The sequence below is a fragment of the Providencia alcalifaciens genome, assembly GCF_020271745.1.
Lineage (GTDB): Bacteria > Pseudomonadota > Gammaproteobacteria > Enterobacterales > Enterobacteriaceae > Providencia > Providencia alcalifaciens_B.
The window spans coordinates 3,170,391-3,285,733 of the sequence record NZ_CP084296.1; the positions used below are offsets into that span (position 1 = coordinate 3,170,391).

Consider the following 115,343-nt stretch of genomic DNA (forward strand, 5'->3'; position numbering starts at 1 on the left):
AATTTAAATGGTGCGTCCGAGTAGACTCGAACTACCGACCCCCACCATGTCAAGGTGGTGCTCTAACCAACTGAGCTACGGACGCACTGAGGTGAAACTTTGTTTGTCGTTAGTGATGAATTTAAATGGTGCGTCCGAGTAGACTCGAACTACCGACCCCCACCATGTCAAGGTGGTGCTCTAACCAACTGAGCTACGGACGCATATCAATCATTACTGCTTTAACGACGGGGACGAATATTAACGTTCTGCTGTCAATCTGGCAAGGGGAAAATGTAATTTTGCGAGAGTTTGCTCGTATTTAAAACTATTCGCAGAAAAACATTTGCCGCCTTGCCATAAAATGCTGAAAATTACGCCAATTATCGCGTTGAACGTAATAAAACGACGCTGTCAGGTTGGCGATGGATCCACAAAATTCGTGTTGCCATACCAATAGCCGCAGCGGTGAGTCCGATTATAAATCCTAACCAGAAACCTTTTGGCCCCATCGGTTCGGTAATGAAGTCGGTTAACGCCAAAATATAGCCAGACGGTAAACCTAAAATCCAATACGCGGTAAAGGTAATAAAGAAGATCGAGCGAGTATCTTTATATCCACGCAACACACCGGCACCAATGACTTGAATAGAATCTGAAAGCTGATAAAGCGCGGCATAGAGCATCAAGCTAGAGGCCAAAACAACCACTTCAGGATTCTTGTTATACATCATGGCGATAGGTTCGCGGAACGTGCTGGTAAAGATGGCCGTTAAGCAAGCTAAACTTAATCCTACCGCTAAACCAGTATAGGAAGAGACTTTTGCGGCTTCGATAGACTGACGTCCCAAGTTATAGCCAACTCGAATAGTGACGGCGATACCCATTGATAACGGGAACATAAACATCACAGAGCTAAAGTTAAGCGCCACTTGGTGACCTGCGACCGCAACAACCCCTAAAGGAGCGACTAATAGGGCAACAACGGCAAACAGGGTGACTTCAAAAAACAACGCCAGACCAATCGGTGTTCCGAGCACAATAATGCGTTTCAGAATATCTGGATTTGGTGCGCCTAATGGCTGAGCAGGGCGAATATCTCTCTGATTTGGTGCGTGTTTAACATACCATCTCATCATCAGGCACATTGCCCAATACACCGTTGCTGTCGCCACGCCGCAACCAACACCACCTAAGGCAGGTGCGCCAAAGTGACCATAAATGAAGATATAGTTCACAGGAATATTGACCATTAAACCAAGAAAACCAATCACCATACCGGGTTTGGTTTTTGATAACCCTTCACACTGGCTACGGTACACTTGATAAAATAGGTAACCCGGGGCTCCCCACATAATCGCGTGTAGAAAACGAACCGATTTATCGGCTAACTCTTGGTCAATATGAGGCATGTTACTGATGATCAGTTTACTGTTATACAACAGCAACATGATGCTAACGCCCAAAATAAAGGCTAACCACAAGCCTTGTTGAACTTGGTCGCCAATCAGGTTTCTGCGACCTGAACCGTTCATTTGAGCAATGATTGGCGTGAGTGCCATGAGAATACCTTGCCCTAATAAAATAGCAGGCAACCAAATAGAAAAACCAACAGCCACAGCTGACATTTCGATTTCGCTAACACTTCCCGCCATAATGGTGTCCACAAACCCCATTGCGGTTTGGGAAAATTGGGCGAAGAAGATAGGGATACCGAGAGCCAACAAGCTACGCGCTTCTGTAATATATTTCTGCACGCATACACCTTCACAATAAGTTTCGAATTAAAAAAAGAAAAAAGCGGAATGAAAATCTATGATTTACTAAAAAATCAGATAGTTAATGCTAACCTCTTATTCTATCTCTTTTATGTAATCAATCCAACATAGTTATAGATAAGAATAATGAAACAGCAGATTTGTATAGAAATGGTTTAAATTTTTTGTAATGGCAGAATAAATATAACCACTCAAATAAGATAGATCTCTGAAAATTCTTAGGTAAACTGAGTTCATTAATTCACTGCACTGAGAGTCATTATGTTTACAGGCATTGTTCAAGGAACCGCTCCAATTATCTCAATCACGGAAAGAGCTAATTTCCGTACTCATGTCATGAAATTCACGCCAGAATTATTAGTGGGTTTAGAAACGGGTGCATCCGTTGCGCATAACGGTTGCTGTTTAACCGTGACAAAAATTGAGGGGGAGAACGTTAGCTTTGATTTAATCAAAGAGACATTGCGCCTCACTAATTTAGGTGAGTTAAAAGAAGGGGACGTGGTTAATATTGAACGTGCTGCGAAATATGGTGATGAAATTGGCGGGCATGTGGTTTCTGGTCATATTGTAACCACAGCGGAAATTAGCAAGATTTTCACCTCTGAAGATAATCATCAAGTTTGGCTATCTATTTATGATAAAGCCTTGATGAAATATATCTTACATAAGGGATTTGTGGCGATTGACGGAATCAGCTTAACGGTCGGGGATGTTATCAACAACCGTTTTTGTGTGCATCTGATCCCAGAAACGTTGGCGAGAACAACACTGGGTAGCAAGCGATTGGGCCATAAAGTCAACATTGAGATTGACCCACAAACTCAAGCAATTGTTGATACTGTTGAACGTGTTTTGCATCAGAAAGAGCAAGAAATGTTATTGAAGCAGAAACAAGAAGGTGAGGATTCTGTAGACAACGAAAAATCATCAATCTAGTGTTTAGTTAATAAGGTTATAGCTCTATGCAGAGCTATAACCTGTTGAGTCGGTAGGTGATTAATTCACCGGAATATTCTATTACTTCTCACTAAAATTGGCTGAAAAAGTGGCATTGTCACGTTCAATGGCGTCAACAAGTTGTTTGAAATGAGTGCTTTTTTGATACATCTCTAATGCTTGAGCATCTTCCCACTCTTCAAACACAATGTAGCCATTTTCTTTTGCCATCAGATCATACTGCAAACATCCTTTTTCCATCCGACTGCGTTTGGCAATTTCGCTAACGATTTTCTTCGTTAAATACCCATCCTTTTTTTCGGTAGTGATTTGGGCATATACAACAATACTCATACCATTCTCCTTATGTACTAAGAACTATCTTAATGGAGACTTTGTTTTTGTATTGTAAAAAAGCGAATAGTTTGACTTTAAAAACGCCGACGGTGTCATAGTAAAGTAACGCTTAAAATCACGATAAAAGTGGGATTGATCATAATAGCCCGTTTCAAACCAACGATAAGTATCTTGTTCTTTCACCATGGTTTTCATCACTTGCTCTAAGCGGCAATTGATCTGGTACCGTTTTGGCGTGATCCCAAATTCTTTTAAAAACTCTTTTTGAACTAAGCGTGCGCTGTAGCCAATATCATCGGCAATTTCGGTAATTTTTTTATTTGGATTGCGATAAAGGGAATCAATAACTTGATCAATAAAATGATTTTTCTTGGTTGCTTTAGTGACATAAAAACACGAATGCAACTCTTTAAAAGATGAATTGGCCAAGGATTTAAACCAGTTATCACTCCAAACTTGGTTAAGCGGAGTGGGGATATCTGTATAATTTAAAGTGCGTTGAGGGAGTAAAAAACGTAAGGCATCGTGGCGAATACGCAGAACCATCACACTGGCATTATTCGGGATAGCCGTAAATATATTGACTCTGGGGATGATTAATTGAAATGGATTGACTGATGTATGTTCGTGAGTCGACATACTGATATTTTCAGTCGAAACCCATATTTCAGCACCTGTGCCTGGGAAGATCTTAATAGCATCAGTAAATTTCTTGATAATCAAAACTGAACTAACAAATTCTTTTAATTCATCAGGAGGATAATACTGTTTCAGCATGGCTCTTCAAACGTCATAATTGAATATGTTAATAATAGCCTGTTATAGGAAAAAAATTAACTCTATAAACTATATATTCATCAAATAAGTTATTTATCAAGATAACATATTCATTAAAAAAAACAGTTCCGTTATTAATATAATAGTAACGGAACTGATTATTGTGATACTAAAAAATAACGTTAATTAATGATTAGTCATGCTGATATTCAGTGTGCTTAATCGCATTATTTGATTTGCTGGTACAACGCTGCATGAAATAACCTATAATCATTGGGATCACAGTGAATGCCATCACGCCAGTAGTAGCAAGTAAAGGGTCAAAGGTGAGGGTAGACACTAATAAACTGGCTAAGAAACATAGACCTAATTGTAATGCATTCTGTAGTGCAGCGGCTTTACCACTAGCAGATGGGAATGTGTTGAGGGCTTTGGCTACTGCAATTGGGTATGATGCTCCGTTCATTGCTGCCATAAAACAGAATGGAACCAAAATCATGGTTAATGTTGGCTGAGTATAAATCGCCATCACGAAGAGAATAACCATGCTAACGGCATAACCTGCTAGCAAAATGGGGAACAGCGTTTCAGCGCGAACTTTAGCTAATACGAAGCGGCAGCCGTATCCCCCGACAATAAATGCCAGTGTTTGAGGGATATAACTTAGGCCGATATCCGCAGGGTTAAAGCCCATATTGCGTAGAATAAACGGTGAACCTGTTAACCATGCAAAAAAACCCGCGCTACATGCAGCGTACACAAGTACGTTACCACTGAAAATCGGGGAACTTAACAAGGTGGCAAAGGAAATTTTGGTTTGTGGTTGGTTTTCTTCTGCTGTGATTTTCGGTGCAACTTTTTTTAGCATCAAGGTAGGTAACAGGAGTAAAACACCCACCATCATCAGCACAATGAAGATAAATTCCCAGTTTTTGTGTTCAAGCACCCAGGCACCTAAGAGAGGCGCTAATGCTGGAGAAAGTGCGACTAAAGGCATGATGGAGGCAAATACTTTTTGGGTGTCAGCTTCGTTATAGCGGTCGATAACCAGGGCTTGCCATAAAACCGCAGCAGAACAAACGCCAACGGCCTGTAAGAATCGAAGGATTAATAACTGAGTGGCATCGGTGACCCAAATCATGGCTAAACAGCTAACAATAAACAGGGAAAGCCCCACAATGAGGATAGGCTTGCGCCCTAATTTATCTGAAAGGGGCCCCCATAGCAGCTGGGCAAAAGCAAAGCCCGCTAGAAAGATACTCAATGATGCGCTGATAGCGCCTTCAGTCGTATTTAAGGATGTTTGCATTGAACCAAAGGCAGGCAGATACATATCGATGGCTAAAAACCCCAGCATGCTTAAGCCGGCAAGGTAAATCAAAAATCCAGAGGAGTTTTTTGTCGCAGTATTTGTCATAGTTTTTGCTTAATTTATATTTAAAATAATGTTAATAGTTATCTTATTGTATAGGCTATTTTTTTACGTTGTGAAACGGTAATATTTGGACTCTGCTATCAAATAATTTGAAGGGAAAGAAAATGTGGTCAGCTCATGCACTTGAAGTCATAGACGCAGTTGCTCGAACGGGAAGCTTTAGTGGTGCTGCGGATGAGCTGCATCGAGTCCCTTCAGCGATCAGTTACACCGTAAAACAAGTCGAAGAATGGCTAGCAGTTCCGCTATTCGAACGTCGTCACCGTGATGTGGTATTGACGGAAGCAGGAGTTATTTTTATTAAAGAAAGTCGAAGTGTTATCAAAAAAATGATTGATACTCGACATCAATGCCAACAAGTCGCCAATGGGTGGCGTGGACAGTTCAGTATTGCTGTTGATTGCATTGTAAAACCGCAGCGTACGGAACAGCTGATTTTGGATTTTTATCGTCATTTTCCTGATATTGAGCTGTATATCCACCCTGAAGTGTTTAATGGAGTTTGGGATGCTTTAGCGGATGGGCGCGTAGATGTCGCGATTGGAGCGACCCGTGCTTCACCCATTGGAGAACGCTATAGCTTCCGCGACATGGGCTTTATGTCATGGCGTTGTGTTGCGAGCCCCGATCACCCATTAGCAAAAATTCAGGGTAAATTGACGGATGATCAAATGCGTGAATATCCAAGTTTGTGCTTAGAAGATACCTCAAGAAGCCTACCAAAAAGGGACACTTGGGCGCTGGATAACCAACGTCGTTTAGTTGTACCTTACTGGGAAAGTGGTTTAGCGTGTTTGGCAAATGGTCTATGTGTGGGGATGGTTCCAGAGCACCGTGCCGCACCGTTATGTGCAGAAGGCAAGCTAGTTGAGCTGGAATTAGCGCAGCCGTTTCCTGAAAGCCCTTGCTGCCTAACGTGGGTTGAGAATGATACATCTCCAGCGCTGAGGTGGCTTCTTGACTATCTTGGTGATAGCGAAACGCTCAACGCGGAGTGGTTTGCGAGCTAATATGCTGAGATAAACTTAGCGGCGATAATCAATAAATGGACCGTCAGCTACGGAACGACGCTCAACTAAACGCGGGTGAACTTCAATCGTTTGGGCATCTTCGCGTTTATTCACAATACGATCGAGCAACATCGCAAACGCCATCTGACCTAAACGCTCTTTTGGCTGGTGGATTGTGGTTAATGCAGGGGTGAAATAGCGTGCATTACGCACGTTATCATAGCCAATAATAGAAATGTCTTGAGGGACACGTAATCCCATCTCGTCAGCCGCACAGATTGCCCCCATCGCCATGATATCTCCACCACAGAAGACAGCAGTAGGGCGGTGTTTGTTACTGAGGATCTGCATCATCGCTTTATAGCCTGATTCTGGCTCGAAATCCCCTTGAACAATCCATTCATCTTTCAACGTGACTTTGGCTTCTTCCATGGCTTTTTTGAAGCCCGTTAAACGCCCAATGCCTGTATTTCTTTCAAGGGAGCCTGGGATGACGCCAATTTCACGATGACCACGGTCAATAAGATAACGACCCGCTAAATAGCCACCGTGGAAAGAGTTATCAATAATGCTGTCAGTGAAATCACCGCGAGAGGTACCCCAGTCCATGACAACCATTGGAATATTTCGGTAATCTTCCAACATACCAATCAAGGTGTCGGGATATTCTGAACACATCACAAGTAGCCCATCGACACGTTTTTGTGCCAACATTTGCAAGTAAGCTTTTTGCTTACCTAAATTATTGTGAGAGTTACATAAAATTAGAGTATAGCCTTTCTCATAGCAACTATTCTCGACAGACTCGATCACTTCTGCGAAATAGGGGGCTTCACTTGATGTTGCCAACAGACCAATTGATTTGGTGTGATTGACTTTTAAACTACGCGCAACCGCACTCGGAGAATAATTGAGCTCTTTGATGGCGGCCCAAACGGCTGTTTTTGTATCATCAGCGACAAAACGCGTCTTGTTGATAACATGGGAGACGGTTGTGGTAGAGACGCCCGCACGTTTCGCCACATCTTTAATTGTTGCCATGAGAAGAAAAAACTCCTAACCAAAACTTGGTCTCTAAAATAATTCTAGTTAAATAATTACCTGCATATTGATGCATAGTACCTTTGCTGGCAATAATTTAGCGATTTGTTGTCGATTTTGTCTGATCTAGCGCAAAAACGAAAGAAATAATTGATGTTATAACATGTGATATAGACACTGGTTTTACATTTTTGTGCATGTATACTGAAATAACCTTTTTATTTTATGGTTATTTGATAATTCAATTTCTTTATATGAGAGGGTCTCATGGATACAGATTTTAAATATGGATTGCTAGCTGCGCTTGGCTCTTTAGCTGTAATTATTTTGTTTGCTGTGCACATTTTCTGATTTCATTTCCATCCTATCGACTAAGGATGAGAAATAATTAAGGGCGAGTATAATACTCGCCCTTAGTCATTTTAGATCTGAACTAAAATTAAGCCAGATTTTCTTCAACAAATTTCCAGTTAACCAGCGCCCAGAAGTTTTCTAAGTATTTTGGACGAGCGTTACGGTAGTCGATGTAGTAAGCGTGTTCCCAGATATCAACTGTCAGAACTGGCTTGTCGTCACCAGAAATTGGTGTTGCCGCGTTAGACGTGTTAACGATAGCTAGGCTGCCGTCTGCTTTCTTCACTAACCAAGTCCAACCAGCACCGAAGTTTTTAACTGCGGCATCAGTGAATTGCTCTTTGAACTGAGCAAATGAACCGAATGCTTTGTTGATAGCGTCTGCAACTTTACCCGTTGGCTCACCACCTGCATTTGGCGCTAGGCAGTGCCAGTAGAAAGTGTGATTCCAAACTTGAGCCGCGTTATTGAATACGCCAGCGTCAGAAGTTTTGATGATCTCTTCTAAAGATAGACCTTCAAATTTGGTGCCTTTAATCAGGTTATTCAGGTTAACAACATAGGTGTTGTGGTGCTTACCGTAGTGGTATTCTAAGGTTTCAGCAGAGATATGAGGTTCTAAAGCATCTTTAGCATAAGGTAGAGCTGGTAATTCAAAAGACATTGCGTACTCCTTGATTGCTTTTATTCAGTGTTTAGGGTGTTTGCTCGTAAAATGAGCGAAATTAAGTGTACTACTATTAATTAATCTACTTCTATTATAGTCATGTATTTATCATAACAGAATACAGGTTACAGTCAGAACATACCTGTTTCATGATGCTATCTATGCCTTAATTGTTAGTAAGTTGCATAATAAGTATTCCACTGCATGTCGTTATAGTCATTGAGATCAGGGAAATGCATCAAGTGTTATTAATTTGCTAATATATTAACAAATAACTCCCATGATTACACGGCAAAAACGCCCATAGTGAATTTTTTATAGTAAAAAGAAAACGTTGCTATTTGCTTTTCACCTTTTGAGTACGGCAAATAGGAGTGCTATAGTATTCAACTTATAAAACTGGCATATTGTATGAAACAATCACGGAATAATTTGCGATGTTTTGACTATGCCGGCGATTACACCGGTCAATGTGTTCTGTCTAATGAGTTGCCTTGCAAATGATTCAAAGTGGCTCAGTGACTGCAAAATCAGCACCCACGTTTTAGGATATAAAATGACAACAATCGAAAAAATTGAGCGCCAAGTTAAAGAAAATCCAATTTTATTATACATGAAAGGCTCTCCAAAATTGCCTAACTGCGGTTTTTCTGCTCAAGCTGTTCAAGCTCTGTCTTCTTGCGGTGAGCGTTTTGCTTACGTAGATATTTTACAAAACCCAGACATTCGTGCGGAACTGCCAAAATATGCAAATTGGCCAACATTCCCACAGTTATGGGTTGATGGAGAGTTAGTTGGCGGTTGTGACATTATCGTTGAGATGTTCCAACGCGGCGAATTACAAGCTCTGATCAAAGAAACTGCGGACAAATACCGTCCAGCAGATGAAACCATCACTGAGTAATCAAATGGTTGAATAAGCTTTCATGCTTATATCGATGAAAACCGTATTAGCGTAAAACTAATACGGTTTTTTTATATCTGAGGAATTAAAACTAAATTACTGTGGTTCACTAGGTAGTGGCCATCCGCCCAATTTTTTCCATTTATTGACGAGTTCGCAAAATAATAGCGCGGTACGGTTAGTATCGTATAGGGCACCGTGGGCTTGCTTACCATCAAATGGAATACCTGCGGTGACACACGCTTTTGCAAGAATGGTTTGTCCAAAGACTAATCCGCTTAGTGCGGCAGTATCAAAGGTTGCAAAGGGATGAAAAGGATTTCGTTTTAACCCTGAACGCTCCGCCGCATTCATAACAAAGCTGTGATCAAAATTTGCGTTATGAGCCACCATGATCGCGCGATTGCAATCGGTATTCTTCATGCCTTTTCGAATTGTTTTAAAAATGGCATGCAATGCTTCATATTCGCTTACTGCACCACGCAGGGGGTTAGTGGGATCAATACCAGTGAACTCCAGCGCAGAGGGCTCCAAATTCGCCCCTTCAAATGGTTCAACATGAAAATGCAGCGTTTCATCAATGGCTAGCCAGCCATCTTTGTCCATTTTGAGTGTAATGGCTGCTATCTCTAATAGGCCATCAGTTTTGGGGTTGAACCCACCAGTTTCGACATCAATAACGACAGGGTAGTAACCCCGGAAGCGGTTAACCAGTGAATTAGGATTATTTTTTTCAGACATTAGGCTTTCAATTTACAGTTTCTGGTTGGCTTTCATTATGCCAAAGGGAATACATTTTTGCAGGTAGATACTGAAGAAATTTTAGGTGATGGTTATCACCACCTAAAATATAAAATGTATGTGAGGGATTAATCGCCTAATCCTTTGCTTGCACTTTTGTTTTCGATAAGCTCAATTTTATAACCATCTGGATCTTCAACAAATGCGATAACGGTTGTACCGCCTTTGACTGGACCTGCTTCACGAGTGACGTTTCCACCTGCTTGACGAATGTCCTCACAGGTTTTAGCGACATCATCAACACCTAATGCAATATGACCATAAGCATTACCTAAATCATATTCGGTTACGCCCCAGTTATAAGTTAACTCGATAACAGCACCTTCACTTTCATCGCTGTAACCGACGAACGCTAAAGAATATTTGTATTCTGTATTTTCGCTCGTACGCAGTAAGCGCATACCCAATACTTTGGTATAAAAATCAATGGAGCGTTGCATGTCGGTAACACGGAGCATGGTATGTAGTAAGCGCATAATAGTCGTTTCCCTATAAATTCTTCAGATAATAATGCTTAAAGTCGAATCGATTTATCTATCAATATAACGTGACAATATGACTAAATACAGTGATTGAGGTTTATTTTTTAGTCACATCATGGTTATACTCAATTTGAGGGAGTATATCATAATTTTATGTTTATATTACGGGTGGTTAACGATGGCAGAACAACTTGAGTTTTTTGACATTCCAAGCCCTTGCCGTGGAATATGTCAGACCAATGAGCAGGGGTATTGCCGAGGTTGCTATCGAACTCGAGATGAACGTTTTGGCTGGTTACAGCTAACTAACGCTGAGAAACGTCATGTCATCCGTTTATGTCGCCAGCGATTTTTAAGGGCAAATAATAAGAAAGCAGTTCAAGAAAGCACGAATGATCCTCAACAGTCTCTGTTTTGATTGATAATAAAATTATTTCAAATTAAATAATTCAATCAAAAATCAATTTATTTAAATTAATTTCAGTGGTTACATTTCAATAAAATTTTATTTATTCAAAATGATGATGAAATTCATGTAAATCAGCTGTAAATGACATAATTTTAAGAATAACTATATTACTTTGTTTTTAAAGGATTTATTTGCTATTGCATTTTTTATTGTTAGTCGTAATTACTATAAGGGTTAAAATAGATAGATTCGAAAGAAGAGTAAGGCTATTCTTATTAATAAGGTAACTGATAGATTGTCTTATTAAGTGATTATATTATTTCTATATGAAAAATCATTGAAGAAAACAAGATATATATCACCCAATAATTTATTGATGCTCACTATATATAGGTATTTATTAGGTATTGGCTCAATAAAAGGTTGTAAAGATAAAAGGGAATTAATATATAATTTAAAAAATAATATGTGTTTGGTATATTTTTTAGACATTATAATTATATAAAGGAGGGTAAATTGGAATCTCAAATTGGAACTGAATTATCTCGTGTAGTCCGTATGTGGCGAGCATTGATCGACTATCGCCTCAAGCCACTTAAACTCACGCAAACACACTGGGTAACACTGCATAATATTAGCCAGTTACCGCCCGAACAGTCACAGATTCAATTGGCAAAAGCAATCGGTATTGAGCAACCTTCTCTAGTCAGGACATTAGATCAATTAGAAGAAAAAAGGCTCATTTCTCGTCATACATGTGCGAATGACCGACGTGCCAAGAGAATCAAACTCACAGAGGAATCGGAGCCTTTTATCAAAACGGTTGATCAAGTGATTAATAATACGCGGACAGAAATTTTAAGTAATATTAGTCATGACGAGCTAAGCCAATTATCTTTATTGCTATTAAAGCTGGAAAAAAATATTCTACGCTTACAAAATGATTCATAGGCTAATAATTTTTATTTCTAATGAGATTTTATTGCTATGAATATAATTGCATAAATATATATTAAACTAATAACTATAGCCACCGTGCACGTAATATGTATTTCTATATGGATGCATGATTTCTTACGTGAGGCGGCTTTGTATTCTATTACTATGGATTAATTATTAAAAAATGGGACATTAAGGTGTACAAATATGAATAATAAACATCAGTCAAGAAAGATAGAGAACACTCATTGCATAAATTACATTTTACTAGAATGATATCAATCACAATCATTCAATAAATTTCTGTTATGGGAATAATAAACAAAAAGATAGTAAAGTACTCAGGTTCGATAAAAACATTATTACTAATAAGCTAAAAAACAAATACTAAACATGATTTAAATAAAAAATGCGTTCATCGATTAATTAGTCGGTGAACGCATTTTATTTTTAATTTATGTCAAATTAGCGAGGTGATACAGTAACTGTATTTCCGCTGTTTGCTATCATAACACGCTGACCTACACGGAAAGCGGTAGGATCTTGTTTCTGAACAACAACGATGTTTTTACCACTGTCTAAACGGATTTCAAGCTGCACACCTTGGCTTTTGTTTAGGGCACCTTGTGCTTGTTGACCCGCTAAACCACCTGCGATTGCACCAGCCGCTGTTGCTAGCGTTTTACCAGTACCACCACCGACAGTATTACCTAACAGGCCACCGATAACTGCGCCACCAATTGCACCAATCACGTTACCATCCTCACCCGCTTGAATGGTAACTGGGCGAGCGTTTAGTACCGTACCGTAAGTCACAGTTTGGACTTGTTTAGCATCTTGAGCTGAAATAGTATCACCAGAAAGCGTACTTGTATTGACACAGCCAGATAACGCAACAACCGCAGCAACACCTACAAAAACTTTCTTAAGCATAATAACTCCTATGAGACTTGCTGTTTGTGGCAGTAACGTAGCATCGAAGATTTGTTCTTACCATAAGCACAACAACATCAAAAATTTATTTTAGATAACAGAGCCTAGACTACTAATTTTGAATTAAATAATGCATCAACACTAGGTAAAATATCTCAAATTCCACCCTAAATCCCCCACTTAAGGCACCCTTTGCTAAAGAACTATCTATCTTTTGACTATTTTAGAACATCAAGTTATAGCAAAGACTAAATAAGGGATTTTCATCTGTAATAAAAACTACCCACCATAAGGTGTAGCAGATAATTACAGAATGAACCATTATAAATCAAATTAAATAAATGAGAGATAGAAAAGCGATTCATTGTTGCTATTTTGCTCACTATTTTCATCTCCTCTATCAATTATTTATTATTCCTGCGAAGCGCTACGAGAAATTGAATCAAGAAGTTGACAAATTCTTCTCTCACAGCACAATCTTTCCTAGTTTATCTCATCGAGTGAATAGACACGTTAAAGGGAATAATGATGATTAAATCGGGTCGCTATATCGGTGTTATGTCAGGAACCAGCCTAGATGGTGTTGATGTCGTATTAGCTGCAATTAACGATAAGTTTGTTGCAGAGCAAGCTAGCTTGAGCGCCGCATTTCCGATTGAACTGAAAAAGCGCATTCTCAATATTTGCCAAGGGCAAGAAACAACACTTTCTGAATTGGGAAAAATAGATAGAGAACTTGGCACAATATATGCCGATGCCATTAATCAGCTTCTTCATCAAACGGGCCTATCTCCTGAAGATATTATTGCAATTGGTTGTCACGGACAAACGGTTTGGCATGAACCCGATAGTGAAACACCGTTTACTATGCAGATTGGTGATAACAACCGTATAGCGGCGTTAACGGGAATAACGACTGTGGGGGATTTCCGCCGCAGAGACATGGCCTATGGTGGACAAGGTGCTCCGTTAGTTCCTGCATTTCATTTAGCCGTATTAGGGCATCCGACTGAAAAACGCATTGTGCTTAATATTGGCGGGATTGCGAATGTTACTGCATTGCTGCCAAACGCATATGTAAAAGGCTATGACACAGGGCCTGGTAATATGTTAATGGACACTTGGATCTGGCGTAACAAGCAACAAGCGTATGATAAAGATGGTGAATGGGCAAAAACAGGAACGGTGAATCAGGCATTATTAAATGCGATGCTTAATGATAGCTATTTTAAACGTTCAGCGCCTAAAAGTACTGGGCGTGAATATTTTAATATGCAATGGCTAGAACAGCATTTGGCGCATTTTCAATTGTTATCTCCTGAAGACGTACAAGCAACATTGTGTGAATTGACCGCTGTATCTATCGTGGATCAAGTTAAGCTCTGTGGTGGCTGTGAGCGTTTAATTGTTTGTGGCGGCGGCGCTCAAAATAAATTCTTAATGTTGCGATTAGCGACATTACTGCCGGGGATTGAAGTCGCACCAAGTGATAAATTTGGACTGAGTGGTGATGATATGGAAGCACTGGCATTTGCTTGGCTTGCCGCTCGCACAGTTTCAGGCTTATCAGGTAGCCTTGCATCTGTAACGGGTGCTAGCAGAGATAGCGTATTAGGTGCGATATACCCCGCAAATATTGATATAAAATAACCGCTTGAAAGGACAGTAAAATGAACGAACTTGAAGAAATCGATCTTGCTGCGGTACGACGTGAATATACAAAAGGTGGATTGAGACGCAAAGATTTAACGCCAGATCCTATTCCATTGTTTGAGCGCTGGTTAAAGCAAGCTTGTGAAGCGCGATTAACTGACCCAACAGCAATGTGCGTGGCAACAGTCGATGAAACAGGGCAGCCTTATCAACGGATTGTATTATTAAAACATTTCGATGAAAACGGATTAGTCTTTTATACCAATTTAGGAAGCCGTAAAGCGCAGCATTTAGAGCATAACAATAAAATTAGTCTGCATTTTCCATGGTATCAATTAGAACGCCAAGTTCATTTTACTGGTATTGCTGAGCGTTTAAGCCCTATTGAGGTACTAAAATATTTTCATAGCCGCCCAAAAGATAGCCAAATCGCGGCTTGGGCATCTGCTCAATCTTCGCGGATTTCGGCTCGTGGAATCTTAGAAGGGAAATTTTTAGAACTTAAGCAGAAATTCCAAAACGGCGAGGTTCCATTACCAAGTTTTTGGGGGGGGTATCGCGTAGTTTTTAACAGTGTCGAATTTTGGCAAGGTGGCGCTCATCGCCTGCATGACCGCTTTCTATACCAAAGAGAAGGGGACGGTTGGGTAATTGACCGATTAGCCCCGTAATAAATGGTTTTTTAGCTGGCACTTAATTGATATGCGCTTTATGCTATAGCCTCGTTTAAGAAAATTGACAAATCATACTGACGAGCCTTTAAGCGAAGTCTTATTCTGCCAATTTTTTACATTAAAATAGATAGACAAAATTCAACCGATGGAGTCATTGATGTCTAGCAATAACCTGATTAAACAATTGCAAGAGCGGGGCCTCGTTGCCCAGGTAACGGATGAGGATGCGTTAGCAGAGAGACTGGCGCAGGGCCCTATCTCTCTCTATTGTGGCTTCGACCCTACCGCCGATAGCTTGCACTTGGGACATCTGGTTCCTTTGCTGTGTTTAAAACGATTCCAACTAGCCGGGCACAAGCCTGTGGCGTTGGTCGGTGGCGCAACGGGTCTTATTGGCGACCCGAGCTTTAAAGCTACTGAACGTAAATTAAACACCACAGAAACCGTTCAAGAGTGGGTAGAAAAAATTCGTAACCAAGTTTCACCATTCCTTAGTTTTGATTGTGGTGAAAGCAGCGCACGTCTAGCTAACAACTATGATTGGTTTGGCAAAATGGACGTGCTGACATTCTTACGTGATATTGGTAAACACTTCTCCGTTAACCAAATGATCAACCGTGAGTCTGTTAAGCAGCGTTTAAACCGTGATGATGTCGGGATCTCTTTCACTGAATTCGCCTATAACCTATTACAAGGTTACGATTTTGCGAACATGAATAAAGAGATGGGTGTTGAGTTACAAATTGGTGGTTCAGACCAATGGGGTAACATTACATCTGGTATTGATTTAACTCGTCGTCTGCATCAAAACCAAGTGTTTGGTTTAACTGTTCCACTGATCACCAAAACAGATGGTACCAAGTTTGGTAAAACCGAAGGTGGTGCAGTGTGGTTAGATCCGAAGAAAACCAGCCAATATAAATTCTACCAATTCTGGATTAACACAGCGGATGCTGACGTTTATCGTTTCCTGAAATTCTTTACTTTCATGGAATTAAGCGAAATTGACGCATTGGAAGAAGAAGACAAAAATAGCGGTAAAGCACCACGTGCACAGTATGTATTAGCAGAAGAAGTGACTAAATTAGTTCACGGTGAAGCGGGGCTCGCGGCTGCAAAACGCATTACTGAAAGCTTATTCTCCGGCGCAGTATCTGATTTAACTGAAGCTGACTTTGAACAGTTAGCACAAGACGGTATGCCATGCATCACCCTAGAAGATGGTGCAGATCTCCAGCAAGCATTAGTTGATTCAGAACTGGTACCTTCTCGTGGTCAAGCAAGAACGGCAATCAGCTCAAATGCAGTCTCTGTCAATGGTCAGAAACAAACTGAACCAATGTATGTATTCACTGATGCTGACCGTTTATTTGGCCGTTATACACTTATCCGCCGCGGTAAGAAAAATGACTGCTTAGTTAACTGGAAATAGCTCTGACGAACCTTTGTAATATATAGCCCGGAAATCTCCGGGCTATTCATATTGGCAAATGGCTACTCACTGATTTCTCTTCATTCGACATAACAATTCTCTGGGTTTCCAATGAAAAGCGTATTATCAATTCAATCCCATGTTGTTTTCGGCCATGCAGGAAACAGTGCTGCTGCATTCCCTATGTGCCGTATGGGCGTAGATGTGTGGCCACTTAATACAGTGCAATTCTCCAACCATACTCAGTATCCACAATGGACGGGTTCAGTATTTCCCGCTCAGCATTTGACAGACATTGTCGAAGGATTAGCAAAAATCCATAAACTAGCAATCTGTAATGCCGTGTTAAGTGGCTATATTGGTTCTGCTGAGCAAGGCAATGATATTCTAGCGATTGTCCAAAAAGTCAAAGCAGCGAATCCGCAGGCTATCTATTTTTGTGACCCGGTGATGGGGCATCCAGAGAAAGGATGCATCGTTGCACCAGGTGTCGCTGAGTTTCTTTGCCAACAAGCGTTAGCGGCGAGTGATGTGATTGCGCCTAACTTATTAGAGTTAGAAACTTTAGCGAATGAAAAAATCACGACCGTAGAGCAAGCCGTTCAAGCTGCTCGCCGATTATGTCAGCAAGGACCTAAAACTGTATTAGTTAAGCATTTAAACCATGCGGGTTACCGTGCAGACCGCTTTGAAATGATTTTAGTCACTGCGGAACACAGCTGGCATGTTAGCCGCCCATTAGTGGATTTTGGTGAAAAACAGCCTGTAGGAGTCGGTGATTTAACGAGTGGTTTAATGTTGGTTAACATTTTAAAAGGCGAGCCACTAGATAAAGGCTTAGAGCATGTTGCTGCGGCAGTTTATGAAGTAATGCTGAAAACCAAAGAAATGGGTGAATATGAACTTCAGTTAGTCGCTGCTCAAGATTTGATGGTTAGCCCTCAACATAAATTTTGCGCCACTCAGTTAGACTAATTGAGCGTAATAATAAAAACAGCGCCGAATGGCGCTGTCAGACCATTGACAAACCCATCAGGTTTGGAAATGGCTCTTTCGGGTTGTAAAATTAACAAGGAAAATCAATTTATTGATTTTCGCCTGATAACACAAAGAGGGAAAAACTACGCTTTTATCCCTCTTTGTCAGCAACCTCACAGCGCCAACCGGCGCTGTTTTTGTAAATACAATTCATACAATAGATTACTTCTTCAGTAACCCTTCCGCTTCTAATGCCTCTTGTACTTTTGGTCGCTTCGCAATCTTCTCACAATATTCGTTCAGATGGCTCAATGCACTGATATCAACGCCAACTAAGCGAGTCCAGTTGGTAACCGTAAACAGATACGCATCTGCAACACAGAAATCACTTTTAGCGACAAAGTAAGGCTGATTTTTCAGAACATCATTCACGTACTGGAATTTTTTCAGTAAATTTGCGCGAACAACATCTTTATATTCTTCAGGGGTATTTGGCGCAAATAATGGGCCAAAATTCTTATGCAGCTCAGTGGAAATGAAGTTTAGCGCTTCTAACTGATGGTAGCGTTTCATTGAACCTGGCAGGGCAATTAAGTTTCTATTTGGGTTTTGATCTGCAATATATTGCACAATCACAGCACCTTCAGTTAATTGCTCATCATCATCTAAAACGAGAGTAGGAACTTGACCTTTAGGGTTAATTTCTAAGAAGTTTTGACCCGTTTCTGTGCTTTTTTCTTTTAAGTTAACACGGACAATACTGAAATCTAACCCTGCTTCACGCAGAATGATATGAGGAGAAAGTGAGCAGGCACCGGGAGCGTAATACAATTTCATCATAAAACTCCTAAGTCATAGAATGGTCATCGTTATTGTTCTTCCAAGTATACACCAGATTTAAAAAGAGAATTGCCAAAGGATGCGGGATGGCTCTCAATATCTAAAATCACGCTAATATATGGCAAGCTTACGATAGACGAGTATTTTTTAGGAAAATTATCTATTTAATTGATAATCCATTAAAATTAAGAATGTTACAGGAGAGGTACCTGAGAGGGTTCTGTTATAGTTTTGTCTCACATTGAGTTACTCTCTCAATCCTTAGCCACATTTTATGAGCTGTCAAAATGGCATCCATTTTTCACAATCTGAATTACTTAACCAAGCTAGATGCCATCTTAATGGCTCATAAACCGAATAGTAGTAAAGGGTTAAAACGCTTTATTCTTGAATTTTGGTTTTTTGGCTTAATTAATGCTCGTTCTTGTCTGTTTGCTGGTTTCTTCTTTTTGGCTTTATTCCTAGTGCCTGCGAAAGGTATTTTAGGTATTCCTCGTTATGATGTTTTGTTGGTTTTCGCAGTCTCTTTTCAAGTGGTTTTGGTATGGTCAAAGTTAGAAACGTGGGATGAGCTAAAAGCTATTTGTGTATTCCATTTAGTGGGTTTTATGATGGAATTATTTAAAACCTCTGCGACAATTGGTTCATGGCAATATCCTGATGAGGCGTATACCAAACTTTGGGGAGTGCCACTGTTCACTGGGTTTATGTATGCAGCAGTTGGCAGCTATATTATTCAATCTTGGCGTTTTTTTAATGTCAGAATTGAACATTATCCACCTTATTGGATGGCGACATTAGTGGCTTTAGCCATTTATATTAACTTTTTTAGCCATCACTATATTGATGATTATCGTTGGTACTTAACGGCATTTATATTTGGTTTGTATGCCCGTAGTGTGGTGTTTTATACCCCGTTAGATAAAGAACGTAAAATGCCGCTATTGCTTGCATTTATGCTGATAGGATTCTTCATTTGGCTGGCGGAAAACTTCGGAACGTTCTTTGGTGTTTGGCAATATCCAAATCAAATCGGAGCATGGTCGATGGTACATGCAGGGAAGTGGGGGGCATGGTCATTACTGGTGATCGTGACTTTCACAATTGTGGTGCATCTCAAACACATAAAACGTTGTGTATCCATAGCGCGCTAACAACGAATTTTTTGTTAAAGACGGAGGCTATTTCCCCCGTCTTTTGGTCATTACAAATCTTGGCGCCACGCATCAATGGATAGTGGCTCTCCAAAGTGGCTTTCAATCAGACGACGCGTTACGTCATGAAGTGGAGCCGCTAAAACTTCCGCTGTATTTCCTCGCTCAACCACCTCGCCTTTATCCATCACGAGCATTTTGTCACTAATATGCTTCATCATGCCTAAATGCTGGGTAACGTAAATATAAGCGATATCTTGCTTAGCTTGTAAATCGAGCATCAAGTTGATGATCTGTGAACGCATTGACATATCCAGAGAGGCAAGTGCTTCGTCAGCCACGATAATTTCTGGTTGCAGAATTAACGCACGGGCGAGGGCGATCCGCTGTTTTTGACCCGATGCTAGCATGTGTGGGTAATATTCTGCGTGATCGGCCAGTAATCCTACTTGGCGTAATGTCTGGATAATACGTCTTTCCCGTTCAATACCGGTAAGGCTAGTATTCAGTTTTAAGGGTAATTCTAGGGTTTGACCAATACGCTGGCGTGGGTTTAAGGAGGTACTTGGATCCTGAAATATCATGCGAATACGTTGGCTTCGGTAGCTATAATCACCAAAACTTAACCGTTGACCACGGATCAAAATCTCTCCGCCAGAAGGTTCGGTTACTCCGGATAACATTCGAGCAAGAGTGGATTTCCCTGAGCCGTTAGCACCAATTATGGCTAAAGTCTGCCCAGCTTGTAGGTTAAAACTTAAGGGTTTGACGGCTTGTAATTCATGGCGACGAAATAACCCTTCACGAAAACGGAACGTTTTTGTCAGGTTACGTACCTCAAGTAACGTTTCCATTAGGGTTGTTCCTCGGTATTCAGTGGATAATGGCAGGCAACTAGATGTCCCTTAATACTACGTAGTGGTGGTGCATCGATACAGGTTCGTTGCGCGTAAGGGCAACGAGGCCCCAAACGACAGCCAACCGGTAAATGTTCCAATGAAGGGATAGCCCCAGGGAGCGTATTTAAACGACCTTTATGCGGGATCGGACTTTCAAAATCAGGAATAGAGCGAATTAATGCTTGCGTATAAGGATGGCGAGGGCGCTGTAAAATATCATTCGGTGTGGCACTCTCTACTGTCTGGCCGCAATACAGGACATTAATTCGATCAACTAATTTTGACATCATTTCCATGTCATGGCTGATCAACAAAATTCCCATATTATTGTTTTGGTTTAATTTATCCAATAAGCGGAAAATTTGTGCCTGCGTGGTGGATTCCATCGCGTTGGTGGGTTCATCTGCAATCAACAAGCGAGGTTGGTTAGCAATCGCAATGGCGATCATCACTTTTTGGCATTCACCATCGGTCAGTTCGTACGGATAACTGCGCATGATGTCTTTGTGATCTTTGATACCCACACGGTGCAATAATTCAATTGCGCGACGTTTACGCCAGTTGAAGCGTTGCCACCAACGCCCTTTGTATGTCCAGCCAGGGATTGATTGGATCAGCTGTTTCTCTATATCAGCTGCCGGGTCAAGACACGATTGCGGCTCTTGGAAAATCATCGAAATATTATGACCAATCAGGCGGCGACGCTTACGTGGGCTGAGTTTTAATAGGTCAATATCTTGGAAGCGAAAGCGGTCCGCAGTCACGCGGATATTATCCTTGGTGATCCCACAAATGGCTTTAGCAATTAAGCTTTTACCAGAACCCGACTCACCCACTAAGCCACGAACCTCACCTTCAGATAAGGTCATGGAGACGCGGTCAACGGCTTTGACGGGACCGTTAGCTGTCATAAATTCAATGGTTAAATTACGAATATCAAGTAATGGCATTATTCCACCCCCGAATTAATCGCTCGGTGTAGTCCATCACCCAGTAAGTTCACAAACAAGACACTCGACATAATCGCAACACCGGGCAAAATGACTGTCCACGGTGCCACATAAATCAATTCTAACGTATCGCCTAGCATAGCCCCCCATTCTGATGATGGGAGTTGCGCCCCTAAATCTAAAAAGCCTAATGCGGCAATATCCAAAATCGCAATGGAGAGGGCGCGGGTCAATTCAGTGACCAAAATAGGCGTAATGTTGGGTAGTACGGTGTACCACAAAATAAAGATGTTTGAGGCGCCATCCAAACGCGCGGCCACAATATACTCTTTATCTAACTCATCATGTACGGCAACGTAGATGGTACGTACCATACGAGGGATCAGTGCAAGGCAAATTGCGAGCATCGCATTGGTTAAGCTGGCACCCATAAATGCCACTACGATGATCGCCAGTAGTAAAGAAGGAATCGATAGCAAGGTATCCAAAACGTGGTTAAAGACAGCGGATTTGAGTCCACGGGTCATGCCCGCAAGGCAGCCTAATACTAAACCGATTATCGTCGCAATCGCAGTGACCAACAAGGCTGAGCCGAATGTGGATTTAGTACCAATCAAGAGACGGCTTAAAATATCACGTCCTAAATCATCCGTACCAAAGAAGAATGCCACCTCACCATAGTGTGACCATGATGGCGGCGTAATTTGGTAACCCAAAAATTGTTGGTCGATGGCATAAGGTGCTAAATAAGGGCCTACAAAACAGAGGACGATTAAAAAAATCACCCCAAAAAAGCCGATCATTGCCAGTACGTCGGAGGAGAAAATATTCCACACCACCCGTGTAGGGGATGGCATTTTCTGTTCACGATAAAAATTATCTGAGGACATACCAATCCTTATGTTTTAACGGGTCCATCATCGCGCCTAAAATATCAGATAACACGTTCACGGTGATCACCAATGCGCCAATTAACATCACGCCTGCAGAAATCGCCGAGTAGTCTCCTTGGCGGATTGCAGTGACCAACCAGCGACCTAATCCCGGCCAGTTAAACACTAATTCTGTCACCATGGTTAATGTTAGCATCGTGGAGAATTGTAGCCCTAATTTCGGGATAATCGGCGGTATGGCGTTATGAAAAATATGGCGGCGAATAATTTTAAAGCGAGAAAGCCCACGAGTGGCAGCGGCTTTGACGTAGTTACTGCTAGCCACTTCATCCGTACTGATACGGACTAAGCGAATGACTTCTGTGGTTGGTGCTAATGCGAGGGTGAGTACTGGCAGGATCATATGTTCTAACACATTGATAATCATATCTTTACGGTATGGAGAATCCGAAAGCCAAGCATCCACAAGAGCAAAGCCTGTCACTGGCTTCAAGTTATAAAGTAGATCGATTCGCCCAGAAACGGGCAGCCATCCTAAGTGAAGAGAGAAAAATAAGGTTAGTACTAACGCTAAAACGAAGACAGGCACCGAAAAGCCCAGTAGGGCAAACGTACTGATAGCAATATCAATGGGTTTGCTTCGCCAGAATGAGGCAATCATTCCTAGTGGGATCCCGACAAACAATGCGAACAAAAAGGCGAGAATGCACAGTTCCATGGTGGCAGGGAATGTGTCTTTAAGTTGGTCGGTGATAGGCTCTCCGTTAATGCTAGAGACGCCGAAATCGAAATGCAATAAGCCATCAAAATAGAAGATATACGCATCAATGAGTGATGCACCGCTAAGAGGCGCATTTGGCGTGAAGTAGCTTAAGCTGAAACTGACCAGCGACAAAAAGAAGACCGTCACCAGTAATAGCAGAAATCGTCTTAGTGAGTAGATGATCATGGTTGCGGCTCCTGCTGCCGAGGTGGTGCTTTTTTCGGCTCCTGCATTTCGCGATAAACGCCAGCAAATGAGGTGTTGCCGAATGCGCTGATCACTAATCCTTTCATATCAAAACGATAAGCTTGTAAACGCAGGGAGTAAGCTAGTGGCAATATGGGCAGTTCTTCCGCGAGAATTTGTTGCGCTTGATGATAGTAATCAATGCGGTCAGCCAGCTCTTGCGTCAGTAAGGCTTTATGCAAAACGTCATCAAATTTAGAATCACACCAATGGCTTAAGTTGGTTTGTGAGCCAATGGCGGCGCAACTGAGCAGTGGGCGGAAGAAACTATCTGGGTCATTACTGTCCGTTGTCCAGCCCGCTAATGTCATATCGTGGGAGCGATCCATTAATTGATTTTCTTGGAAACGACCTTCAACTGAACGGATACTCATGACGATACCTACTTGGGCGAGGTCTGCTTGGATTAATTCCGCCATTTTTAATGGGCTAGGGTTATAAGATTGGGAGGCGACAGGCACCCATAATTCCAATTTTAATTTTTCTAACCCCATTTCTTGCAGCATTTGTTTAGCAAGTTCAGGATTGTAATCGGTTATTTTTGTTTGATTATCAAATGCCCAAGATGCACGGGGGAGAATCGATGATGCCGTCTCTGCGGTACCATAATAAATGGACTGCATGAGCCGCTCATTATTAATTGCATAAGAAATGGCTTGGCGAACCTTGAGTTGGTTGAGAGGCGGTTTACTGGTATTAAACGCAAGATACGCGATATTCATTCCCGAACGCATGGAAATACGCAGGCGAGGGTCATCACGTAGCACTTTTAACTGACTTGCGGCGGGGTAGGCGAGGACATCGCACTCACCAGTGAGCAGCTTAGAAATGCGTCCGGTACCACCTGCTCCCATATCCACCACCACTTCTTCCATGCGTGGTTCCCCCTTCCAGTAATCTTTATTACGCAATAAACGGACAAACTGCCCAGCTTGGTAATCATCAAAAGAGAATGGACCAGTACCTACAGGGCGCCAATCAATCATCTCTTGGCGATTGCTAGCAGAAAGTTCATCCGCATATTCTGCAGATAAAACGGGCGCGTAGTGAGTCGCCAAATGCCATAAGAATGATGCATCTGGGGATTTTAATCGAAACTCCACCGTGTAGTTATTCAGTTTTTTAATACTTTCGACGCTGCTCGCAAATTGCAAGCTGTCAAAATAGGGGTAGCGCCCGCCATTAATGAAATGGTAAGGATTGCTGGTTTCAAACATACGAGAAAAACTGAATACCACATCATCGGCATTCATATTGCGCGTTGGTGTAAACCAAGGTGTGGTTTGGAACTTGACGTCTTTTCTCAGATATAACCGATAGGTCGCACCATGATCTAAAACCTCCCAACGGGAAGCCAACTCAGGGATCAGGCGATAGGTAAAGGGGTCAACATCCAGTAAGCGGTCATACAGTTGTGCGCCTAGGGGATCAATAATTAACCCGCTACTGGCGAGTTGAGGGTTAAATGTGGTGACAATGCCATTGACGCAGTAAATAAAGCCATTTTGGCGAATATCGGCTGGGACATCATTGGCAATGGTGTCTTTGTAGCTTATGTCTGTTTGCTCTGCCAATGCTGAAAGAGAAACAGTAAATAAAAACCAAAGAGTTAAAAGGCGCATAGAGCTAATATCGTTGACCTGAATTGCCTTATTGTAGCGTAAAAATAGGGTAACTGGGTATAAGCAAAATTTGTGGTGATATTTTGTTCATGCTGTAGGCGGAGTGAAAGTTTTAAACGGTAAATGAGAATCAATAAATCTCTATCTAATTGTAATAGCTACTATTATTTTCAATTCAATCTTAATGAGAAATAATCGCATTAAAATGCTTTACAAATGATACTAATAACTATTATCATCAACTCCAGTCTCTTGAGTGCTTAGCTTTAGCAGACAAGGCATGACATTGCTCACATTGCTTCCAGTGTTTTATTGCTTTCAGTGTTTTAGTTATATAGCCAGCTCGGGTGCTGGCTTTTTTTTGCGTAAAAATCAGCTTTCCAAGCTAATTTGATGTTTCCTTATCAATCCTCGAAATTGATCATAGCTCAGCGATAGGCATTGGGCCGCTTTGCGTTGATTAAAATTGGCTTGGCGTAGCGCCGCTTCCACATACTGTTTTTCTGACTCCAATTGCCATTGGCGTAAGTCAAAGGGAAAAACAGGGGCCAATTTGGGGTTTTCTGATGAGGTCGCTGGCATCTCATGAAGCTCTGCTAGCTTCTCACCAAAGGGATCTAAAATAATCGTATCCACCGGTAAGTCACTTTCCCCATGTCGATAAACGGAACGCTCGACAACATTTTTCAGTTCACGAATATTACCTGGCCAAGAATAGCGCATAAGCGTTTGCTGAGCGTTGTCAGAAAACCCGGTGAAATAAGCGCGTTTTAGCTCACGCACCATGCCGATAGCAAAGTGCTCAGCTAATAATAAGATGTCAGGAATCCGTTCACGTAATGGCGGCATGCGGAGCACTTCAAAGGAAATTCTGTCCAGTAAGTCAGCGCGAAAAAGCCCTTGGCGAGCCAATTCTGGAAGATTGGCGTTAGTGGCACAGACCAAACGAACATCCACTTTTAATGACTGACTGCCACCCACGCGCTCTAATTCGCCATACTCAATGACACGTAAAAGTTTTTCTTGCACAGACATCGGTGCGGTTGCCAGTTCATCAAGGAATAACGTGCCTTTATCTGCACGTTCAAAGCGACCTTGATGGCGTTTCTGCGCCCCTGTAAACGATCCTGCTTCATGTCCAAATAATTCAGAATCCAGCAAGTTCTCATTGAGTCCGCTGCAATTTAAGGAGATAAAAGGCTCTTGCCAGCGGGGAGATAGATAGTGAAGGCGATCTGCGATTAACTCTTTACCCGTTCCTCGTTCGCCAATAACAAGGACAGGTTTATTTAGCTTGGCAAGTTCGGAAGCACGTTCTAGGACATCGAGGAAATTACTCGATACACCAAGAATAGTATTATTAGTCTCTTTCATGGTTATTTTTACCAAATTTTGGTTAACTTTACCTGCAATTAACTATAGTACAAATAACCACCGATAGACATCGAAATAATATTTTGTTATTTATTAGTTGGTTATGTGACTTTAAAAAAGTTGGCACGCCAATTGCTATCTTAGAGTTGTAAAAGATTTTGATTGAAATAATTATCGGTTTAATAATTTCAATTTTATATTCATGGAGCATCACGTATTGGTTGGACGCCAACATCGGGTTGAGGCTCTACAGAAAGATAACATCCATCAAGAGGATATAAATTATGGGTATTTTTTCACGTTTTGCCGACATCATTAATGCCAACATTGCTTCACTGCTTGATAAAGCTGAAGATCCGCAGAAAATGATCCGCCTGATGATTCAGGAAATGGAAGACATGTTAGTGGAAATCCGTTCCACTTCAGCACGTACCTTAGCGGAGAAAAAAAGTTTAGAGCGCCGCGTCGAAATGGGCGAAAAACAAATTGCAGAATGGCAAGAAAAAGCGGAACTGGCATTAATCAAAGATAAAGAAGATTTAGCTCGCGCTGCATTGATTGAAAAACAAAAAGTCAGTGCCATGGTCGATACGCTAAAACATGAACTGATTATTGTTGATGAAACGCTGACTCGCTTAAAAGGCGAAATCACGGAATTAGAAAATAAATTGCAAGAAACGCGTGCAAAACAGCAATCAATGACCGTACGTTTAGAAGCGGCACAGTCAAGCCGTAATGTTCGTCGCCAGTTAGACAGTGGTAAACTGGATGAAGCAATGGCGCGTTTTGAACAGTTCGAACGTCGCATTGACCATATGGAAGGCGAAGCGCAAAGCTACGGTATTGGTAAACAACGCTCTTTAGAACAGCAATTTGCTGAGTTAAAAGCAGATGACGAAATTAGTGCACAGTTAGCCGCGCTTAAAGCTAAAATCAATAAAGACGAATAATATTCAACACGCAAGGCGCAGTGATTTCATTGCGCCAATGCGCTAGGCTAAATAACCATAAATAAGGAAATGTGATGGGCTACGTTTTACTGTCTCTCGTATTAATCATTTTTGTCATTTTTGTTCTGCCGATTTGGTTGTGGCTCCATTATGGTAAGAAAAACAATGGGCAGGGAAGTCAGCTTACTGAAAATGAAGTACAACGTTTGATGCAATTGGCAGAGCAGTCATCGCGTATGCAGCAACGTATCAAAACGCTGGAAGATATTTTAGATGCCGAGCACCCAAATTGGAGGCAAAAATAATGACTAATTTTCGCAACCGCAAGTTATATCGCTTAACGGATAAACGTGTTTTTGGTGGTGTTTGTTCCGGTCTCGCTGAATATTTAGAGTTACCGGTTGCTTTGGTCAGAGCATTAGCTGTACTTGCCCTGTTTATGAGTTTTGGATTGACCCTGATTGTCTATGTGGTGATGTGTTTCTTTGTGGAAGCTGCGCCAAGCGGTTACCGAAGCGAGCAGGATATTGGACCAGAAGTGACAACACTATTAAACCAAATTGATGCTCAGCTACAAGCTGGGGAAATGAAGCTGCGCCAAATGGAGCGCTATGTCACCTCGGACACTTATACCGTTAACAGCAAGTTTCGTCATCTATAACAACTGATTTGCACCATCACATAAATGGGAATAGAGTTTAATAACTGTATTCCCTTTATAATTTTTATTGGGAGAGCGAGAACTAGGAGCACTATGAAACGGCTACAAAATGAATTAACTGACTTAATGAACCGTAGCGTTGACCGCCATGTAAGGCTTGCTGTCACTGGACTAAGTCGCAGTGGTAAAACCGCATTCATCACTTCTCTCGTTAACCAACTTCTGAACACCACCACGGGGGCACGTCTTCCGCTATTTTCGGCGGCGAGAGACAAACGAATTTTAGGGGTAAAACGCATTCCACAGCGCGATATGTCAATCCCACGTTTTGCTTATGATGAGGGAATTGCATCGCTTTATGGCGATCCGCCGCAATGGCCGACGCCTACCCGTGGGGTGAGCGAAATTCGCTTAAAAATTCATTATCGTTCGAATGATTCGTTTGTTCGACATTTTGTTGATAACTCCTCCCTGTACTTAGAAATCGTCGATTATCCGGGGGAGTGGCTACTGGATTTACCGATGCTGGATCTGAACTATTTAACATGGTCTAGCCAAATGAAAGTACTACTTAAAGGTAAGCGTGGGGAGTTAGCTAATGAATGGCTACAACTTTGCCAAAAATGTGATCCATTAGCCCCCGTCGATGAAAATTTATTAGCTGAAATTTCCAATGCTTATACTGCATATCTGCATGAATGTAAGCAACAAGGACAACATTTTATTCAGCCTGGGCGATTTGTTTTACCCGGAGAGTTAGCGGGAGCGCCAGCATTACAATTCTTCCCATGGCCAGATATCGAAAAATATGGTGAAAAACAGTTAGCACAAGCGGATAAAAACACCAATATCGGCGCATTGCAACGTCGTTATCAATACTATTGTGACCATGTGGTGAAAGGGTTTTATAAGGATCATTTCCAGCGTTTTGACCGGCAAATTGTGCTGGTGGACTGTTTGCAGCCTTTAAATAGTGGCGCTGACGCCTTCAACGATATGCGAATGGCGCTCACTCAGTTAATGCGCAGCTTTCATTATGGAAAACGCACATTGCTTAGACGCATGTTTTCACCATGCATTGATAAGCTACTCTTTGCTGCCAGTAAATCGGATCACGTCACACCAGACCAACATGCAAATTTAGTCTCGTTATTGCAGCAATTAGTCCAAGATGCTTGGCAAAATGCTGCATTTGAAGGGATCAGTATGGACTGTGTGGGGCTGGCTTCTATTCAAGCGACCGAAAGTGGCATTGTGGACTACAAGGGTGAAAAATTACCGGCTTTAAAAGGTGAGCGACTCAGCGATGGGCAACCTTTAACGTTCTATCCAGGGGATGTCCCTAAACGCTTGCCTAATGAACAGTTTTGGCAGAAGCAAGGCTTTCAATTTGAAAATTTCCGTCCTCGGGCAACACCGTTAGATCAACCGCTGCCACATATTCGCATGGACAGTGCTTTGGAATTTTTGTTAGGAGATAAACTGAAATGAGTGAACCTCTAAAACAGCGCGTGGACTTTACCGATAAAGCCGATAAGCCGACCATGGAATCATTAAAACAAGCGCAAACCTTTGATGAAAAAGCGTTTGAAAAATTTGTGCCGGTCGATATACAAGAAGAACAAGATAGCCAAGATGGCGAAGTTGAAAGTCTTATCAACGAAGCGTTAAAACCTAAACGCAGTTTCTGGCGCAAGCTAGTCGGTGCTGCCGTAGGTATTTTTGGAGTGAGCGTTGTCGCTCAATTAGGCCTTTGGATCCATCAATCATGGATAACTCAAGACTGGACGGCGTTAGGCACAGCGGCAGCAGGGGGCTTAATTGTAGTGGCTGGTGTAGGATCAGTCATCGGCGAATGGCGCCGCTTGTATCGGCTCAGAGAACGTGCAGAGGAGCGTGATTTTGCGCGTGAATTACTTCATAGCCACGGTATGGGGAAGGGTAAAGCATTCTGTGAAAAGCTCGCCAAACAGTCTGCATTACCGGTGCAACACCCTGCTATTCAAAGCTGGCAAGCAACGGTTCACGATTCGCATAATGACCGCGAGGTTATTGAACTGTATAGCAAATTAGTACAACCGATCCTTGATGAGCAAGCACGCAAAGAGATCAGTCGCTCATCGGCAGAATCTGCCTTGATGATAGCGGTTAGCCCACTAGCGATTGTCGACATGGCATTTATCGCGTGGCGCAACATTCGTTTAATCAACCGCATTGCAGCCATTTATGGTATCGAACTGGGCTACTATAGTCGGATCCGATTATTTCGTATGGTGCTGATTAATATTGCATTTGCAGGCGCTTCTGAGCTTATTCGTGAAGTCGGGATGGATTGGCTATCTCAGGATATTACCGCACGATTGTCGACACGCGCAGCGCAAGGAATCGGCGCCGGGCTTCTGACTGCTCGATTAGGCATTAAGGCTATGGAGTTGTGCCGCCCATTACCTTGGATAGAAGACAAACCGAAATTAGGTGATTTTCGCCGTCAATTAATTGGCCAACTGAAAAATGCCATTCCCTCAAAGAAAGAGAATTCATAAGCTGTAAATTTTGCTGGCAGGATGAGTTGACAGCGTTAATCATCCTGTCAGTGATACCTAAAAGGGAAATTCCCTGTCGAATTAATCAACAATCCTCGTATTAAAGAAAAAAATGCTGCTGATATTTATTAGAAACTAGACGAGTGTCAACAATATGTGACACGGCTCTGTATTACTGGCCTGTTTAACGCTAAAATATCGGTAATTATGTTTTCTACAAAAGGTTTCATCATGCGCCTCGAAGTGACCTGTCAAGACCGTATCGGTTTAACGCGTGAATTACTTGATCTTTTAGTCTTACAAAACATTGACTTAAAAGGCATTGAAATTTCAGCTCAACGTCGGATTTACCTGAACTTTACACCTGTAGACTTTCAGGTTTTTAGTACGTTAATGGCAGAGATCCGCCGCATAAACGGGGTAATTGATGTTCGCCGCATCTACTTTATGCCATCCGAACGTGAGCATAAAGCGGTGTGGGCTTTACTCAACTCTTTCCCTGAGCCAGTTTTATCCATTGATAATAAACTGAATATTGAGCTGGTTAACCCAATGAGTTTGCAACTTTTTGGGGTTGATGAAACTAAAATCAAACAAAAATCCTTCTCACAGTTAATCCCTAATCATGGTTTACACCGTTGGTTTGAACGTGAGTCACCAGAACCTTGCACTGAACGAATTTCGGTCAAAGGCAGCGACTATTTAATGCAGGTCACGCCAATTATTCTCGCCGATGAAGATGGAAAATCTCACTGTACAGGTGCGGTGATCTTACTTAAATCCGTGGCAATTCTCGAAAATCAACATAAACAAGTGGTTGAAGTTGATATTGAAAACCGTGGATTTAGCCAGATTGTGGCGGTCAGTGCTGCGATGACCCAAGTCGTTGAGCGAGCTAAACGCGTTGCAATGCTGGATGAGCCATTGCTGCTCGTTGGGGAAACTGGAACGGGTAAAGATATTCTGGCAAAAGCGTGCCATATACACAGTGCTCGTGGCAATGCGCCATTTTTAGGGTTGAATTGTGCCTCTATGCCTGATGATGTCGTTGAAAGTGAATTATTTGGTTATGCAGCAGGGGCTTATCCAAATGCGGTTGAAGGGAAAAAAGGCTTTTTTGAGCAAGCGAATGGCGGTACCGTCTTGCTGGATGAAATTGCTGAAATGTCCCCTCAAATGCAAATTAAACTGTTACGTTTTCTGAACGACGGAACTTTCAGACGTGTTGGCGAAGAGCATGAAGTTAAAGTCAATGTGCGCGTGATTTGTGCGACACAGAAAAATTTACCTGAGTTAGTGGAACAGAAAAAATTCCGTGAAGATCTCTATTACCGCTTGAATGTCATAACGCTCACGATCCCTCCATTAAGAGAACGAAGCGAAGATATTAAACCGCTCACGAAAGTCTTTGTGTCTAATTTTGCTAAAGAATTGAACATTGATGAGCCAAAAATCTCACCCGCATTAATTGAATCACTCAACTCTTATTATTGGCCGGGTAATGTTAGACAATTACGCAATGCGTTATACCAGGGATTGTCGCAATTTAATGGCGATATTCTGGATGTTGATGATATCCAACTTCCTGATGCAGTTAACGCACCTGCGATTGCTTTAGATACATTAAATGGGTCACTGGATGAAATAACCAAACGCTATGAAGCCTCGGTATTGGCGAGATTATATCGTGATTATCCGAGTACGCGTAAATTGGCCAAACGTTTAGATATTTCTCATACCGCTATTGCGAACAAATTGCGAGAATACGGGCTCAGTACCAAGAAAGAGCAAGATTAAGATGATGAAAAAGCTGTTTAAATTGTGCCTACTTAGCGTATTAATGAGTATAAGTGTTGGTGCTGTTGCACAAGAAAAGCCAAATAATAAGCTGATTGATAAACTCTGTAAAAATGCAGAGCAATCCATGGAAGACGTGTATGAAAATGGCGCATTAACGCAATGCCATTTCCCGAATAGTTCACTACTTAGCGCTTATCAAGAATATCGAAACCTGCTCGGTGATGATAAAAAGTTTTTAGAGGCTAAGTTAGAACCAAATAAAAACAAGGAAGTGATTTGCTCAGATGATAACTGCCAAGCGATCATTTATCGATGGAGCGGGGATCAAAAATTAGAGATTGAGCAAAGTTTTCCTGGAGGAGAAACGTATCTCCAATTTATTCAAGATAATAAAGATACTTCGCTCGAAATAAGATATTTTCCTGATTAATGCCCATTCAGTCACTATCAATTAAACATGCCACATAAATAAGCTCACTCATTCAAAATCAGTTAAAAGAATTGAGTGAGCTAACTCGATTAAATTAAATTTACATCTTTTTCATCGTAAAAGGACGTCTTGATCATTGCAGATTGGTTGTTTTTTCTGCTATAAAAATGGTGAGCAAAGCTTTAATTTCTAAATTAACGATAAAAAAATGCTTAAGTTGTGCATTTATTATTAATACTAGCAACGAGGGTTTTATACCTTTAAGGAGTTGCAATGGAACAATTTACGATTAATTTTATTGTCAATTTCAAGCTACGTGAGTATATGTCTAAATGTCACTATCAAGGCGATATGTTTGAATCCGCGAATACCGCCGCAGAACTTTATTTAATGAACAAGGCAGCTGCGAATTATTTAGCGAAAAAAAATCGTTTTACGTGGGATGTGTTAGTCAAAAATGGCGTTAAACCACGGGACTTGATCATTGATATTCTCACATCTTGTTGCCCTGTTACCCAAGAGCAGGCTCAACGGATATTAAGTACGTTGTCGCACTCGTTAGTGAGCATGATGAAAGAAAATATAATTTTTACGAATGTGGTCAACGCGAAAAATCACAAACCACTATTTTGGGCCTATGTTGATTAAAGCATGATTGATAACCTCTTAAACCCTATCAAATGAGGCCACAATCACCGAAAGTATCGGCGATTGTGGTTTATCATAAAATAAGATTATTTCAGGCTATTTAGCGCATTGTCATAATCAGGTTCTTCAGTAATTTCAGATACTAATTGGCTGTAAATCACTTTGTCGTTCTCATCTAATACCACGACAGAACGAGCTGTTAAACCTTTTAATGGACCTGTGATCATGGCAACGCCGTAATCTTGGGCAAAATCACTACGGAATGAAGATAATGTCACCACATTATCTAAGCCTTCAGCACCACAAAAACGCGCTTGAGCAAAAGGTAGGTCAGCAGAGATACATAACACAACAGTATTGTCTAAACCGTTGGCTAATTGATTGAATTTACGCACAGAAGCAGCGCAAACACCGGTATCTACACTTGGGAAAATATTCAAAACTTTGCGCTTACCTTGGTAAGTTTCTAAGGTTGCTTCACTTAAATCTTTAGCAACTAAAGTGAAAGGTTTAGCTTGTGAACCCACTTGTAAAAAAGTACCTGCAAGTGAAATGCTATTGCCTTTGAGTTTTACTGTCTGAGACATTCGTTTTTCTCCCGTTTATAGGTTGAGTTACAGAAGGTAAAAATATTAAATAATTTTAAAAATCAAATCATTATGTAATTTCACATTCCAAACTTTCTGCTTTTAAATACTATTATTGACCGAATTGCATTGTTACCTTCTCAGCGTGATAAGTAAGAAGGTTACGCGGTATTATACAAGTAATAAGCTCTATTAAGAGTTTATGTTTTTTATTATGTATCATTCTAAAATACCATATTCAACACGATAAAAAGAGCGCTTTGTGCCGTGTTTTACTTGTTATATGATGAAGTGAACGCTAGTTTTAAACTGATAATCAAGTCAATGGATTATTCGGTTATCGCAGTTAATGCTTTGGCTTGTCAAATGTCGATTTAGCAGTTTGTAATGGGTTAATTCATCAAAGCTTAGCGTATAACGCTGAGCGATCTTCTTTTTATTAATAGATAGAAATAATAATATGCATAAACGTTCATTGACCTCTTTAGCTGTATTCATTTCATCACTTTTCCTTTCTACACCGGTTATCAGCGCTACGGTTCCTGCTGGTACTGTTTTAGCTGAAAATCAAGAGGTTGTGCGCCATCTGAAAGATGAGCCAGCATCGTTAGATCCGATAAAATCTGTTGGGCTGACTGAAGCTCAAGTGATGCGTGATTTGTTTGAAGGCTTAGTTAATCAAGATAATCATGGAAAGCCAGTACCGGGTGCCGCACTAAATTGGCACACCGATGATAATCGTACTTGGATTTTTCAGTTACGCCCTGAAGCGGCATGGTCGAATGGTGAACCTGTTACCGCCGACGATTTCGTTTACAGTTGGCGTCGTTTAGTCACGCCAGTCAATACTTCGCCATTTGCTTGGTTTGCCGCATTAGCGGGAATTGATAATGCGCAGGATATTATCGATGGTAAGTTGCCACCAGAACAGTTAGGGGTGGAAGCTGTCGATAAATACACATTGAAAATTGTGTTAAATAAACCAGTCCCTTATTTCCCATCATTAACCGCAAACTTCAGCTTATTTCCAGTTCATCGCGGAACCATCGAACAATATGGTGCAGATTGGATTAAAGTCGGCAATTTGGTTGGAAACGGTGCGTTTAAACTTAATGATCGCGTTGTGAATGAAAAAATCGTGTTAACACCAAATCCGTACTATTGGGATCATAAAAATACGGTGATCACCAAAGTGACTTTTGTTCCCATCAACCAAGAGTCTCATGCGACTAACCGCTATTTGGCAGGGGATTTAGATATTACGGAATCCTTTCCAAAGCAGCGCTATCAAAAATTATTACAAGATATTCCGAACGAAGTTTTTACGCCGGATCAACTAGGTACCTATTACTACGCATTTAATACCCAGCGCGCGCCAACCAATGATGTCAGGGTTCGTCAGGCATTATCAATGGCAATTGACCGCCAATTGATTGCTAGCAAAGTCTTAGGGACAGGGGAAAAACCCGCTAATTATTTTACACCCGATGTGACGGCAGGTTTTAAGCCGCAAAAAGGGCTATATCAGACTCATAAACAAAAAGAGTTAGATCAACAAGCCAAAACGTTATTGAAGCAAGCAGGCTACAGTGAAGCGCATCCTTTGGAATTGACGTTGTTGTATAACAGCTCGGAAAACCATCAAAAAATTGCCATCGCGATTGCTTCTATGTGGAAGAAAAAACTTGGGGTACAAGTTAAATTAGTCAACCAAGAGTGGAAAACCTATATTGATAGCCGTAACACCGGAAATTTTGATGTGATCCGTGCTTCTTGGATTGGTGATTTTAATGAGCCATCTACATTCTTATCACTGCTAACTTCTCAACATAGTGGCAATATTCCTAAGTTTAATAATCCGCAATATGACGCATTAATGACTTCAGCCAGCATTGAAACGAATGATGCTCAGCGTAATGTGTATTACAACCAAGCCGAAGCCATTATTGCAAAAGAAGCACCAATTGCGCCAATCTATCAATATACGAATGCGCGTTTGATTAAACCGTGGTTAAAAGGTTATCCGATCGAAAATCCAGAGGATGTGGCATACAGCCATAGCTTCTATATGATTAAGCATTAAGAATAATGTTTAGCCAGTACAGGGTGCTGGCTAAATTTTTGAGGTCCAAAATAAAAAAAACTCCTTCCACTGGAGAGTCAGAAGGAGGACCAAAAAGGAATAAACACTACAGGGCTAATAATAAGGAAAAACTTTGCTGTTTTATTGCTAATTTGTGTCAATCAAATGGGAGCACTCTGGCAAAAATTAAGAAATTTCATTGGGCTATAAATCGTGCATAACATCTTACTTTTATGCTTTTATTTTCCTTTGCTTAACACCGACTTAAACTTTGTGTTTTGATTTTGTTATTGAAATTATTGCAATATTCCCTTTGATCAACTAAAAATACCTTACTTTTCAAATTAAGGAGATAATTGCATGGCGTCGACCTATGGATCGCAATTTCAACACTCTAACCCCGTTCATGCCTTTCAGTTAGATGGAGATGGCGGTGTTCTTCCTATTGATTTAAATGCCACTGCAACACAACAATCTCCATTTTGGCTGCATTACGATTATAAAAATAAAGAAACGTCTAGCTGGATCCAACAGACTGATTTGTTTAATGACCAAGTGAAATCGTCACTGACGGGCAAAATGAATCGTATGCGGATGGTGCGTATTGGTGATGGCGTTCTGCTAACATTACAAACCCTGAATAACACTGCAGGCCAGCGCCCAGAACAATTGGTGGCATTTCGTATTTTTATGAATAGCCGTTTGATTGTTTCATGCCGTCACCGTCGCGTTCACTCATTGGATTCTGTCATTGATGATCTTAAAGAAGGCGTCGGTGCACAGAGTACTGGTGAATGGCTTGCCGATGTCACGGATGCAATGACTGATGAAATTAGTGATTTCACCGATTCTCTTCATGAACGTCTTATTGAAATGGAAGATGTGATATTACATGGCGAAATTCCTGAACGCGGGGAATTAGCGTTACTGCGTAAACAGATTATTGTCGTGCGCCGTTATATGGCACCGCAGCGGGATATGTTTTCTCGATTAACCGCTGAAAGATTATTATGGCTAGATGATAACGATAGACGTCGTTTACAAGAGATTTCAGATAGATTAGGGCGTTGTATTGAAGATTTAGATGGTTTTATTGCTCGTACTGCCATTATGTCTGATGAAATTACAAATATGATGACGGAAATGATGAATCGCCGAATCTATACCATGTCATTAATGGCGATGATATTTTTACCAACCACATTTTTAACCGGTTTATTTGGTGTGAACTTAGGGGGTATCCCTGGAAATGAATTCAAGTTTGCCTTTAGTGCGTTCTGTTTATTACTTGCCTGCTTAATCGCTACGGTATTTTGGTGGTTAAAAAGAAGTCGATGGCTATAAGAAAGGTGAATTGTTCTGGATAATGGGTGCTAGTTTGAGATAAATCAATAAAGGGTATAGGGTTTTAAGGCAATATTACTCCCGCAGGTGAATGCAACGTTGAGCGATGAACGTTGTGCTCCATAATTGTAGTTTTTCTCATATTGAGTTCTTATACAGAATAATTGACCACTGTAATGCCGATGTATTTTACATCGGCTTTTTTTTGCATAAAATCTGATGCCACCCCTGAGTTTACCCAGAGGTAGCGGATCAATTTTTATTATCTTACTTAACTTCAATCACATCTAAGCGGTCAGCACTGTAGTCTGGCTGATCATCTTCATCAACCATTGGCTGAGCAGGCAATTCTTCGCGGTCAAAAGCCATATCGCCACCGTTGATCACTGCATCGCCATGTGAAATATTTTTAAAATCAAATAGTTCAGTATCACATAAGTGAGATGATACGACGTTCTGAGTTGCTCTAAACATGGTTTCAATACGCCCAGGGTAACGCTTATCCCAATCACGCAGCATCTCTTTAATGACTTGGCGCTGTAAATTAGGCTGAGATCCACACAAGTTACAAGGGATGATAGGGAATCCTTTTGCTTCAGCAAAACGCTCAATATCTTTTTCGCGGCAATAGGCGAGAGGGCGGATAACAATGTGCTTACCATCGTCACTCATCAATTTTGGTGGCATGCCTTTTAATTTACCGCCGTAGAACATGTTTAAAAACAGGGTCTGTAAAATATCGTCACGGTGATGACCGAGTGCAATTTTGGTCGCGCCTAACTCTGTCGCGGTACGATATAAGATGCCGCGACGTAAACGAGAGCACAGGGAACAGGTAGTTTTCCCTTCAGGAATTTTTTCTTTTACGATGCCATAAGTGTTTTCTTCGACAATTTTATACTCAACACCGAGTTCGTCTAAGTAAGCTGGCAAAATGTGTTCAGGGAAGCCTGGTTGTTTTTGGTCTAAGTTAACAGCGACCAAAGAGAATGAAATTGGGGCACTTTTTTGCAGGCTTTGCAAAATAGACAGCAGGGTATAGCTATCTTTCCCCCCAGACAGGCAGACCATGATACGGTCGCCTTCTTCGATCATATTAAAATCGGCGATGGCTTGCCCAACATCACGGCGGATTCTTTTTTGGAGTTTGTTTAAGTTGTATTGTTCTTTCTGTGTATTCATTCTGTACTATTCTGTGTTGTCGCTGAGTATTTAACTTTATAAAAAATAAAAGAAATTTTGTTTTTTCTGTTATTGCTTTTCAGACTAAGGCCTATAGAGACAAAGCCACGATGCATAAAGGCATTTACGAAACAGATAAAAAACAGAAGCTCATTTATGGGGGTGAAGTTTTCAGGGGCACATGATAGCAGATGGATGAGGATTTTTGATACAGGTTAGTGAAAAAGGTTCTATCTCATGGTCATACTCTTATCGATTTGAAGGTCAGTTAAGTAGGATAATATCCTGAATTATCACTAAAACAGGCGTGAGTGAAGAGTAAGAATAGGAAGGCGATAATCGTTAAATCCCGATATTTAGTTTGTAGGCGATGACGCATATATAGGATGAAAAAAACGATTAAAGAAAATAAAATGCCAAAAATAATTATGCATTTAAAATAATCATTTATATTAGACTGCGATTATAAATAATCTATTCCATAAAAATTCATATACAAATCATTCCTGATTGTTCACGATATTCATCTTTATTATAGTGACTTATTAGCACTTTAGCTCTGATATTAAAATCTAATTTTGAGTTGTCAGTCATTACCCAAGATCTGTCATTGATTTTTATGCTGAAGTTAAACATTGTCGATGGTTTCAGTATTTATCAAAGAGAGCATTTCGAAAACCTGCATGTGAGATTAACTCAAGATAGGCGTTTAGATAATAATATTAATGGGGATTTTACTCACATATCGTAATGAAAATAATAATGTCGCTTCCCTTCAATAAATAAGTGATTTGAAGAGAAGCGACGAATGATTACTGAGCCGCCTTTTTCAGTTTTTCAACTTGTTCGGCGGTGACAGGTTTACCTTGTCCTCCCCATTCGGCACGCGCCCATGATATTAAATCTGCCATTTCTTGTGGCGTTAAATCATCGGCAAAGCTTGGCATAGCATACATACGCTGCCCATTAGGGAAAGTGGTGGTTGGAATACCCGTTAACACGACACTGATAAAGGTTTCGGGGCTATCCATAGCTAAGATGGCGTTACCTTTTAACGCGGGAATGCCATTAGGTACACCTTCTCCAGTGATCCCGTGGCAGCCTGCGCAGGTAGACATATACATTAAGCGACCTGTTTCCATGATTTGGCTGACATCACCCACGTCTGGTGAGTTTGCCTCGGGCAATGGAGCAGGCGGAGCTTTGGCCCCAAGTATTTTTCCTTGTTTATCCGTCATCAAATAAATTGCCATGTCATCAACATCGCTTTTATTCATCTGACTAGTAGAAAAATGAGTCACTGTACTCATATCTGCAAATGCAGAACCTTGCGGAGCATTCCCTGTAAGCAGGAATTGGCGCAAAGAGGCGGTATCGTACCCATGTTTGGAAAGCGCTTCGGCTGTAATATCAGGGATCGCTAAACCGGCTTCTTCACCCCCTTGAAGTGACCGTGAAAACTCGACACCCATCATTAAATTACGTGGTGAGTGACAAGCGCCACAGTGCGCTAGACCTTCAACAATATAAGCACCTCGGTTCCATTCGGCAGAACGTTGTGGGTCATGAGGCGCATTTTGTTTAGGGAAATTGAGCAAAGTCCAGAAGTTCATAAATGGGCGAACGGGTAGGACAAATACACCTGTATTTTCTTTGTTTGGTACATTGATTGGCGGAAGTGACATCACATAAGCATACAGGGCATCAATATCATCCGATGTCGTCATATGGGTAAATACAAACGGCATGGCAGGGTAGAGATTGCCTCTTTCTTTGCCAATTCCGTCTTTCAAAGCACGATGGAAATCAGCACGGGTATAGTTACCGATACCAAATTGCTTATCAGGTGTGATATTTGTGGAATAAATGGTACCAAAAGGGGTTCCGATAGCACGCCCACCCGCCGCCAATGGTCCTTCAGGTAATGAGTGACAACCAAAGCAATCTCCAGCAGTTGCCAATTCTTGCCCTCTTGGCAGCAATTTGGCGACTTCTTCTGAAGTCAGCGGTTTATCTAAATCAGGACCGATACTGGAGGTACGAAAAGCACCAAATAGGATCGCAAGCATTAATATGATGAATAATAAGATAATAATATAAATGCTTTTACGTAGAGAGCTGGATTTAGCCATGAGGTTTCTCCCTAGTCGATCACGCAGCCAGGAGTGTCGAGAGCGACTTTCCTCACAGCTTCATAATAGCGAACATAGCCTGTACAACGGCAAATATGCTCATTGAGAGCTTCTTCAATCGCATATTCGAGTTGGTCTCGTTTCACTGGGTTTTTCTTCAGTTTATCAAGAAATACCGTCGCACCCGTGACGAAACCGGGGGCGCAATAGCCACACTGGAACGAAAAGTTTTCGATAAAAGCTTGTTGAATTGGCGTTAATTCAACGACTTTGCCTTGTTCATCCAGTTTGGCTTGCCCTTCGATGGTAACAATATTTTTATTGTTGAAATAATGGGCACCAAAGATACAGGTACGGCTTTCAACCGTTGAGCCATCGGGCTGAATTTCCATAATGGTGCAAGCATGGCAGATCCCTTGCCCGCAACCAAAGTGGGTGCCTGTGAGGTCAAGGTATTCATGTAAAAACTCAATCATTGGCATCCCAACAGGGACGTCAATAGGACCAATTTTCTGGCCGTTAATGGTCAGTGTTAGTGGCTTGCGCTCAATAATCGGAACGGCATTGTTGATTTTCATGAGAGTGCCTTTTTAATTTTATCTACCGTGATAGGAAATTCATAGAAACGCTTACCTGTCGCATGGGTTAATGCGTTACTCGTCGCAGGTAAGATAGGGATCATTCCCAGTTCTGCCATACCTTTTGGTGGCGAAGTTTCTGATAGGGGAGGTAAGTAATCAATGGTTTGTTGCCAAACAGCAACATCTTTTGCGCGTGGCAGAACATAGCGATTAAAGTTCCATGTTCCATTACCTGGCCCATCTTCATACAGTGGCAATTCTTCCATCAATGCGTGGCCAATACCCATCGCGGTGCCCCCTTGAATTTGGCCTGAAACCAATTCAGGGACAATCATCGTACCGGGGTCCATAATCATATGGTGGCGCATGATATCGACCTCACCCGTCATGGTATTGACGTTGAGCTCGACGAGGCAGGAAGCTGGTGTAACCGTAGTTGGGTCAGCTTTTGCGCGTTGTGTTGGTGGGTAATAGGCAATTTTACGTTTAATAAAATGGTAACCGCCAGTTGTCATCTGCTTTTTCAGTTCTTGTGGAGCACCCTCGCCATAACGAACGGATATTGCATCGAGAGGGAGATTTTTCAAGCCCACAGTTGGGATATCGAACTCTGCGCGAGCCCACTGCCAGCTTGAATAGCCGTGAACAGCGACTCCGGTGATGAGCCCCATCTCATGGGCTCTTTTGGCTAAAATATCAAAAGGAATGGGCTTCATTCCTCCGCCGCCAATACCATCTGGCCCGACACGAATGTCTGCAAATTCAACATTTAAGCCATTGAAAGCACCTCCGCCGGGGCCTTCACTCCAAATGCTTTTGGCTGCGGGCCATAGGGTATTTTCTAATAAAAAATGACCCGCTTGGCGTGTACCAAATCCAATGTAATAAACGCCGCTCGATGAACTCATGTCAGGGATCAGCGCAGGTGTCCAATAGGGATCAGTTTTTGACAGTTCATCTTGTTTTTTCTGATCTGCCCAACTGGTTTTGAGTGGCAGTTCTGCAAATTCAGTTACCCCAAATTCAACGACATCAGGGGCTTTGCTGAGTGCTTGCCACACCATGACTTGCTGTGCGGTTGTGCCTCCGGTACCAATCTCTTGCATGCAATGGCGCATTGTTAGCTTGCCATTCTCATCAAATTCAAGAGAAAGAATCGTTGGAACACCGCTAGAACCATAAACTTGCTGCACTTGCGCAAAGCCAACGCCGTATAACTTACCGGGGTTTTTCGCTTCATAATCGATTTTATTTTTCTCACGATTGACCCAAATAGGGTGTTTTTCCGCAAGATTTAACATTTCGACATTGCGGGGGTCTCCCGCTATTACACCACCTTGTGTATTCGGATAACCTTCTAATATGGCATTACGGCGGCGCAGTTCAATTGGGTCAATATTGAGGTTGTGAGCGATTTCATCGACCATCAATTCAGTGACTGCCATCGACTGTAAGGAACCAAAGCCACGCATTGAGCCAGCTTCGACAGCCGGGGTGGCCATGGCGAGAGCGGTGAGGTCAGATTTAGGGAAATAATAAATAGATTGGGCGCCCCGTACCGCAACGTGTGATACGGCAACCGAGAGGTTTTCACGACCTCCACCATTACAGTTATAAGTCCCTTTTAATACATCAAATTTGCCCGTTTTTTTATCACCGATAATGGTGACATCCATCTCAATAGAGTGGCGTTTCATTCCCATTTGGAATTGTTCATAGCGGTCATTTGCCATGCGAACAGGTAAGCCATCAGCATAGAAACTGGCGACCATCGAGTAGAAAGGAAAAACCGAATAGTCTTTTGAGCCATAACCGACGGTAGAGCCGGTTAATAACACAATGTTCTCGACAGAAAAATGTTTGTTGTGCTTCGATAACTCAGCTGCGGCGTTGACGACTCCTGCAGGAGACTGTGTTGCGGTTAAAATATGCAGTGTTTTAGTTTGTGCGTCATACCAAGTATTACAGTTATCAGGCTCCATTGCGCAAGGGTCAATGGATTGTGAAAAACCATGGCGCTCAATCACAAACTTATCGGGATTCTGGCGAGCTGCTGCGATTTCTTGTTCAATTTGCCGTGCGTAATCCATCGCTTTTTCTTGTTTATCAGGGCTTTTTTCTGCTTGATGAAGGGCTTGAATAAAACCACCACCACGATCTTTACGGATCACTGGTGGAATAGAAATGGCGTGTTTGGGGTCATAAGGTGGCCAAATAGGTGTATTGCCATCGAACCCACCTTTAATACCTGAATCTTGATAAGGGGAAAAGATAGAAGGCGAAAGTGGGGTGTCACCACCGATACGTACGTATCGCGCTGCACCATAGTTAGCGGGTGGTTTTGGTCCAGTCACCGTTCCATATTTTACGGTGTTTGTCGCAAAACGTAACATCCGCTGCGCTGCGCTGTATTTATCGAAATCATGATAAATCAAGATGGCAACAGGGTGGCCAATAATCGGTGGAGTATCCCCTAGGGGCACTAAAATATTGGTGCCATAGAAGCCTTTTCCCATACTGGTGTCTTGAGGGATATTTAAGCCATCACGGATAAGGTCTTCTTGTAAAACAACTTTATCAGGCTGTAAATTTGGACCTAACATTGAAATATCAATGCCTTCAAAGGTTTTATCTGCCTCTGTTGCTTTTAACATAAAGGCATAGCTTTGTTTTTTAGGCCAGCCGGGGATGTCTTTAGCGCGGTAATCACGAGCAAAATTTTTACGGCCAGTGACCTTTTCAACGCCATCCCAACGAAAGCGTGCTTTACCATTTTGACCTATCCAATCGGTTGATGGAGAGTCAGAATCGAGCTCCATTGCTATCGCAAAAGGGAGTTTACCCACCATCACTGCAATGCCCGCAATAGTGCCTAGTTTGATGAAGTTACGTCTAGAAATATGACCCGACATAGTGTGCTCCCTGATTATATTTTTAGGGTTTTTATTATGAGCAAAGGAAGTAAATAAAATATTTTTTAGTCACGCATTATAAGATTGCTTTATTTCGATTTAATTTTTTCGCAATTTAATGGCTAATATCAGATAGCTCAGTAAGTTACATGAATAGTATGGGTATCTGTATTGATATATCAAGAACGAGTAAAGGGATTTAGACAAGAAAGTGAATAATACTGCTGGGATCATCTTAATATGACAGTTTCGAATAAAACAACTGAGTTTTATTAGAATGCAATCTATTTAAATGATAGTAATTTTTATTAATGAATAATTAAATCAATATGTATTTTATTATGTAAGACATATAATTATGCTGATATCGTGATAAGAATGACTGCAACGTCGGCAGCTTAAAAGACTCACATTTTTGGGTTTTTTGTTTGTTTATTTTATTAGAGTGTAGAATTGTGGTTTATAAAGCTAGTAAATAAAGTGCAATGTTACTAATATGAATTCCAATTATTACTATAAATCAATTTGGTATATAACTGATTTCATATAAGGTGGCTATGTAAAAACTCACCTAGCTGTGGCTTGGAAAGGGTTCGAGTATATGATTCTGTTGGCAATGGTAATAAAAAGTCTGGAATGGGGCTTTTTCATATGTAACCTCAGTTAACCTAATCCAATCAATACGATTGTAAAAACAATTAGATTGATAAGAAGCTATCTATCCATATGAATTTTTTAAAGAAATTATTGATAATGAATGTATGACGCACTAAATAAAACCCCCCTTTTGCAGTGAAAGTGAAAATTAAATTTGCTATCCCTGTGTTTGTGTGGCTTAATAATTCCACTGGTTTGGAAGTACAGACCTATTTATGAAAGTAAGTTTTGAAAAGTTCCCCCCGTTTAGTGTTATCCCATAGATATCCATTCGTAGTGAATTCCTTCTAATTAGTTCCATAAGTATCAAGAAAAATCAAACCTATATGCCATGTGGCAACAATTAAAAATTCAAAGGAATTCAATATGTCTAATACAATGACTGGTTTAGTAAAATGGTTTAACGAATCTAAAGGCTTTGGCTTTATTTCTCCTGAAGATGGAAGCAAAGATGTGTTTGTTCACTTTTCTGCAATCCAAAGCGATAGCTTCAAAACCCTTAACGAAGGGCAAAAAGTCAGCTTTTCGGTAGAAAATGGCGCAAAAGGTCCTGCTGCTGTTAATGTGGTCGCACTTTAAGGACGATCTCTTTATGAGATGTCCTTGCTGTAAAGGCCCTCATACAGACGCTACCATTTTGAAGCAATCAAAAGTAACCCTTCCGGTACTAAATGTATTTTTTGCAAAAGTACTCTGAAAGCTTAGACGTGTTAGTTATCGGATTGGTTATTATTAAAAACCTCGCTATGGCGGGGTTTTTTTATGCTTGCTTATATTTAATGTAAAGAATTGTAAGCATTGGATTGAAATTTTCACTAGCGATACCATATAAGTTATGCACCAAGATAGAGTTAATCCATACGGGCGAATGGCTAATGGTGCTTATGTAATAGGTAGGTAGTTAGTTTGATATTGAAGGAGAAATTATGTCTAACATTAGATCTTTTTCATTATTTCCAGCATTATCTGATAATATGCTTTCTAGCAGGTTTGACCAAATGGATCGTTTATTCAGCCAATTAACTGGTAACCGACCATTAACCTCAGAGCATCCATATAATTTAAAACAAATAAATGAATCAAATTATCAATTAACTGTCAGTGTTCCTGGTTATAAGGAGGATGATTTAAGCGTATCCTTAAAAGGTGGGAAACTTTATGTACAAGGTGAGCAATCAACTGAATTAGTTAATGATTCAGAGAAATGGATCCATCAAGGGATAACACAAAATAAGTTTTCTCTTGAATTTAATCTCGGTAAGAATGTAAAAATTGAAAGTGCGGAATTATCAAGCGGTTTGTTAATATTAAATATTGAATATGAAATCCCGGAAGAAGAGAAACCTCGAATTATAGCTATTGAAAATAAAGATAAAAAATAATTTTTCTGTATTCTCTAACCCGTCAGTAATGACGGGTTTTTTTTTCGTCTAATACTTGTTAGTGCAGAGTACATCAAAGCCAGCTGTAAAAAGCCAAAATTGTTACCGCCACCGGCTTGGATGATGCAATCACTGTCCGACCTACTGACCCCGTTATCCGCAATTATTGGCTACTCAGACAACGAATCGCTAAGTTCAAGCAAATGATACTTGGTTTGCAAGATGACATTAGAACGAAGTGTTTACGTTAATACCAATTAGTAAATGCTCTTGCAAAAAAAATTAAATTTATGAAAGTCAGAGTGCTTAACAAGTAGATAGAGAATTTTAAAAAAAGTGTCATTATATCTGGTTGTTTTTTATCTTGAATAATAATGAATAGGATGCAGGCAAGGGCAGGGATAAATATGAGTAAGAGAGTAATGGGGTTAGTATACATATATATCGATATCGCTCTCTCATGTAATGAAAATTTTATCCAATAGTAAAGTATATTTTTAACAGGAAAGCAATATGGGAAATTGAGCAACAACTTGCTTAAATTGTTAATGTGCTAACAATTAATATAAAAATTTCACCAATGCACAGATATCACTCCATAGCGGGCCGAAAAATTTGACTTAAGGCGGATCAGCCTTGACTACAATCGCGATAGTGGCAGCGAACTCTACAAATGCAATTAACACAAATCAATTTGTGGTTGGTGGCCATTTTCTGGAAGATGATTGCGTCTTATTAAATTGGCAATGAGAAATGAAAGGGCTTTGCAATAAGCCCTTTTGGGGAGAATTATTTTTTTGTATAAATAATTTTTTGTGTTTCATTAGAACAGTTACCTACAACAGTACCTTGTTGTGAGGCTGCTTCTTCATTTGAAACGACGGTAATGGTAAAGCTCTCTTCAGACACGCCATTGTTAATAATTTTTTGCGTAATTTCTTCAACAACGCTTTCGCATGAAGCACTCGCAATGGCTGGAATAAATAATGTTATTAATGTAGCAATAATTATTCTTCTTTTCATATGCAATATCCCTTATAAGCTGGAGTCAGTTAATAGAAATTCTTTTAAAAAAGCTTAATAAGTATACTTAAATTAAATATTTAAAGCTATCCATTGATAGTAGTAAACAATAGAAGATATCTTTATCTCTAACCCGCTAGTGTTTTATTAATCTGTTAAATGTAGGTTTTTACTGGGCTATTCTCTGTATTGCCTTACCTCCAGCCTCTATGTCTTCACCAACACCTTTAGTGGTGTTACAGGCAGTTAATGTGAAAACAACAGCTAATGAGCAAATGAGGAAACTGATTTTTTTCAACATATTTTCTTCCTTTTAGGTGTGAAGTTATAAGTTACAAAAGATCATTTTTAATTATAGCAGAATAACTTGATTGATATTTTCATTTGCATGTAGCTACCATATTAATATTAACTTCTATCATTGATGTTGAATCATAAGGTCATTGATATCTGACAAATGAAAATGCGCTGCTATATTTTTAGTGTTAATACTTTAAGTACTAACACTCATTTCGCTATCAATCAACATTAACAATGAAGGGTACATTCTATGATATTAGAAGAGATATTTATCCGTATGCTTAATGTTTTTCAATGCTTGTTAGTCGGTATTCTTTTAATATTATCATTAATCGCTTTACCACTCTGGTTAGGGTAATCTGAGTTAACGCGGCAATGACTTTATTTAAATACTAGGGTTCTATAGTTACAAAATACTAAATTACGATAGTCGCCTCGGACTTTTTTATGCGAAAGTATTTTATAGATCAATTTATTGTGGGGTTGTAATGCAGATAAAGTCGGTTTTTATGTTTGTAAGTATGCTGTTACTTAATGGGTGTAGTGTTAAAGTGCCAGATGACATCACACCTGTTAAGCATTTTGAAGTATCCCGTTATCTTGGTGAATGGTATGAAGTGGCTAGAATAGATAATCGATTTGAAAAGGGACTAAGTAAAGTTTCTGCAAACTATTCTCTACGCAATGATGGTGGTGTGAAGGTAGTCAACAGAGGATGGGATTCAAAAGGGAAAAAATGGAAAGAGAGTATAGGAAAGGCTTATTTTGTTGAATCTACGGATATAGGTGCCTTGAAAGTGTCTTTTTTCGGTCCTTTTTACGGCGGCTATAACATTATTAAGCTTGATGACGACTATCAGTATTCACTAGTGGTGGGGCCTAATAAAGATTACTTATGGGTATTATCGCGTACACCAACTATGCCGCCAGAACGTTTAGATGAATACCTTAGCTTTGCTAGCGTTAATGGTTTTGACAGACAAAGAGTATTGATATTTCAATAGGATAACAAGTCGATTATTTGTTGCGACATTAATTTATTGAAAAGTAAAAAGGTAATCACTGCAAGAGATAACCCGCCTAGCGCGGGTTTTGTTATTCACAAGGCTCAGTAATGTTTGCCTTAGTTGATGTAAATTCGTTTTGTGCGAGCTGTGAGAAAGTTTTCAGGCCAGACCTAGCAGGAAACCAGTAATTGTTCTGAGTAATAATGATGGCTGTGTAATTGCTCGTTCCGCTGAAGTAGAAAAACTCGGTGTAAAAATAGGGGAGCTTGACTATGAGAGAAGAAACTATTACCTGCAAAATAGCATTAACATTTTTAGCTCGAACTATGCGTTATACGCTGACATAAGAAACGCCGGTCGTTTTTTCGTTTGTTGCAATTTATATTCTCGCCAAGTTAGCATAACTGAAACTTATTAGTGGAATGGTGAGATGAACAAAAATGAACTTATGGAGTATATCCAGAGTAATTATGGTGCTGTCGCTGAGTACCCATGGGCTAAGTTTCCTAGTTACATCATTTATAGGCATAAAAATAACGCAAAGTGGTTTGCTGCCATTCTGACGATTTCATCAAACAGATTATACGAAAGCGAGAGTGATGAGATGGTAAATATTATAAACCTCAAATCTCCTCCTGAATTAGTGGGTTCGTTGAGGTTAAAGGAAGGGGTATATCCAGCATATCACATGAATAAAGAGCACTGGATTACTATAAAGTTGGACAGTGGATTTCCTGAAGATGAGCTTAAAGCGTTGATTGATGAGAGTTACAAATTGACGGCAAAGTAATTAATCTGGCCCATCCTTGGGCTTCTATTTTAACGTCATTCTATTGGCATCGGTGGGCTATTTTTGAAAATAACCACTTTAATTTTAATTAGTTATAGTTGAAGTCATTAGGGTGATTATCGAGGCTACCCGTAAGAGCTGCAAATAAAACCGTTTTCCCATCGATTGATAAGTCATCGGTGATATTAAACCAGAGTAAATCCTCAGTATTGTTCTTTTCATCATTTGAAGAGAATACACCGGCCATAACATTTTTTTCTTTAGAGTACATAATCGCAATTCGCTCTGCTGGGCAATTGTGAGGTTTGCACGCTGTTGCTACTTGGTATTCATTACCATTTAAAGTTACAGTTTTTGATGGGGATTCAGTACCACCAGTTAAGATCCATGATGGGAGGTCGTTATTTTTTACAACGTGAAGGAATGCTGTTTTAGTATTTGCATCACTAGCTAACTTACTGATAGTTAACTCATTGCTAGCATGAGCATTGGCTGCGATGAAAAGGGTTGCGATGAGTGTCAATTTTCTAAGCATGTTAATAATCCTTTGCGTGTTTAAAGGTTATCTGGTTAGTGACGAATATTGGAAAATGAAATTTTAGAGCAATATGGCATGAATTTAAATAAAAGTTACATAGAAGCCAATCTAACCATCTATGGGGGGCAGGGGCACATAATAGCAGAGCAGATGGATAAGGATTTTTGATACAGGTTAGTGAAAAAGGTTCTATCTCGCGTTTATGCTCTTCTCGATTTGAAGGTAAGCTTAGCCAGTGATTGAGTAACACTAAATCGATAGATGAGTTTTATTGAAACTGGTTATATATATTCATTGCAATATAACTTGGAGTGTATATGAACAGAGCGTCATTATCTAAAAGTTCTCCTGATGCGTATAACAAATTGATTGAGATTAGCAATCATATTGATCAGCAAGCAGTATTACTAGGATTGGAAGAAGGGTTTATTCATCTACTTAAATTGAGAATATCTCAGATTAATGGGTGTGCTTTTTGTGTGCGGCTTCATACTCAAGACGCTCAAAAAAATAATGTGAGCATTGATAAAATCGCCTTGGTCGCAGTGTGGGAAGAGGCTGACTATTTTTCAGAAAAAGAAAAGGCAGCGTTCTTGTTGGCTGAGTCAGTCAATATGGTTCATGCTGGGCATATACCTAATGATGTTTATGAAAAAGCGGCTGAATACTGGAACGATGAACAATTGGCATTAATTGAATGGGTATCTATCATCATTGGTTCTTTTAATCGCATTGCTATCGCGAGTCGTTACAAAGTGAAGCCGTAATTATAGCCGCCTTATTCCCTAGTCGAATTGCAGGTTAATATTAGTGATACTTGTCCTATATTTACAATAAGTAAAGTGACTTCATTTTCAATCTACGTGACACTGGATCGTGCGTATTAATCAGCTAATGGAGTAATTTCTTATGTTCCCAGAGTATCGTGATTTAATCTCGCAACTTCGTCAGTCAGATCCTGATTTTAGAGCTTTATTTAATAGGCATAATCAACTCGATCATGAAATAGCTAGACTGGAGCATCCAGACAGAAGAGGGTATGGCGCTGATGTTATAGAGTTAAAAAAAGAAAAACTTCGCCTCAAAGAAGAAATACATCAAATACTTAAAAATCCACCAGAACTGAGTTAATTCGGTAGATTACGACAATGTATAGCCTCGCCAAGTGTGGGGCTTTTTATTGATTTCATTAGAAGCAATTTGCACTTAATCCTATAGGCGGATTTACTTAGCTAAGATAGTGTGTCTAAAAAGGAGAATATATGCCTGTATTTAACCCAATAGAAATGATTGCAGAAGCGATGATGGGCACTATCAGTATGATTGCAACGCCTGTGGAATATCTACTTTATAGTGGAAAAATAGCGGAAATATTTATGATGAGTGCATTTTATATTCAACCCTAATGGGCGTTCACAGATGCATCAATAAACGATAATTAGCATAAAGTGAAAGCTAGGGACTTTATGCTAAGAGGATAGTATAAATATTATTGTTCTGGGTTTAAATAAGCGTCGAGCAGTGTTCGAAGTTCAATATTTAATACTAAGCTTAGTGCAATAAGATGCGCAACATATATAGACGAGGAACCTTCTTCATATCGGGAGTATGTGCGCTCTGAAACTGAAATGGCTTGGGCTATCTCGGTGACAGTCATTTGACGAGCGAGACGCTGTTTTTTGATGAATTGACCTAAAGAGAGGTTGTTAAGTTTTATTTCGTTCATCGGTACAGCCCTAAAATTAGTGGTGAACAATAAATAACATAGATATGTTAAACGTTAATAGGGAAGTATCTGTATTTTGGTGATGATAGGATAATTTTATAATAATTATCCTAATGTAGGATAGCTCTCAATTATTGGTTTTTTAGTGCGTATTTAATCGCACTTTGCGCATGAATTGCGGTGGTATCAAAGACGGGAACGGACGTATCATCTTCATTTACCAGCAACGTAATTTCAGTACATCCAAGAATAATACCTTCGGCACCTTGTTCAACAAGTGATGTCATAATGCGTTGATACTCAGTTCGTGAAGACTCAGAGATAACCCCTAAACACAGCTCATTATAGATAATATCGTGAACGATCTTTCTGTCTGCCTCATTTGGTGTGACTACTCTTAAGTTAAATTTATCAATCAGACGATCTTTATAAAAAGCTTGCTCCATGGTAAATGCAGTACCTAACAACCCAATAGTTTTAATGCCTGATTGTATTATTTGTTCACCTGTTGCATCTGCAATGTGAAGGAGAGGAAGGTTGGATTTTTCTTCGATTTGGGGGGCAACTTTGTGCATCGTATTTGTACACAAAACTAAAAAATCAGCGCCAGCAGCTTGTAAGCTCATTCCTGCTTTCGCTAAATGGTTAGCAGCAAGATCCCATTGACCATGAGATTGAAAATGTTCAACTTCAGCAAAATCAACGCTGTATAAAATAATCTTAGCGGAATGTAACCCGCCAAGTTTCTGCTTAATACCTTCATTTATTTGCTGATAATAGAGTTGGGTGGATTCCCAGCTCATTCCCCCGATAAGTCCAATCGTCTTCATTGATAAGTACCTTATATGTATTTTTTTCTTACTATACTGATCATATTTATAGGGAGTCAATCTGTTAATATCAGTTTTTATCGATAATATAAATAAAGTTGATCTTATTTTTAACTGATATCTATCTTATTAGTTTTAATATTGAAGTTATATTTCTCTAATTAATAGAATATTAGAATTTTATTTTTTGTTTTTTTTGATGAATTAATTGGTAACGTGCTGAGACTGTTCAGGAATTCTTCATTAAATAATATTTAATTGCTGCTATACTACTAAAGTTACTTATTTTATTTTCTAGATAATGTGGAAATAAAATAAACCTAGTGACCTACACTGGCTATTTTTTGATGTTCAGTTTATGAATTTAAATTTTTTAGTTAAGGAGTTTATGATGGTAAGTAATAACCAAGCTCGTCGTTTATTAGGGATGCCGTTCAAATTAAGTCGTTCTAAGCGTAATATTCAAGTTTCTGTGATTGCAAAGGAAAATGCTAGGTCTTTACCTGAAAAACTGCAAGATAAGCCATTTGTTGCGGTACAGAAAAATAAAGCCACAGAAAAGAAAACCTATCATTCTGTCAGCGTGTTTTATCCAGAATATATCTAAGTTAATTTCTGGATAAAATGTGACCCTCTAGATTGACTAGAGGGTTTATGTGTCATAATAAAACGCTCTCTTCATATAGTCATATCTTTTTTTGAATTATCTGGTGGTATTTTATCATTAGAATGGTTCATGATCATTCAACGATTTTTGTGATCGCTACTAAATTTCTATCTATTAAAGAAAATAAAATAGTGTGATAGTCATATTCTCTCGATAAAATCGAGAACGAGAATAATGATAAATACACCTAAAATGGATATTTGTAGATGAAATTATGTCAATGGATGCTATTTTTTTGTTTTCTATTTATAAATGGTTGTTCAACACAATTTAAAACTGACGATGATTCAAATAAGCTGAAATTTAGTATTCAGCACGCTAACACAATTCCGATTAAGGATTCAGTTGAAACATTGACGGTGGCAGATATGCTGCCGGGAGATATTCTTTTGTCTTCAGCTACGGGGATGAACTCGTGGGGGATCCGCTTATTTAGCGTGAGCGGAGTGAGTCACGCTTCTATTTATTTAGGGTTTGGCCAGGTCGCTGAATCGGTTGGGAGTGGGGTCAGAATTATTCCTCTCGACCAAGCAATCACGGATTCGAATAATATGGTTGTATTACGGCATAATTTATTAACGTCATTTCATGCAGAAAAATTGCGTGAGTTTTCTACTGCTAATGACGGAGGTAAATACAACATGAAAGGGATCATCATGATTGCGCCGTGGATGCTGACAAAACGCGTCTGCGAATTACCACTGATTGGAGAAACTATCCGTAATTTTTGTCTTAAAACACTGGCTACAGTGCAATTAGGGGATGATATTGAACAAGCCAACGGTTTCTTTTGTTCACAGTTTGTCCTAGATGCATATAAATATGCCGGTGTGCCGTTATTTGAGGGGAACTCATCATGGATTACGCCTGCTGATATTTTGCATATGCGTTCAGGGGATGTGCCTACCTTTATGCCGACAGAGCGTTTAACCTATGTTGGACATTTAAAAAGTTGGAGCTTTGGGGGGGCGATCCTCAATAAGTGATGGGATATTGCAGGCGAAGTTTTGATGAAATATTGTTTGCCATGAAATAAAAAAAGGCCAACTCAAATGAGTTGGCCAGCTAAATTGGAAGCAATGTGAGCAATGTCGTTGTGAAAAGACCAAGTAATTTACTCAACTATTCACGAAGTAAAAGATAACTATTCTCATTTAAGAAATCAACCCCTTTTTTCATATAACTATTAAAATTTTTTTTCCATCGAAAATCAAAAAAATGCTTAAAAAACAAATTGGTTAATAGCTTTATTGCTTTTTTTTACTGAAATCTCATTTTATTCCGGCGAAAAATATTTAACATTTTTTGCTTTTTCTCCGAGTGATGAAGTGAATTTAAGTGCTGATAAAGAAATAATGTTGTGAATTTGTAGCTGGAGATCTCATTTATCTTTTGAGATAAGAGACATTTACGTACAGTTGATTATAATTTTATTGTTAATGTTTATTCGATAATTTATCAGGAGGGCTTATGTACAAAACGATTTTGGTCCCTATCGATCTCACTGAAGAAGAGTTGACCAGCAAAGCGGTTCGTCATGCGGTAAATTTAGCGAAACAATCGGGCGCAAAAATTCATTTGATCCACGTATTGCCTATCTCTTCGGCAATTATCAATGCGTATGCGTTGGGTTATATGGAAATTAAAGACCGAGCGACAGTGAAAGCAGAAGAAGATATGAAAATGCTGATGGATTCGATTGATCTTCCTCATGATGATGTCAGTTACACTATCACGTTTGGTTCACCTCGTGATGAAGTGATTAATACCGCAAAAGATATTAATGCTGATATTATTGTGATTGGCTCTCGCCGTCCAAATATTACGACTCACTTGTTAGGTTCTACTGCGGCAGGAATTGTTCGTTACGCGGAAACATCTGTACTGGTTGTTCGTTAATTTATTCTTTTTTAAAACCTATGCAATGAAGTTCCCATAATGTTGCATAGGTTTTTTTATGTCGTTTACAAGATCATTGTTGAATTGGCATATCGGTACGGACTGAGTAGGATTTTTATGGAGAAATTTACTAAAGAATTAATGCGCATGGAACATTTTGCTTTGCGAGTTCTGCGTTTTTATTTTTTAGCGTTATTAGTGTTTTTTATTGGCTTATTGCCTGGGATTATTGGTTTTTATTTTATTGAAGGGCATTCGATAATGGAGTCTATGCTAAACGCATTATCAATGCTGAGTGGCCAAGCGATTGAGCCTGCACCGATCACCCAAACAGGTCGCTTCTTTATCGCTATTTATGGTTTATTTTTACAAAGTGTATTCATTATTAGTATTGGCTTAATCGTCACGCCGTTTATTCATCGCATATTACATAAGTGGCATTTAGAAGAGGATTAGGTTGAATAAGTTGCCAAATGTTGTGGTTATTTTACTGAATTGATTTTCAGATTAGTAAACCAGTTCACGACATTTTCATTTTATTCAGACTATACTTTTCTTGGCAAAAAATAACCATTAAACCGCTATCTCATCTATTCAAAAAACGAATAAATTGAATGAGAGATACATCCTTGAGAGGGGCTTATATGAATAAAACTATTTTGGTTCCCGTTGATATTTCTGAAGATGCATTGACCGATAAAGCGTTAAAGCAAGCCATTCATTTAGCAAAAATGGATAACGCTAACATCCATCTATTTCACTCAGTACCAGATGTTTCAAGATTTTCGATGAGTTATAGTTATCATTATGATTTGCTTGCATCATTTACGAAAAAGGCCATTGAGCGTTCAGAAGAACAGCTTGTTGAGCTGGTTAATCACATTGTGAAAGATATGGATTTCCCAGCAGATAGGATCTCTTATAAAGTGGAGTTTGGTTCTCCAAGAGAAAAAGTATTAGAGGAAGCTGAGAAAGTTCATGCCGACCTTATTGTGGTTGGCTCGCGCAACCCAAGTATTTCAACTCATTTATTAGGTTCGAATGCTTCAGGGATCGTCTCTTATGCAAAAATATCCGTTTTAGTCGTAAGATAGTTTCATTGTTTAATATACCGACGGGATTTATAAAAAAGACCTGAGTCATCAGGTCTTTTTTGGGAGGATTAGGATTTATTTACTGTTTCTTTAGCTTGTTCAATAGCTGTTAATGCTTGGCCACATGCTTGCTCTTGTGTATCTTCAGGATAACTTGCGAGGGTTTTTCTCGCCTCTTCTAATTGTGATTTCATTAATGCGATTTGTTCGCTCGCATTAGGCTCATTCTTATATTGTTCTTCCGCTTGTTGAACTAGCGCATTCATTTCTTTGAAATATTTGTCACAAACTTGTCCTGCATTTGCATTTAATGCAGTCAGCGAAACAAATAGACCCAATGCAATTGGCAGAATATTTTTCATCATATTTTCACTTTCAAAAGTCATATTTCGACCAGCATAGCATCCCATTTTTTAAAAAGACATCGGCCAATGATGAATATTTCAGTGAGTTTTAATATTTATCAAATAAATAATACCAATATTACAGGGAGTAGCTATAGCATAAATTGCAAACTATAAATGAGAATCATTCTTGACTGCGTGCAATAATAAAGTGTACATTTCAGTACACTTTATTGAGTTAACAATCCAACGTAAGGAATGATAATGAATAACAGTATTATGATTAATACTCAGAACTGGCCTGTCTGTGTGATGAATACCTTTCCAACAACAATGATGGAAACTCAGTCATGGTTATCGGAACTTGAGCAATTATTAGCAAAAAAGACACCATTCGTTTTAATCTATCCACCAATGGAATCGAAAGGGAAACCAACTGCAGAAGACATGGAGTGTATGAAATTTGTGCGTCGTTGGTTGAAAGATGGAAGAGAGGCGATGGCCGAATATTGTCGAGCTATGGTGATCATATTGCAGCCAGATGGGAGGGATAAAGATGAAATGGGGCGTACTGCACCTGTTATTTCATCGCTATATGGACCTGAGGTTTTTTTAGTGGAAAGTTCTCAAGCTGCACAACAGCGAGCCACTGAAATTTTAAATAGATTATGATTTACTGGCACTAATTTTGCGAATATAGCTAGCGATGATATCCGCGGAGAGCCCGATCTGTTGATGGATAAATTCATCACTAGGTTTAAAGTTTTTGACACAGAAGGTTTTGATAAAAACATCTGCTTTTAGCATCTCTAGATAACGGGATGAAATACTTAACAGTGTAGCCTCATCGACTTTTACAGTCGGAATTTGTGCAAGCTTTTCAGCAAGGCGCTGATAGCTTTGTACAGGGCCTTGTTCGAAAAAGAGCTGGCTAATATCAGGGAAGCGGTTGTATTCTCCCAGTATTAGACGATATAGCCCGATGGATTGTGGTTTAATCACATTGACTAAAAAACGCGAACCATAAAACGATAATACCGCTTCAATGTTGTCTAAAGGTGGCTCTTTATGGTCTGGTTCGGTAAAAATATCGTCTATCATATGTGCCACGACTGCGGCAAATAAACCTTCTTTATCCCCAAAGTTTTTATATAACGTCGAACGGGAGCCTCCCGCGCGTTCGATAATCATATCTAATGTCGTGCCTTCAAAACCGTATTGCAGAAAAATATCCGCCGCAGCCGTAATAAGCGCTTGATGGCGACGCTGTCCTTTTGGTGTTTTGGCTGAACTTGTTTGGTTCATGAAATCGATTTCCTAACAAAATGGCGGCACGAGGCTAAATTATCTGAAAGAGGTCATAATTCAGTTTGTTATTTTCCTCTATGATGTATATGAATATTATCATGTTTAAATGAATATCTGAATTTTTGTCAAATCCTTGGGGGAGAGAATGAAGGATTGCATCGCTGATCAAAAAACGCAGGGAGAAGAAAAGGTTGTTGATGCACAGAGAGAAATGACAAAGCTGTGTATTGAATGCGGTTTGCTGTTATTACAGCATGGGGCTGAAAGTATGCTGGTTGAGCAGTTAACAACACGTTTAGGCATTGCTTTGGGCGCTAGTCAGGTAGATAGTGCGATTTCATCTAACTCAATCGTATTAACTACAATCATCGATGGGCGCTGTTTAACATCGACTCGGCGGATTATTGACCGTGGCATTAATATGCATGTAGTGACTGAAGTTCAGCATGCCGTGATCCTCGTTGAACACCATTTACTTGACCGTAAACAACTACAAAAAAAATTATCAGGTATCAAACCATTACGTTATCCCCGCTGGCTAATGGTGGTGATGGTGGCGCTTTCTTGTGCTTGCTTCAGTTCCCTTAACGGAGGTGGTTGGGAAAGTGCGTTGATAACCTTTATGGCGAGTGGCTGTGCGATGTATATCCGGCAAGTGTTAACATCTCGCCAGATTAACCCATTGATTAACTTCTGTATTACTGCATTTGTCGCAACATCAGTTTCGGGCTTATTACTCAAAGTACCCTATTTAAATGTGGCTGAAACCATTGCAATGGCGGCAAGCGTGCTGCTATTAGTTCCCGGATTTCCATTAATTAATGCGGTGGCAGATATGTTCAAAGGCCATGTGAATACAGGGATTGCTCGTTGGATGATGGCGAGTTTATTAACGCTGGCAACCTGTATCGGTGTGGTGCTGGCGATGACCATTTGGAATTTGAGGGAGTGGGCCTAATGTTTTTCATTGAGCTAATTGAGAAAATGGTCTTAGCGGCTGTCCCTGCTGTCGGTTTTGCAATGGTGTTTAATGTGCCAGTGAGGGCGCTGAAATATTGTGGGTTATTAGGTGCGATTGGTTATGGTTCACGAATGATTTTAATGTCACTGGGTTTGCAAATTGAATGGGCGAGTTTTCTTGCCGCGATTTTAATTGGCATGATTGGGATCCAGTGGTCACGTTGGTGGCTGGCGCATCCAAAAGTTTTTACCGTTGCAGCGGTTATTCCTATGTTTCCGGGGATCAGCGCCTATATCGCAATGATTTCTGTGGTGAAAATTTCCCAATATGGCTATACCCCAGAGTTAATGGAAACGCTGGTTACTAACTTTTTAAGGGCATCTTTTATTGTGGGGGCGCTTTCTATCGGCATTTCGTTACCGGGATTGTGGCTATATCGCAAAAAGCCAAGTGTTTGATGCTAAATAATATTTTATTGCTAGAACCCATTAAGTAATAAACCACGGAATAGCCAAAGCGTTAATTGATAGTGATTAACGCTTTTTGTTAACAAAGCTTGTTATCTATTTTTTATATATTATTGCACAAATTCCGATATTGCTTTTGATGTAATAAAATTGAGTATCAATTGATATCAAAAAGACTTATATTTCATCCAACTAGCGAGTATACATAGCACATTCAGCAAGTTTTGCATGAATAACTTACGTGTTGTATTTAATAAATTGCTTTTTTTCCTATCAATGGTGTTATTTTGAAACAGATTTTTTATTTTTCGCGCATGATCATTGCGTTAATATGTTTTTCCTCGTTATTTATCTCTTCCGTTTATGCTGCACCTAGCAATTTCACTGAAGCGAAAACGTCCAGCAAAAGCCTCGTTTATGGTGATCAAAATCATCAAGGACAAGGAACGCTATATTGTGGCTGTGAGTGGGAGTGGGCAAGTAAAAGTGGTGGGCAAGTTGATCTAGCCTCCTGCGGCTACCAAGTTCGTAAGCAACAGAGCCGTGCAGAGCGAATTGAGTGGGAACATATTGTTCCTGCTTGGGTATTTGGTCATCAAAGACAGTGCTGGCAGAATGGCGGTCGTAAAAATTGCGTCTCAACTGACCCTGTGTTTTCTCGAATGGAGGCAGATATGCATAACCTCGCGCCTTCAATTGGGGAAGTGAACGGTGACCGCAGTAATTGGAGCTATGGGCAGTTACCTGCTAATGCGCCTTATTCTTACGGTGCATGTCGTAGCCGCATTGATTTCAAACAGAAAATCTTTGAGCCACGTGATGAGGTGAAAGGGCAGGTTGCTCGGGTCTATTTCTATATGCATGACCGCTATAATTTATCCATGTCACGCCAACAGCAGCAGTTATTTATGGCGTGGGATAAACAGTATCCAGTGGATGAATGGGAACAAAAACGTGACCAGCGCATTGCTAAATTGATGGGGCACCATAACCCATTTGTGACGGGTGAAAGGACATGGAGTTTAGGGCACAAAAATAGCGGAGATGGCTTAAATATGAGTGATAAGCCTAGTGAAATAGTCCCTCAGCCAATACCTCAGTCTACCCCAAATAAGGAAGGCGAGACGCAGGTAAAAGGTAACCGTAATTCAAAGAAATACCATTTATCTCACTGTTCAGGATTTAAAACCTTGTCGGATAAAAATGCTGAATTATTTACCAATGAAGCGGACGCTCTAGCAAAAGGTTATCAGCTTGCAGGTAACTGTAAACCGCGTTAATCAAATTTAAGCTGTAATAATGGAATAAAGCAGGTGGATTATTGCAGCTTTTATATGATATTTCTCACATTTTATCTGATGGATAAGTGGATTTACAGATTTTCTGTTAATTTAATGTTGCAATTCGAAAAAAACACGCGCTATATTTAATATAAGGAAACGTTGTAGGTTGATGATATTCGGGTCAATATAATATTTATAGTGCGAGCAAATTATTTTTTGTGTTGTCATAATATTGTCATACAGATTCTTTAGTTTACGAGTATCACCTGTATAGGAGAAACTAATGAGAACTAAGTGTTTGTTAATCAATGTGCGAGACCGGTTACCACTCCATCATGAAACTGACATGATGAGATTGCTAACCGGTTTTTTTATACCCAAATTATCAACCTAAGTTACACAAGAGCTTGAAGGGAGCTCCTCTCTGTTTTGAATAGTTCGTCATCTGATATTGACATCATCGATACCTGGAAGGGTTAATACTATGAGTAGACAGAAAGCTGCAACAAAAGCACGTCGTGAAATGAAACGTACATCACGCAAAGACCGTTCAGGGAGGTATGATATGAACAACGTTACCTCCTTCGCTGAATTTACTGGCATTGAGCCGATAGGTATGGCGAAAGAACGTCGCGATGAAACTCCGATAACACCACGTAATGAAGCCCAGAAGCTCTATATTAATTCCATCAAGCATAAGCAGTTGATTTTCGCTAACGGTGAGGCAGGGTGCGGTAAAACCTATATCAGTACTGCGTTAGCCGCAGATGCCTTGATTAACAAGGAAATCAGTAAAATCATTGTTACCAGACCGGTATTGCAAGCGGAGGAAGATCTTGGGTTTTTGCCGGGAGATATGTCTGAAAAGTTTGCGCCTTATTTCCGACCCGTTTATGACGTATTAATGAAGCGATTAGGCGCTTCGTTCCTACAATATTGTTTACGCCCTGAGATTGCTAAAGTCGAAATAGCACCGTTTGCTTATATGCGTGGTCGCACATTCGAAAATGCCATTGTGATCCTCGATGAAGCACAAAACGTCACTGTTACTCAAATGAAGATGTTTTTAACCCGCTTGGGTGAAAATGTGACGGTAATTGTGAACGGTGACGTAACCCAATGTGATTTACCAAGTGGGGTTCAGTCAGGTTTAGGTGATGCGTTACAGCGCTTTAGCAGCGATGAAATGGTCTCAATGGTCAACTTCACGATTGATGACTGTGTGAGATCTCAGCTGTGTCACAAAGCACTGCTGGCTTACAATGACTAATAACGAGTTTAACCCACTACACAGGTTAATTAATGCATGAAACTGCCCCAGCTTAGGGGCAGTTTTTTTAGTTAGTCGTCGGGGTTATCCATGACGGCGTGACGTTCATGATGATAACCTTCCTCATCATAGCCATATCGCCAGTAAGGAATTGCGTAGATATCATCGCGACCAAAACCTTTTTCACGTCGAATAAAGCGGCGTAATTCACGGATAATTTGGTCTTCACCTGCAATCCAAAAGCCCACATCGGACTCTGGAATATCCCACGATTTGAATGTATTAATCAGATTGGTGGTTTGGTGAATATCGCCACAAAGCCAATCAATTTCAATGCCAGCTGGCTTGGCTAAATCGCGAATATCCTCTTGATGGTCAAGGCGTAAAACAACACGTCCCGTTGCGGTAGCTGGCATTTTTTCCAGTAACGCCGCTATTGCGGGTAACGAACTTGAATCACCCGCCATAAAGTAATGGGCGCGGATAGGTAATAGTGGATCAGGCCCTCCAGGGCTTGTGATCCCCAGCCAATAACCCGGTTTTGCATCACGAGCAAACAGATAAGCAGGGCCTGTCACCCCTTCGTGCATGGCAAACTCAATATCGATTTCGTTGAGTTCAGGGCGAATAGCGCGAACGGTGTAAGTTCGTACAAAAGGGCGAGGCTTATCTTCTGGCCAGCTACGACCTTTTTCCGTGAGAAAAGGAAGCGCAGGTTGGCTTTGATGGTCAGGAGCAATAAAAATTTTGAGATGGCCACCCTCACACTTCGCTGGGTAACTGGCTAACTTTTCACCCGTAAATGTGATGCTGCGAATAGAGGGGCTAATATCGACAATGGATTTAACTTGAATAAGCTGTGGGGGTGCTGGGCGGGAGATATTTTTTTCAACAGTCTGTTCACTAGCCACTAACCGTCTCCTTTCTTAATGATAATATTATTATATGTTAATTATTATCATTATCATATCATGAATGTTTATAGAAAAACCATTCAAAAGATGCAGGATTATTGAGTCTTTAATCATAAACATGCCGCAACATTTTAATGCTGCGGCAAAGGGCTTACTTCACTTTCATGCCGGCGGCGGTCATCAACAATCTAAATAAGGAAGAAAAGGCGAATAGTGCCAATACACTTCCTAGCCAAATTGCCGCCATCCAACCGAGTTTTTTCCACCAGGGTGAGCGGATAGTTGTATCAGTGATAGCCTTGGTCTGGGGTAATTTTTCCTCTGAAGACATAGTAACTCCAATAGGTATAAACCAAAATAACAGGGATGATGAACAGGGCGCCAACCAGCATAAAGCCTAGGCTTTCTGAAGGGCCTGCTGCATCGCGGAATGTAATTGCTGGCGGAATTAAACTTGGCCAAACGCTGATGCCTAATCCTGTAAATCCTAAAAAAATCAGCAGTAGTGCGGCGAGAAATGGCACGCTATCGTGACGTTGATGTTTGGCACTTTTTAAAATGGTCCACACACAGCCAAGCACGAGTAAAGGAACCGGTAAGAAGAAAAATAGGTTCGGTAAGCTAAACCAACGTGCATAAACGGCATCATTTAGTATTGGTGTCCATAAACTGATAGCGCCAATCACTGCTAACATAATCAGTGTTAATGGGGTTAACACGCGATACATGGTTTTGCGTAGGTGTCCTTCCGTTTTCATGATCAACCAGCCACATGCCAGTAAGGCGTAAGCGATGACTAAACCGAATCCACAAAATAGAGGGAAAGGAGCGAACCAGTCAAAATAGCCGCCCATATACACGCGGTTTTCAACGTGGAAGCCTTGAATAAACGCGCCGATCACAATCCCTTGGGAAAATGTGGTAAGAATCGAGCCCCAAATAAAGGCGTGATCCCAGCGGCGGCGATGAGATTCATCGGCTCGGAAGCGAAACTCGAAGGCAACCCCGCGAAAAATCAATGCCAGTAACATAAAGGTAAGTGGGATAGATAGCGCATCTAAAACAATGGCATAGGCTAATGGGAATGCCCCAAATAGCGCCGCACCACCAAGCACTAACCACGTTTCGTTACCATCCCAAACAGGTGCCACGCTGTTCATCATTAAATCTCGGTCTTGGCTCTCTTTTAAGGCTGGGTACAAAATACCAATGCCTAGGTCAAAACCGTCCATCACGATATACATCAACATACTGAAGACGATGATGACAAACCAAATTAGTGGTAAATCAATGCCCATGAGCTGCCTCCTCGGAGATACCTTTACGAATTAATTTCATCATGTACATGTAGCCGATGCCAAATACGCCGCCGTATACCACAAAGAAGGCCAGCAAGCTCACACTCATGTGCATTTCACCATGGGCGCTCACGGCATCTGCGGTACGTTGTAACCCGTAGACAACCCAAGGCTGGCGACCGATTTCGGTGGTAAACCAACCGGCTAAAATGGCGATTAAACCTGATGGCGCCATGACGAACATAAAACGCAGGAACAGTTTGGATTCATACAGCTTTTTACGCGAACGCAGCCATAACCCCCAAACACCAGCGGCAATCATTAACATGCCTAAGCCCACCATCACGCGGAATGACCAGAACACCATAAACACATTGGGTCTATCTTCCGGTGGAAACTCTTTAAGGGCTGGAACCTGTTTGGTGGTGCTGTGCGTCAAAATCAGGCTCGCCATGTAGGGAATTTCAATGGCATATTCGGTTTTTTCTTTTTCCATATTTGGAATACCGAAGAGGATCAACGGTGTGGCTTCGCCGGGTTTGTTTTCCCAATGACCTTCCATTGCCGCAACTTTAACTGGTTGATGTTTTAGAGTATTTAATCCGTGAGCATCACCTATTAAAGCTTGGATTGGAGCCAAAATCAGGATCAACCACAAGGACATGGAGAACATTTTCTTCATGGCGGAGGATTTATTGCCTTTGAGTAAATGCCATGCGCCGGATGCACCAATAAAAAACGCCGCTGCCAAGAATGCCGCAGTGGTCATGTGGAGTAAGCGGTATGGGAATGAGGGGTTAAAGATCACCGCTAACCAATCGACAGGGACAATTCGCCCATCGATAATTTCAAAACCTTGAGGTGTTTGCATAAAACTATTGGATGCAAGGATCCAGAAGGTTGAAATGATGGTACCAAGTGCAACCATGCACGTCGCAAAGTAGTGAAGCTTTTCCCCCACACGGTTCATACCAAATAGCATGACACCGAGGAAGCCTGCTTCTAAGAAGAAGGCGGTGAGCACTTCATAAGTTAAGAGTGGGCCGGTGATGCCACCTGCAAAATCCGAGAAGAAACTCCAGTTAGTCCCAAATTGGTATGCCATTACCAATCCAGAAACGACACCCATACCGAAATTGACAGCAAACACTTTTGACCAAAACTGGAACAGTTTTATATAGTCAGTATCGCGGGTTTTGAGCCATAAACCTTCGAGAACAGCCAAAAAACTGGCAAGCCCGATGGTGATGGCAGGGAAGATAATATGGAACGATACCGTAAACGCGAATTGAATACGGGCAAGTTCCAGCGCAGTTAGTCCAAACATATTGACCCCTGAATGGAATTGATTTCGACACGCCACATTTCCAGCCATTGCGAAGCAATTGTGGGCTGTTCCTTAGCAATAAATAATTGATTTCGCTGGATTGTTAACACTCATAAATCCAACTAAAAATGTTTTGTGGTTATAGTTAAAAAAAGTCAGGTGAATGTGTGGATAAGTAGAACATGAGACGATAAACTATAATAGTAACAATTTTTAGCAAATCACCTATAACAGTGAGGCAGGGATGACGAGATACGAACAGTTAGCAGCACAAATTCGTCAACAGATTGAAGATAATATTTGGCAAGTAGGTGACAGGCTACCTTCACTGAGAGAGAGCGTTAAGCAGTCGGGTTTAAGCTTAATGACAGTGGTGCAAGCTTATCAATTACTGGAAAGTCAAGGGTGGGTCGCTGCGCGTCCGCAATCTGGCTATTATGTTGCAAATCGCAATAATGCATTTGCCGCGGCAAAAGGGGGAAAAGGGCTCCATTTAAATGAAAATGTGGAGATTAACGCCTCTATTTTCGGTGTACTACAAGCTTGTAAAGACCCGGATATTATCCCATTCGGTTCTGCTTTCCCTGAGCCCGCCTTACTGGATGACCCAAAATTAGCCAAATCTCTCGCTTCGGTAGCACGTCGTTTATCAAAAACTAATACCACCACCAACTTACCGCCGGGGAATGAACAGCTGCGCCGCAATATCGCCCAGCGCTATGCCACTCAAGGGATCCACGTCGCTCCTGATGAAATCGTGATCACGGCAGGGGCGATGGAATCTTTGGTGCTGAGCCTACAAGCGGTTACTCAACCGGGGGATTGGGTAGTGATTGAATCCCCTGCATTTTATGGTTCCTTGCAGGCGATAGAGCGCCTAAAACTTAAAGCGATTGCCATCAAAACTGACCCATTATTTGGGATTGATCTCGATGCATTAGAGGACATTGCGGATAAATACCCGATCAAAGCTTGCTGGTTGATGACACACTATCAAAACCCATTAGGTGGCACGATGCCTCCAGCCAATAAAAAGCGGTTAGTGAATATTTTGAACAAACACAAAATTGTGTTGATCGAAGATGATGTGTATGGCGAGCTTTACTTTGGCAATCAGCAACCTATTCCTGCAAAATCACTCGATTCACAAGGGAATTTTTTCCACTGTTCATCATTTTCGAAATGTTTAGCGCCGGGATACCGTGTCGGGTGGGTGGCTGCGGGTCATCATGCGAGCAAAATTCAGCATTTACAAATGATGAGCACCGTTTCTGCCAGCGTACCAACTCAATTGGCGATTGCGGAATACTTATCTCAAGGGGGGTATGATAACCATCTGCGCAAACTGCGCCAAACCATGGAGCAGCGGCAGCATATAATGCTGAGCGCCATCGCTAAATATATGCCGTCCACCGTTAAAGTGAATACCCCAAAAGGCGGTTATTTTTTATGGTTGGAATTTGAACCGCCATTTAACGCCATCCAACTGTATCAATTGGCGTTGAAGGAAGGGATTAGCATCGCGCCGGGGAGCATGTTCTCTACCAGTGATCAATTCAATCATGCATTTCGCTTGAATGCGTCATTTGCATGGAATGACAGGCTTGAACAGGCGATGCAAGTTTTAGGGCGTTTATGCCATCGATTAACTGGGCTTAAATAGGGAAAATAGGGTGAGGGGGAAGGTGCGCTCACCCTAGATAGTTGATTAGCTGCTTGCAAGCCCGATGGCTGCAAAGGTTAACATTCCACCAGCAACGCCTTCTGTAATGCGACGTTTTTTATCACTATATTGTTGGCGATTATGCATTGATGCGAATATCATGCCGATGGCACCATAAATAATGATGCATGATGTGATAAAAGTCGCTGATAAGATTAAAGATTGTATTGCAACACTTTCAGAAACATGGATAAAATTAGGCAAAATTGCAAAATAAACTAGTAACCCCTTAGGGTTAAGGAAGCTAGTGAGAAATGCTTTGCCAAGCACAGCTTGCGTGGAAGCGGCGTTAATCTGGAACTTTCTCGATTTCATGGCGGATAACAGCATACGGACAGCTAAGTAAGCGACATAGGCGACCCCTACCCATTTGATGGTTTGGAAGATAATCGGTGAAGCTGCAACAATAGCCGCGAGTCCAAGTGCCGCTAAAATGGCATGAGTCGCATAGCCGAGGATGATACCTAAATTGGCTTTCCACGCAGCAGCGATACCGCCTGATAACCCTTGTGATGAGATAAATAAAATATCGGGACCTGGTGTGCAAATTAAAGGAATGACAGTTGCACTAAACAGCAATAACGTTTGTAGATCCATCCAAACACCTCTATTTATTATTATTTTCTTATAAAGATAAAAAGTTTGGTTATTATAGCTATTTTCCGTTGAAATTTGGTTGTTTTGTTGCTTATCATGGGTGTTTATTTGACATTTAATATCAAAAAATAAAAGAAAAAGAGGTTCGCATGCCAAAGACTACTGGCTCGTATTATGCAGAAAAGCATGAGCTAGAACACAGCAGTTCATCCGCTATCAAACTAGATGCGATTGATAAACATATTTTGCAAGTGCTGCAACGTGATGGAAAAATCCAAAATGTTGAGCTGGCAAAAGAAGTCGGCTTATCCCCGTCACCTTGCTTAAGGCGCGTTAAATTGCTGGAAGATGCGGGTGTAATTAAACGTTATGTTGCGGTGTTGGATGGTGCAAAGATTGGTGCTGGCTTGTCTCTGTTCGCACGTATTTGGTTTAAAACGCAAGATGCGCAAACCATTAATCGATTTGTGACCGATATTCAGCAAATGCCGGAAGTGGTGGAGTGCCATTTAATGGCGGGGGAGTGTGATGCGCTGATCCGTATTGTGACGGAGGATATGGCTTCTTATCGCCGTTTTCACGCCAACTATTTGACACAAATAAGTAGTGTGCAGAGCATTAAAACGGAAGTGCCGATGGAGACAGTCAAAGTTACGTATGCATTGCCTTTATAAGCTTACAAAATTTATCTATTTACCATTTTATACTGCTCAATAATTTCAATGGACATTATTGAGCAGCTTACTGATTTGTATTGATTACTTCTCAGTTAATCAATATCGCGCAGAAATATTATTCTGGGCGCTCAGGAATGTCAGAAAGGTGCTCATAAATATTGTCGACAACGGTATTTGGTGCACAAACAATCTTTGTCAGTTGCTTACCTTTGTTAAAAACCTCAACCCCTGATTCTATTTTAGAACCTGAATGAGTTGTAAAAATGGTATAGGTATAAGTGCCGTTTTTAAAATCAATTTCTTGAGAAGCCGCATATCCAGTATCCGTATCAGCATAGCGGGTTTGGAAAAAGCCTTGTGTAAGTTGTTCAGGACTACGGGTTATTTCAATATCAGGCTGTTGATTTAATTTTCCAAATTGGTACTGATACTGACCATCCATCAACGTCACTTTGACCTGACGGTCATTTTTGTTAACGCATTGAAATACAGTCACTGTGTGTGAATTAGCCAGCGCTGGGGCAGACATGAGTACAGGTAATACTAGAGCAAGCAGTGTACGACGAAGTTTCATGGGATCCCTACCAAAAAAGAGTTATCAATATTGATGTTATCGGCATCGTATTCAGATGCTCAAGAGAGAGTTTAGCATTTAAAATAAATCCGATAGAATAAAATGAATTTAGGAAATGAATGAGTTTTGGGGATGGATGCATGAATATATTGGAATTTGATCATAACTATCAGAAATATAAAGAGATCAGAAAACAAGTTTATTATGGGGTGTGTAATAAGCATAAATCTATAAAAAAATTAGCTGTTGATGTCAGAAAAATGAAGGCACAGCTCAGTTATTTACAGCCTTATAATGCAAATTTACTGGATATTTTAGGTGTTAGTGAAAATGGGCATAGTGCAATTATTGGGAAGATTTTGCAGTTTAAACATGATGGTGTTAATGAGTTTATTCCGTCATTTATTTACCGTCTCCTACAGCAGCCGTTAGATTTTAATGATAAGAAAATTAAAATTACAGTAGAAAAACACCGTATCGATATCATGATAAGAGATGATAAAAAGGTATTGATTATTGAAAATAAAATACACGGTGCCTGTGACCAACATGAACAACTGAGGCGTTATATTGATATTGCAAAGCATTATAGGTATAAAGACGAAAATATTTATCTTATCTACATTCAGGGAAACAAGTCAGACTATTACCCTAAAGAAAGCCTTTCCCATTACTATGAATCTTTTAAAGACCGTCTACGAGTTGCATCATTTCATACTGATATACTTTCGTGGATAGAAAACGATGTTGCACCTAATGTTCAGGAAAAGGATGAACAGTTATATTACTTTATCAACCAATATATTGACCATTTAAAAGGCATTTATTCCATAAGAAAAAAGGATGAAAGTATCAATATGAAATTAAATGATTATATTTTTGAATCTATGCAGCTGGATATCAATAACAAAGAACAGAATATCATTAAGTTACAAGAGGATGTTAATGTTATCTCGGATCTACAAAATAGATTGAATCGATTGCTTCAAGAACAAAAAGAATCAATTTTTGATGACTGGTTTGATAGTTTGAAAAATAATTATCCCGAACTAGATGTTAGGAAAAATGAGGGGGATCAGTTAACAAAAGTTGGGGTTATCTTTAATTTTAAAGGTAATAAAATATCTGCATTGATTGAGAAAAATAATAGTTCTATTTATTTTGGATTAGGGAAACATTTCACAGAAGATAACGAGCTAAATGCTGAAATGAAAAAGATAAGTACAATTATTCTAGATGGTGGATTTAAATTATCAGAATGGTGGTATGGGTGGAAGTATACTAGCTATGAGAATGCATTTTCGGATCTTTGTCATGTAATTGATGAAACATTAAATATGATTAAAGAAAATTAGAATTTTAGCTTTTTACATAAAAGACTATAAGTACTCAAATTATGAGCACTTATAGTAATGCCAACCGTTCAAAGAGAATATTTTGGAAATTCTATGAATGTAAATCATGTTATCAGAAATACGAAAAAGCAGGGTTATGGAGCAACCAAAGTTTGTTGCTTGTGTCACCCTAAAATCGCTTTAATTTAAACGCTCAATTGAGCGTTTTTCATTCCACATTCCTCAGCTTGATATGACCAGTCCTCGGATTAACTAACGTTACGTTTTCCAGTACGCGGATCCGCCACTCTTCATTTTGCTTGACTAGAACCGCCATAATCACAGTATCAACATTATGCGGACCAATAGGGTGTGCATCTCCAGCTGATAGTCGACTCCAAAAATGAGTGATCATGATCTCTTCACTTCAGGGAATAATATCAATAAGCTCATTCTTTATGGTTGAATCGCGATAGATAGTTTTGTGAAGGGTAATATGCATCTCAATAATTTCATTGACGCCTTTTACATAATGTCCAAATCGATTCACAAAAGTGGCATCAGAATGAAATAGTTCACCAAAGGCATCCATATTATGGTTATTCCACGCGAATTCAAAGGATAAGGGTATATCTTCGGGATTTCTTACAAAATGATTCACAGGAAAATCCTATCTTGGTTAGTTTGATGTGTTATCAACATTAGACGAAATGCACCAATACGGCTGGTAAATGAAAAATATTTCTCAGATTTTCGGCAAGGATTAGATTATTACTATGGCGTTTGTTAAATTAGGGGAGTAATTTTAAAGCACGTGGGTGCTAATCGAATAATGATAATACAGGGTGAAATATGCGTGATGGAACTCTTGCTATGCAGGTAAAAAATCGTCATTTACCAAATTGGCAAACATTAAAATTAATATTGAGTTCTTTAATTGTCTTTAATTTTTATTTAAATGTTAATCCAGCTGTGAAATCCGATTATTCAATATTGATTGAAGTCTTTGATTGGGTATTAATCCCGATGTTTGTTTTTATCGCGGCATATTTAAGTAAAGGGATTTTATGGCAAGGTTGGCGAGCCCATTTAATCCCACCTCTAATTATCTATTTCACGTTTCAAACGATAGATGCGATTCCGCTTTATTTTACAAACCGATTAACTATAGAAGAATATTTACTGTTCCCTCAAAATGGTGTTTGGTTCTTCTTAGCGGTACCGATATGGCAAGCCATTTTTTTATTACTCCCCTCATTTATAAAAAACAATGCGGGGGGAGTGTTCATCACCTTGCTGTTATCCATTATTATTGCGTTTTTCTCTAAAATATACTTGTCTGATATTACTGGGTTTTCGGCGATTCCTCAGTATTTCCCATTTTTTGTTATGGCGTACTTTTGTGATGATAAAAAAATAATTTGGCTTAGGAAGAATGTATTTTTTATCGTATCAGCAGTCATCGCCTTGGTTGCGATTTATATTTATACCTCAGCTGATACTGAATCTGAATTAATAAAGGTTTTAGGTAAAAATCTATTTGCTTATCATTTCGTTGTACATGTTTTTGCATTTCTAATGGGCGTGTTAATTTCAATTGCGGTTATTTGTATTGCATTATCGACTGAGCGATTTGTGAAAATAGCCAATAACGCACTGGGAGTGTATTTAATTCATCCGATCATCTGTTTCTTACTATTGACAGGGTTAAGTTCGTTCCATATCGAAGCGGGTTTACCCCTCTTAATTTTGCTCACGCTTTTCACCATTACGTTAGCGTTATTTCTAGCCAAAAACTCGATTATCCATTGGTTTTTAAACCCGGAAATAAAGGCAAGAAAATAAGAGAGAATAATAAGATTAGGTGTGGAAGGGGTCTATAAAATAAAGCTTACCGAATCATCTCGGTAAGCTTTTATTTAAGAGCAAAATGGTTTATTTACGCAGGGCTTTAACTTGCTCAGGCGTCACATCATCAGCTTGTCCACCCCATTGAACGCGTAGGAAGTTGACTAAATCGGCAATTTGCTGGTCGTTAAGCTTGTCGGCGAAACCTGGCATACTTTGCATGTTTTGGTTATTTGGGAACGCTTGCTCCGGCAAACCATCCAATACGGCATTAATGAGATTGGTACTGTCCACATCACGCAGGGTCGAGTTACCTTTCATCGCCACTGCCACATTAGGTTTACCGCTGCCATCATAGGAGTGGCAACCAGAGCAACTTTCCAGATAAACCTGTTTACCTGCTGCGTTACCATCACCCATCTTGAGCGGTAATGTGGCTGGTGGATTATCACCCATTAGGTAGGTAGCAATGGCTTTATTATCTTCCGGGGTTAAATGTTGCGTGCTGAGGTAAATAACCGGATGCATATCGCTGTAGGCTGAACCTTGCGGTGCTAACCCAGTCATGAAGAACTGCTGAAGATCTTCTTTTGTCCAACCACGGGCGGCGAGGGCATCAGGGGTAATGTCAGGGGCAGTGAAACGACCTAATGCGCCACCTTTCATATACTTATCTAACTCCATTTCGCCAAGTGCGCCTCTTGGTGTATGACATTCAGAGCAGTGTTCAAGCACATTGACTAAATACTTTCCTCGTTCCCATTCAGGAGAACTGCCTTGGGAGCTGTTCGGCAATGGTTTGTCATTGAAAAACAATAGGTTCCAGCCAATCATCGCCATACGCTGGTTTAACGGGAAAGGCAGAGAGTTTTCTGGCGGTGCGACATCTACCGCTGGGCGGCTCATTAAATAACTGTAGATAGCGTCAGAATCACTGCGAGTTATCCCTTTATAGGAGGTATATGGCATCGCAGGGTAGAGGTTTTTGCTTGGTGGCGAAATGCCTTCAGTTAATGCTTTATGGAACTCTTCTTTTGTCCAACGGCCAATCCCATAATCAGCAGAAGGCGTTAAGTTACTGCTATAAATAGTGCCAAAAGGGGTATCGAGAGGAAAGCCGCCAGCTAAAGGTGCTCCGTTTGCACTGGTATGGCATGCCGCGCAGTCACCTGCAAGCGTTAAGTAACGACCTCGCTCAATTTCCTCAGTGCTAGCGGTGACTTTTTGCACAGGACCGTCCGGTTTGCGACTCTCATACCAATACAGAATCGCCCAGACGACAATAGCTATGGCTATCAACCATAAAATAATGCGTTTGATCATTTTATCGTCTCCTTGATTAGCCCCGGAGTACTCATCACGACATCCCGCACCGCTTCATAATAACGAACATAACCCGTACAGCGGCAAATGTGATTATTTAAAGCCGTTTTGATGGCTTCTTCTAGCTCTTCCTCAGCAATCGGGTTGCGCTGCAATTCTTCAACAAAAATCGTCGCTGCATTGACAAAGCCTGGGGTGCAGTAACCACATTGGAAACTAAAGTGGTCGATAAACGCTTCTTGCACAGGGGATAATTTAACGTCACCGTTTTCTTCTTTGGTGGCAGCCCCTTCAATGGTACGAATGCTTTTATTGTTGAAAAAGTGTGCACCTGTAATGCAGGTACGAACTTCTTCACTTGTGCCAGATGGATTATCCAAAATCACCACACAAGCGTGGCAAATACCTTGACCGCAGCCAAGTCGTGACCCCGTAAGGTCAACATACTCATGAAGAAAATCAATCATCATGAGACCTTCAGGAACATCCATCGGCCCATACTGTTGACCGTTAATGTTAATGGTGAGTGGTAGAAAATTTAGGCTCATGATAATACCTCTAAAATATCGTTAGGACGAACAGGAAGACTCAAGAAATGGTGCCCTGTTGCATCAGCAATCGCATTGACGATAGAAGAAACGACAGGGATCATAACAACTTCAGCGACCCCTTTTGGTGGGTCGGTATCGGATAACCCCGGCAGGATTTCGCTAGTTTGTTTCCAAACCGCAACATCATTTGCGAGGGGTAAATGGTAACGGTTAAAGTTCCACGTTCCATTTCCTGGTCCATCTTCGTAGAGAGGTAAATATTCATGGAGCGCATGACCAATGCCCATCGCTAATCCACCTTGAATTTGCCCTGAAACCAATTGAGGAACAATTAAGTTTCCACATTCAACCACGGAGTGATGGTTGAGCAATTCGACATGACCAGTGGCTTTATCAATGGCAAGTTCAGATAAGGTAGCGACGGCGCTGTAATAGGTAACGCCAGCATTGTTTCTTTGAGTATCAGGGTAATAAGCTTTTTCGCGATGCCATACTTGATAATCTTTGTCTGCAAATCGTAGGGAAAGACCATCAACAGGAAGGCGGCGGGTTTCATCATTAATTTTGAAATCAGCTTCAGCCCATTCCCAGCGGTTAAAGACATGGCAAACTGCACCCGTTAAGCCACCCATCTCAAATGTACGGTCGATTAAGCGTTGTAAACTAAGCACTTCTAGCCCATCAGCGGTGAGACCATTGGCAACCCAACGGGCATCTTCACGACGAACCACGAGCGGCGCTGCTTGCCCACCACCAATACCTTCTTGCCAAATTGACATTGCCGCAGGCCACAGACCATATTCAAAGACTAATCGAGCGGCTTCTTCAGTACTGTGGGTGAAATAATAAGCGGAGTTACTGGCGCTGGCTGGGGAGCAGTAATTCGGTGTCCAGAGCGGGTTAGTGCCGAGGCGTTCTTGTTCATCTTGCGCCATTGCAAACGGATTTCCTGTCGAAATCATCGGCAGAACTGACCAATCCACAACCGAAAAATGGGCTTCTTCCGCAGGCTTACCTAACCACTTGGCACAGACCACAGCTTGAGATGTGGACATCCCCGTACCAATCTCTGCACCACTATGATAAATGGCTATTTTACCTTCAGGGGTGAGTTCAACGCGTGCAAAGGAGGATTCAGCCCCCGTACCGAAGTCTTTTTGAACGCAAGAAATGCCGGTACCAAATAATTTTCCTGCATTTTTAGCTTCAAAGTCCGCTTTACGTTTCGCTCTTTCTTTCCACATTGGGTGCTCAGCGCAACGGGTTAGCACTTCATCCGCACGAATTGCACCACCAGGGATAGCCCCTTGGGTATTTTTCATTCCTGACTTGATGATGTTATTCAGGCGAAACTCAATAGGGTCGGCCTTGAGTAATTTGGCGGCTTCTTCCATAAGCATGTCAGTGGCAGCCATGGCCTGTAACGTACCATAACCACGGGCAGAGCCCGCATCAACCGCGCGAGAAGCGATACCCACAGCCGATAAATCACTACGAGGAATATAGTAGATGGCTTGGGCGCCAGTGGCCGCAACCATCACAACGGAAGGTGTAAAGTTACATCGACCGCCGCCATCTCCAAGAAATGAGGCGGAAAGTGCTTCAATTTTATGGGTTTTCTTATTAACGGCGAGGGTGTAATCCATATCAAACGCATGGCGTTTGATGGTGGATTGGAACTGTTCATAACGGTCGTTGGCTAAGCGGATCGGAACGCCATCACCATACAGGGTTGCCATCGCACCATAATAAGGGAATGGAGTGTGATCCTTAGAACCATAACCCACTGTAAAGCATGGATGTAAGAATATTTGCTTAATCGGGAATGTGGATTTTGCGAGCATTTCAGGCAGTGATGCCGCAACTTCTTGCGGGGACTGTGTTGGGATCACTAAATGGAAAGATTGTGTTTTTGCATCGTACCAGCCATTGGCGTTATCGGGTTCGAGCGCAGAGGTATCAATAGATTGCGAAAAATATTTACGTTTGATAACCAGCCAATCTTCCGGTGGATTTTCTAACTGCTTTGCAAGTTCATCCGCATAATACATACCTTCTTGATCCAGCTTTCCACCTTCACGACCTTCAGGCCAGATAGGGAGATGCTTTTTCATACCAATCGGGGAGATGGGCATATCTTTCATGCTGGAGTATGTATCAGGGGAGAACGGTGTTTCTCCGCCGATACGAACTCCACGATAAGTTCCCCAAGGATCTCGTTGTAATGGTCCCGTGTAAGCACCATATTGGATGACATCATCGTGGAATTTGAGTGTCTCTTTGGCAAAACTAAACTTGGCAAAATCATGATAAATCAGTAACGCGACGGCTTGCCCTAAATAAGCAGGGGTTTTGCCTGTCGGTAACAGTAAATCTTCACCATAGAATTCAGGGAAGGCAACGCCGTCTTTTTCTAAATCACTGGCGGTGACAATACGGTCAGGCATTAAGCCATCATTAAGTCGTTCGAGGTTAAAACCCTCGTAGATTTTATCGGCTTGGGTGACGCGTAGAAGAAAGGCATGTCCTTGTTGTTTGGGCCAGTGAGGGATATCGCGGGCTCGAATATCTCTTGCAAAGACTTTTTCACCTTGCACTTTGGCATAGCCATCAATTCGGAATTTGATTTTTTTATCGACAGGGTTCCAGTCGGGAGCCTGAAGAATTTTTTCCTCGAATAGCACATCAAAAGCTCGGCTATACAAAGGGGCGATATAACAAGAGATCCCTGCAACAACAGCACATTTGAGAAAGTGTCTGCGGGATAGTCCGACATGATTATTGCTCATAATATACCCTTACACTTATTTTCATTGCTTCAATTATTATTTTTTATTTCACTGCCAGTGTCGTAATGTAAGCACTCATATATCCAATAATTTTAATCGAAATATGATTAGAATTGGATAAATTATAAAAACTGTGATTAACAGTATAATCTTTATATTATTATTTATAATATAAAGAATAAATTTAATTATGTATAATGTAAACCATGAATATAGGAATATTGATATTAGCCGCAGGAAAAAGTGAGCGTTTTCAACGTAGTGGCGGTAAGGGAAGTAAATTGAATTACCGAATTGACCAACAAACCGTATTCGAAAAAACGCTTATAAATTCAATGAATAGTGGATTGCCTATTCATGTGGTCACTCGTGCTGATAATGTTGGTGTTATTAACAATTGTTTACATTTTAATATTCCATTTTCCTTATTAAATAGTCATGGGCTAGGGGAATCGATTGCTTTAGGTGTAAAAAATACCTTTAATTGGAGCGGCTGGTTAATTCAATTGGGGGATATGCCATATATTTCTCACGATATATTTACTCGAGTTGCGAGTGAATTAGAAAATTATTCATTAGTGCGACCTGTATATAAAAACATACCGGGGCATCCTGTCGGAATATCAGCAAAATATCGGCAAAGTTTACTTCATTTATCGGGAGATGATGGCGCAAAATCAATATTACGGCATCAATTGGTTTACGAAATACAGATAAATGATGAGAATATCATTAAAGATATTGATCATCTTCCGAATAAAAACCAAGAATAAAAACCAATAGGGACTGAATATGCTGCGTGAAGATGTTTCCGTGATTACTCAAGCAATGAAGTGGGCAACGGATGAGCCTGTTTGGCTATGCACTGTGCTGAATACGTATGGTTCATCGCCGCGAAGCCCTGGCTCTTTATTGGTCGCTAAAGGGGATGGGATGTACGTAGGCTCTCTCTCTGGCGGTTGTATTGAAGAGGATTTTCTGCAACGAATTCAGCAAGGTCATTATTTAAAAGATAGCCAAGTTGTTCGCTATGGCCAAGGTGGAGTGGAAGCCAAAGTCAATTTACCTTGTGAAGGGAGTTTAGATGTTCTTATCGAATATTTACCCTGTAACCCGCATTCCCATCAATACCTCTCACAGATTCAAACAGCACTGCTCGGTTATACCGCCATCATCAAAAAATTGACGTTACCCCAGCGAAGTGAAATCACGACGGTGCCAAACTCACAGCATCCCACGCATATTGAGCGCAATGGCGATGAAATCCAATTTTATATCATGGCGCCACCCAAGCTAATCGTTGCGGGTATTTCCAATGTCGGCGTCTACTGTGCTAATTTTGCAGTCACATTAGGCTTTGAAGTGATTATTTGTGAGCATCGCGATGACGAATTGTTGCGCTTTGCTGGGCAAATTACAGAACAAGTTGAGATTAAAAAAATATTCCCCGCACGCTTTTTAGAAGAGAATCCAAGCGCATCCAATACCGCTATTGTGTCTTTGACTCACGACCCTCGCATTGATGATTTAACATTAATGGAAGCAGTGAATACATCTGCATTTTATATTGGCGCAATGGGCTCAACCCGAACAAGTGCTAAGCGCCGAGAGCGTTTGTTAAATTCAGGGGGATTAACGCTTGAAATGCTAGACCAGATCCATGCGCCTATCGGTATTCCAATTGGCAGTAAAACGCCACCAGAGATTGCGTTAGCGATTATGGCGGACATAGTGGCGCATAAGAATGGGCGGGGTTAATACTATAGTGAATCATTAGTCCTATTATGATGGGATCATATTTTGAATGAACAATTTAGGATAAGACTTGTTCATCGATTCTGATAAATCGATTATTCTAGACTATTCGCTAAAATCGATCCTGCAGGGAGGTTGTAATGTGGTATATCCATCCGACTCGGGCTCAATACACATTACTGTCACAGTACCTTTCTCCTCTAGAAGCAAGAATAGATGCGGGTTTGCTCAACTCTGAAGGAATTGATTCTCTATTATTAGACGAAAACATAGTCTGGAATAACCAAATGTATGCCCAAGCTATTGGTGGCGTTAAATTATTGGTACCAAAATGCGAGTTAGAGAATGCATTAAATGTCTTGGATAAACTGTACCAAGGTAAATTTGCGATCACAGATGAAGGTGAGGATGAGGAAGCTAAACCTAAAATCACGCAAAAAAATGGCGTTACCGACTATATGAATATGTTACTGGTCTTTTTGCTTTTTTTTGTTACTGGATTGGCATTACCAATTCAAAGAGATGAGAGTAAAAACTAAGAAAATCAGTATTTTTTAACATGTGAAGGGATTTACCATGCAATCAAAACTAATTTATCAATGGAAATATAAAAGACGAGCAAGACTATCTTTCCTAGGTGCGGAAATTTTTTGGATAATCGTTCTGAGTATCATTCAGGTATTAGTCTATCAATGGTATTTGGATTCACATCCTGAAGATGTTGAATTAGTGTTTAAAAGTAATTTTTATTATCAATTTTCTTTTAGCTTGTTTGGGCTAATGGAAGTAGTATCGGCGGTTGTTCAAATATATATTTTCTCTCTTATTCTTACGCAACGAATTCGGGATATTGGCATTAAATATCCATTGATCATTGCTCTTGCCTTTACATGTTCATCATTGTTTATCACGCCACTAACGTTTATCAATCAGTCTAGTTTCTTGATGATTTTTATGGCTATTCAACTCATTTTTTCGTTGATTGTTTTATTTACGCCATCTGCGCGAGAAACGAAATCGAGTGTGAAAAATGATGTGATTTAGTGAAGCCAGTATAGGTGACTTATCTCATTTACTATCGAAAGGAGTTAAGAATTGAGTAAAGCTGGTATTCAGTCTAATAGGGGGGATGGGTATCAAACGTTAGTAGCGTTTGACTGGGCTTTGACAGTGCTATCTGATCCTAACTATCAATGGGTAGAGACGGATTCAGTTAGGTGGCTAGTTGATGACGTTGTGATAGGACGGGCTGATGGTACAAAAATTTGTTGTCAGTGCAAAAAAAATCAAAAAACATTTCGGGCATGGTCATTCTCCGACCTTAATGATGAGCTAGATAAAGCCATTAAAACGCTTATACAAGATCCTTCTACGACAGTTAGATTCTACTCTCGTACCCCTTTTGGTGAGCTAGCTTTATTACAAGAGTTTAGTAATAATTTTCCTGATGCATATGCTTATCATGCTGCTTTAAAAGAGATAAAGGTACACAAGGCGATTGATAGAAAGCTTAGTGAACTAATTAAAAAAACATCTTCTGATTTTAATAGTTACGAGTTTTTATCTAGAACCCAATTTATTACTAGTGATATTCATGAGCGGATGAGAGAAGCTCTGGAAGAGCGCTTGCAATATTTGGTGAGTAATTCTATTTCTGCTTTTAATTCACTTTGGACTTGTCTTGATTATCAAGGAATGAGGGTTAATGATACACAAGATAATAAACTATCATCTAGCTCTCGTTTAACGAAAGCTGACCTTATAAATCTCCTTTCTCAGTCAGGTTGTATTATTTCTCCTCCGATAGACATTCAATCTACCTTTAATTCATTTAGAAAAACATCATCCATTGGTCGTTCATGGCAACGAGATATTGGTGGCCACCGTATTGATACACTTTTGGTTGGTGAATTAATTGAAGCTATCAAAAGTAAAAGCCATTCCATATTAGTGACTGGGGGGCCAGGGTCAGGGAAAACCTGTATTCTACTTGAATTGCAGGAGAAATTAGAACAATTGGTGCAATCTGATAGCGCTATGTTACCGCTATTCATTCAATCGCGAGAGTTTGCTGATTTAGAAACTGCACAGGAACGACAATCTCTAGGACTAGATGAGCAATGGATTGAAAAGATTGCGCGTGTAGCTGACAGCTATCATGTAATAGTCACAATTGATTCACTTGATGTACTTGCTATAGCTCGAGAACATACGGTGCTAACGTATTTTTTAGCGCAAATAGATCAGCTATTATTAATTCCAAATGTTACTGTTATTACGGCTTGTAGAGAGTTTGATAGACATTACGATAGACGTATATCTCAGCGTTCATGGAATAAAGAGTTTAAGTGCCAAGTATTAGATTGGGAAAGCGAAATCATGCCGTTGCTTGGAAAGCTCTCAATCGATTCATCAGCTATTGATAATACAACTCGACATTTAATTAGCAATCCACGTGAGTTAGCTCTATTTATAAATCTTGCTCAAAGAGGCGGCAGTTTTAATATAGTGACTAGCCAAGCGCTAGCTCAACGCTATGTTGATTCGATTATGTTAACGAATCCATCGTTAGGTGATGAAGGGAAAATAGCACTTGAAAATATGGCTACAGAGATGTTAAGGCTTCGTAGCTTGTCGATACCAACCCAGCGATTTACAGCTTCAGATGACATTCGTAGAGTACTGCTTAGTCATAATGTTTTACATGAAACTGAGGGTAATAAATTAACATTTGGGCATCAAACACTACTTGATGTACTAGTTATTAGTAGGGCAGTTCGTCATGGATTAACTTTAAATGATTTTATAAAGACTCTTCCTCCAGTACCGTTTGTCCGCCCATCTATTCGTAGCTTTATTGCACAGCTTGTTACAGAGGAAAGACAAGAGTTTAGAAAACAGCTACGGACAGTGCTTACCGGAACTTATGCTTTTCATTTACGTCGCCTAGTCGCTGAGTGTTTTGCTGAACAATTACCTCAAGATGATGATTGGCCAATGTTACGTGATTTACGTAATACGCATCGAGATGTTTTCCAAATTATTTATAGCAGAGCTTCACAAGTTGAATGGCATTATTTTTGGTTAAGAAACCTTGTGCCAGTTTTAAAAACTATGCGTGATGTTGATGGTATAGAAGCCCACTCTTACCGTATTGCTCATTGGTTAAATTTAGATCCATCAGGTGTCGTTGATTTTTGGATGGAAACATTAAGATCAGATTGGATAGATAAGTCTCGTTTGATAAGTAAGATTACTGTTTTTATATCAGATATAAAGAGAGAACATGCATATTTAATGTCTCCTCTATTGCTGGAATTGTTTAAATTTCCACGGGAAGAATATAGTTTTTTAGGTAGAGCCCTTGCTCGATGTTTTGCTGTAGGGGGAATAGATGATGTAGTTCTTTGGGATTACATCATTATTGATGTTAAAGATGAAGACATCCTATCCTACAGATTTGAAAATAAACTTAATTGCCGACCACACGAGTTTGGTGCTAAGGATAGCAAATTTCTTTCAGATAGAATGATTAATTCTATTACTTTATTAGAGCTAGCTATATCAACAATTGAAAAATGGAGTGAAGTACGAAGCTCTAGATATCAAGGAAAACATAATTATATAAGTGGTTTCCTAAGTGAAACATCTCATTCGGACGACCGAAGAATGAGAGACTTTGAGCATAAAGATAGTCAACGTATCCTAATGGATGCATTAGAAGTTGCTATTATTCATCATGCTAAGATCAATTCAGAGTGGTGGCAAAACAACAGTGAACGTTTATGCTTTAATCGGGAAGGTTCACTTCGTTATTTTGCATTGTTAGCATGTATTAACTCTCCGCTAACTAATCTTGATATATCTTCTCGACTGTTATCGAAAGTGGATTTTTTAGAGTCCGAGCTTTCACATGAACTGGGCACTTTAGTGCAGAAAGTTTTTATTTATTTGAGTTCAGAATTCCAAGATGCAATACAGTCAATAATACTTTCTCTTTCTCTGAAATATGCTGATAGCCCTGAGTATAGGGAATATATTCTTATAGATCAGGCCAAGCTTATTATTTGTATTCCATGTCATTTACGTTCATCGTCATGCGTAAGTATTTTAGATGAATATAATCGTTCAAATTGGCCTCTTGAGCATAAACCAGATATTAATGGATGGAGCGGAATTGTAAGAGCTCCATTCTCATTTGAGGTTTTTAATGAGCTGAGTAATGAAGGTATTCGCAGTATTCTTGAACACTATAATGGATATGGACGAGATGCATTTAGCGACATGTTAATTGGTGGGGAGGAGCAAGTTGCTCGTCAATTAAGTGAGGCATCATCAAGAGACCCATTACGTTTTTTGAGTTTTTTGTCTTCTTACTGGCAGGATATAAATGAAGATTTTCGAAATCATATCATGCATGGGATTGCGAATTATTTGAATTATCGCTATGGAAATTTTCATCCAAGTAATGATTGGAAACCAGTTAATGAGCCAAATATTGATATCTTAATTAACGATCTTTTGGATGAATTGGAGCGGCATTCTGTGTATTGGAGACAAAACCGCTCTGCTTCTGAAGTGTTACAAGGGTGTTCACATATAGTGAGAAATATAAATAACGCAAAACGAGTAACTTTTTTATCTATTCCCTATTTAACAGTGGAAGAAAAAGACCCTATATCAGGAGATGGTGTCACTTATATTTCAATAGGTATTAATATGATTAAAGGTCATATTGCTGATACTCTTATGGTCATGATAATAAGGTTACATGAAGAACATATCTCTTTGCCTGAGTTGTTATTACCTACATTACATCAATTTGCTACTAACGATCATCCGGCGGTGAGAGCTGTAGTATTACGCCGTTTACCTCATTTACAGCATATTTTGCCTGAAGTTGGTTGGATAGTATTTGAATTAATAATGCGGAAAGGTAGTGAAGGGCTTTGGGATATGGCTGAGCGTTGTCTCTATTATTCTTATCATCATGAGTATGATAGGGTTTCTCCATGGTTAAATGTGATTGTGTCTGAAGGCATTAAGGATGGATTTCAAGCATGGGGAAGAATATCTGCATTAGCTGTATTGTCAGGAAAAATAGAAAGTTGTGATTTTATAAAACAAATAAAAGAGTTAAATGATAGTGATGCATGGAAAGGAGCGATAGATGTTTGGACACATTGTGAAAATTTTAAACAACATTCTAATTTATGTCTTGCGGGTTTATCTGCGGCGTTAAGTGATGATAATCAATACCCCTCTATATTAGTAGAGTCGATGGGTAGTCTTTTTAGAGAAAAAGAATCTGTTGTTATTTTACCTATGCAAATGTTAGAGCGCTATTTTTCACTAATATCTACGAGTTCTGAAGCATCCAGAATTGGTTTATTCGATTTCGGTGCATGGCTAAATATTGTTTCATGTATAGACCCTTTGTATGCATTAAAAGCTACTGAGATTTATTTTGAATATATTCGTACAGTAAAAGCCTACTTACATGATTACAATAACCATTTAGTGCAGTTATTGACTCGCTTATTTATACAAGCAGAAGAGCAGGAAGAATCGGATGATGGAGAAATGCTACATCGAGTAGTTGCTTTGCAAGATACGATGTTGATTTTAGGTGTTGATGAAGTGGATACATGGTTAAAAGCAGCTGAAAGACCATGATGATTACAATTAGTTTTTTTACCCTAAAACTTGCAGTGGTCATGATGAAAAAAGCCTGTTTCAACTGAAAGTTGAAAAGACCAGCTAGATTAATGTAGCTTGAATTTTGGGAAAAGCTGAGACACAACCAAAAGAAAAATCCATACAATTGCATGGATTTCAAAAGGCTTTATTTCATATAGGGCATCGAACGATGCCCTATAATGGGCTAAATCAATTACACATTAAACAAGAAATTCAACACATCGCCATCTTTAACGATGTAATCTTTACCTTCCGCACGCATTTTACCCGCTTCTTTCGCGCCTTGTTCGCCACGGAATTTGATGAAATCTTCGAATGCGATAGTTTGTGCGCGGATAAAGCCTTTTTCGAAGTCTGTGTGAATTTTACCTGCTGCTTGTGGAGCAGTTGCACCAACAGGGATTGTCCATGCCCGGACTTCTTTCACGCCAGCGGTGAAATAAGTTTGCAGGTTTAATAATTCGTAACCTGCGCGGATCACACGGTTCAGACCTGGTTCTTCAATACCTAAATCAGCCATAAACTCATCACGCTCTTCATCGTCCAGCTCGGCGATATCAGATTCGATAGCGGCGCAAACAGGCACAACAACCGAACCTTCGGCTTTAGCGATTTCGTAGACTTTGTCTAAGTATGGGTTATTTTCAAAACCATCTTCATTGACGTTAGCAATGTACATGGTTGGCTTCAGGGTTAAGAAGCTTAAATAACGGATTGCGGCTTTATCTTCAGCGGTTAAATCTAATGAACGCAGCATACCAGCTTGTTCTAAGTGTGGCAGGCATTTTTCCAGTGCTTCTAATTCCGCTTTTGCGTCTTTATCGCCGCCTTTTGCGCGTTTTTGTACGCGGTGAATAGCACGCTCACAAGTATCTAAGTCAGACAGTGCTAATTCAGTGTTGATCACTTCGATATCAGCTGCTGGGTCAACTTGACCAGCAACGTGGATGATATTGTCATTTTCGAAACAACGAACAACGTGACCAATCGCTTCTGTTTCACGAATGTTAGTCAAAAATTGGTTACCAAGACCTTCACCTTTCGATGCGCCTTTTACCAGACCCGCGATATCAACGAATTCCATCGTGGTTGGTAGGATGCGCTGAGGCTTCACAATTTCAGCTAATTGATCAAGACGTGGGTCTGGCATTGGCACAACACCCGTGTTTGGTTCAATTGTACAGAAAGGGAAGTTGGCTGCTTCGATGCCGGCTTTGGTCAATGCATTAAACAGAGTGGATTTACCCACGTTAGGCAGACCAACGATACCGCATTTAAAACCCATATGTTTCTCACCTTAATAGCGGGGGCAGGCAAGTGCTGCCCCTAATGTTTAGAAAATTGGCGCTGATTATACACAAAAACTCGTGTTTGATGAAATCAACTCTTAGGCTGTGGCTTTAAAACCATGTAAGCGATTGATAGCTTTGTCCATTCCGTCGGATAACAGGATGTCTGTGCAGCGCACAGATTCATCAATTGCATCATCAATAAGCTTTTGTTCTGATAGCGGTGGCTTGCCTAAAACGAAACCAACAACTTTGTTTTTATCGCCTGGATGTCCAATACCAATGCGTAAGCGGTAAAAGTTCGGGTTATTGGCAAATTTACTTTGAATATCTTTTAAGCCGTTATGTCCACCGTTGCTGCCACCCAGTTTCATTTTGGCCACACCCGGTGGTAAATCAAGCTCATCATGGGCGACTAAAATTTCATCCGGATTAATGCGATAAAAATTGGCAACTGCCGCGACGGATTTACCGCTCAAGTTCATAAAGGTAGTCGGAACCAGCAAGCGAATATCATTGCCATTAAGATTGATACGAGCCGTATATCCAAAAAATTTAGGCTCTTCTTTTAACGATTGATTGTGGCGTTGTGCCAGTAAATCAACATACCACGCACCAGCGTTATGGCGGGTTTGCGCATATTCAGCGCCCGGATTGGCTAATCCAACAATTAATTTTATTTTACTCACGGGGACTTTTTCACTGTCAATGTATAGAAATTGGCGACTAGTTTACCTCGTGTCGGGATGGATGTACAAAATTGTCATTGATAAGATTGCGATAGTGATAATTAGCTTATGAATTATTCGTCAATACTATTATCAGTTGTTAAATTGATAAAAAGCACTTTTTGAGTAGATATCCTTAAACTCTTCTATACATGTGAAGCCTATCGCAAATAATTTTACTTAAAGAGCTATACTCTTTACATAAATATAAAGTTTTATCGAACTTTTCTTTAATGCTTGCGTATCAGTTTACTGATATTGGAGGTAGATATGAAACGGAAAATGGTTACTCTCATTGGTAATGGTTTGATGGGTTTAGGTATGGCTGTGATGGGGGGAAGTATCGGTTTAAACCTGTTTTCTCATATTGTTGACTTAGGGTTGTCCGATGACATCATCAACGGCTCACTGTTTGGGATCTTTATCGGTGCGTTAGTGTGGTTAGTCGGCGCAAGAATGGGCGGTAAAGAAAAAGTAGAAGACCGTTACTGTTTGGTGAAACGTCAATTTCATTCCCGTAATGATAATCACCGTTACCCATAACCAGTTAGTCTGAAGTTCATCAATAAACGCCATCAATGAACAGAAGTGCGTCATTGGATAAGTGCGTTATTGGATAAGTGCGTTATTGGGAAATAGATTAAATATAAATAAGAGTGAAATTCGACATAAATGATTTCACTCTTATTTTTTGTCTAAAGCCACGCTAAGCGAAACTGACCAAAAAATAAAGCCCCTACGGTTGATGAACAACCGTAGGGGCGCTACTTATAAATTTTGTATCGTGACCACAATGAATGTGGTGCAATGAAGCACATATCTCGTCTCAATAATTTAATGAAAAACGACTGAAACTAGCATGTTAAAACGGGGTCATTAAGACCCCGCTTTAGAATTAGTGCTCGAACATTGCAGAAATTGACTCTTCATTGCTGATACGGCGGATAGCTTCGGCCAGCATGCCTGAAAGGGTCAGGGTGCGAACTTTGTTCAGCGCCTTGATTTCAGGAGAAAGAGGAATTGTGTCACAAACAATGACTTCATCAATCACAGAGTTTTTGATGTTGTCTACAGCATTACCTGAGAAGATTGGGTGAGTTGCGTAAGCAAATACACGCTTAGCTCCACGTTCTTTCAGTGCTTCAGCTGCTTTACACAGTGTGCCACCAGTATCAATCATATCGTCAACTAAGATACAGTCACGACCAGAAACGTCACCGATGATGTGCATCACTTGAGAAACGTTTGCGCGTGGGCGACGTTTGTCAATGATTGCCATATCAGTATCGTTCAGTAATTTCGCGATTGCTCTAGCACGAACGACGCCGCCGATGTCTGGAGAAACAACGATTGGGTTTTCTAAATCTTTCTGCAACATATCTTCCAGAAGGATTGGGCTACCAAATACGTTATCTACAGGAACATCAAAGAAGCCCTGGATCTGCTCTGCGTGTAAGTCAACAGTAAGAACACGGTCAACACCCACACTTGACAGAAAATCGGCAACAACTTTAGCGGTGATTGGTACACGGGCAGAACGTACGCGACGATCCTGTCTTGCATAACCGAAGTAAGGGATAACAGCGGTAATACGACCAGCAGATGCACGGCGCAGGGCATCGACCATAACAACCAGTTCCATCAGGTTGTCATTGGTTGGTGCGCAAGTTGACTGGATGATAAAAATATCACCACCGCGAACATTTTCATTAATTTGAACACTGACTTCGCCGTCGCTAAAACGACCAACAGCCGCGTCTCCAAGATTAGTGTAAAGGCGGTTAGCAACACGTTGTGCTAGTTCCGGTGTAGCGTTACCAGCAAAAAGCTTCATATCGGGCACGAGAAAAACCTCAGGCTTGCGTCCAGAGAGATATTGTTGACCAACAGCAATGATGGATAAGTCATCACTATCGGTGCAATACACGGGTTATCCCAGCGCGGAATTTGTGCACAGGAGAAACATTCGCTCCTTGAGCGACGAATCCTTGCACCCACGATGGGGATTTATTTAACACCTTCAGGGCATCCGCTTGGGTTTCAAATTCAGAAAACACACAAGCGCCTGTTCCTGTTAGGCGAGACGGAGCATATTCTAACAGCCAAGAAACGAGCTGTTCAACCTCACGAAAACGTTTTCTTGCGATCGGTTCACAGTCATTTGCATACGGAGCCAGTAATAATGCGGCTAAAGAGCGTTTTGGAGAATTTCTATTTAATTCTGGATCTGTGAAGATCATCGGGGTTGAGATTTCAATTCCGGGGTGCGCGACTAAATACCAACGCTCTTTTGGCTCTGCGGGTGTTAAAATTTCGCCAATGCCTTCGGCAAAGGCGGCATGACCGCGAACAAAAACGGGGACATCGGCACCGAGGTGTTTACCTAATTCGGCTAAAACCTCATCAGAAACGTGAGTTCCCCAATGCTCGTTAAGTGCAATCAGTGTTGTCGCCGCGTTTGACGATCCACCGCCAATTCCGCCACCCATAGGCAGTACTTTGTTGATGCGAATATCTGCACCTAACGCCCCTTGATGATTGAGGGTCTCGCGACAATAGGTTTGCAAGCTTTTCGCTGCACGAATGATTAAGTTTTTTTCGACATCCACTCCCGGCATCGGGGTGAGCAAATTAATCTGATCATCCGAACGAGTACTAAAGGTGATTTCATCACCATAATCTAAAAATTGAAACAGAGTCTGTAGCTCATGATAACCATCAGCTCGCTGCCCAGTAATGTACAAAAAAAGATTCAGTTTTGCCGGTGATGGCCACGTTAACGTCATTTTTTCAGTGTCCAACTATCCATTTTTAACTTGATGACTTTATCCCCTTGCTTGAGCTCCATGTGGTTTGGCAGCATCGGCGAGGTTTTGGTATCGTAAGAGAGATAATCCAATTTCCATGTTTCGCCATTGATTTTAAACGTCACGGATTTGAGCAGGTGGTTGCTGTCGAGAGTGTATTCAGTGGCTCGCCCCGGTGAACCGACTAACCAAGCGGTGAGATCATCAATGGGGATATCCATACCTGTTAACTGATAAATTAATTCACTTGGCACATCACTCATGTGAGTTTGCCCATCTTTAGTGGTTAATTTGGCTAAATCAGGTTCTACACTGAGTTCCAGTTCACGCGAGCCTAATGGATTAGTCAGCAATAAACGGTATTTTTCTGGAGTATATTGCTGCCAGAAAAACTTCGCGTAAGTTTTGGTTTCTGTTCCGGTACCTTGACCCCCAATGTACACAAAGGAGCCGCGAGTTTGATAATCACGCAGTTCAATCACTTGTGATTGGTGGGCAGTCCACTGTGCATCTGTTGAAGATGAAGTGCCTTTCGTGGTGTCTTGAGAGGTAGTCACACAGGCAGTCAGCAGCAAGCAGGAAAGGGGCATTAATCGCCAAAAGTTTCTGGCTGGGCGCATAAACGACAGAGCTGAAGAAAGTTGCATATCGGTTCTCAAAAGATAATTTTCAGGAATATTGCGCTAATCTGTAGTGGTTATCAATGAAAACATACTAAAAAATAGGGAATTTGCTTTCTGTGCCAAATAGCGGCATCCTTGATGCATCTCATTGATATTGATATCAGACAGTCCGATAATCAACGTAAATTTTGGTATGCATCATCTTTCTGATTGTTGATGATAGGCTACCCGTAGAAACAGACGCGTTAATCATCTACAATATACGAATATAAATCGCAGTAATGAGCTAGGTTGCTAGTATCATTCTGACAAATAAATTAGCAATGTGAGCAATGTGAGTAAGTCGTAAGCACAATGACCCTATTAGCCTTAGGCATTAATCATAAAACGGCACCAGTGGCTTTGCGTGAGCAAGTCGCTTTTGGTCCTGAAAAAATCGACCACGCACTTGAGGAGTTACTGAAACAGCCTCAAGTGAGTGGCGGCGTTGTGCTGTCTACCTGTAACCGAACTGAACTGTATCTCAGCCTTGAATCCCAAGAAAAAGCGCAGGAACAGTTAACTAAATGGTTATGTGATTTTCACGGGATCACCGCCAAAGATCTCCAACCTAGCCTTTATTGGCACCAAGATGCGCGCGCAGTCAGCCATCTTATGCGTGTGGCCAGTGGGTTAGATTCGTTGGTTCTAGGTGAGCCGCAAATCCTCGGTCAAGTGAAAAAGGCGTTTGCGCTTTCGCAAGATACTCATTCTCTATCTAGCGAATTAGAGCGCTTATTCCAAAAATCGTTTTCCGTGGCTAAACGTGTGCGAACCGAAACTGATATCGGGGCGAATGCGGTTTCTGTCGCATTTGCAGCTTGTACGCTAGCAAGGCAAATTTTCGAATCACTCAAACATTTGAATATTTTGTTAGTCGGTGCAGGGGAAACCATCGAATTAGTGGCGCGTCATTTGCGTGAGCATGGCGTGCAAAAAATGATGATAGCTAACCGAACGCTAGAACGTGCCGAACTTCTCGCCAAAGAAGTGAACGCTCAAGTTATCTCATTAGCAGATATCGATAACCGTTTAGCTGAAGCGGATATTGTGATTAGTTCAACGGCTAGCCCATTGCCAATTATTGGTAAAGGGATGGTCGAGCGTGCAATGAAAGCACGCCGTAGTAAACCTATGTTATTGATTGATATCGCAGTTCCTCGTGATATCGAGCAGGATGTAGAAAAACTCAGAGATGTTTATCTCTATACTGTTGATGATTTGGAATCCATCATTGCCCAAAACTTGGCACAACGTAAAGCTGCCGCGGTTGAAGCGGAATTTATTGTTGAGCAAGAAAGCAGCCATTTTATGGATTGGTTGCGCTCACAAGCCGGAGTCTCTACAATTCGCGAATACAGAGAGCAGGCGGAAGCAATTCGGGCAAGCATGACCGAGAAAGCACTTGCAGCCATTGCCCAAGGTGCCAACCCTGAGCAAGTGATTATGCAGCTATCACAACAGTTAACCAACCGCCTGATCCACGCTCCGACTAAATCTTTGCAGCAAGCTGCGGGAAATGGGGATGTTGAGCGTCTAAATCTACTTAGGGACAGCTTAGGGCTGGACCATCAATAACCACTTTTTAATCATAGGTCTGATATAACGAATGAAGCCTTCTATTGTCGCAAAACTAGAAGCATTACAAGAACGCTACGAAGAAATTGAAGCGCACCTTGCTGATGCGGGTGTGATTGCTGATCAAGACCGTTTTCGTGCTTTATCAAAAGAATATGCTCAGTTAACGGATGTCGCTAAGTGTTTTACTGCATGGCGTACTGTTCAGGATGATATCGAAACAGCGCAAATGCTGTTGGACGATCCTGAAATGAAAGAAATGGCTCAAGAAGAACTAAAAGAAGCCAAAGAGCGCAATGAAGAGCTGGAACAGCAATTACAGTTGTTGTTACTTCCAAAAGATCCTGATGATGAATATAACTGCTTTGTGGAAATCCGCGCGGGTGCGGGTGGCGATGAAGCGGCAATTTTTGCGGGTGATTTATTCCGTATGTACAGCCGTTATGCGGAAAGTAACCGCTGGCGCGTTGAACTGATGAGCACCAGTGATGGTGAGCACGGTGGATACAAAGAAGTTATTGCAAAAATTTCGGGCGATAGTGTGTATGGTCGATTGAAGTTTGAATCCGGCGGTCACCGCGTACAGCGTGTTCCTGAGACGGAATCACAAGGTCGTATTCATACCTCCGCATGTACTATTGCTATCTTACCTGAGCTGCCAGAAGCGGAATTACCGGAAATTAGCCCAGCGGATTTACGTATCGATACGTTCCGTTCATCGGGCGCGGGTGGTCAGCACGTTAACACCACCGACTCTGCAATTCGTATTACCCACTTACCAACGGGAATTGTGGTTGAATGTCAGGATGAACGTTCACAACACAAAAACAAAGCGAAAGCGATGTCTGTGTTGGGTGCACGTATTCGCCAAGCTGAAATGGATAAACGCTATGCAGCGGAAGCCTCTGAACGCCGTAACTTATTAGGTTCCGGTGACCGTTCTGACCGTATTCGTACTTATAATTTCCCGCAAGGTCGAGTTACTGATCACCGTATCAACCTTACGCTGTACCGTTTGGACGAAGTGATGGAAGGCAAACTGGATACATTAATTCAGCCTATCATCAACGAATACCAAGCTGACCAGCTTTCTGCGTTATCTGAGCAGGACTAATGCGTTATAGCGAATGGTTACAGCAGGCAGTCGTTAGACTGTCTGCCAGTGATAGCGCTAAACGAGATGCGCAGATCCTGTTGCAGCATACCACAGGGCGCAGCCGTACCTATATCCTCGCTTTCGATGAAACCGAACTGACCCCTCATGAACAGCAGCAATTAGAGGGGTTATTAGCCCGCCGTGAACAAGGGGAGCCGATTGCCTACATTGTGGGTGAACGTGAATTCTGGTCACTGCCACTGTATGTATCACCCGCAACCTTGATCCCTCGTCCAGATACCGAATGCCTTGTTGAGCAAGCGTTAGCGCGCCTTCCTCAAGAAGCGTCTCGTATTTTGGATCTTGGCACAGGAACGGGGGCTATTGGGCTAGCTTTGGCGTCAGAGTTACCAAATAGTCACGTAATAGGCGTGGATTTTAACCCCGATGCGGTAGTGTTAGCGCAACGAAATCAACAACGCTTAGCCATTTCAAATATTCAATTTTCACAAAGTGATTGGTTTACTTCACTACCAAATGAACTATTTGATATGATTGTGAGTAATCCGCCTTATATTGATGAAAGTGATGTTCACTTGAGCCAAGGTGATGTGCGTTTTGAGCCATCAACGGCGTTGATTGCTGATAATCAAGGTTTTTCTGATTTAGCACACATTATTGCCACATCAAAACAATACCTAAAACAACAAGGGTGGCTGCTGCTTGAGCATGGTTGGCAGCAAGGTTTAACTGTGCGAGAGCTATTGAATGAAAATGGGTACACCAATGTCGAGACCTGTCTGGATTATGGTGGTAAAGAGCGAATTTCCCTTGGTCAATGGAATGGTTAAGCGGGCAATTGCAGTGGAATTGTAATGAAAACAATAGCAAATATTGAGTTTAATCAGCTACCGTTAAGTGAAGGCATTATGATGGTTTCTAACATCATTCGAGCCGATTTTCCCTTTATGCAGGTACAAACGCAATTAGATAATTTCGTCGCTAAAGCGCGTGAAGCAATGGATTTGACTGCTGATAACCAGTCAAAGATAGAGCAGCTGATTGCACTGTTTTATGGTGAGTGGAAATTTGGTGCGGCGAACGGTGTTTACGCACTATCTGATATGCTGTGGTTGGATAAAGTTTTAGCCTCTAAGCAAGGCACGCCAGTCTCTCTTGGCTCAATTTTTTTATTTATTGCTGAGCAGCTCGATTTAGAGATTGAAGCTGCAATTTTTCCGACTCAATTACTTTTTGTCTCGACAAAACGCGATGATTCCCAGTGGTTTATTAACCCAGTTAGCGGCGAAACCTTATCACAACACACATTAACTATGTGGCTAAAAGGGACCGTTGATCCATACTCCGAATTTACCTTTGATGAATTGGATGTGGCTGAACATAGCATTATTGTTCGCAAAATTTTCGACACGTTAAAAGCGGCGCTGATGGAAGAGAAAAAAATGGAGATGGCATTAAAAGTCTGTGAAACATTGCTGATCCTCGATCCTGAAGACCCATATGAAATTCGCGACCGAGGACTTATCCTCGCGCACTTAGATTGTAATCATGTGGCGCTGAGTGACCTTAACTATTTTGTTGAGCACTGTCCAGAAGACCCTGTGTCGGAAATGATTAAAATTCAAATTTATTCGCTGGATAATCTTCCAGTTGTACTGCATTGATTAACGTATAGACAGTTTTTGTCTTCCTATAAAGGGTAAGAGTATGCAACAGAAAGTAGTCAGTATCGGTGATATTAAGGTCGCAAACGATCTGCCATTTGTTCTGTTTGGTGGCATGAACGTACTTGAGTCTCGCGATATGGCGATGAAAGTGTGTGAGCACTACGTCACTGTGACACAAAAATTAGGCATTCCGTATGTATTTAAAGCCTCTTTTGATAAAGCTAACCGATCATCTATTCACTCTTATCGTGGACCGGGTCTGGAAGAAGGGCTGAAAATCTTCCAAGAAATTAAACAGACCTTTGGTGTGAAAATCATTACTGATGTTCATACTCCAGAACAAGCTCAGCCAGCTGCAGAAGTGGTTGATGTTATCCAACTGCCTGCATTCTTAGCGCGTCAAACTGACTTAGTTGCGGCGATGGCGAAAACCGATGCGGTCATTAATATCAAAAAACCTCAATTCATCAGCCCGGGGCAAATCGGCAATATCGTTGAGAAATTTATCGAAGGTGGTAACGATAAAATTATCTTGTGTGACCGCGGCGCAAATTTTGGCTATGACAACTTAGTAGTTGATATGCTTGGTTTTAATGTCATGATGCAAGCCTCTAACGGTTGCCCAGTTATTTTTGACGTAACACATTCTCTGCAATGCCGTGACCCATTTGGCGCTGCATCGGGTGGTCGTCGTGGTCAAGTGGCTGAATTGGCAAGAGCAGGAATGGCGGTAGGGCTAGCAGGCCTATTCCTTGAAGCTCATCCAGATCCAGATAACGCACGTTGTGATGGCCCTTCTGCATTGCCGTTAAACAAATTAGAGCCATTCTTACAACAAGTTAAAGCTATTGACGAAGTTGTAAAAAGCTTCCCTGCGTTGGACACCAACAGCTAATCATCGTTTCAAATGCAATTAAATGATGTTGTTTCCATGTTCGGCGCTGATCTTCAGCGCCGATATGGTGAAAAAATTCATAAAGTCACCTTACATGGTGGCTTTAGCTGCCCAAACCGTGATGGCACGTTGGGGCGAGGTGGCTGCACGTTTTGTAATGTGTCATCCTTCAGTGATGAAAAACAGTCAGAACAACCCATTACCCTCCAAATCCAACAACAAATTTCCCGAATCTCTCGCGCTAATCGCTATCTGGCGTATTTTCAAGCCTATACCAGTACTTACGACGAAGTACACCGCTTAAAACAGCTGTATGAAGAAGCGTTACAACAGGCCGATATGGTTGGTCTATGTGTAGGCACTCGCCCTGATTGCGTGCCTGAAGCGGTATTATCTTTACTGGCGGATTATCGTCAACAAGGCTATGAAATTTGGTTAGAACTCGGCTTACAAACCGCTCATGACAAAACATTGCATCGCATCAATCGCGGTCATGACTTTGCCGCTTATCAAGTGACTACCCAAAAAGCCCGTGCGCTAGGACTCAAGGTTTGTACCCATTTGATTTGCGGTCTGCCAAACGAAAATGCAGCAATGAATATGCAGACATTAGAGGCGGTTTTGGCGTGTGGCACGGATGGTATTAAGCTGCACCCGTTGCATATTGTTGAAGGTAGCATTATGGCAAAAAGTTGGCGGGCAGGCCGCTTAGAAACCCTATCTTTAGAAGAATATACTGCAACTGCGGGTGAGATGATCCGCCATACGCCAATCGATATTTTGTACCATCGTATCAGTGCCAGTGCGAGAAAACCGACACTATTAGCGCCACAATGGTGTGAAAACCGTTGGGTAGGCATGAACAGTTTGTACCAGTATTTGCTCGCTAATGGTGGGCAAGGCTCCGCGTTATAGCGTCTCAAGAACCGTTTTAAAAGTATCGTTTATTCATATGTATTAACTTTTATAAATAATAATAAGGCACCTATGTACCCAATCCTCTCTGCTATTAAAAATACCAGCCGCCAGTTTTGCTTAGGCGTGGTGGGCTTTATGTTCTCACTACATGCAATGGCGCAATACGATATTACGCCTGAAGATAAGAAAATATTTGAGCAAACCAAAACGGCGGCTCAAAACAATGACGCTAAAGCGCAATATGAATTAGCTGGAATGTATTTGTCGGGAATTGGTGTATTGCAAAACCAAAACAATGCTAAGTTATGGGCAGAAAAATCAGCACAAGCTGGCAATGCAGATGCATATTCATTATTGGCGGATATTACGTTAATTAGTGGAGACAGGGCGTTTACTGAGGAGTTTGTCAAAGCCCGTGAGTATGCAACTAAAGCCGTTGCTGGTGGGAGTATTCGAGGGAAGATAAGTTTAGCTGAAACGTTGATTACTCCTGAGTCGGGTGACGTTGATTACCCGCGCGCTATTACGCTACTTGAGGAAGTTAGTGCGTTAAATGACAAAGAGTATTTTAATGCACCTTTATGGTTAGGCATCATTTATTATGATGGTAATGGGGTGCCGCAAGATGAGAAAAAAGCCTTGGAATGGTTTGCGAAAGCCGATGCATTAACCTTCGCTGGCTTTGCAGAAGGTATGGCTTCATTTCAATTTAATGATGGTAACAATGGTGCCGTCAGAGATGACGAGCAGAAAGCGACAAAACTCCGCGCAATGGCTTGTGAATTAGGTAAAACCGAAGGTAACGAAATGTACTGCTACTGATTTTTAGCGTACATGATGGAATTAAAAATGCCGCCCTTGTTCAGTAAGTGCAGCATTTTTATTGTCAGCGTTAATCTAATAACACGGTAGCGCTGTTATGATTTAAGCTGCTTTTTATTTTCCTGAATCTGATGAACCTCTTCCAATGCACTTTTCAGTGAATTTTGGAAGCTGAGCACACCATCAATCGGACGAACATTGGCACGGGCTAATGTTTTCAGTGGTTGGAATGGAATGTCACACACAATAATGTGGGTGTCTTTACGAACGATATCAATAAATTTATGGAAGGCTTCTAGTCCCCCAGCATCAAATACCGGTACAGCATCCCACTGCATCACAATCGTTTCATAACCGTGACTTTTTACCCGCAGCTCATCAAAAATACGCTCTGCGGCGGCAAAGAACAGGGGACCATTCACTCGCACAACCAGTAGGCTTTTATCTTCTTGAGTCTCTGGTAACTGAGTCACGCGTGTCATGTTGGCAATTCGGCGCATAAACAGCAGTGATGCGATAACAATCCCGACAGTGATAGCAATAACCATGTCGAATAGGACAGTCAATGACATACACAGCAGTAAAACAATAATGTCATCTTTTGGCGCGCGGCGGATCAACGTAAACACTTTGCCAGCGGCGCTCATATTCCACGCCACAATCAGCAGCAGTGAGGACATAGCAGCGAGCGGTAAATAGGAGAGCAACGGCGCTAAAATAAGCAGGGTCAGCAACACTAAGATAGAGTGCACAATGGCAGAAATAGGGGATGTTGCACCCGCGCGGACGTTTGCAGCCGAACGGGCAATCGCCGCAGTCGCGGTGATCCCACCAAAGAATGGAGCAGCAATATTCCCTAACCCTTGACCAATAAGTTCACTGTTAGAATGGTGTTTTTTCCCCGTCATGTTATCGAGCACGACGGCACACAATAGGGATTCAATTGCACCAAGAACAGCCATCGACAAAGCGGCAGGCATCAGTGCGGTGATCATCGACCAACTGATTGGTGCACTACCTGGTAACTCCCAAGGCAATATAAACTGCGGCAAAATAGGTGGAATACCGTTACCTTGGGTTCCATCCGGTAATAAATAGCTAAATTTAGAACCGATAGTTTCCACATGAATATCAAACAGGGTTAGCAACCACATGATCAGGGTGCCGACAATAATTGCAGGCAAGTGTCCCGGTAGGCGAACTTTGAGTTTAGGCCAGAAAATTAGCACCAATAAAGTTGCAAGCCCAATCAAGGTATCACTGTATTGCAAGGTTGGAAATGCCTTAGTCAGCGCAATCACTTTGTCGACATAGTTTTCAGGGACATGCTCCATATGCAGACCAAAAAAATCTTTGATTTGCATGGTGGCAATCGTAATCGCAATCCCTGATGTAAAGCCAAGAGTGACGGACACGGGAATGTATTCGATAAACTTACCGAAGCGAGCAAAGCCCATCGCCAGTAAGATAATCCCTGACATTAATGTCGCGACTAATAAGCCACTGAGCCCATATTGTTGAGATACGGGGTATAAGATAACCACAAAGGCCGCAGTTGGCCCAGAAACGCTGTAACGGGAACCCCCCGAAATTGCAATGACAATCCCCGCAATAGCTGCGGTATAAAGACCATATTGAGGTGGAACACCACTGGCTATAGCGAGTGCCATAGCCAGTGGAATTGCAATAATCCCAACGGTAATGCCCGCAATTAAATCCTTCATAAAGCGGGATACGGTGTATTTCTCTTTCCAACAGGAATCAATCAATGCGCTAAAAGGGCGCAATCTATTAATATTTTTTGTACTCATTAAAAAACCCTACCAGAATAACAGGGTGAAAAATAAACGAAATGAAGATATGAGGATACGCCTAACTGAATCAAAAAAATGTGTTATTTATCAATGAAACTACAATTATCATAACGTTTTCAGTATTAAAAGTAAAAAAGCGTTATTTACTCCGTTAAATATCATTAAACGTATTTAAAATAATTATTAACTATCGATTTGCTATTTTAAACAGCGATTTAAAAGGTGTGATAATTAATTAATAGTAAATTTACCGCTTATTTAAATATCATTCAAAATGAACTAAAAAATAAGCGAAAATAATAACCATCCCCACAAGAGAGCTACGCAATAACTGGCACGCTGAAATAATTTACGAGTACCTTCCCAACGACTTTCCATGCTTCGGTTTTCCCTATTTGGATTCGCTGAGGACAGAGGAAATAGGAGCTCAAGGGCCTCATCGAAGGCTTGGGTATCGCCCTGACGATAAATCAGCGTGAAGAAATGGTGGTCGAGCCATAGGCGGAAAATAACGTATTGGCTGACAAAAAATAGCCCAACACTGACAGCTAAGCTAAAGGGTGATATCGCACCATTAAACAGTAGGGCGAATTGCCCCAATAACGCGAGGATGGCACCTATGGCAAAATAGCGCCAACTTGCGGTGAATACCACAATCACATCTCCTTGGTTTTTATCCATCAGTGAACTCATTGGTGTGTTCTCCGTACATGAAATTGCTGATACCAGTGATGTAACTGCTCAACAGTCGCTGAATTTAAAATAACCTGAGGGCGAACTTGTTCCACATGGGCGATTGCCTCATCGATATTTTTCGCCATGTTTTGATGTACCATCCAAGCCACAGCCACTGTTGCACTACGGGAATAACCTAACTTGCAGTGAACATACACCGAGCCGCTTTGGGCGAGTCTGTCCATAGTCGTAACGGCTTTCTCAATATCCTCGGGACTTAGAGGTAACAAATCAATCTGAGGCTGGCTACAATAATTTTTACCTTGGCTGTAGTTATTGCGAGGCCACTCGCAAGTCATATCGAGAACGGCTTGAGTTTGCAGCGGATATAACGGGCGTCCTCCCAAAACAATTTTCTCGTTCACAATACTGGGTTGCTGGCAGTGCTTGGCATAGTAATGATAGGTACCCCAAGCAATTAGGCGATAAGGAAGTAAAACTAATGTGGCAGAAGGAGAAACGTGCCCAGAGACTGTTTTCTGGAATACCGAAGCACCAGCACCTAAATAGCCTAGTGTGACCAAAGTTAGGGCGATTGCCGGCCATAGAAGCCACCATGCTGCACCTTGTACGAGAAAGGCGAGAGCAAAGCAGGCGATAGCGCCAACCCCATAGTTTTTTGCTATTTTTAGGCTACGGGGGCTACCGGTATAGCGCCATTGCCAGCGAGTGTTAATGGGTAACAAGTAGCTGATGATGACACCAACGGCGAAGCCAGTGATCACGTCGATAAAATGGTGCTGCCATGTGGTGAGAACAGAGATCAAAATAAGGATTGACCAAGTGTGTAGTACCCAGCGCCATTGGGTTGGAGTATGCGCCCTGAAACGTAACCACAGTAACCACAGTAAAATAATATGCAGAGAAGGAGCTTGGTTATAGGGTAAGTCAAACAGCTCTAAGCTATCAAACATCCAGCCGAATGCTCCATTGGTTTCAGGGCGAGGAAAGCTGAATTTAAGTGGAAAAAGTAAAAAACCAGCACAGGCGATCAGTGAAGCCGCCACTAAGCGCAAACCATGGATACACTGCTCACGGCGGGTGACACAAATAAACAAGGAAAGCCCATAGAACAGGTCAATGCTCCAATAGGGAATAATGGTCCATGGCAAAAATGGAATATGTGTTTCCCATCCGTATACATAAGAAGGCACATTGGGCAGTGTCGCAGTGTAATTATTGACTTGTCCATAGGTTAAAAAGAAAAAAGGGGCTAAGAATAGCAACCAAAATAACCCATACAGCCAAATCTGGCGTCGTGATGTCGGGCGCGTATCTTGGGCTAAATGGAGCATGGGGTCGGTTCCTATCCTTAATAATCGTATATTGATGCACTGAAGGTGCACCAGTAAGTTATTGGCAAGCCAAGTGAGCCATTTGCAGGCTAAAGTTAAATGATAGCCGGGCAGGTAAAATACAGGTTATTGGTGATGATACCAATAACCTGTTGGTTAAAAAGATAAATTATTAACGGCGCCTTGCAAGGGAAACGCTAAAAATGCCCCAATTGTCGATGGATTGTGTGATTTTTTCGAAGCCAGCTTCTTCGACTAAAGCATCCATTTCGCCTTGACTACGGCAGCGCATTACCCACGCTTGCCCACCTTGGTGACTTGGTAGCACTCGGGCAATCATCTCAACCTGTGGGTGCCATGGTTGGCAGGTATACACGAGTAGGCCACCGGATGGAATGGCACGCGAAAGCCCATTAAGGGAAGCGCGGATCAGCTCATTGCTTGGGAAGAGTTCATAAAGGCCGCTGACAATCCCTAAAGTCGGTGCAGGAGAAACTGCCGCGAGATCGTCGGCATCAAATGCGTTACCTTCTTCAAAGCGAACTTTATCCTCTAAGTAACGCTCTTTGATGTGCAAGCGACCTTGCTCAACGTTAATTGGACTGTAGTCACGCAGTAGAACGGAGTCGACTTTTCCGTAGTCATTAATGGCATCAAAAATGTAGCGGCCTTGGCCTGCGGCAATATCCATAATACGAACAGGCTTGCCATTATTAGTCAGTTCGCGAATAGCTTGGCGAATAATGTTTTCAATGTTGACTTTGCGCTGGCGTATCCCTTGCCAGCCAATGCTGTTGAGGTACTGCCTATCGATAATACGACCAAACAGACCGGAACCTTGCGCCTCGTTACGATAGACATAGTCGAGGGTAGAACCAGAATCAAAGCCTTTGTCGTAGCCAATACGTACGCCTTCAGATGCTTTGCCTAATGTACTCATCGATTTGCTCATGATTTTATAAGCAAGATTTTTCGGACAGTACTGTGGCAGCGGTACACTCAATGAGCGGAATGCATCGGCACTGGTGCTCCAGGTATCTTCAAATTGGTAATCATGTTGATACAGTGGAAGTGCAAATAATTTATCAACAAACTGACGGATCATTTCGATAGGAATATGGCGGTCTTTTTCACCTAATGTGTCGTGATAAAAACCGGGAAGAATATGCTTCTCTTTAATTGGAGTATTTAGGCGATCATAAAACTGATGCTGTGGTTTATGGTGAACCACATGGTCGCTACCTGAAATAAACAACTGGGTCGGTAAAGTGATGGCTGCGGCATCCGCGACCACACGGTCTGCGGTTGTATACAGTTCCAGAAGAATGTTCACGGCAATTGGGCGCGTGATCAGTGGGTCATTGTTAAACGATTGAATGCGTTGCTCATCGTGGGTTAAAAACTTGGCTTTTACATAAGAATTTACGTAGAACAAACCACGAACTTTTTGCATTAACCCTAAGCCTGTACGGGCAAATGGGACGTACAGTTTGACCTTAAATGCCGGGGAAGCTAGCACCATACCACGGATTTTAGGCGCATAGTCATGTACCCACGTAGAGACCAAAACGGCCCCAACACTTTGGCCAATAACAATAATATTTTCGAGTGGGATCTGATATTGCTCTGATACGTAATGGACAAATTCATCCACATCACGAATGGAAGTGCCTAACGATGGACTGTAGCCACGCGGACCCTCATTACGACCGTGTCCACGAGCATCCCACGCAAACATAGCAAAATCAGGGAGGTTCAATTCATCCACTAAATGCGCGACACGACCAGAGTGCTCATGACCACGGTGAAACAGAATAATGGCTTTATCGGTGATTTGTTCAGTTGGCCAATAACGATAAAACAAATTGGTATGATCACTGGTGGTAAATTGAGATTCGACAACGGTACGTTGAGTCGAATAGTCAGTGTGAGCGTTCATAATTCTTCCTTAATTATTTTCCGATACTGCACTTAATTCAGTCAGTGCGCGGCGAATACGGTTATAGCAGGTGTAGAGCAACAGCAGGGCAAGGGTGGTGAAAAGGATATTAATCCAACTTGCGGTCATCAGTTGCGGGAAAATACAGACAAACAACCCGAGCGCACCAAAAATAAAAGCGCGATCACTTTTACCAACGGGGCCATCATAACGACGAGATGCTCCAATCGCTTGAGCAATGACGCCAATAAATTCAGTCAAAATAGAGAGAAAGAGGATCAGTAAAATCCACCAAAATGCGTGCGGAAAAATCAGCACGAAAGGTAGGTATAAGGCAACATCAGAAATGACGTCGCCTAGCTCATTTAGCATTGCGCCCAGGTGGCTTTTTTGGTTATGCTCGCGTGCCAGCATGCCATCTATAGCATTGAGCGCCATGCGAATGAAAAGGACAAACGGCAGAAGGATAAACACATAAGGGCTAGGGAAAATGGCGAATAGCGCGCCAACGATAATTGATAACCCTAATGCTGCTAGGGTAATTTGGTTGGCTGTAATTCCCGCCTCAAACAGCTGACGAACGATAGGGCGTAATAGATTCTGAAACTTCGGCTTCAGATCATAAATGGTCATTCACTCATCCTTAAAATATACCGCATAGCGTGCAGTTTAGTGCTATATCAATACGCGATAATGTTTTAGCTGCAATAAGAGCTGTCCTAAGTTCATTGTTGCAACAATTTATCATTACAACTATTCATCGTTACAGTAATTCATAGTGACAACAAAAAGAGACTCAACGGTTGTTTTTTGAAAGAACAACTGAGAATTTAGAGGGAATGGATAGAAAAAAGTTCGCGTGTTTCAAAAAAGAAAAGACGCGCAGGCTTTAAAGAAAATGAGCGTCTTCTGAGGGATTAAATAAAATAAGCGACATCCAATTTATGAATGGCTTTTTTATCCACGTTTTTACTATCACTATTTTTGTTATCACTGTCTTTATGATTAATAGTAGAACGCATGCGTTTAAACTGGCTTGGAGTCATATTGGTGAGTTCTTTAAATTTACGGCAGAATGCACTGTGATCGGCATAGGCACATTTAATTGAAATATCCGTAATCGAATAGTCCTCTTCTAATAATTCAATCGCGTGTTCAAGGCGTTTCTTTTGAATATATTGTTGGGGAGTAATATGAAAGACAGTTTTAAATTGACGGTTGAGTTGTGATAATGACAACCCTGAAATTTCAGCCAGTGTCGTTATTTTAATGGCAGTATCAAAATGCTGACTAATATAGTGTTCAACGCGCCCCAATTGGCCATTTAATTTGGGACTTACTGATTTTTCATCCTGCAAATCTACTGAAATTCCCGCAACACCGATAACCTGATTTTTTGTATCAAAAATCGGCACCTTGGTTGTTAAACACCAGCCTAATAATCCTGCCTTATAGAGATGCAATTCCAATTTATTGATAACACTTATTTTTTTCTGCATAACCAAATAATCTTGGGAACTATAACTCTGACCTAAATCTGCATGGAAGATATCTTCTGCCGTTTTTCCTATCACGCCATTTGGTTGATCAACTTTACACCGCTTAGCCAAGTTTTCATTGGCAAGCAAGTATTTGGCATTACGGTCTTTAACGAAAAAAGTCACATTAGGAAGCGTATTAATCAGTGGCATCACCAATCCAAGATGATTTAACAAATTATTAATATTATCCACGGGGAAGAGCATGTTTTCCTGACTAATCAACAACAGTTTATTTAAATCAATCATATTGCGCTCCAATGCATTCAACTAATTTTAATAGTTATCTGAAATGTTTTTAAATTGTGCAGAAATACGCATGGGTTGATTCGAAAGATATCAAGAGTTGTTTACATAAATCAAGCATTCTATTAACAAATGATATTGATAAGGATAAACTGATGCGGAATAAATATAAGAAAATTGAAGTCATTGACTCTCATACCGCAGGGGAACCGACACGTTTAGTGATTGAGGGTTTTCCTGATTTAGGGAATGCAGACATGGCATCGCGCCTGCAAAAATTACGTACGGAATATGACCATTGGCGCTGTACTACAATTTTAGAACCGCGTGGAAATGATATTTTAGTGGGCGCATTACTTTGCAAGCCAGTGAATCCGAAAGCCGTCGCGGGGGTGATTTTCTTTAATAACGAAGGCTACTTAGGCATGTGTGGTCACGGCACCATTGGTTTGGTCGCATCATTGCATCACTTAGGACGCATAGGTTTCGGAGAGCATTTAATTGAAACTCCTGTCGGGGATGTGACCGCTAAATTACATGAAGATGGTAGCGTGAGCATTCAAAACGTCTACGCATACCGCTATCGCAAAGCCGTTCAAGTCAACGTACCGGAGGTTGGGCTAGTCACTGGGGATATTGCATGGGGCGGAAACTGGTTTTTCCTCGTCGAAAATTCGCCACTCGCTATCCAGTATGGGAATGCGAAGGCGCTGACTGAAATCTGTTTGAAAATCAAACAAGCTCTCGTTGACCAAGGTATTTTTGGTAAAGATAACCAAGAAATCGACCACATCGAACTGTTTGGTCATTGCGAAGACGCAGATAGCCAAAGTTTTGTGTTATGCCCGGGTGGTGCCTATGACCGTTCTCCTTGTGGCACAGGGACGAGTGCCAAGCTGGCGTGTCTTGCGGCAGACAACAAACTCGCGGAAGGCAAAATTTGGCGTCAGGCCAGTGTCATTGGTAGTCAATTCCAAGCGAGTTATCAGATTGCCGATGCTAACGGCATCATCCCGACTATTCGCGGAAATGCCTATATCAGTGGCGAAAATACCTTGTTGATTGATGAAAACGACCCGTTCCGCTTTGGGATCACGGTGGAGTGAGGTAAGCCAATGGAGAACAAATATTCTGTGATTGTGGTGGGTGGTGGCATTATCGGGCTCAGTATTGCGCTATCTGTCCAGAATCAAGGCACGGACGTTTTATTAGTCGATAAAAACCAAATTGGTTCTGGTGCCTCATTAGGTAATGCAGGGCATATCGCCACGGAGCAAGTGTTTCCTGTGGCTGACCCATCCGTTTTGAAATCAATTCCTAGCATGTTGCTCGACCCGTTAGGCGCACTGCGTATTGATTGGCGCTATATATTGCCGCTAACACCATGGTTACTGAAATTGTTGGGTAATATGCGTCACAAACCGTTTATGCATATTCACCATGTTCTTTCCATGCTCAATGGCGCGTCATTAGGCGCTTGGCAGGCATTTTCGAAGCAGTGGCAGCTTGAGGATTTAGTCAAAATCCAAGGTTCGCTGCTGGTGGCTGAAAAACAGCCAACCCTCGAGAAATTACGTCGCCACGGAGAGTATTTAAATAGCATGGGAGTGCATAACCAGCTGTTGGATCAGTCCCAATTGTTGGCGCAGCAACCTGAGCTTGCCAATAACCAAATTGGTGGATTGTTCTACCCCGAGACTGGGCACGTGGTGGATCTCGCCTTAATGCATGAGCGCTTAACCCAAGCATTCATACAGTTAGGGGGGAAAGTGCTGACTGAGTGTGAAGTCACGGCGATTGATTCGTCATCAGCCAGCCAAGCACGCTTGACCACATCACAAGGCGCATTTATCGCCGATAAAGTGGTGATTGCGGGGGGCGCATTTTCGAAATCCTTAGTGAAGATGGTGAGCCGCATTAATGTGCCGTTAGAAACGGAGCGCGGTTATCACTTGATGCTACCGAATGAAAAAGGGCGTTTATCTATCCCCATTTCCAGTATGGATCGTCGCTTTATTATGACGCCGATGAACGGTGGACTGCGTCTTGCAGGCACTGTGGAATACGCAGGATTAAAGCGTCCGCCGAATATGCAGCGCGCTCGTCACTTTTTACCGTTGGCTAACCCGATGCTAAAAACGCCATTGGATAGCCAAAATACCAGTGAGTGGATGGGGTTCCGTCCCACAATCTCAGATTCCTTACCGGTCATAGACCAAAAAGGCCCGTATGTTTTTGCTTTTGGGCATCAACATTTAGGGTTAACTCAAGCGGCAATTACCGCAGATATCGTCAATAACATGATCCACGGGCAACCGACACCGCTCGATTGCTCGCCTTTTTCGATTAAGCGCTTTCTTTAATTCAGGAGAATTATAATGAATTTCCATGGCATCCTTGTTCCGTTAGTGACTCCGTTTCATGATGACCTTTCATTGAATATCACTGCGTTAGCAGAGTTAACTGAAAAACTGATCGCCAGTGGTGTGACTGGGTTAGTTGTCTGTGGCACCACGGGTGAATACTACGCGTTAAATGAAGATGAACGCCAAACCGTATTAACTACGGTCAGTAAAATTGCCAAAGGGCGTGTGACGTTGATCGCAGGGATTAACGATTTATCTACCGAGGGCGCAATTAAACGCGCAGCACAAGCGAAAGAACTGGGTTACGAAGGGCTAATGTTGTCGCCACCACCGTACAGCTTGCCGGATCAAAACGGCGTTTATGCTCACTACGAAAAAGTGGCGAAGTCCACCTCGTTACCGATCATTATGTACAACTTCCCAGCCCGTATTGGTATCGAAATTGAGTTAGATACCGTGGTGAAATTGGCTGAAATCGACAATATAGTGGCTATCAAAGAGAGCAGCGGGAGCTTTAGCCGTGCTCTGCATTTGTTACAAACGCCATTTAAAAACTTTGAAGTAATTTGCGGTTGTGATGACCAACCTGTGGACTTTTTCTTTTGGGGCTCGAAAAGCTGGATAGCCGGTGCGGGTAATGTTTTCCCTGCCGAGCAAGTAGCAATTTATAACGCAGCGCAAAAAGGGGATTGGGCGAAGGCTAAGCAGATTATGCAAGAGATTTACCCAGCCATTTATTCCATGGAGTCAGGTAATTATAACCAAAAAGCCAAAGCGGGTTGCTTAAAAGGCACCTTTAACGTGGGGCCAGTTCGTTTGCCTCTGTCAAATATTAGCCAGCAAGAACGTCATGAGTTTCTTGCGCTGATCAAGCCGTAGGGAGGTTGACTATGTTGATCACCAAAGAGCAGATATTTGAACGAGCGAAACAGAGCCAACTGTGGGCGGGTAACTTAATTGCTGGCTACCAAAGTGGCAGTGCCAAACTCAAAAATTATACGCCTATTGATAATAGCGCGATTGGTTATATTGCCGATGGCAGTGCGCAAGATGTTCATGCGGCAGTGAACATTGCCCGAGAAACCTTTGAAGAGGGTAGTTGGAGCGGGTTATCGCCACAGGAACGTAAGCAAGTGATGCTGCGCTGGGCACAATTAATCGAAAAACACAGTGAAGAGTTGGCTGCGTTAGATTGTGTGGATGCGGGGAAACCCATCACGGAGTGTCTGAATACAGACTTACCTGCGACAGTGGAAACCTTCTATTGGTATGCGGAAGCTATCGACAAGTTGTTTGGCAAAATTGCGCCAACGGGTCGCCAAGAAATGGGATTGATTGTTCATGAGCCGATTGGCGTTGTAGGCGCAGTTTTACCTTGGAACTTCCCTGCTCAAATGTTTGCATGGAAAGTGGCGCCAGCCTTGGCTGTTGGGAACTCAGTGATCGTCAAACCCGCGGAGTTAACTTCCTTGAGTGCCTACCGCATGGTGGAACTGGCTTATGAAGCTGGCGTACCTAAAGGCGCGTTAAGTTTAGTGTGTGGACTGGGTGAGAAAGTCGGGGAAGCCTTAGGACGCCATCCAGATGTGGATGTGGTGTCGTTTACGGGTTCAACAGAAGTGGGGCGTTTATTCCTGAAATACTCCGCGGAAAGTAACCTAAAAGAGATTGTCTTGGAATGTGGCGGAAAAAGTCCACAAGTGGTTTTTGAGGACGCTGACTTAGATGCGGCTATTCCTCATATTATGGCGGCAGCGTTCTGGAATATGAGTGAAAACTGTAGCTGTGGCTCGCGTTTAATTGTGCATGAAAATGTCAAAAAATCCTTACTCGAAAAGTTAACCACTGCGGCATCAACATGGCAAGTGGGTGACCCTCGCGAGGCAGGGGTCTCTATTGGCCCAATGATTGAACAGGCGCATTTTGACAAAGTGAAGTCGTTTTTAGATACCACCGTTAAAGAGGGTGGACAATTGGTGACAGGAGGAAAAATACGCAGTGATCTCGGCTCAGGATGGTACATCGAACCGACTATCTTTGATGCTATTACGCCAGAAATGTCTCTCTTTCGACATGAAGTATTTGGTCCCATTTTAGCCGTCACATCGTTTAAAACTGATGACGAGGCGGTCAATTTAGCGAATGACACTCACTACGGATTGGCTGCATCGTTTTATAGCCAAAATGTCCATCGAGTGATGAATATTGCTCGTCGTATCAATGCGGGGACGGTGTCTGTCAACGGATTTAGCGAAGGTAATATCACCACGCCATTTGGTGGTTTCCGTCAATCAGGTTTTGGTGGAAAAGACAACGGCTTAGAAGCCTTTGAGCAATACACCCAAACGAAAGTTATCTGGTTTATCAATCAGTAAAATAACATTGACCTGAACCTTGCGGGGTTCAGGTTTCGACCCTTGCAAATACACAAATACAATTACAATAGTCGAGGAGTACATATGGAAGCCATCGTTAATACCATCGTTGGTTACATCTGGGGTAATGCTCTCGTATTCTTATCTCTGGGTGTCGGCCTCTATTTCACATTAGCAACACGCGGTGTTCAGTTTCGTTACATCGTCAAAATGGTCTGTTTATTAAAAGAAAATAAAGCATCAAAAGACGGGATATCCTCATTCCAAGCCTTCTGTTTAGCATTATCGGGGCGCGTTGGAGTTGGTAATATTGCAGGGGTGGCAACTGCGATTGCGGCAGGTGGCCCTGGTGCAATTTTTTGGATGGTTGTCATGGGCTTACTTGGCGGTGCGAGCGCCTTTATTGAGTCTACACTGGCACAGATTTATAAGCAGCGTTCTGATGAACAATATCGTGGTGGTTCGCCGTACTATATTGAAAAAGGATTGAAATTAAAGCCTTTTGCTATCTTTGTAGCGGCAGTGATCTGTTTATCTTACGGTGTGTTGGTACCGGGTATTCAAGCCAATACTATCGCGGATTCGTTCCAAACGGCATTTAATATTCCACCAATGGCAACAGGCGCATTAGTGACGGTATTAATGGCGTGGTTGATTTTTGGTGGCGTGAAACGTATTGCGAGTGCAGCCGATAAAATCGTTCCTATCATGGCATTAGCTTATATCGTGATGATGGTGATCATTTTGGGCAGCCACTGGGATAGTGTACCAGGCATGTTCAGCCTAATTTTCCGCAGTGCGATGGGAATGGATGCGGTATTTGGTGGGATCGTGGGTACTGCAGTGTCTTGGGGCGTACGTCGTGCCGTGTTTTCAAACGTGGCAGGAGCAGGTGAGGCGACGTTCAGTTCTGCAGCAGCAGAAGTTAGCCATCCGGTAAAGCAAGGTCTTATCCAAGCGTTTTCTATCTATATTGATACAGTTGTCGTGTGTACGGCATCAGGGCTAATGATTTTAGTCACTAATATGTACAACGTATTCCCTGATGGTTCAGCGACCGCTCTTGTGGAGTATGTGCCGGGTGTGGCAGCAGGAACTGCATGGACTCAAATGGCGGTATCTACGGTGTTTACCTCAGCAGGTTCCGGCTTCGTTTCTATTGCAGTATTCTTGTTCGCCTTCACAACGCTCATGGCTTACTACTATATTGCAGAAACCACTATTGTTTACCTTGATCGTAAGCTTAAATACCCTGTGCTCAAGCTGATTTTGAAATTCGTTTTTCTCGTGATTGTCTTTATGGGAAGCGTACAGTCAGTCAGTATTATGTGGGGACTCGGGGATATTGGTTTCGGCAGCATGAGCTACTTAAACTTGATTGCGATTGTCTTCTTATCGAAACCTGCATTGAGAGCATTACGTGATTTTGAAAGACAAACCAAGTTAGGTGTTGACCCGGTGTTTGATCCGAAAGTCGCAGGTATAGAAAACGCAGAATTATGGGAAGAAATCAGTCGTGAATATCATTCGAAAGGCGTTGGGATTGATAAAATCGATGGTTCTGGGAAGGTAAGCGAGAAATTACTTAAGGAAGAATAAGTTAGATTAGAAATGGCGGTGAGGGAGGGATTCGAACCCTCGATACGTTGCCGTATACACACTTTCCAGGCGTGCTCCTTCAGCCTCTCGGACACCTCACCGTTTTTCTAAATTGTGGTTGTAGAATTTGTTATAAATAACTTGTCCTTCAACGGGGCGCTACTATAGGGAAAAGAGCGCCCTCCGTCAACTCCCAATTAAATAAAAATCCACTTTTTTCTATCGTTTAGCTAAATAAAAATCAATTTGGTTATTCTCTAATCTTAAAAAATTATTGTTGATTAGGAATTGATAATAAATTGTTTATTTAAACTTCAAGCAATTAATCCAGATTCCGTTAACTCCTTAACAAAATCCTCATCTTATGGATATAAACACGTGGTATTGACTTGAAAATAAACACCATTACGCACACTCTGGTGGAAACCTATAAGGAGTTGCCATGAATATTTTATTTTACCATCCATTTTTTGATGCCAATCAGTGGATTGAAGGCATGCGTGCTCGATTGCCTCAAGCCAATATTCGCCAATGGAAGCCGGGAGATACCGAACAGGCAGATTATGCCATGGTATGGCTTCCTCCTTATGAATGCCTTGCGGGTCGACAAGACTTAAAAGGGATTTTCGCATTAGGCGCGGGTGTGGATGCCATTCTAAAGCAAGAGCAAGATAACCCGGGGACACTACCGGCAGGCGTTCCGCTGATGCGCTTAGAAGACACGGGTATGGCTATCCAAATGGAAGAGTATGCTACTGCAAAAGTATTGTATTACTTCCGTCGCATGGATGAGTACCGTCAGTTGCAATCTCAGCGTCAATGGAAACAATTACCAGCCTACACCCATGACCAGTTTGTGGTGGGCGTGATGGGCGCAGGGGCGTTAGGTCAAGCAGTGGCAAAACGCTTAGCCAGTTTTGGTCTTAAAGTCAGAACCTGGAGTCGCTCAGAAAAGCAGATCCCAAATGTGAAAAGTTACTATGGGCAAGACCAGTTAGCGGATTTCTTATCAGGAACCCGTGCGATTGTGAACTTACTGCCAAGCACACCAGAAACAATTGGTATTTTGAATCATCAATTATTCAGCCAGCTGGAACAGAACGCCTATATTATTAACCTCGCCCGAGGTGCGCACTTAATCGAGCAAGACTTGTTGGAAGCATTAGAAAAAGGGCAAGTCGCAGGCGCGTCTCTCGATGTTTTTGCCACCGAGCCACTGCCACATATGCACCCATTCTGGACACATCCGCGTATCGCCATTACACCACATGTTGCCGCGTTTACGTTGCCGAATGAAGCGATGGATATGATTGCGAGTAATATTCAGCGGATTGAAAGGGGCGAGCAGCCAGAGGGGATAGTCAATTTAGCCCAAGGCTACTAAATCCTCTTCATACTTCACGCTGTGGCGTTGTTGTCTGCTCTCGGTCACTCGGGTCACATACTTTTGTATGCTCCCCGAGATAACCTCGTTTGACGCCTAGCCACAGCGCGAATTATTTTGAGGATGCTTTATAGCGAATGATTTTTTATTTAAGAAATCATCATTAGCGACTATCAGCGCCATATATAGGACTATGTCATATATGGTATTGCTCAAAGCGTGGGTTTTCTGTTTTTTCAGGTATACTGCATCGCATAATGATCACGAAAAAGTGATTGCAGGAAAATCGTCAACAGGAAGAAAACCATGAATGAATTCTCTATCGTCTGCCGCATTTTAGGTACCTTATTTCAACGTTCTCCGGACGATGCGCTTGTGAAGCCTCTTATTGATATGATTGCGCAAGATAAGCTCAAAGCCTCATGGCCGTTGGAGCAAGATGAGCTGTGGGCAAGAATGGCGAAGGCAGTTGACCACAAGGCTATCACAGCAGACTATCAATCGATGTTTGGTAGTGAACCAACGGTTCCACCTTTTGCTCACCGCTATGATGAAGAAATCACTGAAGCGGAAATTCGCGAATTCCTAGTGACCCGTGGAATGACCTTAACCGATGCCCCAACGGATGCATTTGGTGCGCTACTGTTAGCCGCATCATGGCTAGAGGACCAAGCCGCTGAAGATGAAACTGCCGCGCAAGAAGAGCTTTTCGACAGCTATATTCTGAGCTGGTATGGCGCATTTCTGGGGAAAGTTGAGGCTCACGCGACAACGCCGTTTTACCGTACATTAGCGCAAATTACCCGCGATGCCGTAATTGCACTGCGTGATGAATTAGAATCTGACTCAGAAAATGATGATGAATAAGTGACACTGTCACTTGCTGATTAATTAAAACGAGTTATTACGAATGATTATTTAGCATTAAAGATAAATGACGTTTCAATAAAAAAGCAACCTATCAAAAAGGTTGCTTTTTTCATTTTTCGATTATCAATTTATCAATCAAAAATATTTATGGTCAATTAATCAACCATTGGAATAACTAATTTACCTGGTTTGATTTCTAAACCTTTCGCGAGTTTTTTCGCAGTGGCTTCTGCGGCGCTGTTATCAGGGTTGAGCACGTAAACAGGCTGAGTCGCAAAGAAGGTATCAAGGGAGCTATTTAAATAGGGGATCACCACGGAAATGGCGGTCTCCATATTTTCCGGTGTAATTTTATATTGGGTAATTTTCAACTCTTTTAAATAGATAGAGCCTGTTTGTGCATCAAAGACAGGGCGTGCGGTTAACGTCAGTGCAATATCGGCCGCGGCTGTACCCAGCAGTGAATTCATTGTGACAGTGGCTTCGCCTTTTAATGCAATAATGCCAGGTTCGCTACGACCAATTTCTGATTGCAAGTTATGTAAGGTGATATCCGCATCCGCAAACCCAGTAATACCAATATTATTTTCGTACTTAACCTTGGTCGCAAGGTAACTGTTAATTTGTGATTCACTGATAGTAAATTCGGTTAATTTGTCACAACCCGTGAGAATAAATAGCAATCCAAAGATAGATGCTAAGAAAATGTTTTTCATAATCACTCCTTTATACAGTAATAACCCAAGTGTAACGTATTACTGCCCGCTCAACATGACTGTTTCAATTTTTTTACGGTTAAATTGGCGATGAAGCGCCCACAAGGTGATAAAACCAATAGTGCCGAGCAAGAACCAAGGAAGCTGAGGTATATTCCATTGGTGCCCAATATCGTACATCCAACCGCCACCGGTATAGCCAACGGCGCCGCCAAGCGCAAGACCGAGTCGGCTAAAGCCCATGTAACTACCACGAGCGCGAGGGTCGGCAAGGGATGCGCTCAAGGTTTCACGAGCAGGATCGGCGGTGATAGTGCCTAAATAGAAAATACCAATCAACACAAACAGAATATTGACCGATGTGGTCATACCGATAGGGAACATGCTCAGGCTCATTAAAAATAGCCCGGCCATCAAACGTTGCTCTAAGCGGAAATGTTTTTCGCTCCAACGGGCAATCGGATAAAGCAACGTCAGGGAAATTGCCGCTTCAATGGCGTACATCCATTTCACCGCCGTTGGTGTTCCTGCCAATTCGTTAACGGCGATAGGAAACATCAGCATCACTTGTACTGACAGCATAAAATAGCCAGAAAGTGTGATCACATAGGTCACAAAACGGGTATCTTTCAAGACACGGCGCATCCCATCACGAATAGGGGCTTTAATAGTGGAGATGCGATAAGCAGGGAGTAACCAAGCATTAAGCAGAGCCGCAATCACGAACACCGCCGCGCCAGCCCAGCAAACATAGTGGAAGTCATATTGTAAAAGCCAGCTACCAATTAATGCCCCAATTACCGCGCCAGCGCTGTCCTGCATAAATAATAAGGAGTAAAAACGTCCGCGTTCGTAAGGGCGGGTCAATTTAATCACTAAAGCCGTGCGAGGAGGATCAAACAAAGTGCCGCCAAGGGCAGACAACACACAAGAAAGCCATAACACCCAAGGGTCATAAGCCAAAGCCATCAACACAAAGCCCGCAGCACGCAACAGCATCCCAATAATAATTAAAGGTTTTGCACCAAAACGGTCGGCAATAGCTCCCCCAAAAATCCCAAATCCCTGCTGCACAAATTGGCGAAGTCCAAGGGCAAACCCAACCACCACAGCAGCCCAGCCAAGCTGCTCAACAAAGCGAATTGAAATCAAAGGGAAAACCACGAAAAAGCCAAGAACAACCAGCATATTATCGAGTAAAAGGAAATATTTGCCGAGGCTTCTTGCCCGTGATACCTGCGCCATGAAACACCATAAAAAAGTAGTAACGGAAGGAATGATTCTTATTAATAGTATCAGGAGTTTGGCGGGAATGATGGTATATGCACCATGATATTTTTTTATCGATAAATCCGTCATATTTCCCATTATAGGGGTGTTGGCTGCGCTCACTCGCCCTCGTCACATACTGGTGTATGCTCCAAGGGACTCATTTGCTTGCCGCCTACCTCTAATGTGAACTATTTAGGATTTGGGGTGGGGACATTTCCCATGATAGGGGTGTTGGCTGCGCTCACTCGCCCTCGTCACATACTGGTGTATGCTCCAAGGGACTCATTTGCTTGCCGCCTACCTCTAATGTGAACTATTTAGGATTTGGGGTGGGGTATTTCCCATTATAGGGGTGTTGGCTGCGCTCACTTGCCCTCGTCACATACTGGTGTATGCTCCAAGGGACTCATTTGCTTGCCGCCTACCTCTAATGTGAACTATTTAGGATTTGGGGTGGGGACATTTCCCATGATAGGGGTTTTGGCTACGCGCATTAGTCTTAGCCCCTTATGATATATAGTGGATTGTTTTTTTATCAACAGCACTTAAATACTTCAACCGCTCAAAAAATGACTTAATTATAGAGAGAATTGAATTAGTTAAGTGATAAATTTAAGTT

At 41.4% G+C, this 115,343-nt stretch carries 115 protein-coding genes, 3 tRNA genes and 2 pseudogenes; 65 read left to right on the forward strand and 55 right to left on the reverse strand.

What is annotated here, in order from left to right; all coding sequences use genetic code 11:
• Positions 1 to 8: 8 nt before the first annotated feature.
• From LDO51_RS14560 to LDO51_RS14570, 3 genes are all read right to left on the reverse strand, one after another.
• Positions 9 to 85 (reverse strand) — tRNA-Val (locus LDO51_RS14560).
• Positions 86 to 126: 41 nt separating this feature from the next.
• Positions 127 to 203 (reverse strand) — tRNA-Val (locus LDO51_RS14565).
• A 159-nt stretch (positions 204 to 362) separates the two neighbouring features.
• Positions 363 to 1,736, reverse strand: a complete 1,374-nt coding sequence (locus LDO51_RS14570) for an MATE family efflux transporter (RefSeq protein WP_225575130.1) — start codon at positions 1,734 to 1,736, stop codon at positions 363 to 365.
• 282 nt (positions 1,737 to 2,018) lie between these two features.
• Between LDO51_RS14570 and LDO51_RS14575 the strand changes: the two genes are divergently transcribed.
• Entirely contained in the window at positions 2,019 to 2,696 is a 678-nt protein-coding gene (locus tag LDO51_RS14575) for a riboflavin synthase subunit alpha (protein ID WP_225575131.1), read from the forward strand.
• 81 nt (positions 2,697 to 2,777) lie between these two features.
• Here the strand turns inward: LDO51_RS14575 and LDO51_RS14580 are convergent, their stop codons facing one another.
• From LDO51_RS14580 to punC, 3 genes are all read right to left on the reverse strand, one after another.
• Positions 2,778 to 3,050 (reverse strand): putative quinol monooxygenase, encoded by a 273-nt coding sequence (locus LDO51_RS14580; RefSeq protein WP_225575132.1) that lies wholly within the window; start codon positions 3,048 to 3,050, stop codon positions 2,778 to 2,780.
• Positions 3,051 to 3,074: 24 nt separating this feature from the next.
• Entirely contained in the window at positions 3,075 to 3,830 is a 756-nt protein-coding gene (locus LDO51_RS14585) for a helix-turn-helix transcriptional regulator (RefSeq protein WP_225575133.1), read from the reverse strand.
• 193 nt (positions 3,831 to 4,023) lie between these two features.
• Positions 4,024 to 5,247 (reverse strand): purine nucleoside transporter PunC, encoded by a 1,224-nt coding sequence (punC, locus tag LDO51_RS14590; RefSeq protein WP_225575134.1) that lies wholly within the window; start codon positions 5,245 to 5,247, stop codon positions 4,024 to 4,026.
• A gap of 122 nt (positions 5,248 to 5,369) precedes the next feature.
• Between punC and punR the strand changes: the two genes are divergently transcribed.
• The gene (gene punR / locus LDO51_RS14595; protein WP_225575135.1) at positions 5,370 to 6,275 is read left to right on the forward strand and encodes a DNA-binding transcriptional activator PunR; all 906 of its coding nucleotides are present in this window, start codon (positions 5,370 to 5,372) and stop codon (positions 6,273 to 6,275) included.
• Positions 6,276 to 6,290: 15 nt separating this feature from the next.
• Here punR and purR read toward each other — a convergent pair whose 3' ends face one another.
• The gene (purR, locus tag LDO51_RS14600; protein WP_006660078.1) at positions 6,291 to 7,316 is read right to left on the reverse strand and encodes an HTH-type transcriptional repressor PurR; all 1,026 of its coding nucleotides are present in this window, start codon (positions 7,314 to 7,316) and stop codon (positions 6,291 to 6,293) included.
• 267 nt (positions 7,317 to 7,583) lie between these two features.
• On the opposite strand from purR, the gene LDO51_RS19925 reads away from it, so the two are divergent.
• Positions 7,584 to 7,667, forward strand: coding sequence for a YnhF family membrane protein (locus LDO51_RS19925; protein WP_225577282.1), 84 nt, complete (start codon positions 7,584 to 7,586; stop codon positions 7,665 to 7,667).
• Between the two features lie 88 nt (positions 7,668 to 7,755).
• On the opposite strand, the gene sodB is transcribed toward LDO51_RS19925, so the two are convergent.
• Complete coding sequence (gene sodB, locus LDO51_RS14610) at positions 7,756 to 8,334, reverse strand: superoxide dismutase [Fe] (RefSeq protein ID WP_225575136.1); 579 nt, start codon at positions 8,332 to 8,334, stop codon at positions 7,756 to 7,758.
• A 559-nt stretch (positions 8,335 to 8,893) separates the two neighbouring features.
• Here sodB and LDO51_RS14615 point away from each other — a divergent pair.
• Positions 8,894 to 9,241, forward strand: coding sequence for a Grx4 family monothiol glutaredoxin (locus LDO51_RS14615; protein WP_225575137.1), 348 nt, complete (start codon positions 8,894 to 8,896; stop codon positions 9,239 to 9,241).
• Positions 9,242 to 9,337: 96 nt separating this feature from the next.
• Here LDO51_RS14615 and rnt read toward each other — a convergent pair whose 3' ends face one another.
• Positions 9,338 to 9,982: a ribonuclease T gene (rnt, locus tag LDO51_RS14620; RefSeq protein ID WP_036953524.1), complete on the reverse strand. Its 645-nt coding sequence runs from the start codon at positions 9,980 to 9,982 to the stop codon at positions 9,338 to 9,340.
• A gap of 128 nt (positions 9,983 to 10,110) precedes the next feature.
• Positions 10,111 to 10,518, reverse strand: a complete 408-nt coding sequence (gene gloA / locus LDO51_RS14625; protein ID WP_225575138.1) for a lactoylglutathione lyase — start codon at positions 10,516 to 10,518, stop codon at positions 10,111 to 10,113.
• 184 nt (positions 10,519 to 10,702) lie between these two features.
• Between gloA and LDO51_RS14630 the strand changes: the two genes are divergently transcribed.
• A complete protein-coding gene (locus LDO51_RS14630; protein WP_225575139.1) occupies positions 10,703 to 10,942 on the forward strand; it encodes a DUF1289 domain-containing protein in 240 nt (79 codons plus the stop codon).
• Positions 10,943 to 11,449: 507 nt separating this feature from the next.
• Positions 11,450 to 11,884: a transcriptional regulator SlyA gene (gene slyA / locus LDO51_RS14635; protein WP_154603994.1), complete on the forward strand. Its 435-nt coding sequence runs from the start codon at positions 11,450 to 11,452 to the stop codon at positions 11,882 to 11,884.
• Between the two features lie 453 nt (positions 11,885 to 12,337).
• Here slyA and LDO51_RS14640 read toward each other — a convergent pair whose 3' ends face one another.
• Positions 12,338 to 12,805, reverse strand: a complete 468-nt coding sequence (locus tag LDO51_RS14640; protein WP_225575140.1) for a glycine zipper 2TM domain-containing protein — start codon at positions 12,803 to 12,805, stop codon at positions 12,338 to 12,340.
• A gap of 525 nt (positions 12,806 to 13,330) precedes the next feature.
• Between LDO51_RS14640 and anmK the strand changes: the two genes are divergently transcribed.
• From anmK to pdxY, 4 genes are all read left to right on the forward strand, one after another.
• Positions 13,331 to 14,455 carry an anhydro-N-acetylmuramic acid kinase gene (gene anmK / locus LDO51_RS14645; protein WP_225575141.1) on the forward strand — a complete coding sequence of 375 codons (1,125 nt, stop codon included), beginning with the start codon at positions 13,331 to 13,333 and terminating at the stop codon, positions 14,453 to 14,455.
• A 20-nt stretch (positions 14,456 to 14,475) separates the two neighbouring features.
• The gene (gene pdxH / locus LDO51_RS14650) at positions 14,476 to 15,129 is read left to right on the forward strand and encodes a pyridoxamine 5'-phosphate oxidase (RefSeq protein ID WP_224060903.1); all 654 of its coding nucleotides are present in this window, start codon (positions 14,476 to 14,478) and stop codon (positions 15,127 to 15,129) included.
• Positions 15,130 to 15,289: 160 nt separating this feature from the next.
• Positions 15,290 to 16,564, forward strand: a complete 1,275-nt coding sequence (gene tyrS / locus LDO51_RS14655; protein ID WP_225575142.1) for a tyrosine--tRNA ligase — start codon at positions 15,290 to 15,292, stop codon at positions 16,562 to 16,564.
• Positions 16,565 to 16,675: 111 nt separating this feature from the next.
• A complete protein-coding gene (gene pdxY / locus LDO51_RS14660) occupies positions 16,676 to 17,539 on the forward strand; it encodes a pyridoxal kinase PdxY (protein WP_225575143.1) in 864 nt (287 codons plus the stop codon).
• A 225-nt stretch (positions 17,540 to 17,764) separates the two neighbouring features.
• Here the strand turns inward: pdxY and gstA are convergent, their stop codons facing one another.
• The gene (gstA, locus tag LDO51_RS14665; protein WP_225577283.1) at positions 17,765 to 18,379 is read right to left on the reverse strand and encodes a glutathione transferase GstA; all 615 of its coding nucleotides are present in this window, start codon (positions 18,377 to 18,379) and stop codon (positions 17,765 to 17,767) included.
• A 290-nt stretch (positions 18,380 to 18,669) separates the two neighbouring features.
• On the opposite strand from gstA, the gene LDO51_RS14670 reads away from it, so the two are divergent.
• The gene (locus tag LDO51_RS14670; protein WP_225575144.1) at positions 18,670 to 19,536 is read left to right on the forward strand and encodes a DUF817 domain-containing protein; all 867 of its coding nucleotides are present in this window, start codon (positions 18,670 to 18,672) and stop codon (positions 19,534 to 19,536) included.
• A gap of 50 nt (positions 19,537 to 19,586) precedes the next feature.
• On the opposite strand, the gene sapF is transcribed toward LDO51_RS14670, so the two are convergent.
• The 6 genes from sapF to pspF all read right to left on the reverse strand — a co-directional run bounded on the left by sapF (position 19,587) and on the right by pspF (position 26,283).
• Positions 19,587 to 20,390 carry a putrescine export ABC transporter ATP-binding protein SapF gene (sapF, locus tag LDO51_RS14675; protein ID WP_225575145.1) on the reverse strand — a complete coding sequence of 268 codons (804 nt, stop codon included), beginning with the start codon at positions 20,388 to 20,390 and terminating at the stop codon, positions 19,587 to 19,589.
• Positions 20,390 to 21,385, reverse strand: coding sequence for a putrescine export ABC transporter ATP-binding protein SapD (gene sapD / locus LDO51_RS14680; RefSeq protein ID WP_225575146.1), 996 nt, complete (start codon positions 21,383 to 21,385; stop codon positions 20,390 to 20,392). The genes sapF and sapD overlap by 1 nt, the downstream gene beginning before the upstream one ends.
• On the reverse strand, positions 21,385 to 22,275 hold the full coding sequence (gene sapC, locus LDO51_RS14685) for a putrescine export ABC transporter permease SapC (RefSeq protein WP_225575147.1): 891 nt from the start codon (positions 22,273 to 22,275) through the stop codon (positions 21,385 to 21,387). Before sapC ends, sapD begins: the two co-directional genes overlap by 1 nt.
• Positions 22,262 to 23,227, reverse strand: a complete 966-nt coding sequence (gene sapB / locus LDO51_RS14690; protein WP_225575148.1) for a putrescine export ABC transporter permease SapB — start codon at positions 23,225 to 23,227, stop codon at positions 22,262 to 22,264. The genes sapC and sapB overlap by 14 nt, the downstream gene beginning before the upstream one ends.
• Complete coding sequence (gene sapA, locus LDO51_RS14695) at positions 23,224 to 24,909, reverse strand: ABC transporter substrate-binding protein SapA (protein WP_225575149.1); 1,686 nt, start codon at positions 24,907 to 24,909, stop codon at positions 23,224 to 23,226. The genes sapB and sapA overlap by 4 nt, the downstream gene beginning before the upstream one ends.
• Positions 24,910 to 25,281: 372 nt before the next feature.
• Positions 25,282 to 26,283: a phage shock protein operon transcriptional activator gene (pspF, locus tag LDO51_RS14700; protein WP_225575150.1), complete on the reverse strand. Its 1,002-nt coding sequence runs from the start codon at positions 26,281 to 26,283 to the stop codon at positions 25,282 to 25,284.
• A 284-nt stretch (positions 26,284 to 26,567) separates the two neighbouring features.
• On the opposite strand from pspF, the gene pspA reads away from it, so the two are divergent.
• From pspA to LDO51_RS14740, 8 genes are all read left to right on the forward strand, one after another.
• Complete coding sequence (pspA, locus tag LDO51_RS14705) at positions 26,568 to 27,233, forward strand: phage shock protein PspA (RefSeq protein WP_006660058.1); 666 nt, start codon at positions 26,568 to 26,570, stop codon at positions 27,231 to 27,233.
• A gap of 74 nt (positions 27,234 to 27,307) precedes the next feature.
• A complete protein-coding gene (gene pspB / locus LDO51_RS14710; RefSeq protein WP_006660057.1) occupies positions 27,308 to 27,538 on the forward strand; it encodes an envelope stress response membrane protein PspB in 231 nt (76 codons plus the stop codon).
• A complete protein-coding gene (gene pspC, locus LDO51_RS14715; protein ID WP_154603985.1) occupies positions 27,538 to 27,894 on the forward strand; it encodes an envelope stress response membrane protein PspC in 357 nt (118 codons plus the stop codon). The genes pspB and pspC overlap by 1 nt, the downstream gene beginning before the upstream one ends.
• Before the next feature lie 93 nt (positions 27,895 to 27,987).
• Positions 27,988 to 29,385, forward strand: coding sequence for a YcjX family protein (locus tag LDO51_RS14720; RefSeq protein WP_225575151.1), 1,398 nt, complete (start codon positions 27,988 to 27,990; stop codon positions 29,383 to 29,385).
• Positions 29,382 to 30,437 (forward strand): YcjF family protein, encoded by a 1,056-nt coding sequence (locus LDO51_RS14725; protein ID WP_225575152.1) that lies wholly within the window; start codon positions 29,382 to 29,384, stop codon positions 30,435 to 30,437. The genes LDO51_RS14720 and LDO51_RS14725 overlap by 4 nt, the downstream gene beginning before the upstream one ends.
• 231 nt (positions 30,438 to 30,668) lie before the next feature.
• Complete coding sequence (tyrR, locus tag LDO51_RS14730; protein ID WP_225577284.1) at positions 30,669 to 32,234, forward strand: transcriptional regulator TyrR; 1,566 nt, start codon at positions 30,669 to 30,671, stop codon at positions 32,232 to 32,234.
• Between the two features lies 1 nt (position 32,235).
• Positions 32,236 to 32,667, forward strand: a complete 432-nt coding sequence (locus tag LDO51_RS14735; RefSeq protein WP_225575153.1) for a hypothetical protein — start codon at positions 32,236 to 32,238, stop codon at positions 32,665 to 32,667.
• A 273-nt stretch (positions 32,668 to 32,940) separates the two neighbouring features.
• Positions 32,941 to 33,315, forward strand: coding sequence for an ATP-binding protein (locus tag LDO51_RS14740; RefSeq protein WP_225575154.1), 375 nt, complete (start codon positions 32,941 to 32,943; stop codon positions 33,313 to 33,315).
• An 86-nt stretch (positions 33,316 to 33,401) separates the two neighbouring features.
• Here LDO51_RS14740 and tpx read toward each other — a convergent pair whose 3' ends face one another.
• Complete coding sequence (tpx, locus tag LDO51_RS14745) at positions 33,402 to 33,902, reverse strand: thiol peroxidase (RefSeq protein ID WP_225575155.1); 501 nt, start codon at positions 33,900 to 33,902, stop codon at positions 33,402 to 33,404.
• A 460-nt stretch (positions 33,903 to 34,362) separates the two neighbouring features.
• Between tpx and LDO51_RS14750 the strand changes: the two genes are divergently transcribed.
• Together LDO51_RS14750 and zntB are read left to right on the forward strand one after the other, a co-directional pair.
• A complete protein-coding gene (locus tag LDO51_RS14750; protein ID WP_225575156.1) occupies positions 34,363 to 35,985 on the forward strand; it encodes a peptide ABC transporter substrate-binding protein in 1,623 nt (540 codons plus the stop codon).
• A 360-nt stretch (positions 35,986 to 36,345) separates the two neighbouring features.
• Positions 36,346 to 37,329 carry a zinc transporter ZntB gene (zntB, locus tag LDO51_RS14755; protein WP_225575157.1) on the forward strand — a complete coding sequence of 328 codons (984 nt, stop codon included), beginning with the start codon at positions 36,346 to 36,348 and terminating at the stop codon, positions 37,327 to 37,329.
• A gap of 267 nt (positions 37,330 to 37,596) precedes the next feature.
• Here zntB and ttcA read toward each other — a convergent pair whose 3' ends face one another.
• The 5 genes and pseudogenes from ttcA to LDO51_RS14780 form a co-directional block, all read right to left on the reverse strand.
• Positions 37,597 to 38,511, reverse strand: a complete 915-nt coding sequence (ttcA, locus tag LDO51_RS14760) for a tRNA 2-thiocytidine(32) synthetase TtcA (protein ID WP_225575158.1) — start codon at positions 38,509 to 38,511, stop codon at positions 37,597 to 37,599.
• 313 nt (positions 38,512 to 38,824) lie between these two features.
• Positions 38,825 to 38,962 (reverse strand): annotated as a pseudogene (locus LDO51_RS14765) (DUF3290 family protein); the annotation flags it as partial.
• 361 nt (positions 38,963 to 39,323) lie between these two features.
• Positions 39,324 to 40,643, reverse strand: coding sequence for a cytochrome c (locus LDO51_RS14770; RefSeq protein WP_225575159.1), 1,320 nt, complete (start codon positions 40,641 to 40,643; stop codon positions 39,324 to 39,326).
• A gap of 11 nt (positions 40,644 to 40,654) precedes the next feature.
• Complete coding sequence (locus LDO51_RS14775; RefSeq protein WP_225575160.1) at positions 40,655 to 41,221, reverse strand: (2Fe-2S)-binding protein; 567 nt, start codon at positions 41,219 to 41,221, stop codon at positions 40,655 to 40,657.
• Entirely contained in the window at positions 41,218 to 44,136 is a 2,919-nt protein-coding gene (locus LDO51_RS14780; RefSeq protein WP_225575161.1) for a xanthine dehydrogenase family protein molybdopterin-binding subunit, read from the reverse strand. The genes LDO51_RS14775 and LDO51_RS14780 overlap by 4 nt, the downstream gene beginning before the upstream one ends.
• A gap of 1,023 nt (positions 44,137 to 45,159) precedes the next feature.
• Between LDO51_RS14780 and cspE the strand changes: the two genes are divergently transcribed.
• The 4 genes from cspE to LDO51_RS19460 all read left to right on the forward strand — a co-directional run bounded on the left by cspE (position 45,160) and on the right by LDO51_RS19460 (position 46,382).
• Positions 45,160 to 45,372, forward strand: coding sequence for a transcription antiterminator/RNA stability regulator CspE (gene cspE / locus LDO51_RS14785; protein ID WP_036954791.1), 213 nt, complete (start codon positions 45,160 to 45,162; stop codon positions 45,370 to 45,372).
• A gap of 66 nt (positions 45,373 to 45,438) precedes the next feature.
• Positions 45,439 to 45,498 carry a hypothetical protein gene (locus LDO51_RS19930; protein WP_423810983.1) on the forward strand — a complete coding sequence of 20 codons (60 nt, stop codon included), beginning with the start codon at positions 45,439 to 45,441 and terminating at the stop codon, positions 45,496 to 45,498.
• Between the two features lie 221 nt (positions 45,499 to 45,719).
• Positions 45,720 to 46,175 (forward strand): Hsp20 family protein, encoded by a 456-nt coding sequence (locus LDO51_RS14790; protein ID WP_225575162.1) that lies wholly within the window; start codon positions 45,720 to 45,722, stop codon positions 46,173 to 46,175.
• Positions 46,176 to 46,298: 123 nt separating this feature from the next.
• Positions 46,299 to 46,382 carry a hypothetical protein gene (locus tag LDO51_RS19460; protein WP_263869905.1) on the forward strand — a complete coding sequence of 28 codons (84 nt, stop codon included), beginning with the start codon at positions 46,299 to 46,301 and terminating at the stop codon, positions 46,380 to 46,382.
• 582 nt (positions 46,383 to 46,964) lie between these two features.
• Here the strand turns inward: LDO51_RS19460 and LDO51_RS14800 are convergent.
• Together LDO51_RS14800 and LDO51_RS14805 are read right to left on the reverse strand one after the other, a co-directional pair.
• Entirely contained in the window at positions 46,965 to 47,198 is a 234-nt protein-coding gene (locus tag LDO51_RS14800; protein WP_225575163.1) for a DUF1161 domain-containing protein, read from the reverse strand.
• 169 nt (positions 47,199 to 47,367) lie between these two features.
• Positions 47,368 to 47,499 (reverse strand): entericidin A/B family lipoprotein, encoded by a 132-nt coding sequence (locus LDO51_RS14805; protein ID WP_225575164.1) that lies wholly within the window; start codon positions 47,497 to 47,499, stop codon positions 47,368 to 47,370.
• Between the two features lie 487 nt (positions 47,500 to 47,986).
• Between LDO51_RS14805 and LDO51_RS14810 the strand changes: the two genes are divergently transcribed.
• From LDO51_RS14810 to LDO51_RS14820, 3 genes and pseudogenes are all read left to right on the forward strand, one after another.
• On the forward strand, positions 47,987 to 48,502 hold the full coding sequence (locus LDO51_RS14810) for a lipocalin family protein (RefSeq protein ID WP_225575165.1): 516 nt from the start codon (positions 47,987 to 47,989) through the stop codon (positions 48,500 to 48,502).
• Between the two features lie 110 nt (positions 48,503 to 48,612).
• Positions 48,613 to 48,851: pseudogene (locus LDO51_RS14815) on the forward strand (translesion error-prone DNA polymerase V subunit UmuC); the annotation flags it as partial.
• An 84-nt stretch (positions 48,852 to 48,935) separates the two neighbouring features.
• Positions 48,936 to 49,295, forward strand: a complete 360-nt coding sequence (locus LDO51_RS14820; RefSeq protein ID WP_225575166.1) for an MmcQ/YjbR family DNA-binding protein — start codon at positions 48,936 to 48,938, stop codon at positions 49,293 to 49,295.
• 88 nt (positions 49,296 to 49,383) lie between these two features.
• Here LDO51_RS14820 and ivy read toward each other — a convergent pair whose 3' ends face one another.
• A complete protein-coding gene (ivy, locus tag LDO51_RS14825) occupies positions 49,384 to 49,830 on the reverse strand; it encodes an Ivy family C-type lysozyme inhibitor (RefSeq protein ID WP_225575167.1) in 447 nt (148 codons plus the stop codon).
• Between the two features lie 320 nt (positions 49,831 to 50,150).
• On the opposite strand from ivy, the gene LDO51_RS14830 reads away from it, so the two are divergent.
• The 3 genes from LDO51_RS14830 (at position 50,151) to LDO51_RS14840 (ending at position 51,239) form a co-directional block, all read left to right on the forward strand.
• Positions 50,151 to 50,600 carry a carboxymuconolactone decarboxylase family protein gene (locus LDO51_RS14830; protein ID WP_225575168.1) on the forward strand — a complete coding sequence of 150 codons (450 nt, stop codon included), beginning with the start codon at positions 50,151 to 50,153 and terminating at the stop codon, positions 50,598 to 50,600.
• A gap of 142 nt (positions 50,601 to 50,742) precedes the next feature.
• A complete protein-coding gene (locus LDO51_RS14835) occupies positions 50,743 to 50,964 on the forward strand; it encodes a DUF465 domain-containing protein (protein ID WP_225575169.1) in 222 nt (73 codons plus the stop codon).
• Positions 50,965 to 51,095: 131 nt separating this feature from the next.
• Positions 51,096 to 51,239, forward strand: coding sequence for a hypothetical protein (locus LDO51_RS14840; protein WP_225575170.1), 144 nt, complete (start codon positions 51,096 to 51,098; stop codon positions 51,237 to 51,239).
• Between the two features lie 83 nt (positions 51,240 to 51,322).
• Here the strand turns inward: LDO51_RS14840 and LDO51_RS14845 are convergent, their stop codons facing one another.
• Together LDO51_RS14845 and LDO51_RS14850 are read right to left on the reverse strand one after the other, a co-directional pair.
• The gene (locus tag LDO51_RS14845; RefSeq protein WP_225575171.1) at positions 51,323 to 51,559 is read right to left on the reverse strand and encodes a helix-turn-helix domain-containing protein; all 237 of its coding nucleotides are present in this window, start codon (positions 51,557 to 51,559) and stop codon (positions 51,323 to 51,325) included.
• Positions 51,560 to 51,690: 131 nt separating this feature from the next.
• Positions 51,691 to 52,389 carry an aspartate/glutamate racemase family protein gene (locus tag LDO51_RS14850; RefSeq protein ID WP_225575172.1) on the reverse strand — a complete coding sequence of 233 codons (699 nt, stop codon included), beginning with the start codon at positions 52,387 to 52,389 and terminating at the stop codon, positions 51,691 to 51,693.
• 388 nt (positions 52,390 to 52,777) lie between these two features.
• Here LDO51_RS14850 and sra point away from each other — a divergent pair, with 388 nt between their 5' ends.
• The 5 genes from sra to LDO51_RS14875 all read left to right on the forward strand — a co-directional run bounded on the left by sra (position 52,778) and on the right by LDO51_RS14875 (position 56,049).
• Positions 52,778 to 52,996, forward strand: a complete 219-nt coding sequence (gene sra / locus LDO51_RS14855; protein WP_225575173.1) for a stationary-phase-induced ribosome-associated protein — start codon at positions 52,778 to 52,780, stop codon at positions 52,994 to 52,996.
• Between the two features lie 266 nt (positions 52,997 to 53,262).
• Positions 53,263 to 54,042, forward strand: a complete 780-nt coding sequence (locus LDO51_RS14860; RefSeq protein WP_225575174.1) for a YaeF family permuted papain-like enzyme — start codon at positions 53,263 to 53,265, stop codon at positions 54,040 to 54,042.
• Between the two features lie 484 nt (positions 54,043 to 54,526).
• Entirely contained in the window at positions 54,527 to 54,955 is a 429-nt protein-coding gene (locus LDO51_RS14865; RefSeq protein ID WP_006660028.1) for a universal stress protein, read from the forward strand.
• 117 nt (positions 54,956 to 55,072) lie between these two features.
• Positions 55,073 to 55,411 (forward strand): hypothetical protein, encoded by a 339-nt coding sequence (locus tag LDO51_RS14870; RefSeq protein ID WP_225575175.1) that lies wholly within the window; start codon positions 55,073 to 55,075, stop codon positions 55,409 to 55,411.
• A 188-nt stretch (positions 55,412 to 55,599) separates the two neighbouring features.
• Positions 55,600 to 56,049, forward strand: coding sequence for a universal stress protein (locus LDO51_RS14875; RefSeq protein WP_225575176.1), 450 nt, complete (start codon positions 55,600 to 55,602; stop codon positions 56,047 to 56,049).
• A 68-nt stretch (positions 56,050 to 56,117) separates the two neighbouring features.
• On the opposite strand, the gene LDO51_RS14880 is transcribed toward LDO51_RS14875, so the two are convergent.
• Positions 56,118 to 56,411, reverse strand: a complete 294-nt coding sequence (locus LDO51_RS14880) for a DUF5339 domain-containing protein (RefSeq protein ID WP_225577286.1) — start codon at positions 56,409 to 56,411, stop codon at positions 56,118 to 56,120.
• A 246-nt stretch (positions 56,412 to 56,657) separates the two neighbouring features.
• Here LDO51_RS14880 and LDO51_RS19780 point away from each other — a divergent pair, with 246 nt between their 5' ends.
• Positions 56,658 to 57,065, forward strand: coding sequence for a hypothetical protein (locus tag LDO51_RS19780; RefSeq protein ID WP_225575177.1), 408 nt, complete (start codon positions 56,658 to 56,660; stop codon positions 57,063 to 57,065).
• Here LDO51_RS19780 and LDO51_RS14890 read toward each other — a convergent pair.
• Positions 57,060 to 57,698, reverse strand: coding sequence for a TetR/AcrR family transcriptional regulator (locus tag LDO51_RS14890; protein ID WP_225575178.1), 639 nt, complete (start codon positions 57,696 to 57,698; stop codon positions 57,060 to 57,062). The genes LDO51_RS19780 and LDO51_RS14890 overlap by 6 nt on opposite strands.
• 148 nt (positions 57,699 to 57,846) lie before the next feature.
• On the opposite strand from LDO51_RS14890, the gene LDO51_RS14895 reads away from it, so the two are divergent.
• The 4 genes from LDO51_RS14895 to phoH all read left to right on the forward strand — a co-directional run bounded on the left by LDO51_RS14895 (position 57,847) and on the right by phoH (position 61,682).
• Positions 57,847 to 58,659, forward strand: a complete 813-nt coding sequence (locus LDO51_RS14895) for a threonine/serine ThrE exporter family protein (protein ID WP_225575179.1) — start codon at positions 57,847 to 57,849, stop codon at positions 58,657 to 58,659.
• Positions 58,659 to 59,120 carry a threonine/serine exporter gene (locus LDO51_RS14900; protein ID WP_423810937.1) on the forward strand — a complete coding sequence of 154 codons (462 nt, stop codon included), beginning with the start codon at positions 58,659 to 58,661 and terminating at the stop codon, positions 59,118 to 59,120. The genes LDO51_RS14895 and LDO51_RS14900 overlap by 1 nt, the downstream gene beginning before the upstream one ends.
• A 323-nt stretch (positions 59,121 to 59,443) precedes the next feature.
• A complete protein-coding gene (locus LDO51_RS14905; RefSeq protein ID WP_423810984.1) occupies positions 59,444 to 60,409 on the forward strand; it encodes an endonuclease in 966 nt (321 codons plus the stop codon).
• A 487-nt stretch (positions 60,410 to 60,896) separates the two neighbouring features.
• Positions 60,897 to 61,682 (forward strand): phosphate starvation-inducible protein PhoH, encoded by a 786-nt coding sequence (phoH, locus tag LDO51_RS14910; protein ID WP_225575182.1) that lies wholly within the window; start codon positions 60,897 to 60,899, stop codon positions 61,680 to 61,682.
• A gap of 71 nt (positions 61,683 to 61,753) precedes the next feature.
• Here phoH and LDO51_RS14915 read toward each other — a convergent pair whose 3' ends face one another.
• From LDO51_RS14915 to LDO51_RS14930, 4 genes are all read right to left on the reverse strand, one after another.
• A complete protein-coding gene (locus LDO51_RS14915) occupies positions 61,754 to 62,593 on the reverse strand; it encodes a siderophore-interacting protein (RefSeq protein WP_225575183.1) in 840 nt (279 codons plus the stop codon).
• A gap of 154 nt (positions 62,594 to 62,747) precedes the next feature.
• Positions 62,748 to 62,927, reverse strand: a complete 180-nt coding sequence (locus LDO51_RS14920; protein WP_225575184.1) for a DUF2474 domain-containing protein — start codon at positions 62,925 to 62,927, stop codon at positions 62,748 to 62,750.
• A complete protein-coding gene (cydB, locus tag LDO51_RS14925; protein WP_225575185.1) occupies positions 62,884 to 63,894 on the reverse strand; it encodes a cytochrome d ubiquinol oxidase subunit II in 1,011 nt (336 codons plus the stop codon). Before cydB ends, LDO51_RS14920 begins: the two co-directional genes overlap by 44 nt.
• Positions 63,884 to 65,221 (reverse strand): cytochrome ubiquinol oxidase subunit I, encoded by a 1,338-nt coding sequence (locus LDO51_RS14930; RefSeq protein WP_225575186.1) that lies wholly within the window; start codon positions 65,219 to 65,221, stop codon positions 63,884 to 63,886. Before LDO51_RS14930 ends, cydB begins: the two co-directional genes overlap by 11 nt.
• Before the next feature lie 244 nt (positions 65,222 to 65,465).
• On the opposite strand from LDO51_RS14930, the gene LDO51_RS14935 reads away from it, so the two are divergent.
• Positions 65,466 to 66,884 (forward strand): PLP-dependent aminotransferase family protein, encoded by a 1,419-nt coding sequence (locus tag LDO51_RS14935; RefSeq protein WP_225575187.1) that lies wholly within the window; start codon positions 65,466 to 65,468, stop codon positions 66,882 to 66,884.
• Positions 66,885 to 66,929: 45 nt separating this feature from the next.
• Here the strand turns inward: LDO51_RS14935 and LDO51_RS14940 are convergent, their stop codons facing one another.
• Entirely contained in the window at positions 66,930 to 67,541 is a 612-nt protein-coding gene (locus tag LDO51_RS14940; protein ID WP_225575188.1) for a LysE family translocator, read from the reverse strand.
• A 149-nt stretch (positions 67,542 to 67,690) separates the two neighbouring features.
• Between LDO51_RS14940 and LDO51_RS14945 the strand changes: the two genes are divergently transcribed.
• Positions 67,691 to 68,215, forward strand: coding sequence for an Lrp/AsnC family transcriptional regulator (locus LDO51_RS14945; protein ID WP_225575189.1), 525 nt, complete (start codon positions 67,691 to 67,693; stop codon positions 68,213 to 68,215).
• A 118-nt stretch (positions 68,216 to 68,333) separates the two neighbouring features.
• Here the strand turns inward: LDO51_RS14945 and LDO51_RS14950 are convergent, their stop codons facing one another.
• The gene (locus LDO51_RS14950) at positions 68,334 to 68,792 is read right to left on the reverse strand and encodes a hypothetical protein (protein WP_225575190.1); all 459 of its coding nucleotides are present in this window, start codon (positions 68,790 to 68,792) and stop codon (positions 68,334 to 68,336) included.
• A 140-nt stretch (positions 68,793 to 68,932) separates the two neighbouring features.
• Here LDO51_RS14950 and LDO51_RS14955 point away from each other — a divergent pair, with 140 nt between their 5' ends.
• The gene (locus LDO51_RS14955; protein WP_225575191.1) at positions 68,933 to 70,147 is read left to right on the forward strand and encodes a PD-(D/E)XK nuclease family protein; all 1,215 of its coding nucleotides are present in this window, start codon (positions 68,933 to 68,935) and stop codon (positions 70,145 to 70,147) included.
• A gap of 406 nt (positions 70,148 to 70,553) precedes the next feature.
• Here LDO51_RS14955 and LDO51_RS19785 read toward each other — a convergent pair whose 3' ends face one another.
• Entirely contained in the window at positions 70,554 to 70,787 is a 234-nt protein-coding gene (locus tag LDO51_RS19785) for a nuclear transport factor 2 family protein (RefSeq protein ID WP_225575192.1), read from the reverse strand.
• A 191-nt stretch (positions 70,788 to 70,978) separates the two neighbouring features.
• On the opposite strand from LDO51_RS19785, the gene LDO51_RS14965 reads away from it, so the two are divergent.
• Positions 70,979 to 71,971: an acyltransferase gene (locus LDO51_RS14965; RefSeq protein WP_225575193.1), complete on the forward strand. Its 993-nt coding sequence runs from the start codon at positions 70,979 to 70,981 to the stop codon at positions 71,969 to 71,971.
• A 90-nt stretch (positions 71,972 to 72,061) separates the two neighbouring features.
• Here LDO51_RS14965 and LDO51_RS14970 read toward each other — a convergent pair whose 3' ends face one another.
• From LDO51_RS14970 to LDO51_RS14980, 3 genes are read right to left on the reverse strand one after another with little or no spacing between them, the layout of a single operon-like run.
• Positions 72,062 to 73,297: a c-type cytochrome gene (locus tag LDO51_RS14970; protein WP_225575194.1), complete on the reverse strand. Its 1,236-nt coding sequence runs from the start codon at positions 73,295 to 73,297 to the stop codon at positions 72,062 to 72,064.
• On the reverse strand, positions 73,294 to 73,845 hold the full coding sequence (locus LDO51_RS14975; RefSeq protein ID WP_036954690.1) for a (2Fe-2S)-binding protein: 552 nt from the start codon (positions 73,843 to 73,845) through the stop codon (positions 73,294 to 73,296). The genes LDO51_RS14970 and LDO51_RS14975 overlap by 4 nt, the downstream gene beginning before the upstream one ends.
• Positions 73,842 to 76,637, reverse strand: a complete 2,796-nt coding sequence (locus LDO51_RS14980; RefSeq protein WP_225575195.1) for a xanthine dehydrogenase family protein molybdopterin-binding subunit — start codon at positions 76,635 to 76,637, stop codon at positions 73,842 to 73,844. Before LDO51_RS14980 ends, LDO51_RS14975 begins: the two co-directional genes overlap by 4 nt.
• Positions 76,638 to 76,843: 206 nt before the next feature.
• Here LDO51_RS14980 and LDO51_RS14985 point away from each other — a divergent pair, with 206 nt between their 5' ends.
• The 5 genes from LDO51_RS14985 (at position 76,844) to LDO51_RS15005 (ending at position 84,068) form a co-directional block, all read left to right on the forward strand.
• Entirely contained in the window at positions 76,844 to 77,410 is a 567-nt protein-coding gene (locus LDO51_RS14985) for a nucleotidyltransferase family protein (protein WP_225575196.1), read from the forward strand.
• Between the two features lie 19 nt (positions 77,411 to 77,429).
• The gene (locus LDO51_RS14990; protein ID WP_225575197.1) at positions 77,430 to 78,395 is read left to right on the forward strand and encodes an XdhC family protein; all 966 of its coding nucleotides are present in this window, start codon (positions 77,430 to 77,432) and stop codon (positions 78,393 to 78,395) included.
• Between the two features lie 137 nt (positions 78,396 to 78,532).
• Positions 78,533 to 78,931: a hypothetical protein gene (locus LDO51_RS14995; protein WP_225575198.1), complete on the forward strand. Its 399-nt coding sequence runs from the start codon at positions 78,533 to 78,535 to the stop codon at positions 78,929 to 78,931.
• A 37-nt stretch (positions 78,932 to 78,968) separates the two neighbouring features.
• The gene (locus tag LDO51_RS15000) at positions 78,969 to 79,436 is read left to right on the forward strand and encodes a hypothetical protein (RefSeq protein WP_225575199.1); all 468 of its coding nucleotides are present in this window, start codon (positions 78,969 to 78,971) and stop codon (positions 79,434 to 79,436) included.
• A gap of 51 nt (positions 79,437 to 79,487) precedes the next feature.
• Positions 79,488 to 84,068, forward strand: a complete 4,581-nt coding sequence (locus LDO51_RS15005; protein WP_225575200.1) for an AAA family ATPase — start codon at positions 79,488 to 79,490, stop codon at positions 84,066 to 84,068.
• 217 nt (positions 84,069 to 84,285) lie between these two features.
• Here LDO51_RS15005 and ychF read toward each other — a convergent pair whose 3' ends face one another.
• Complete coding sequence (gene ychF, locus LDO51_RS15010; RefSeq protein ID WP_036954672.1) at positions 84,286 to 85,377, reverse strand: redox-regulated ATPase YchF; 1,092 nt, start codon at positions 85,375 to 85,377, stop codon at positions 84,286 to 84,288.
• A 102-nt stretch (positions 85,378 to 85,479) separates the two neighbouring features.
• Positions 85,480 to 86,070 carry an aminoacyl-tRNA hydrolase gene (pth, locus tag LDO51_RS15015; RefSeq protein WP_036954667.1) on the reverse strand — a complete coding sequence of 197 codons (591 nt, stop codon included), beginning with the start codon at positions 86,068 to 86,070 and terminating at the stop codon, positions 85,480 to 85,482.
• A gap of 309 nt (positions 86,071 to 86,379) precedes the next feature.
• Between pth and LDO51_RS15020 the strand changes: the two genes are divergently transcribed.
• Positions 86,380 to 86,652, forward strand: coding sequence for a DUF2583 family protein (locus LDO51_RS15020; protein ID WP_225575201.1), 273 nt, complete (start codon positions 86,380 to 86,382; stop codon positions 86,650 to 86,652).
• A 352-nt stretch (positions 86,653 to 87,004) separates the two neighbouring features.
• Here the strand turns inward: LDO51_RS15020 and prs are convergent, their stop codons facing one another.
• From prs to lolB, 3 genes are all read right to left on the reverse strand, one after another.
• On the reverse strand, positions 87,005 to 87,952 hold the full coding sequence (gene prs / locus LDO51_RS15025; protein ID WP_006661866.1) for a ribose-phosphate diphosphokinase: 948 nt from the start codon (positions 87,950 to 87,952) through the stop codon (positions 87,005 to 87,007).
• A gap of 67 nt (positions 87,953 to 88,019) precedes the next feature.
• Positions 88,020 to 88,895: a 4-(cytidine 5'-diphospho)-2-C-methyl-D-erythritol kinase gene (gene ispE / locus LDO51_RS15030; RefSeq protein ID WP_225575202.1), complete on the reverse strand. Its 876-nt coding sequence runs from the start codon at positions 88,893 to 88,895 to the stop codon at positions 88,020 to 88,022.
• On the reverse strand, positions 88,892 to 89,536 hold the full coding sequence (lolB, locus tag LDO51_RS15035) for a lipoprotein insertase outer membrane protein LolB (protein ID WP_225577287.1): 645 nt from the start codon (positions 89,534 to 89,536) through the stop codon (positions 88,892 to 88,894). The genes ispE and lolB overlap by 4 nt, the downstream gene beginning before the upstream one ends.
• A 357-nt stretch (positions 89,537 to 89,893) precedes the next feature.
• Here lolB and hemA point away from each other — a divergent pair, with 357 nt between their 5' ends.
• The 7 genes from hemA to LDO51_RS15070 all read left to right on the forward strand — a co-directional run bounded on the left by hemA (position 89,894) and on the right by LDO51_RS15070 (position 96,575).
• Complete coding sequence (gene hemA, locus LDO51_RS15040) at positions 89,894 to 91,156, forward strand: glutamyl-tRNA reductase (RefSeq protein WP_225575203.1); 1,263 nt, start codon at positions 89,894 to 89,896, stop codon at positions 91,154 to 91,156.
• Between the two features lie 31 nt (positions 91,157 to 91,187).
• Positions 91,188 to 92,270: a peptide chain release factor 1 gene (gene prfA / locus LDO51_RS15045; protein WP_225575204.1), complete on the forward strand. Its 1,083-nt coding sequence runs from the start codon at positions 91,188 to 91,190 to the stop codon at positions 92,268 to 92,270.
• Entirely contained in the window at positions 92,270 to 93,103 is an 834-nt protein-coding gene (prmC, locus tag LDO51_RS15050) for a peptide chain release factor N(5)-glutamine methyltransferase (RefSeq protein WP_225575205.1), read from the forward strand. Before prfA ends, prmC begins: the two co-directional genes overlap by 1 nt.
• A gap of 24 nt (positions 93,104 to 93,127) precedes the next feature.
• Positions 93,128 to 93,937, forward strand: coding sequence for a tetratricopeptide repeat protein (locus LDO51_RS15055; protein ID WP_225575206.1), 810 nt, complete (start codon positions 93,128 to 93,130; stop codon positions 93,935 to 93,937).
• Between the two features lie 43 nt (positions 93,938 to 93,980).
• On the forward strand, positions 93,981 to 94,835 hold the full coding sequence (kdsA, locus tag LDO51_RS15060) for a 3-deoxy-8-phosphooctulonate synthase (protein ID WP_036954638.1): 855 nt from the start codon (positions 93,981 to 93,983) through the stop codon (positions 94,833 to 94,835).
• Between the two features lie 12 nt (positions 94,836 to 94,847).
• Positions 94,848 to 95,750 carry a TIGR01212 family radical SAM protein gene (locus LDO51_RS15065; protein ID WP_225575207.1) on the forward strand — a complete coding sequence of 301 codons (903 nt, stop codon included), beginning with the start codon at positions 94,848 to 94,850 and terminating at the stop codon, positions 95,748 to 95,750.
• A 72-nt stretch (positions 95,751 to 95,822) separates the two neighbouring features.
• Positions 95,823 to 96,575, forward strand: coding sequence for a tetratricopeptide repeat protein (locus LDO51_RS15070; protein ID WP_225575208.1), 753 nt, complete (start codon positions 95,823 to 95,825; stop codon positions 96,573 to 96,575).
• Between the two features lie 95 nt (positions 96,576 to 96,670).
• On the opposite strand, the gene dauA is transcribed toward LDO51_RS15070, so the two are convergent.
• From dauA to LDO51_RS15100, 6 genes are all read right to left on the reverse strand, one after another.
• Positions 96,671 to 98,386 carry a C4-dicarboxylic acid transporter DauA gene (dauA, locus tag LDO51_RS15075; RefSeq protein WP_225575209.1) on the reverse strand — a complete coding sequence of 572 codons (1,716 nt, stop codon included), beginning with the start codon at positions 98,384 to 98,386 and terminating at the stop codon, positions 96,671 to 96,673.
• Positions 98,387 to 98,668: 282 nt separating this feature from the next.
• The gene (locus LDO51_RS15080; protein ID WP_225575210.1) at positions 98,669 to 99,082 is read right to left on the reverse strand and encodes a hypothetical protein; all 414 of its coding nucleotides are present in this window, start codon (positions 99,080 to 99,082) and stop codon (positions 98,669 to 98,671) included.
• Positions 99,079 to 100,419, reverse strand: coding sequence for a phosphatase PAP2/dual specificity phosphatase family protein (locus tag LDO51_RS15085; RefSeq protein WP_225575211.1), 1,341 nt, complete (start codon positions 100,417 to 100,419; stop codon positions 99,079 to 99,081). Before LDO51_RS15085 ends, LDO51_RS15080 begins: the two co-directional genes overlap by 4 nt.
• Before the next feature lie 172 nt (positions 100,420 to 100,591).
• Positions 100,592 to 102,358, reverse strand: a complete 1,767-nt coding sequence (locus tag LDO51_RS15090) for a bifunctional alpha/beta hydrolase/class I SAM-dependent methyltransferase (RefSeq protein WP_225575212.1) — start codon at positions 102,356 to 102,358, stop codon at positions 100,592 to 100,594.
• Positions 102,359 to 102,367: 9 nt separating this feature from the next.
• Positions 102,368 to 102,991: a CDP-alcohol phosphatidyltransferase family protein gene (locus LDO51_RS15095; RefSeq protein ID WP_225575213.1), complete on the reverse strand. Its 624-nt coding sequence runs from the start codon at positions 102,989 to 102,991 to the stop codon at positions 102,368 to 102,370.
• A gap of 284 nt (positions 102,992 to 103,275) precedes the next feature.
• Positions 103,276 to 104,145, reverse strand: a complete 870-nt coding sequence (locus tag LDO51_RS15100) for an AraC family transcriptional regulator (RefSeq protein ID WP_225575214.1) — start codon at positions 104,143 to 104,145, stop codon at positions 103,276 to 103,278.
• Between the two features lie 152 nt (positions 104,146 to 104,297).
• Here LDO51_RS15100 and LDO51_RS15105 point away from each other — a divergent pair, with 152 nt between their 5' ends.
• From LDO51_RS15105 to LDO51_RS15125, 5 genes are all read left to right on the forward strand, one after another.
• Positions 104,298 to 105,248 (forward strand): 4-hydroxyproline epimerase, encoded by a 951-nt coding sequence (locus LDO51_RS15105; protein ID WP_225575215.1) that lies wholly within the window; start codon positions 104,298 to 104,300, stop codon positions 105,246 to 105,248.
• 9 nt (positions 105,249 to 105,257) lie between these two features.
• Positions 105,258 to 106,505, forward strand: a complete 1,248-nt coding sequence (locus tag LDO51_RS15110) for an NAD(P)/FAD-dependent oxidoreductase (protein WP_225575216.1) — start codon at positions 105,258 to 105,260, stop codon at positions 106,503 to 106,505.
• 15 nt (positions 106,506 to 106,520) lie between these two features.
• Entirely contained in the window at positions 106,521 to 107,387 is an 867-nt protein-coding gene (gene dapA, locus LDO51_RS15115) for a 4-hydroxy-tetrahydrodipicolinate synthase (RefSeq protein WP_225575217.1), read from the forward strand.
• 11 nt (positions 107,388 to 107,398) lie between these two features.
• Positions 107,399 to 108,883, forward strand: coding sequence for an aldehyde dehydrogenase (locus LDO51_RS15120; protein WP_225575218.1), 1,485 nt, complete (start codon positions 107,399 to 107,401; stop codon positions 108,881 to 108,883).
• 84 nt (positions 108,884 to 108,967) lie between these two features.
• Positions 108,968 to 110,482, forward strand: coding sequence for an alanine/glycine:cation symporter family protein (locus tag LDO51_RS15125; protein ID WP_225575219.1), 1,515 nt, complete (start codon positions 108,968 to 108,970; stop codon positions 110,480 to 110,482).
• Between the two features lie 13 nt (positions 110,483 to 110,495).
• Here LDO51_RS15125 and LDO51_RS15130 read toward each other — a convergent pair.
• Positions 110,496 to 110,583: transfer RNA gene (locus tag LDO51_RS15130), tRNA-Ser, on the reverse strand.
• A gap of 341 nt (positions 110,584 to 110,924) precedes the next feature.
• On the opposite strand from LDO51_RS15130, the gene ghrA reads away from it, so the two are divergent.
• Together ghrA and LDO51_RS15140 are read left to right on the forward strand one after the other, a co-directional pair.
• Positions 110,925 to 111,866, forward strand: a complete 942-nt coding sequence (gene ghrA, locus LDO51_RS15135; RefSeq protein WP_225575220.1) for a glyoxylate/hydroxypyruvate reductase GhrA — start codon at positions 110,925 to 110,927, stop codon at positions 111,864 to 111,866.
• Positions 111,867 to 112,172: 306 nt separating this feature from the next.
• On the forward strand, positions 112,173 to 112,733 hold the full coding sequence (locus LDO51_RS15140) for a TorD/DmsD family molecular chaperone (protein ID WP_225575221.1): 561 nt from the start codon (positions 112,173 to 112,175) through the stop codon (positions 112,731 to 112,733).
• Positions 112,734 to 112,891: 158 nt separating this feature from the next.
• Here the strand turns inward: LDO51_RS15140 and LDO51_RS15145 are convergent, their stop codons facing one another.
• Entirely contained in the window at positions 112,892 to 113,452 is a 561-nt protein-coding gene (locus LDO51_RS15145; RefSeq protein WP_225575222.1) for a lipoprotein, read from the reverse strand.
• A 39-nt stretch (positions 113,453 to 113,491) separates the two neighbouring features.
• Entirely contained in the window at positions 113,492 to 114,697 is a 1,206-nt protein-coding gene (mdtH, locus tag LDO51_RS15150) for a multidrug efflux MFS transporter MdtH (RefSeq protein ID WP_224060980.1), read from the reverse strand.
• Between the last annotated feature and the right edge of the window lie 646 nt (positions 114,698 to 115,343).

Excerpts from the sequence above, each read along its gene's own strand:
- LDO51_RS14575 (WP_225575131.1), top strand. The coding sequence starts at position 2,019 with ATGTTTACAGGCATTGTTCAAGGAACCGCTCCAATTATCTCAATCACG.
- LDO51_RS14580 (WP_225575132.1), bottom strand. The coding sequence starts at position 3,050 with ATGAGTATTGTTGTATATGCCCAAATCACTACCGAAAAAAAGGATGGG.
- LDO51_RS14585 (WP_225575133.1), bottom strand. The coding sequence starts at position 3,830 with ATGCTGAAACAGTATTATCCTCCTGATGAATTAAAAGAATTTGTTAGT.
- punC (WP_225575134.1), bottom strand. The coding sequence starts at position 5,247 with ATGACAAATACTGCGACAAAAAACTCCTCTGGATTTTTGATTTACCTT.
- punR (WP_225575135.1), top strand. The coding sequence starts at position 5,370 with ATGTGGTCAGCTCATGCACTTGAAGTCATAGACGCAGTTGCTCGAACG.
- purR (WP_006660078.1), bottom strand. The coding sequence starts at position 7,316 with ATGGCAACAATTAAAGATGTGGCGAAACGTGCGGGCGTCTCTACCACA.
- LDO51_RS19925 (WP_225577282.1), top strand. The coding sequence starts at position 7,584 with ATGGATACAGATTTTAAATATGGATTGCTAGCTGCGCTTGGCTCTTTA.
- sodB (WP_225575136.1), bottom strand. The coding sequence starts at position 8,334 with ATGTCTTTTGAATTACCAGCTCTACCTTATGCTAAAGATGCTTTAGAA.
- LDO51_RS14615 (WP_225575137.1), top strand. The coding sequence starts at position 8,894 with ATGACAACAATCGAAAAAATTGAGCGCCAAGTTAAAGAAAATCCAATT.
- rnt (WP_036953524.1), bottom strand. The coding sequence starts at position 9,982 with ATGTCTGAAAAAAATAATCCTAATTCACTGGTTAACCGCTTCCGGGGT.
- gloA (WP_225575138.1), bottom strand. The coding sequence starts at position 10,518 with ATGCGCTTACTACATACCATGCTCCGTGTTACCGACATGCAACGCTCC.
- LDO51_RS14630 (WP_225575139.1), top strand. The coding sequence starts at position 10,703 with ATGGCAGAACAACTTGAGTTTTTTGACATTCCAAGCCCTTGCCGTGGA.
- LDO51_RS14640 (WP_225575140.1), bottom strand. The coding sequence starts at position 12,805 with ATGCTTAAGAAAGTTTTTGTAGGTGTTGCTGCGGTTGTTGCGTTATCT.
- anmK (WP_225575141.1), top strand. The coding sequence starts at position 13,331 with ATGATGATTAAATCGGGTCGCTATATCGGTGTTATGTCAGGAACCAGC.
- pdxH (WP_224060903.1), top strand. The coding sequence starts at position 14,476 with ATGAACGAACTTGAAGAAATCGATCTTGCTGCGGTACGACGTGAATAT.
- tyrS (WP_225575142.1), top strand. The coding sequence starts at position 15,290 with ATGTCTAGCAATAACCTGATTAAACAATTGCAAGAGCGGGGCCTCGTT.
- pdxY (WP_225575143.1), top strand. The coding sequence starts at position 16,676 with ATGAAAAGCGTATTATCAATTCAATCCCATGTTGTTTTCGGCCATGCA.
- gstA (WP_225577283.1), bottom strand. The coding sequence starts at position 18,379 with ATGAAATTGTATTACGCTCCCGGTGCCTGCTCACTTTCTCCTCATATC.
- LDO51_RS14670 (WP_225575144.1), top strand. The coding sequence starts at position 18,670 with ATGGCATCCATTTTTCACAATCTGAATTACTTAACCAAGCTAGATGCC.
- sapF (WP_225575145.1), bottom strand. The coding sequence starts at position 20,390 with ATGGAAACGTTACTTGAGGTACGTAACCTGACAAAAACGTTCCGTTTT.
- sapD (WP_225575146.1), bottom strand. The coding sequence starts at position 21,385 with ATGCCATTACTTGATATTCGTAATTTAACCATTGAATTTATGACAGCT.
- sapC (WP_225575147.1), bottom strand. The coding sequence starts at position 22,275 with ATGTCCTCAGATAATTTTTATCGTGAACAGAAAATGCCATCCCCTACA.
- sapB (WP_225575148.1), bottom strand. The coding sequence starts at position 23,227 with ATGATCATCTACTCACTAAGACGATTTCTGCTATTACTGGTGACGGTC.
- sapA (WP_225575149.1), bottom strand. The coding sequence starts at position 24,909 with ATGCGCCTTTTAACTCTTTGGTTTTTATTTACTGTTTCTCTTTCAGCA.
- pspF (WP_225575150.1), bottom strand. The coding sequence starts at position 26,283 with ATGAAAGAGACTAATAATACTATTCTTGGTGTATCGAGTAATTTCCTC.
- pspA (WP_006660058.1), top strand. The coding sequence starts at position 26,568 with ATGGGTATTTTTTCACGTTTTGCCGACATCATTAATGCCAACATTGCT.
- pspB (WP_006660057.1), top strand. The coding sequence starts at position 27,308 with ATGGGCTACGTTTTACTGTCTCTCGTATTAATCATTTTTGTCATTTTT.
- pspC (WP_154603985.1), top strand. The coding sequence starts at position 27,538 with ATGACTAATTTTCGCAACCGCAAGTTATATCGCTTAACGGATAAACGT.
- LDO51_RS14720 (WP_225575151.1), top strand. The coding sequence starts at position 27,988 with ATGAAACGGCTACAAAATGAATTAACTGACTTAATGAACCGTAGCGTT.
- LDO51_RS14725 (WP_225575152.1), top strand. The coding sequence starts at position 29,382 with ATGAGTGAACCTCTAAAACAGCGCGTGGACTTTACCGATAAAGCCGAT.
- tyrR (WP_225577284.1), top strand. The coding sequence starts at position 30,669 with ATGCGCCTCGAAGTGACCTGTCAAGACCGTATCGGTTTAACGCGTGAA.
- LDO51_RS14735 (WP_225575153.1), top strand. The coding sequence starts at position 32,236 with ATGATGAAAAAGCTGTTTAAATTGTGCCTACTTAGCGTATTAATGAGT.
- LDO51_RS14740 (WP_225575154.1), top strand. The coding sequence starts at position 32,941 with ATGGAACAATTTACGATTAATTTTATTGTCAATTTCAAGCTACGTGAG.
- tpx (WP_225575155.1), bottom strand. The coding sequence starts at position 33,902 with ATGTCTCAGACAGTAAAACTCAAAGGCAATAGCATTTCACTTGCAGGT.
- LDO51_RS14750 (WP_225575156.1), top strand. The coding sequence starts at position 34,363 with ATGCATAAACGTTCATTGACCTCTTTAGCTGTATTCATTTCATCACTT.
- zntB (WP_225575157.1), top strand. The coding sequence starts at position 36,346 with ATGGCGTCGACCTATGGATCGCAATTTCAACACTCTAACCCCGTTCAT.
- ttcA (WP_225575158.1), bottom strand. The coding sequence starts at position 38,511 with ATGAATACACAGAAAGAACAATACAACTTAAACAAACTCCAAAAAAGA.
- LDO51_RS14770 (WP_225575159.1), bottom strand. The coding sequence starts at position 40,643 with ATGGCTAAATCCAGCTCTCTACGTAAAAGCATTTATATTATTATCTTA.
- LDO51_RS14775 (WP_225575160.1), bottom strand. The coding sequence starts at position 41,221 with ATGAAAATCAACAATGCCGTTCCGATTATTGAGCGCAAGCCACTAACA.
- LDO51_RS14780 (WP_225575161.1), bottom strand. The coding sequence starts at position 44,136 with ATGTCGGGTCATATTTCTAGACGTAACTTCATCAAACTAGGCACTATT.
- cspE (WP_036954791.1), top strand. The coding sequence starts at position 45,160 with ATGTCTAATACAATGACTGGTTTAGTAAAATGGTTTAACGAATCTAAA.
- LDO51_RS14790 (WP_225575162.1), top strand. The coding sequence starts at position 45,720 with ATGTCTAACATTAGATCTTTTTCATTATTTCCAGCATTATCTGATAAT.
- LDO51_RS19460 (WP_263869905.1), top strand. The coding sequence starts at position 46,299 with ATGCAATCACTGTCCGACCTACTGACCCCGTTATCCGCAATTATTGGC.
- LDO51_RS14800 (WP_225575163.1), bottom strand. The coding sequence starts at position 47,198 with ATGAAAAGAAGAATAATTATTGCTACATTAATAACATTATTTATTCCA.
- LDO51_RS14805 (WP_225575164.1), bottom strand. The coding sequence starts at position 47,499 with ATGTTGAAAAAAATCAGTTTCCTCATTTGCTCATTAGCTGTTGTTTTC.
- LDO51_RS14810 (WP_225575165.1), top strand. The coding sequence starts at position 47,987 with ATGCAGATAAAGTCGGTTTTTATGTTTGTAAGTATGCTGTTACTTAAT.
- LDO51_RS14820 (WP_225575166.1), top strand. The coding sequence starts at position 48,936 with ATGAACAAAAATGAACTTATGGAGTATATCCAGAGTAATTATGGTGCT.
- ivy (WP_225575167.1), bottom strand. The coding sequence starts at position 49,830 with ATGCTTAGAAAATTGACACTCATCGCAACCCTTTTCATCGCAGCCAAT.
- LDO51_RS14830 (WP_225575168.1), top strand. The coding sequence starts at position 50,151 with ATGAACAGAGCGTCATTATCTAAAAGTTCTCCTGATGCGTATAACAAA.
- LDO51_RS14835 (WP_225575169.1), top strand. The coding sequence starts at position 50,743 with ATGTTCCCAGAGTATCGTGATTTAATCTCGCAACTTCGTCAGTCAGAT.
- LDO51_RS14840 (WP_225575170.1), top strand. The coding sequence starts at position 51,096 with ATGCCTGTATTTAACCCAATAGAAATGATTGCAGAAGCGATGATGGGC.
- LDO51_RS14845 (WP_225575171.1), bottom strand. The coding sequence starts at position 51,559 with ATGAACGAAATAAAACTTAACAACCTCTCTTTAGGTCAATTCATCAAA.
- LDO51_RS14850 (WP_225575172.1), bottom strand. The coding sequence starts at position 52,389 with ATGAAGACGATTGGACTTATCGGGGGAATGAGCTGGGAATCCACCCAA.
- sra (WP_225575173.1), top strand. The coding sequence starts at position 52,778 with ATGATGGTAAGTAATAACCAAGCTCGTCGTTTATTAGGGATGCCGTTC.
- LDO51_RS14860 (WP_225575174.1), top strand. The coding sequence starts at position 53,263 with ATGAAATTATGTCAATGGATGCTATTTTTTTGTTTTCTATTTATAAAT.
- LDO51_RS14865 (WP_006660028.1), top strand. The coding sequence starts at position 54,527 with ATGTACAAAACGATTTTGGTCCCTATCGATCTCACTGAAGAAGAGTTG.
- LDO51_RS14870 (WP_225575175.1), top strand. The coding sequence starts at position 55,073 with ATGGAGAAATTTACTAAAGAATTAATGCGCATGGAACATTTTGCTTTG.
- LDO51_RS14875 (WP_225575176.1), top strand. The coding sequence starts at position 55,600 with ATGAATAAAACTATTTTGGTTCCCGTTGATATTTCTGAAGATGCATTG.
- LDO51_RS14880 (WP_225577286.1), bottom strand. The coding sequence starts at position 56,411 with ATGAAAAATATTCTGCCAATTGCATTGGGTCTATTTGTTTCGCTGACT.
- LDO51_RS19780 (WP_225575177.1), top strand. The coding sequence starts at position 56,658 with ATGAATAACAGTATTATGATTAATACTCAGAACTGGCCTGTCTGTGTG.
- LDO51_RS14890 (WP_225575178.1), bottom strand. The coding sequence starts at position 57,698 with ATGAACCAAACAAGTTCAGCCAAAACACCAAAAGGACAGCGTCGCCAT.
- LDO51_RS14895 (WP_225575179.1), top strand. The coding sequence starts at position 57,847 with ATGAAGGATTGCATCGCTGATCAAAAAACGCAGGGAGAAGAAAAGGTT.
- LDO51_RS14900 (WP_423810937.1), top strand. The coding sequence starts at position 58,659 with ATGTTTTTCATTGAGCTAATTGAGAAAATGGTCTTAGCGGCTGTCCCT.
- LDO51_RS14905 (WP_423810984.1), top strand. The coding sequence starts at position 59,444 with ATGATCATTGCGTTAATATGTTTTTCCTCGTTATTTATCTCTTCCGTT.
- phoH (WP_225575182.1), top strand. The coding sequence starts at position 60,897 with ATGAGTAGACAGAAAGCTGCAACAAAAGCACGTCGTGAAATGAAACGT.
- LDO51_RS14920 (WP_225575184.1), bottom strand. The coding sequence starts at position 62,927 with ATGTCTTCAGAGGAAAAATTACCCCAGACCAAGGCTATCACTGATACA.
- cydB (WP_225575185.1), bottom strand. The coding sequence starts at position 63,894 with ATGGGCATTGATTTACCACTAATTTGGTTTGTCATCATCGTCTTCAGT.
- LDO51_RS14930 (WP_225575186.1), bottom strand. The coding sequence starts at position 65,221 with ATGTTTGGACTAACTGCGCTGGAACTTGCCCGTATTCAATTCGCGTTT.
- LDO51_RS14935 (WP_225575187.1), top strand. The coding sequence starts at position 65,466 with ATGACGAGATACGAACAGTTAGCAGCACAAATTCGTCAACAGATTGAA.
- LDO51_RS14940 (WP_225575188.1), bottom strand. The coding sequence starts at position 67,541 with ATGGATCTACAAACGTTATTGCTGTTTAGTGCAACTGTCATTCCTTTA.
- LDO51_RS14945 (WP_225575189.1), top strand. The coding sequence starts at position 67,691 with ATGCCAAAGACTACTGGCTCGTATTATGCAGAAAAGCATGAGCTAGAA.
- LDO51_RS14950 (WP_225575190.1), bottom strand. The coding sequence starts at position 68,792 with ATGAAACTTCGTCGTACACTGCTTGCTCTAGTATTACCTGTACTCATG.
- LDO51_RS14955 (WP_225575191.1), top strand. The coding sequence starts at position 68,933 with ATGAATATATTGGAATTTGATCATAACTATCAGAAATATAAAGAGATC.
- LDO51_RS14965 (WP_225575193.1), top strand. The coding sequence starts at position 70,979 with ATGCGTGATGGAACTCTTGCTATGCAGGTAAAAAATCGTCATTTACCA.
- LDO51_RS14970 (WP_225575194.1), bottom strand. The coding sequence starts at position 73,297 with ATGATCAAACGCATTATTTTATGGTTGATAGCCATAGCTATTGTCGTC.
- LDO51_RS14975 (WP_036954690.1), bottom strand. The coding sequence starts at position 73,845 with ATGAGCCTAAATTTTCTACCACTCACCATTAACATTAACGGTCAACAG.
- LDO51_RS14980 (WP_225575195.1), bottom strand. The coding sequence starts at position 76,637 with ATGAGCAATAATCATGTCGGACTATCCCGCAGACACTTTCTCAAATGT.
- LDO51_RS14985 (WP_225575196.1), top strand. The coding sequence starts at position 76,844 with ATGAATATAGGAATATTGATATTAGCCGCAGGAAAAAGTGAGCGTTTT.
- LDO51_RS14990 (WP_225575197.1), top strand. The coding sequence starts at position 77,430 with ATGCTGCGTGAAGATGTTTCCGTGATTACTCAAGCAATGAAGTGGGCA.
- LDO51_RS14995 (WP_225575198.1), top strand. The coding sequence starts at position 78,533 with ATGTGGTATATCCATCCGACTCGGGCTCAATACACATTACTGTCACAG.
- LDO51_RS15000 (WP_225575199.1), top strand. The coding sequence starts at position 78,969 with ATGCAATCAAAACTAATTTATCAATGGAAATATAAAAGACGAGCAAGA.
- ychF (WP_036954672.1), bottom strand. The coding sequence starts at position 85,377 with ATGGGTTTTAAATGCGGTATCGTTGGTCTGCCTAACGTGGGTAAATCC.
- LDO51_RS15020 (WP_225575201.1), top strand. The coding sequence starts at position 86,380 with ATGAAACGGAAAATGGTTACTCTCATTGGTAATGGTTTGATGGGTTTA.
- ispE (WP_225575202.1), bottom strand. The coding sequence starts at position 88,895 with ATGACGTTAACGTGGCCATCACCGGCAAAACTGAATCTTTTTTTGTAC.
- lolB (WP_225577287.1), bottom strand. The coding sequence starts at position 89,536 with ATGCGCCCAGCCAGAAACTTTTGGCGATTAATGCCCCTTTCCTGCTTG.
- hemA (WP_225575203.1), top strand. The coding sequence starts at position 89,894 with ATGACCCTATTAGCCTTAGGCATTAATCATAAAACGGCACCAGTGGCT.
- prfA (WP_225575204.1), top strand. The coding sequence starts at position 91,188 with ATGAAGCCTTCTATTGTCGCAAAACTAGAAGCATTACAAGAACGCTAC.
- prmC (WP_225575205.1), top strand. The coding sequence starts at position 92,270 with ATGCGTTATAGCGAATGGTTACAGCAGGCAGTCGTTAGACTGTCTGCC.
- LDO51_RS15055 (WP_225575206.1), top strand. The coding sequence starts at position 93,128 with ATGAAAACAATAGCAAATATTGAGTTTAATCAGCTACCGTTAAGTGAA.
- kdsA (WP_036954638.1), top strand. The coding sequence starts at position 93,981 with ATGCAACAGAAAGTAGTCAGTATCGGTGATATTAAGGTCGCAAACGAT.
- LDO51_RS15065 (WP_225575207.1), top strand. The coding sequence starts at position 94,848 with ATGCAATTAAATGATGTTGTTTCCATGTTCGGCGCTGATCTTCAGCGC.
- LDO51_RS15070 (WP_225575208.1), top strand. The coding sequence starts at position 95,823 with ATGTACCCAATCCTCTCTGCTATTAAAAATACCAGCCGCCAGTTTTGC.
- dauA (WP_225575209.1), bottom strand. The coding sequence starts at position 98,386 with ATGAGTACAAAAAATATTAATAGATTGCGCCCTTTTAGCGCATTGATT.
- LDO51_RS15080 (WP_225575210.1), bottom strand. The coding sequence starts at position 99,082 with ATGAGTTCACTGATGGATAAAAACCAAGGAGATGTGATTGTGGTATTC.
- LDO51_RS15085 (WP_225575211.1), bottom strand. The coding sequence starts at position 100,419 with ATGCTCCATTTAGCCCAAGATACGCGCCCGACATCACGACGCCAGATT.
- LDO51_RS15090 (WP_225575212.1), bottom strand. The coding sequence starts at position 102,358 with ATGAACGCTCACACTGACTATTCGACTCAACGTACCGTTGTCGAATCT.
- LDO51_RS15095 (WP_225575213.1), bottom strand. The coding sequence starts at position 102,991 with ATGACCATTTATGATCTGAAGCCGAAGTTTCAGAATCTATTACGCCCT.
- LDO51_RS15100 (WP_225575214.1), bottom strand. The coding sequence starts at position 104,145 with ATGATTGATTTAAATAAACTGTTGTTGATTAGTCAGGAAAACATGCTC.
- LDO51_RS15105 (WP_225575215.1), top strand. The coding sequence starts at position 104,298 with ATGCGGAATAAATATAAGAAAATTGAAGTCATTGACTCTCATACCGCA.
- LDO51_RS15110 (WP_225575216.1), top strand. The coding sequence starts at position 105,258 with ATGGAGAACAAATATTCTGTGATTGTGGTGGGTGGTGGCATTATCGGG.
- dapA (WP_225575217.1), top strand. The coding sequence starts at position 106,521 with ATGAATTTCCATGGCATCCTTGTTCCGTTAGTGACTCCGTTTCATGAT.
- LDO51_RS15120 (WP_225575218.1), top strand. The coding sequence starts at position 107,399 with ATGTTGATCACCAAAGAGCAGATATTTGAACGAGCGAAACAGAGCCAA.
- LDO51_RS15125 (WP_225575219.1), top strand. The coding sequence starts at position 108,968 with ATGGAAGCCATCGTTAATACCATCGTTGGTTACATCTGGGGTAATGCT.
- ghrA (WP_225575220.1), top strand. The coding sequence starts at position 110,925 with ATGAATATTTTATTTTACCATCCATTTTTTGATGCCAATCAGTGGATT.
- LDO51_RS15140 (WP_225575221.1), top strand. The coding sequence starts at position 112,173 with ATGAATGAATTCTCTATCGTCTGCCGCATTTTAGGTACCTTATTTCAA.
- LDO51_RS15145 (WP_225575222.1), bottom strand. The coding sequence starts at position 113,452 with ATGAAAAACATTTTCTTAGCATCTATCTTTGGATTGCTATTTATTCTC.
- mdtH (WP_224060980.1), bottom strand. The coding sequence starts at position 114,697 with ATGGCGCAGGTATCACGGGCAAGAAGCCTCGGCAAATATTTCCTTTTA.